Genomic DNA, 115343 nt, shown 5'->3' with positions numbered 1-115343 from the left:
ACGGAATTAAGTATCATAAAGTTGATTGTTTTTTCATTTTCATATAGCTTTAAGGCGATTATTAAAACGATATGTAATTTGAATAACATCGAACAAGGAGTGTAACGATGGGTGCTTTAACAGGCTTTCGTGTACTGGATCTAAGCCGGATTTTGGCTGGTCCTTGGTGTAGCCAGATTCTGGCTGACCTAGGTGCAGAAGTGATTAAAATTGAAAAGCCTGATCATGGAGATGACACACGAATCTGGGGACCACCTTGGCTTAAAAATAATCAGCAGGAAGATACCCATGAATCGGCTTACTATCTTTCAGCCAATCGCGGTAAGCATTCGGTTGCGGTAGATTTATCTACCCCGGAAGGCCAAAGCATTATCAAGAAACTCGCAGAACAAAGCGATGTAGTCATTGAGAACTATAAAGCAGGATCTTTGAAAAGATATGGTCTGGATTATGAAAGTCTGAGCCGACTTAATCCGCGCCTAGTGTACTGTTCCATTACCGGCTTTGGGCAAAATGGCCCGCGTGCTCAAGAGCCTGGCTATGATTTTATTGTTCAGGGTATGGGCGGCATGATGAGTGTTACAGGTGAGCGTGATGACTTACTTGGTGGTGGCCCGCAAAAAGCAGGTTTAGCCTTTGCTGATTTGACTACCGGTTTATATGCTGCAATTGCGATTCAAGCCGCTTTATTGTCCCGTGGAAAAACTGGTGAAGGTCAGCATATTGATATGGCGCTGCTGGATACCCAAGTCGCTTCCCTTTCTGTTCTAGCCATGAATTATCTAACCTCAGGTAAAGTCCCTGGCCGCTTCGGTAATGCCCATGCCAATATTGTGCCTTATCAGGTGTTTAAAGCTCAGGAAGGTGAATTCATTATTGCCTGCGGGAATGACCTGCAATTTCAAGCACTGTGTCAAGCCGTGGGTTTGAGTAAAGTGGCAGAAGATCCGCGTTTCCTGAAAAATTCAGGGCGTGTCACACATCGTGAAGAACTGACCACCCTTCTACAGGCGCATTTCTACTCTCAACCGGCAAAACACTGGGTAGATCTTATTCATGCAGTCAAAGTGCCGGTAGGTATGATTAACAACCTGAAGCAGACCTTGGAAGAAGAACAGGTACTGGCACGTGAAATGGTCATTCAGATGCCACATACCTTACGTGATGATTACACCTCAATTGGTTCGCCGATTAAACTTTCCAAGACCCCGGTAGAATATAAAAAGGCCCCGCCGTGTCTGGGTGAAGATACTGATGCCATTTTGAGTCAGTATTTAAGTCCTGCTGAAATGGAAGAACTGAAAAGCAAAAAAATCATCCAGCAGCGATAAATCTGCAAGCAATAAAAAAGGAATCGAAAGATTCCTTTTTTATTTTGGTTATGTCATTTCTCAGCAGGCTTTGGCATCCGGCTGCACGGTTTTAGGCAATTCACGGCGTAGAATTTTGCCGACTGCTGACTTTGGCAACCCAGACACAAACTCGATATATTTTGGCAGCTTATAACTGGTCAGTTGTAGTCTCAGATAGCTCATGACTTCATTCTCGGTCAGACTGTCATCCTGTTTTACAATAAAGGCTTTTGGGACTTGTCCAGATTTTTCATCATCAATTCCAATAACAGCACATTCCAGAATTTTCGGATGTTTGGATAAAACGCCTTCCAGCTCATTTGGATAGACATTAAAGCCGGAGACCAGAATCATGTCCTTTTTACGGTCCAGAATGGTGATATAACCCTGCTCGTCCATACAACCGATATCACCTGTCAGGAAGAAACCCTCTTTGGTAAATACTTGCGCTGTCGCTTCTGGTTGCTGCCAGTAACCTTTCATCACCTGAGGTCCGCGGATAGCGATTTCACCTGCTTGGTTAAGCCCTACAGGTTTAGCTTCATCGTCCAAAATCTGAATTTCAGTACCTGCCAATGGCAAGCCAATACTACCGCTAAAACGTCGGCTTAACGGTGGGTTAAACGTTGCTGTTGGTGAGGTTTCAGAAAGTCCATAACCTTCATAAATATGGCAGCCTGTGACTTCATACCATAATGCTTCTGTGCTTTTCAGGACAGACGCACCGCCACCTGTCGTAGTTTTTAAACGTGAATGATCCAGCTCGCGGAAACGTGGATGATGTGCCAATGCATTAAACATGGTATTCACGCCCGGAAACACCGTTGGTGGATGTTTATGATATTGATCCACTAAAGCATCCAGATCTCTTGGATTTGGAATCAGGACATTGGCAAAACCTCGACTTAGTCCATAACTGAACAGGCAAATGGTAAAGCCATAAATGTGATACAGCGGCAAGGCACAAAACACATATTCTTCTTCAGTGGCATATCGGTCTCCAAAATGGCTGATAAACACCGTACTGTTTTGAGCAATATTAAATAAGATATTGCGATGACTGAGCTCAGCCCCTTTGGAAACACCTGTAGTCCCACCGGTATATTGCAGGATAACGGTATCTTCCTGCTGCTGTACAGGCGCTACAAAATCAATGACCTGTACCTGATCAATCGCCTGTCTAAAGTCAGAAAACTGTTTTTCTGGATATTGCGCCGTTTGGCTATAAATTGATATCGGCTGATCCTGAATGAAATCGAGCGGATGGGTAGAAATTACATGTTTCAGTGCAGGACATTCATCCAATTGATTCAATTGCTCCAAAGTTGAACCCAGAATAATCAAGGCCTCTGCCCCTGAATCCTGAACTTGATGATACAACTCGCGCTGGGTGTACATCGGATTTACATTGACCAGAATATAACCCGCACGAATAATCGCAAAAGTCGCAATCGGATATTGAATAATATTCGGCAACATCACCGCGATTCGGCTGCCTGCTGCCAGACCCAAATCCTGAAGATAGGTCGCCATTTTCTGGCTATATACATCAATATCCTGATAGCTAAATTGGTGATCCAGGTAGAAAAATGCGGTTTTATCCTTAAATTTAAGCAGGTTCTCAGCAATCGTTGTGCTCAAAGTTTTATTAGGGTCAGGCCGGGTAAACTCCGGATTAACGTTCCATTTTTTATATTCTTCCATCCATGGCTGGCTGTTCATGACAACACTCCTTTCTTTTAATTTGACTCTATTTTGTATGTTGAAACTCTGAAGTTCCGATTATTCCTGATTAATCTTTACACCACTTTCTGCTGCATTGCTTCGATATACTGGTAGTGATAACCGCTACGAATCAAATGCTGGTTTTTATCTCTAAATGAATGTGCATAATCCGGCCAGACTAAAGTCAGCTTGCGACTCACCGGGTCCAGATACCAACTTTTACAGCTTTCTGATAACCAGACACTGCCTTGGGAAAGTTGCTGTAACTCCTGCATATAGCGATTTTCGGCGTTCTGATCGGCTTCAAAAACCTGAATCTGTTCCTGTTCAAAAAACTGCAAGGCATCCAGTACCAGATCAAATTGGGTTTCCAGGAAATAAAGCGCTGAGTTATGTCCACTACCGGTATTTGGACCATTTAAGATAAATAGATTCGGAAAATTATGGACGGTCGTAGATTGATAACCCTGCATACCACTAGACCATTGCTGCTCCAAGCTTAGACCATGCTTACCTATGACCTTTGAAGCATAAGGTGGTCGTGCTGCTTCAAATCCGGTAGCAAAGACGATGATATTTGCAGGAATCTTATTGCCAGACTTGCTGATTACACCGTCTTCCGTAATTTCAGCCAAAGCTGAATCTTCAAGCGTGACATTAGGTTTTAGAAAAGTCGGATAATAATCATTAGACAGCAACAAGCGCTTACAGCCCGGTTCATAATTCGGTGTGAGTTTTCGCTGTAATTCTGGATCTGAAATCTGATGTTCCAAGAATTGCAGGCAATTTTTCTTGACCCGCTCGATCTGGCTTTTCAGATTACGGCGCTGGGCAAAATTGTATTCATTACCCCAGAACAAGGAATGTCTTAACGCTGACATGCTGTCCGGATCTTTGCGGAAGAGCTGTTTTTCTGACTCAGAATAAGGCCGGTCTGGTCGCGGTAAAATATACGGCGCACTGCGTTGCAATACGGTCAGACTTTTTGCTGTTTTGGCAATTTCCGGTACAAGCTGGATAGCTGAAGCCCCTGAACCCACGACAACCACACGCTGATTATCCAGATTCACTTCGTGATTCCATCGTGCGGAATGCATCACCTGACCTTGAAATTCATCCAGTCCCGGAATTTGCGGCAGATGTTCATCTGCCAGATGCCCGGTTGCTGTAATTAAAAATTCTGCCTGATAAACGCCTTTAGAGGTCTGTATTTCCCAAATGCGTTTCTTGGCATTCCAGCTGGAATTTTCAAGTTGAGTCTGAAAATCAATATGTGGCCGGATATTTTCCTGATCACAGCATTGAATCAAATAGCGCTGAATTTCTGCCCCTTGCGGAAAGACACGTGACCAGTTCGGATTTTTAATGAAAGAGAAAGAATATAAATGTGACGGTACATCACAGGCGACGCCGGGATAGGTGTTATCACGCCATGTGCCACCTACTTCTGCTGCACGTTCAATAATTTTAAAATCGTGAATGCCCTGCTGTTTAAGACGGATCGCCATGCCTAGGCCACCAAAACCGCTGCCTACAATTAAAATCTTGCTGTGCTGTCCTTGAGCTTGCATTATTTTTCTCCTTTTTTAAGGCATCATGGGCTGGATTTTTTGATTCGACGGATATTGTTCTGGATGCTGGCTAAACTGGTTGATCAGTTGCACCGCCTCTGCTGGAGCTTCAATATGGATTGCATGTCCTGAAGCAATTTCGATATAACGGCTGTTTTGAATCGAAGCAAACAGTAATTTGGCTTGTGCTAAAGGTACCATGCGGTCTTCACGGCAAGCTACGATCAATGTCTCCGCAGAGATGTCCGGCAAAATGGCGGTGATATCAATGCGATAATTCAGTTCACGCTGTTTGGCTGCATCTTGGGAAGGTTTTACAAAGCGTGCCAGATCGAGCACCTGTTTTTCAGTTCGAGCAGACAGATAATCATCGCTATACAGGCAATAATTCACAAAATGTGGCAAGGCTGCGGATTGGTCGTTAAATAACTGTTGCCAGATCGTGGTCCGTAGTTGTTGCACCGAACTGGTTTTTGCCCAACCGGCCAACAGAATCAAACGTGCCACGCGCTGTTTAAGACTCGCGGCTACTTGTGCAGCAATCACGGCACCAAGTGAATAACCCACCACAGTAATTGCTTCATCTTCTGCCACAGCATGCTTGATCAGCGCTTCAACTTGTTGACTAAAATCAGTCACTGCTAAATCGGATTTATCTGGGGTATGCAAATTAATGGATAAAACCCGCTGATGAATACCGAGCATGGGAAAAATATAACTGAAATGTTTATCGGTATTTCCACCTGTGCCATGAATCAGAATAATGGTGGGATATGAGGATTTCTGTCCGACTTCATGATAAGTCAGTTGTAGATCACCATAAGGACATTGTCGCGTAATCATGTCTAAATCCATATAGACTCCTGATCTTGTTGTTTTATGGCCGATGCAATACTAAAAAGTATCCATCGATATTGAATTTTGTGCAGGATGAAAAAAGTAGTAAGAAAAAAAAGACCCACGATCGAGAGATTGATCGTGGGTAAAAGAATTAATCGAATTTAAACTCTTCAGGAGTCAGCAGGAACAGGCTCTCACCACCGACCTGAATATTGGCAACGTGAGTTGAAGTTCTTGGCAGAATACGTGCAAAGAAGAATTGCGCGGTTTTGATCTTCGCTGCATAGAACGGATCGGTATTGCCCTCTTCAATTTTTTGCTGCGCCGTAATCGCCATTTTCAGCCATAAATACGAAGACACCACATAACCAGAGAAGTATAAGTAATCGACTGATGCCGCACCGATTTCATTTGCAGACTGTTGTGCCTGAGCCTGAATCGTTTTGGTTAATTCTAGCCATTGCTCAGTCAACTGACTCACTTGTGCCACTTGCTGGTTAAACTGGGCATGTTGCTGATGCTCTTTCACAAAACCTTGGATTTCATCAGTTAAGGCAGTCAACAAACCTAGTTTTGAACCTAGTACTTTACGTGCCAGTAAGTCGATTGATTGAATTTCAGTAGTACCTTCATACAGACTGGCAATACGTGCATCACGGGCAATCTGTTCCATGCCATGTTCAGCAATATAACCGTGACCACCAAAGACCTGCATACCATGTTTGGCCGCTTCTACACCTGTTTCGGTCATTAATGCTTTAGCAATTGGGGTTAATAATGCCAGACGGTCTTCTGCGGCTTTCTTCTCTTCAGGATTGTCCGTTGCTTCCGCAATATCAGCATAAGTCGCCAGATAGTAAGCCAAGGCACGTGAACCTTCTGCAAATACTTTTTGAGTCAGTAGCATATTACGCACCGCTGGATGCACGATGATTGGATCCGCAGGTAGGTTTGGCTCTTTCGCACCTTCAAGTGAACGCATGGCCAGACGGTCTTTGGCATAAGCCAATGCGCCTTGATAAGACGATTCAGCTGCAGCAAGACCTTGAATCGCCGTTCCAATACGTGCAGAGTTCATGAAAGTAAACATGCAGTTCAAGCCGCGGTTTTCAGGCCCGATCAGGAAACCTTTGGCATTATCAAAATTCAGTACACAGGTCGCATTGCCATGAATACCCATCTTGTGTTCAATCGCGCTACACACCACGCCATTGCGTGAAGCCACATTTCCAGCGTCATCCAGATTGTATTTAGGTACGATAAACAGCGAAATACCTTTGGTGCCGGCAGGCGCATCCGGTAAACGTGCTAGTACGATATGTACGATATTTTCAGCCAGGTCATGCTCACCTGCAGAAATAAAGATTTTCTCACCACTGATGCTGTAGCTGCCATCTTCATTTGGCACCGCTTTGGTACGGATCAGGCCCAGATCAGAACCGGCATGTGATTCAGTTAAACACATGGTTCCGGTCCAGCGTCCTGCAATTAAAGGCACCAGGAATTTCTGTTTTTGTTCATCACTACCGTGATGTTCTAAAGTACGCATCGCACCATGAGACAGGCCTGGGTACATACCCCAAGACCAGTTGGTCGCCGTAATAATTTCAGAAATGGCAATACGGTATAAGGTCGGGAAGCCTTGGCCACCATATTTTTCATCGCCAGTTAATGAGGTAAAGCCGAGTTCTACATATTTGTCATAAGCCGCTTTAAAACCATCCGGTGTAGTTACGACGCCATCCTGCAAACGGCAGCCTTGCTGGTCGCCTGTTGCATTAATCGGTAGAAGTTCGTTTTGGCAAAAGTCCGCAGCGACTTCCAGATATTGTTCCATAATATCCATAGAAACTTTGTCTGCGAACTTTGCATAGCCTTCATATTTCTGTTCAACATTGAGCAGATCTTTCAGCACAAACTTCATGTCTTTTAATGGCGCAATATAATTTCTCATCGTAATTCCCTTGTATGAGTTCTAATTTGTATATTTATGACAATTAATTTCATAATACGAAATTATGTTTTAGGTCGAATATAATATAAGTGTATGGATAAAATCTAGTCATGACATAAAAAATCACATTTAAAAAATTAAAACTTTGGTATAAAAAAGCCATTCAACAATGAATGGCTTTTGATTAAATGATCAAAATAAAGTGATCTAGCGCGGGAAAAACTGAGCCAAACGTTGCTGAACAATCTGTTCTGCTTCTTGCATGATATTGTCAATCAGCGTTTGACAGGTCGGGATATCATGGATCAATCCCATGACTTGACCTGCTGTCAGTACGCCTGCATCTACATCGCCATTTTCCAAAGCCAGCTTGCCTTTTAAGCCACTGACATAAGGGCGAATCTGTTCAAATTCCAGACCTGGATCTTCACCCATTTTAACGACGAGGTCAGATACCGCATTTTTCGCAACACGCGCAGTATTTCTGAACTGGCGGTAAAGCAGATGCGTTGCCCTTTCATCATTGTCGACATAAAACTGCTTGATGTTGGGATGGATTGGCGCTTCTTGTGTGGCACAGAAACGTGTCCCCATATTGATGCCTTCAGCACCTAAAGCGAGTGCTGCTACCAGACCACGACCATCCGCAAAACCACCACTCGCTACAATCGGTATAGTGAGCTGATCAGCGGCTGCTGGAATCAGGATTAGTCCAGGAATATCATCTTCACCCGGATGGCCGGCACATTCAAAACCGTCAATCGAGATCACATCCGCACCGATTCGTTGTGCTGAAAGTGCATGTCTGACCGAGGTACATTTATGAATCACAATGATGCCGTGCTGTTTAAAGGCCTCAATATGTTCATGTGGCTTGTTACCTGCCGTTTCTACAATCTTGATTCCACTTTCAATAATGGCCTGACGATATTCGGCATACGGCGGTGGGTTTACAGCGGGTAATAAAGTTAAATTGACCGCAAAAGGCTGATCCGTCATTTCACGGCAACGTGCAATTTCCTTGGTCAGCGCTTCAGGTGTGGGTTGTGTCAATGCCGTCAGCGTTCCCAAACCACCCGCATTGGAGACTGCACTGGCCATTTCTGCGGTACCGACCCACATCATGCCGCCCTGAATAATCGGATAGCGAATGCCTAAAAGCTCAGTAATACGTGTTTGAATATTCATGAATGCTCTCCTTAGCGTCCGGTAAATTGTGCAGGACGTTTTTCAACAAAGGCCTGTACACCTTCTTTATAATCCTGACTACTCAGGGCCAGATATTGCAGGTTTTGTTCCAGCTCCAGTTGCTGATCCATGCTATTTTCAGCACTGCGTTGCAGCGCCTGTTTAGTTAAAGCCAGTGCATAGGTCGGCTGTTGTGCCAGTCGCTGTGCAAGTTCTTCGATATAAACATCAAATTCTGCATCAGGGGTCATTTTCCAGATCATGCCCATTTCAGCCGCTTCTTTGGCATGCACAGGCTCACCGAGTAAAGTCAGTGCCATAGCGCGTGCATAACCAATTAAACGCGGCAACATCCAGGTGCCGCCGGCATCAGGAATTAAGCCAATTTTTGAAAAGGCTTGAATAAATTTGGCACTTTCCTTGGCAATAACCAGATCGCAAGCCAGCGCGATATTGGCCCCTGCACCGGCAGCCACACCATTTACTGCCGCAAGCACCGGTTTGGGACTTTTACGAATCAGGTTGATCAAAGGATTATAATATTTGGCTAGAGAGCCTTCGGGAGGCAACGGCACACTACCGAGCTGCCCAGCACGTTCTTTTAAATCCTGTCCCGCTGAAAATGCCCGACCATTACCACGAATCACAATCACCCGAATATCCGAGTCTGTATTCCAGCTTTTCAGCACCTGCTGCACTTCCTCATGCATTTGCCGATTGAAACTGTTCAGTGAATCTGGCCGATTAAAACTTAAAGTCGCGACGCCTTGCTGAACCTGGGTCTGAATCATTTCCCACATCATCAATTTCCTTATTTTTTTGTCTGTATCCCTACAATTAATAGCCTTTATTGACATCCACCTGATGACACAAATCCAGCCCTTGATTTAAACGACGGTCATTTTCCAGTATCTGCTCTACCACCACAGACATCGGCGCATGTGAGGCGACATGTGGCGTTACCACAATTTTTTCGTGCTGCCAGAATGGATGGTCCGCAGGTAACGGCTCCTGCTCAAAGACATCGACAATTGCACCACGCAGATGACCAGAATCCAGCGCATCCAATAAATCCTGCTCGATTAAATGCTGGCCACGCCCGACATGAATCAAAGCTGACTGTTCAGGCAGTTGCTGAAATAATTCAGCAGAAAGAATCCCAGTATTCTCTTCGGTAAGGGGTAGCAGGTTAATCAGAATCTGACTTTGCGCCAGGAACTCGGTAAGCTGTTCTTGACCCACATAACTTTTGACTTGATTAATGTCTTTTGGGGAATTCGACCAACCAGAGACTTGATAGCCCATGTCTGCGAAACGTTCTGCTACGTATCCGCCCATATGCCCCAGTCCCATAATTCCGACCTGGATATGCTGGCTATAACTCTGACGATACTGCTTCCATAGCTGCTGCTTTTGTTGCTGAATCATGCGGTCAAAATAACGCTGAAAATACAGCACGCCCCAAAGCAGATAATCAAACATGCCCTTTTGGTGATGTGGATCCAGTACCCGGCAAACGGCTTGATCTGGGCGTACAGCATTTAAGTTTAAATGTTCTACCCCAGCAGCAATCGAATGAATCAGGCCAAGCTTTGGTAGCTGCTGCACTTTTTCCAGATCTGGAAACCAGGCAGCAACCGTGGTTGCCTGTTCAGCTTCAGGGCTGTCAACTGTACAGAAACTACCAGCTGGCGCATATTTTTGAAAAGACCTGACCAGAATGGCTTCAATATTTGGTACAGAACTGGAAATAACAATCATGATGCATACTCCGTATATTGATGCTCAATCAGGGACAAAGCGGCCTGCCAGGCACGCTGTAAAATCGGTTCAATGAGAGGACTGGCGAACTGTTTGGCTGTTTTAATCCGGACTTCTTCAGCTGGATAATGCAACTCGGCACCGCCGCTTAAGGCCTTCACCTGTGCCTGACAGGCGCGTTCCAGGAAATAGATTTCATGAAAAGCCCGCGCAATGGTTTCCCCAGCTGTTAATAGCCCGTGATTGCGTAAAATCATGGCACGATGGTCGCCCAAGTCCTGAATCAAGCGTTCTTGTTCGTCAGTTGAAAGCGCAACGCCTTCATATTCGTGATAGGCCACATGCTGATAAAATTTCATGGTATGCTGGGAAATTGGGAGAAGGCCGTGTTTCTGCGCAGAAACAGCAATTCCATCCGCGGTATGCGTATGAATGACACAGTTCAGATGAGGATGCGCGTCATGAATTGCAGAATGAATCACAAAGCCTGCCATATTGACTGGCTTGTCTTGTTCATAGCTTTCTACCACCTGCCCTTCATGATTAATCTTCACCAGCGTTGAGGCACGCATTTTTTCAAATGCGACACCATATTGATTAATCAGAAAGCAGTCTGGTTGATCTGGGACTCTTAGGCTGATGTGGGTATCAATCAGGTCAGTCATCCGATAATGCGCAATAATGCGATAAAGCGCAGCCAGTTCACAGCGTGCCTGCCATTCAGCAGCTGTGACGAGATTTTTTATTGTCATCATTCCATCCTGGATAAATATAGCATTTCGATCACTATCTGTTATATCATAATTTTAGAAAAACAGAATATTATTTCATAAGGCGAAATATTTTATTAAAGGGAAGCTATATGACTACAGCTCAAATGAATGGACTTGAATATCTAACTGCAATTAAAAATGGCGAATTACCTGGCTCAGCGATGGGACAACTCATTCCCATGAAACTCAGTGTAGTCCGTGAAAACCATGTGGAATATGAAGTTTATCCAGATGAACGTCATTTCAACCTGCAAGGCGGCATTCATGGTGGATTCTGCGCCACGGTTCTAGACAGCGTAACCGGTGCAGCAGTTCATACTACAGTTGATGCGGGCGTGAGTTTTTCCACTATTGACCTGAATGTCAAAATGCTCAAAGCCATGAAAAATAGCGAAACTTATACTGCGATTGGCGAAGTGATCCGGATTGGACGCAATGTGTTGACTTCAGAAGGCCGAATTGTAGATAAAGACGGTAAACTTTATGCTTTCGGTTCAGCAACTTTATTGGTTACTGGCCGTAAATAATCCTTACGCTGATTTAAACATTCCCTGCATTTGCAGGGATTTGTATTTCTATATAAATAGCCCAATAAAAAATGCCATGCATATCATCTATACATGGCATTAATACGATAACTAAAGCTGTTATGCAGCTTCAGGGTTTTCAATCACCATCGCCAGGCCTTGACCCAGACCGATACACAGGCTGATCACGGCATATTTTTTACCAGTACGCTGTAATTGACGCGCAACAGTTAAAGCCAAACGCGCACCTGAACAGCCTAGTGGATGGCCAATCGCAATGCCACCACCATTTGGGTTGACACGCGGATCATCAAAAGCCACATCCAGACCTTTCAGGCAAGATAACACCTGGCTGGCAAATGCTTCATTGATCTCGATAATGTCCATATCATCTAGCGTCAAACCTGCACGTTTTACAGCTTTTTTGATTGCTTCAATTGGGCCCGCACCCATGATGCGTGGCTCAATGCCAGCGGCTGCAGAAGACAGAATACGAGCTAAAGGTTTTAAGCCATACTGTTCCTGAACTTTTTCACTGCCGATAATCAGTGCTGCAGCGCCGTCATTGATACCTGATGCATTACCTGCAGTCACAACACCACCTTCGAAAAGCGGTTTTAACTTGGATAATGCTTCAAATGTCGAAGATGGACGTGGATGTTCATCTTCAGTCACTAATTTAGGCGGTAATTTACGCCCTTGTGAAACTTCAATCGGGGTAATTTCACCTTCAAAGAAACCTGCTTCTTTTGCAGCTTGATATTTCGCTTGTGATGCAGCAGCAAAAGTATCTGCCTGTTCACGCGTAATGCCAAACTCTTCAGCGACGTTATCACCTGTTTCTGGCATGCTGTGCGCGCCAAACTGATCGGTGAATTTACGGTTCGGGAAACGTGTACCAATAGTGGTGTCATAGATTTTGGCATCACGTGAATACGCGCTTTCAGCTTTACCCATTACAAACGGTGCACGCGTCATGCTTTCTACACCACCTGCAATATACAGTTCGCCTTCACCTGCGGTAATGGCACGTGCTGAATCGATCACAGCACCCAGGCCCGACGCACATAGACGGTTCACTGTTTGACCTGGAACTGTCACTGGCATACCAGCAAGCAATGCTGCAAATCGAGCCACATTACGGCTGTCTTCACCGGCTTGGTTCGTGCTACCAAAGATCACATCTTCTACGTCCGCTGCTGGAATACTGGTTTTTTCTAGCAGATTTTTAATGACTGTTGCTGCCAGATCATCTGGACGTACAGTTGCCAGGCTTCCTGCGTGGCGACCGATTGGTGAACGTAAACCATCATAAATATAGGCATTTAACATGAGTGTTATTCCTTTAACTTTTTAATTAATGTGTAGTATGAACAAGAGGTAAACCGAGCTGAACGCGGCGGCGCAACCAAGGACTTGGGCGGTAACGCTGGTCACGAGTAATCGCAGTCATGCGGTCTAAAATTTTCAGAATTTTTTCAGCACCTAATACATCGCCCCATTCAATTGGGCCGTATGGATAACCAAGGCCTAATTTCACGGCAATATTAATGTCTTCTACAGTGGCAACACCTTGCTGGGCAATATCACAGCCAAGATTCACGATCATGGCCAAAGCACGCTGAGCCACAAAGCCGACGCTTTCCTGAATTGTGCTCGCAGTCACACCATCCAGATTGAAAATCGATTGTGCTGCGGTTACCAGTTCAGCTTTGGTCACAAACGTTGGCATTAAAGTACGGTGTTTATTCAGACCGTAAAGCAGATCAATACAGACTACTTGCTGCGGAGACACCTGATAGCGGACTGCGGCTGAAGTTGCATCTTCACCATAAGTCGCAATCAGAATTAAAACATCTGCTGAAGGTGTTTCAGTCTGCTCGATCTGGATGTTGAACTGCTGCAGATATTGCTCAAGCGCCTGACGGTCTTCGCTATATTCTGTACCTAGCCAAACCAATGGATATTGATCCAGCTTTTCAACCAGTGTTGGAGCCACATCACCTACTTTGCTACCTGAAGTGTAATCATAAAAACCTTTACCAGTTTTACGGCCTAGCTGTTTAGCAATAAAACGCTGGCGGGTAATCACGCTTGGGCGGTAACGCGCTTCTTCATAATATTGGTGATAGATCGATTCGCTCACTGGATGAGATACATCCATCCCGGTCAGATCGCCTAACTCGAATGGCCCCATCTTGAAACCGATCCCGTCACGGTAGATGCGATCAATTTCATAAAATGGAGTGACATTTTCATTCAGAATTGCATAGGCTTCGCTACCAAAGGCACGACCTGCATGGTTAATGATAAATCCTGGAGTGTCTTTAGCTTTTACCGGGCGATGTCCCATCTTGGTCGACAGCTGAGTAAGTGCATCCACAATATCAGCACGGGTATTAAAACCTTCAATGACCTCAACCACTTTCATCAGTGGAACCGGGTTAAAGAAGTGATAACCGGCAACGCGTTCCGGCTGGCTGCAATTGGCAGCAATCGCACTAATGGATAGTGAAGATGTATTGGATGCCAGAATCGCTTCAGGTTTCACAATGCCTTCAAGCTGCTGCATCAGCTTTTGTTTGATTTCCAGATTTTCAATAATCGCTTCAACTATTAAATCGCAATCTTTCAGATCTTCGATCTGATGAGCAATCGATAAATGAGCAAGATCTTCAGCAGCTTTTTCATGGCTGAATTTACCTTTATCAGCCAGGGTATTTAATGTTTTAGCCAGCTTTTCCTGTGCCTGTTCAGCAGCACCTGCTTTGGCATCAAACAGTACGACATCATGGCCAGACTGAATTGCGATCTGGGCAATGCCCGCACCCATCGTACCTACACCAATAATACCGATTTTCTGAATTTGAATGCTCATGCTTATCGTCCCTGATAATTTGGTTTACGTTTTTCAATAAAGGCTTGCATACCTTCTTTTTGATCTTCTGAAGAAAACAGCATCTGGAAGGATTTACGTTCCAGCATTAAGCCGGCATTGAGTGGCACATCTTCAGCCAGTAAAGCCACTTCCTTGATTTGTTCCAGCGCAATTGGCGGCATTTTTGCCAAACCTTCAGCCATTTTGATTGCTGTTGCCAGGGTTTCAGTGTCTTCCGTTACTTGAGACACCAGGCCAATCTGATAAGCTTCCGGCGCTGGTACCAGACAACCCGTCATAATGATGCGCATTGCATGAAATTTACCCACGGCACGGAATAAACGCTGTGTACCACCAGCACCCGGCATTACCCCTACTTTGACTTCAGGCTGACCGAACTGGGCACTTTTTCCAGCAATGATAATGTCCGCATGCATTGCCAGTTCACAACCGCCGCCCAATGCATAACCGTTTACTGCTGCAATCACTGGTTTTGAACATTGTGCAATCGCTTGCCAGTAACGTTCGGTACGACGCTGCATCATCTGGATCGTTTCAGCATTTGCCAGTTCTTTAAGGTCAGCGCCTGCAGCGAAGTCAGTTTCACCGCCAGTGAGAATAATGGCACGGATATTTTCATCGTCATTCAATTGCAGAAAAGCCGCAGCCAGTTTCTGACGCACTTCTGTATTCAGGGCATTTTTAGCTTCTGGACGATGGATCTTGACCATCGCCACATGTGTCGAGATTTGCTCTACTTGAACTACCTGTTCCATCAAAAATCTCCATTTATTTTGTATAGCGAAATTTTATTTTATATAAAACTACGGTTTCTAGACCCATAAATCAAGATTTTTTCTCTCAAAAACTCAAAAAAGTTATTTTTTAATAAAAATTAGAGTAAAAACTCTTGTTCAGTTGGCTATTTTATGGTTAATTGATTTCGCAATACGGAATTAATTATTTAATTCGAATTTTGGTTATTCATTTATGTAAATATTAACCACAATACAAAATAAAAAAATTAATTTCCGTCATAAGGATACTACGTTGTTCAGTGATTTTTCACTCAAGGTGAAACGGAAAAATCAGATCCAGCCTGATCATAACAGGGCGAATGCGCACAGACGCTTAGACCTTAGATGAGGAAAATGCTTTTCCGTGAGGAAGAAAATGAATTTAGCGGTAGCAGAGGAATGCTACTTTAATATATAGAGGATATAAGAATGACAAACGATACCATCGTAGCTGAGGAAACTAAAACGGGGGTCTCCTCCGACGACACCGTTAAGCAGGCACCTAAACGCCTGTGGATGACGGCCTTTGTCTTCGCTTTTTTGATTTTACTATCTGACGGTGCAGACATTGGTATTCTGGCTTTCAGCTTGACCAGTTTGAAAGCAGAATGGGGGCTAACTTCTGTACAGGCCGGTGCCTTGGGAAGTTATTCTCTTTTGGGTATGGGGATCGGTGGCTTTATTGGCGGATGGGCCTGTGACAAATTCGGTCGCGTACGTGTCATCGTATTGGCCACTATTTCCTTCTCAATTTTGTCTGCCTATTCAGGTTTTTCCCAGTCTTATCAAGAGTTTGCGATTTTACGTACCCTTTCGTGCTTAGGTTTAGGCTGTTTATATATTGCCTGTAATACCCTGATGTCAGAATACGTACCGACCAAATACCGTACTACAGTATTGGCAACATTAATGACTGGTTTCACTTTAGGTTCATTGGTGATTACCATGCTTTCTGGCTGGATTATTCCTGAATTCGGCTGGCGTATGCTGTACTGGGTGACAATTGCCCCATTAGCTTTGGGTATTTTGATGCACTTCATGGTACCAGAGCCAGAGTCATGGAAACGTGTCCGTGAAATGAAAAGAACTGGTCAGATCGTGGATAATGATGCCAAAAAAGGCAATCCATATATCACCATTCTTAAAGATAAGACCCATGGCAAGATGTTCATCTTATGGTCTTTCAGCTCTGGTTTCCTGCTATTCGGTTATTTCGGTGTAAGTAACTGGTTACCAAGTTATCTTGAAGCTGAATTGGGCATTAAATTCAAGGAAATGGCGTTATACATGGTAGGTACCTTTATCACCATGATGTTTGCCAAAATCATTGCAGGTTATGTGGCTGATAAAATTGGTCGCCGTATTGTGTTTGCTTTCGGCACCATGGGAACAGCACTGTTTATTCCTGTCGTGGTGTATATGCACAATGCTGATAACATTGGTGTACTGATGCTGATCTTCGGCTTCCTGTACGGTATTCCATATGCGATTAATGCAACCTATCTAACTGAAAGTTTCCCAACTGGAGTTCGTGGTACAGCAGTTGGCGGTGCGTTCAATATTGGTCGTATCGGTGCAATCTTCGCTCCAATTACGATTGGTTATCTTGCGATGAATGGTTCGATCGGTACGGGTCTATTGGTGATGGGTGCAGCTTACTTCCTATGCGGTTTGATTCCTGCCCTGTTTATTAAAGACCGTTTATACGATCCACAAAAAGCAGAATAAGTTTTAACTTAGGAGGGCTATGAATTCATTGCCCTCCTTCATCCATATTTTTATGACTTTAAATATCGAATACATGCCCTTTGACCTGAACAGGATGTTTCTTGGTTGAACGAGAATCGTATTCATCATTCAAAAGTGCATCTCTGCATTTAGCAATGAGAGCAATGACAAGGAAAGATTTTCCTTTTTAGATATCAGAAAATTTCTTTAGGGATTAAGAAATGAAAAAATTAGTTTTAGCGACATTATGTGGTATTGCTTCAGCACAGGCATTTTCAGCAGAAGCGTCTGAAGACCGGATGCAGTTTTTAGAATCACAGTTAAAGCAAATCCAGGCCGAATTGGAACAGCAAAAAGCAGCACAACTTGCGTTAAAGAACCAGCAAGAAGAAGCCAAAGCACAAGACTCTAAAACTTTGAGTTCAATGGTAGACAATGTCGATGTCTATGGATTGATTCGCTTTGATGGCGCAGTCGATTTCAAAAGTACTACTGAAGCCCGTGGCCGTACCATTAACCAGATTAATAAAGTACCTTTTACTGAACCGGATTCTGTACGTTCCGATTTTACTGCGGCTGCCAGCCGGATTGGTTTCCTGGCCAAAGATCTAGGAGGCAATCCGAATGTTTCTGCTCGTTTAGAAGCCGACTTCTGGACCAACAATGGTAAAGGCGATGGTGGATTACGTATCCGTCATGCACACTTAAAATACTATAACTGGACGTTTGGTCAGGCCTGGTCATTGATGTCAACACCAGAGATTAGCACTGAAGCTGTCGACTACAGCTTGTTCCTGGGTGGATCAGTCTTACGTACACCTCAGGTGAGCTATGCTTTCAAACTTGATCCGGAAAATACCTGGAATGTCGGTCTGGAGTACATGGCCGGTGGCGATCGTTCTTCTGCCTTACCTGCCTTAAGCACTAAATATGTTCATCAATCAGGTCCTGTTCATTTATTAGCTCAAGGCTTTGTCAATCAAAAGCAAGCGCAAACAGATACAGGTGATATTGAAAAAGTTGGCTGGGGTGTGGGCGTTGGTGGACGTTACCGTTTAGATGATCAAAACTCAATTCAGGGGAACTATTTCCATATGGTCGGTGATCAGCGTATTGCAGCTTTCTTGACTCAAGGTTCAACAACCGATGGTGCTGCCTGGGGTGGCGATTATTCAGTCGATCCAATCAATAATGAACTTTTATTGAATGAGTTCAATAGTATAAATATTGGCTTCACGCATAAATTTACGCCGAAACTACGTAGTAGTATTAATGCCAGCGTGGTTGATTTTGATGATTCTAGCGATTATGCCAAAGCCAATCCGGAAACCAATAAGCGCTTAACCGACTATGTGGCTAACGTGATCTATTCTCCTGTTCCAAAGATTAATTTGGGTGCAGAATATCATCATGGCAAGCGTGAAACCTTTGACAATAAGGAAGCAGATATTTCGCGTATCAACCTCTCTGCCAACTATAGTTTTTAAAGCCTCAGGAGACAAGGATGTCAGCCCAAGGGCAAATTTCACGCCGTTTCATGTTCATGATGGCAATGACCTGCGCACTCTGCGCAGGTTGTAACTATTTTAACCAGCCCTTGATTTATTCTATTGCAGAGGATCTGCAGATCAGTGTGGCTCAGTCTGGCTGGACTGTAGTACTGACCCAGATTGGCTATGCCACCGGATTATTTTTGTTTGTCCCTTTGGGTGACTTGTTCGAAAAACGGTTGTATATCTGCAGTTTGATGTTCTGTACCGGATTGGCGCTTATTGGGCTTTCAGCCAGTACCAATCTGCATATGTTGTATGGCTTTACCCTGCTCGCCTCTTTTTGTTCGATCACCACCCAGATTCTGATTCCTTTTGCCGCCAGCCTGTCGCAGCGTGATAAAAGTGCCGAAGTCGTTGGCCTACTCATGAGTGGTGTTCTGGTGGGTATTCTGTTTGCCCGTACCGTGGCCGGACTGATTTCTACTTTATGGTCCTGGCATGCGGTATACCTATTTAGTGGTTGTGCAATTCTTCTGCTAAGTCTGGCCATGTGGTTCCAGTTGCCGAGTGCCAAGAGCCAGTTACAGATGAATATATTGCAAATTTATCGCTCACTATTTACCTTTGCCCGAACAGAACCCATGCTGATCAGGCGTAGTATGATCGGCGGCTTGGGCTTTGGCATGCTGAGTATTATCTTTACTACCATGACTTTTATTCTGGCTGAAGCACCGTATCATTTTAATGATTTCCAGATTGGTCTCATGGGTATTGTGGGGGTGGTCGGCATCTGGTCCTCTCAGTGGACCGGTAAAATGATTGGTAGGCATCGGGAAAAATGGATTGCGCACCTAGCCACATGCGGACTGATTCTAGCCTGGATTCCCTTATTCTTTGCCCAGAATTATTTATGGATTTATATCCTGGGCTTAATTCTGGCTTATTTCGGAATTTCCTGTTTGCATGTCTTGAACCAGAATCTGGTCTATCGAATTTCAATGCAGGCTCGCTCGCGGATTAATGCCATCTATATGACCTGTTATTTTTCAGGTGCCGGTCTGGGGGCATTTTTATCGCTGCATTTATGGAAAATGTATGGCTGGTCAGCCTGTGTTGCATTGGGCTTTGTCTTTGCCTTGCTCATCTTTAGTATTAACCGCTATGACCTAAGCCGCGAACGCAATTTAGCCGATAACCCATTACAGTCTTAATATAACCCGAATCGCGGATAAGAAATTGACTTGAAAAACATGAGGACTAGAGCCATCAGTTGAGTTACCACACAAAACTCACAACTCTAGTCCTGATGTTTAATAGTACCGAATTATTTTGCGTAATTGATGATTTCTTTATTAAATTTGAAGCAACTTATTGGACATTTCTCAAACAGAGTTCTCATTCTGTAAGAATTCGAACTGCCCAACTGACTATCTCGGAAATTAGTTTTATCGCCATTTGGTATAAGTGTTCTCACTTCAATAATTTCAAAGCATTTTTTTCATGGCTGAAACAGGATAAAAGTCATTTATTTAAGAGCTTACCCTGTTATCAACGGATGATTCACCTGATTAATATGCATCAATTAGCACTACATGCTTTACATGTAGCTGTAATGAAAGCTCAACGTAGCCAATATTTATGGATTGATTCAACCACTTTACCTGTCTGTAAAAATCAGCGTATTCAACGCCATAAATCATTATCTAAAATTGCATCTCGTGGTAAAAGCTCAATGGGCTGGTTCTATGGCTGTAAATTACATGTTGTGATGAATCAACTTGGAGAAATAGTTTGTTCAGCATTATCCAACGGACATGTGGCTGACATAAGAATGGTTGAGCATTTAGTTGACGGCTTAGAAGCTAAGCTTTACGCGGATCGTGGCTATATCAGCCAAGATTTAAAAAGTAGGTTGAAATCTCAAGATATTGATTTAATTACTTATCATCGAAAAAACATGCAGGCTATACAACTCTCTGAATCAGATGAATATCATTTGAAACAGCGCAATAAAATAGAAACGTTATTCAGCTTATTGAAAGGTCAATACAATTTGGTGACGAGTAAACCCAGAAGTATGGCAGGCTTTTTAAGTGGGATTTACGCATCTTTATGTGCATATCAACTCACCCATCAAAATAAGCCAAAAATTCAAATTATGAAATCATTGGCTTAAACAGGATTCGGGTTAATATAATCCAAATATACGCCAATCTCAACTTTTTAAGTCATTGAAATAAAAAGGACATAACCTCATTTTAAATCCGTCTATGAAAATAAAATTACAGTTATGTCCACTGAAGAATTTATCATCATTGTCTATTTAATCATAGAGGAAATTTACCCAACTATAGTCTCTGAACCATTAAGAAAACGTGGTTTTCCACCTGCTTTAACCGATATTGAAATTATCACAATGCAAATTGTTGGTGAGTGTCTCAAAATGGATACGGATAAAAGCATATGGATGTTTTTTAAAAACAATTACTTAAGTTGGTTCCCTCATTTAGGTTCATATCCTAACTTTTGTAAGCATTGTGCAAACTTATGGCAAGTTCATCAAAAAATCACAGCCCAATTAACTGCACATTATGGTCAGGATCATATTCATTTTATTGATGGATTTCCTATACCTGTTTGTCGTTATAGTCGAGCAAAAAGACACAAGAATTTCAAAGAACATGCAGGTTTTAGTTATTGTGCTGCACAACAAGAGAAATACTATGGTTTTAAAGGGCATCTTGTAATTAATTTGGAGGGTATGATTACTGGCTATACTTTCGCTCCAGCAAATGTAGATGAGCGTGATGTTGCACCAGAAATCACAGAAAATATTCATGGGTTACTAGGTGCAGATAAAGGTTACTTAAGACCCAGCTTGAAAGAATACTATAAATTTCAGTATGTTGATCTACAAACTCCTTTAAGAAAGAATATGCCGGACTCTAGATCTCAAGAATCAATGAGGTTGCTTATGAGAGCACGAAGGAAAATTGAAACGGTCATTGGTCAATTAACTGATCGCTTTAATATTCAAAAAGTAAGGGCAAGAGATTTATGGCACTTATCGCATCGTTTTATCAGAAAGATTTTGTCACATACGGTCTGCGTCGTTATGAATAAAAAATGTGGTTATTCGCCGATTCAATTTGAAAAGCTTATTTAAAGTTGAGATTGGCGTAAATATATAATTTTTCATTAAAAATGCCCCAGCAAGTGGGGCATTAACACGCAGTCTGATAATTTTCAATCAATGTGTTAAGACTAAACGCCCAATAACTTTGCCTTGCTGTAAATCTACAAAGGCTTGGTTGACCTCATTGATTGAGCGTTTTTGTATAGGAATATGTGGCATTCTGGTCTGAGCAATCAACTCTACCAAAGCTCGTAGCTCCTGAACAGTACCCACATAACTACCTTGGATCGTCAATGGACGCATTGGAATCGTTGGGATAGAAAGATTCACCTCCCCACCCATCAATCCACAGACCACAATATGCGCACCACGTGCTGCACTATTTAAAGCAAAATTTAAACTCGATGAATTCCCGACAAGATCCAGAATCAATCGTGCACCGCCTTGGGTAAATTCCTGTATTTGCTGCACTGCATCCGGTGCAGTGCTATTAATACAATGCAGTGCACCTAATTCTGCTGCAGCATCTAGTTTTTGTGCATCAATATCGACCATGATCGGCGCTTTTGCATTTTGAATTTTAAGTAATTCCAATGCCATTAGACCAAGACCACCTGCGCCAATAATGACCACAGATTCTGTGGCAGTATGTTGACCAAATTTTTGTAAGGCACTGAATGTACTTAATCCTGCACAAGCCAGAGGCGCAGCTTCAGCTGGATCAATTCCTTGAATATCGACTAGATAACGAGTGTGAGGAACAATAATATATTCAGCAAAACCTCCCGGCTTTACAATTCCAAGTTGCTGAGGTTTTATACACAGATTTTCTTCGTCTATTTGGCAATATCGGCATTCACCACAGCCAATCCAGGGATGAACAACAGCTTGCATACCTAACTGGATGTCATCAACCTGATCACCGACTGCAACCACTTCCCCTGCAATTTCATGACTTAAAATAATGGGTGGTTTAACCCCACGATCAGCTAAAGCTAAGCGTTTACCACCGCCCAAGTCATAATAACCATCCCATAAATGTAAATCGGTATGACATAAACCCGCAGCTTGGACTTTAATCAGTACTTCAGTACCTTGTGGTTGAGGAATTTCTCTTTCAATTCGCTCTAAAGGCGTACCATGTTCATTGACGCAATAACAATGCATTATTTATTCCCTGTTTCTTATTTCTATTAGATGAGCCACGCACTTCTTGTACAGGCCTATTTCATATTGCTTAACGACGTGAAGCTACTGTCACTAAACGTGTATCCAGATACGATTCAATTGCTTCGCTACCACCTTCGGTTCCATAGCCAGAATCTTTGAGACCGCCAAAAGGTAATTCAGGGAATCCTAGTCCCACATGGTTGATGGTAAGCATGCCACTTGCAATATCACGTGCTAAATTGAGACAGGTGCTGTTACTCTCTGTATATGCATATGCAGCAAGTCCATAGTTCAAGCGATTCGCTTCTGTTACCGCTTCATCATATGATTCAAAAGGAATACATATGGCCAGTGGACCAAATGGCTCTTGATCCATACAAGCTGCTGTCAGCGGTACATCCTTTATAATAGTCGGTTCAATAAAATAGCCTGGGCCTTCAAGTGTTTGACCACCACACACCAATTCCGCACCTTCTTGAAGCGCATTCTGAATCGTTTTCTGGATATTCTGATAAGCCCTTTCATGAATCATCGGACCAACGTCTACATTATCATCTAGACCATGACCGACTTTTAGCTGGCTAACTTCATTTTTCAATTTTTCAACGAAATCTTCATACACCGCTTTCTCAATTAAAAAACGTGTCGGCGCAATACATACTTGACCTGCATTACGAAATTTTGCTGCAGCCATTTCTTTTGCTGCAAGGTCTAGATTGGCATCTTTAAAGATTAATACAGGTGCATGACCACCCAACTCCATGGTCGTTTTTTTCATATGCTTACCCGCAAGGGCAGCCAATTGTTTACCTACGACCGTTGAGCCAGTAAATGATATTTTTTGAATCGCAGGGTGAGGAATCAAATATTCTGAAATTTCTGCAGGTTCACCATAGACTAAATTAATCACACCAGCAGGAATGCCTGCATCATGAAAAGCCTGGACAAGTTGAGCTGGTGAAGCAGGTGTCTCTTCAGGTCCTTTGACAATAATGGCACAGCCGGCTGCTACTGCAGCAGATAATTTACGCACGACCTGGTTAATAGGAAAGTTCCAAGGCGTGAAGGCAGCCACAATACCAACCGGTGTTTTAATCGTATAGCTATGTACATCCCTTTGTCTTGACGGAATAACTTGCCCATAACTACGAATTGCTTCACCTGAAAACCATTCAATGATGTCTGCAGCAGACAAAACTTCCATTTTGGCCTGTTTTAGCGGCTTGCCCTGCTCCAAGCTCATCAATTCTGCAATGTGTGCTGCCCGTTCTCTTAATAAAATAGCAGCCTTTTGCATAATTTTAGCGCGTTGCTGTGCTGGTGTATTTTTCCAGATTTCAAAACCGGATTGAGCAGCCTGAACTGCCTGTTCTACATCGTCAAGGGATGCTTTGGCTACATGGCCAATTTCTTTTTCAGTGGCCGGATTAATCACAGCAAGCGTTTGTTGTTGAATACTGTCACGCCATTGACCAGCAATATACAATTGTGTGTTTTGATACATATTTTTTCCTATAGTTATAGAAGCAACTTCCTGTTGCTTCTTATTTTACTCATGTAATATTTAAATGAAAATTATCTTTTTACTCGCGCATCAATTAAGGTACAACCTGTTTGTTGCTGTAAGTCTTCAAAACTTAAACCTTCAACAATTTCAGTAACAAGCGCCTGCCCATCTTTTAATTCAATCACGCACAAATCGGTATAAATGCGGTCAACGCAGTTTTTACCAGTAATTGGATAAGTCAGCTCTTCAACAATTCGGGGTTCGCCATTTTTAGTGACATGTTCCATGCAAACATAGACACAGCGAGCACCAACCGCGAGGTCCATTGCCCCACCCACCGCTGGAACTGCATCCAGTGCACCAGTATGCCAGTTAGCGAGATCACCATTCACGGCAACCTGAAAGGCGCCCATAATACAGAAATCTAAATGGCCGCCACGCATAATATCGAAGGAATCTGCAGAGTTCATAAAACTGCCGCCATCGAGCATGCTGACCAGTTCTTTACCGGCATTAATTAGATCATCATCAGCAAGTTCGGGATCGGTTAAAGCGGTAAAACCCAGAACGCCATTTTCAGAATGCAGGACAATATCTTGTTCAGGTTTTAAATAACCGGCAACGCGTGTTGGTAAGCCAATACCTAAATTCACATAAGAACTGGTCGGAATATCTTGTGCAACTTTTTCTACAATTTGTTCACGTGTACGTTTTTGAATAGTCATTATTTGATATCTCCTACCTTCACCACATGCTGCACAAAAATACCCGGCGTCACGATAATCTCTGGATCAAGCTCGCCTAGCTCCACAATTTCATGTACCTGAGCAATGGTGGTTTTGGCTGCTTTTGCCATTAATGGGCCAAAATTTCGCGCTGCTTTACGGTAGGTTAAGTTGCCCCATTGATCAGCCTGATTGCCATAAACCAAGGCATAGTCGGCATGAATTGGATATTCCAGCACATAATCCTTACCATTGATATGGCGGGTTTCCTTACCTTCGGCAATTTTGGTTCCAAAACCTGTTGGAGTAAAAATAGCGCCCAGACCTGCACCCGCTGCCTGGATACGGCAAGCCAGATTGCCTTGTGGAACCAATTCTAACTCAACCTTTCCTGCTTTATACAGCTCTTCAAAAACCTTGGAATTATTGGCACGAGGAAATGAACAGATCATTTTCTTCACCAGTCCTGACAATAACAGGTTGGTTAGGCCACGGTCACCAGAAGCAGCATTATTATTGATAATGGTCAGATCTTTAGGACCAATATCAATCAATGCTTCAATCAGTTCGATTGGCTGTCCTGCCAGGCCGAAGCCACTTGTCATAATATGCGCACCGTCTGGAATTTGCTTCAGTACGGTCTCGATATCCTGTGTAATTTTATTCATTCTATTGCTTCCTAGCTTTTAACCTGTCGCTATAAAATATTTGATCTGCAAATTAGTCAGCTTTTTGTGGGTCAAATAAACGGTTTTTAATGAAAATGGCTGGGATCAGGCCACAAACAAAATAAGCCACACTCATAATCAGTAGACCTGTACCAATTGAGCCGCCCTGAGCAAAATAGCCAATCGTTACGGGTGCTAATACTGCGCCTAAACGGCCAATGTTATAAGCTCCACCTGTTGCTGTACCACGGACTTTAGTAGAGAAACTTTCAGTCATATAAGTCGCGTTAATGCCATATGGAATACCGTAAAGGAATCCAAAAAACAGCATCAGCCATAAGATGTTGTCCGGTGTGTTGCCAAAGACAATAATTGGAATAAAGATTGCGGTGCCCATCGTACCGAAAGCAAATACAGCACGACGACCAATTTTATCTGCAATAATACCCGCGATCACTTTGGTACACATCATGATCAGGAAAGTACCAATCATATAGGTGGTCATTTCTTTAAACTTGATGCCAAGATCTGATTCCAAATAAGCCGGTAACCAGTTACTCACACCATAATAACCAAACTGCAAGAATGCAGTACTAAACGACCAGAGAATGAACATGCGACGGCTTAAAGCATCTGCAAAAATCATCTTGAATGTATTCTTTGGTTTTTCCTGCACCACGCCGCTGGCTTTAGCTGCCAAACGTTCTTGACGGGCTTTTAACCAGGCTTGTGGCTCTGGTACCAAGAAGAACATACCAATAGCAAGAACAATCGGGATAATCGCAATATAATAAAGGTAGCGCCAGCCTAGTTCTGGAAGCAACCATCCTGCAAGAACAGTTGCTACTACTGAACCAAGTGTCCAGCCTGTCATCAAAGCTGCGAGTACAGTAGAACGATACTTGGTTGGAACATATTCAGCCATCAGGGTATTACAGGCAATATATAAAGCCCCTAAACCAATAGATGAGAAGAATCTTAACCACTTAAACTCATCATAGCTTTGCGTAAAGCCTAACCAGAAGGTCAATGAAGAGAACAAGACGATTGCAATCACAATCACCCGAACTCGCCCGAAGCGGTCACATGCCCAGCCACCAAAAAAGCCACCAATAGCCATACCAGCGAGCGTCCAACTACCGAGCGCACCGGCCTGAATACTACTGAGTGAAAACTCTTGTTTGAGACTGGTTAAACTGTAGGCGAGTAATGCAAGATCTGCCCCATCCACCAGCAATGCCAGAAATGAGAATATAAAAGCCAGAATCCAGACCTTTTTTTTGGGCATATTTTCTTCTGGTAGATTGTTTGGTTGTGAACTGAGCGTATCCATAATTTCCTTTACACTTTGCTGGCACTCCTGTGCCTTTAAAATTTATATTTCACCTAATTATTTAAATGAAATATTGAATATTTGATCATGATTTAATTTGCTTGTAGCTATGTAGTGTATTCAAATATGTTCTAGAAAGCTGAGTTAAGCCGCGAATTAAATGAAGACTGAAAAACCAAACTAGCCAGCAATGCTGGCTAGAGGTTTATCTCAATTTAATTAGAAAATGCTGCAATTCCAGTTTGTGCCCGGCCAAGAATCAGTGCGTGTACATCATGGGTACCTTCATAAGTGTTGACCACTTCTAAATTCACCAAATGACGCGCAACACCAAATTCATCAGAAATACCGTTACCACCCATCATGTCACGGGCAACACGAGCAATATCCAATGCTTTACCACAGTTGTTACGTTTAATCAGTGAAGTTCCTTCTACTGAAGCAATACCTTCATCTTTCATACGACCGAAACGTAAAGCCACTTGCAGACCTAGCGCAATTTCAGTTTGCATATCCGCTAGTTTTTTCTGAACTAGCTGGTTAGCAGCCAATGGACGGCCAAACTGTTTACGATCCATAGTATATTGATGCGCTGTATGCCAGCAGAATTCAGCTGCGCCCATCGCACCCCAGGCAATGCCATAACGCGCACTGTTTAGACAGGTAAATGGACCACGCAAGCCACGGATTTCCGGAAAAGCGTTTTCTTCTGGTACAAATACATTATCCATGACAATTTCACCGGTAATTGAAGCACGTAAGCCTACCTTACCGTGAATCGCTGGTGCAGATAAACCTTCCCAGCCTTTTTCCAGAATAAAGCCGCGAATATCACCAACATTGCCTTCAGGAGAAACTTCTTTTGCCCATACTACAAATACATCGGCGATCGGACTGTTGGTAATCCACATTTTCGCGCCAGTCAGACGGTAACCACCATCCACTTTCTTAGCACGAGTAATCATACTACCTGGATCAGAACCATGATCCGGTTCAGTCAGACCGAAACAGCCAATGTATTCACCTGTGGCAAGCTTCGGCAGATACTTCTGTTTTTGTTCTTCAGAACCAAATTCATTGATGGGTACCATCACCAGAGAGCTTTGCACGCTGGCCATTGAACGGTAACCAGAATCAACGCGTTCAACTTCACGAGCAATCAGGCCATAGCTAACATAATTTAAACCAGCACCACCGTACTGCTCTGGAATCGTTGGTCCCAGTAAGCCAAGCTCACCCATTTCACGGAATATGGTCGGATCAGTTTTTTCATGACGGAACTGCTCCAAAACACGTGGTTGAAGTTTACCCTGACAGTAAGCTCGCGCAGACTCCATGATCATGCGCTCTTCTTCATTCAGTTGTTGCTCTAACAAAAATGGGTCTTGCCAGTTAAATCTAATTTTTGTACTCATTTTAATATTCCCAATTATTCAAATTTAATCGTTAAGCAGTAGCTTGTTTAATCAGTTCACGCGCAATAATAATTTGCTGGATTTGGGTTGTACCTTCATACAAACGGAATAAACGTACATCACGGTAGAAACGTTCAATTGAGTATTCGCTGATGTAACCAGCACCACCGTGAATTTGTAGACAACGATCCGCTACACGGCCACACATTTCAGTGGCAAACATTTTCGCGCATGAAGATTCAGTCGTCACATTTTTACCTGCATCACGAAGTCGTGCCGCATCTAGGACCATACATTTGGCTGCATAAATCTCAGCTTTAGAGTCTGCCAACATGCCTTGAATTAACTGGAAATTAGCAATCGGTTGACCGAACTGTTTACGCTCAACTGCATAATTCAAAGCATCTTCCAGCATACGCTCTGCCATACCAACGCTATAACCGGCAATGTGCAAACGGCCTTTATCCAGTACGCGCATCGCAGTTTTAAAGCCAATCCCTTCAACACCACCGATCAGCTGATCTTTATGAACCTTGCAGTTGTCAAAAATCACGTCACAGGTATAAGAACCGTGCTGGCCCATTTTCTTATCAATTTTGCCAAGACTTAGTCCTGGTGTACCCGCTTCTACCAAAAATGCAGAAATGCCGCTTGCGCCTTTGATCTCAGGATTAGTACGTGCCATTACTGTGAATGTTGTTGCGCGTGGCGCATTGGTAATAAAGCGCTTGGTACCATTTAAAATGTAGTAATCACCGTCCTTGACTGCGCTGGTTTTTAAAGATGCAGCATCTGAACCTGAATCTGGCTCAGTTAAGCAGAAAGAACCAATGATTTCGCCAGTCGCATAACGCGGTAAATATTTCTGTTTTTGCTCTTCCGTACCGTCAATGACGATCCCGCTTGAACCAATGCCGTTGTTGGTACCAATCAAAGAACGAAACGCAGCAGATGTGCGGCCTAGTTCCATCGCGACAAGAATTTCTTCTTCCATGGTAATGCCTAAACCACCATATTCTTCTGGAATCGTCAGACCAAACAGACCCAATTCTTTCATCTGTTCTACAATACGTTCAGGAATCGCATTTTTTTCTTCAACTTCATGCTCTAAAGGTACTAGCTCATTTTTTACGAAGTCACGAATTGTAGATAGTAGCTGTTCAAGCATTTCCGGGTCACGGATCATATGAATCTCCATTTATTTAATATCGGTAAATTCCTTTACCGTAATTTTTAGTTTCGTATAACGAAATAAATAATCATAAAAATCCGTTTTGAGCAAGGAAAATCGTCAAAAAATTTTGTTTTTTTCAAAAAAATAAAAAAATTCTGGTCATAAGCTAAAAATTTGTTTAGAATTTTATTTCACAATACGAAATTTTTTAATTATTTTTGTAGAAAATAAGAGTAAAAAGTACACTGAGAAATTTTATTCTAATCTTTATAAAGCAGAAAATCACTTTAGAAAATTCTATCCAGTTCATCGAATTTTGATAGATATTTGGCTATTATTTATATTTATTTTGAATAGCTGATGAGTTGTTTTTCCTCTGTAGGAATTTAAATTTTCTTAAGATTCTTAAAAATCTTATTTGCTTATAAGGATGAAAAATGTTGTATTGTTTTTTAGCTGAATAGCACCAATTGAACTAAATACAGATAAAACTGGTAGTTTCTTACTTATTTTTATCGTTAATAACGCCAATCTCAACTTTAAATAAGCTTTTCAAATTGAATCGGCGAATAACCACATTTTTATTCATAACGACGCAGACCGTATGTGACAAAATCTTTCTGATAAAACGATGCGATAAGTGCCATAAATCTCTTGCCCTTACTTTTTGAATATTAAAGCGATCAGTTAATTGACCAATGACCGTTTCAATTTTCCTTCGTGCTCTCATAAGCAACCTCATTGATTCTTGAGATCTAGAGTCCGGCATATTCTTTCTTAAAGGAGTTTGTAGATCAACATACTGAAATTTATAGTATTCTTTCAAGCTGGGTCTTAAGTAACCTTTATCTGCACCTAGTAACCCATGAATATTTTCTGTGATTTCTGGTGCAACATCACGCTCATCTACATTTGCTGGAGCGAAAGTATAGCCAGTAATCATACCCTCCAAATTAATTACAAGATGCCCTTTAAAACCATAGTATTTCTCTTGTTGTGCAGCACAATAACTAAAACCTGCATGTTCTTTGAAATTCTTGTGTCTTTTTGCTCGACTATAACGACAAACAGGTATAGGAAATCCATCAATAAAATGAATATGATCCTGACCATAATGTGCAGTTAATTGGGCTGTGATTTTTTGATGAACTTGCCATAAGTTTGCACAATGCTTACAAAAGTTAGGATATGAACCTAAATGAGGGAACCAACTTAAGTAATTGTTTTTAAAAAACATCCATATGCTTTTATCCGTATCCATTTTGAGACACTCACCAACAATTTGCATTGTGATAATTTCAATATCGGTTAAAGCAGGTGGAAAACCACGTTTTCTTAATGGTTCAGAGACTATAGTTGGGTAAATTTCCTCTATGATTAAATAGACAATGATGATAAATTCTTCAGTGGACATAACTGTAATTTTATTTTCATAGACGGATTTAAAATGAGGTTATGTCCTTTTTATTTCAATGACTTAAAAAGTTGAGATTGGCGTGTTAATAGAAGGGCAGAGTAAAACTTGAAGTGCGACATAAACCACCTAATTAATTTAAAGGGTTTATGGAGTATATAAAATTGTCATACCATCATCTTAACTTTGAAGATCGTACTGCATTAATGCTTGAGTCAAGAAAAGAAGGCTTTTCAGCCAGAAAATTTGCTGAACTCATTAAAAGACATCCTAGTACGATCTATCGTGAGCTTAAAAGAAATAGCATCAATGACGTTTATCAAGCTCAATATGCTTCTGATAACACCTTCGCTAGACGTAGACGTGGTCACAGAAAACTCAAAATCGATTCAATCCTCTGGAAATTTATTGTTGAAGCGATCCGTTGTTTATGGTCTCCTCAGCAAATAGCAAAGCGTTTAAAGACATTTCCTGATTTGGATCAAACAATGAATGTAAGCCATACAACGATTTATTCAACGATACGAGCATTACCAAAGGGTGAGTTGAAAAAAGACTTATTATCCTGTCTGCGTCATGAAAATAAAAAGCGAAAAGCTAACGGTGAACCTAAAAAAGATTCTATATTACAGGATATTAAAACTATTCATGAGCGCCCAGCCGAAGTTCAAGAAAGAAAAATACCGGGTCATTGGGAAGCTGATTTAATTAAAGGTAAAGACAATAAAAGTTCGATAACAACACTTATTGAACGAAATACACGGCTCTGTATCTTGGCAACATTACCTGATGCAAAGGCAGAATCAGTGCGCAAGGCTTTAACTGAAGCTCTGAAATATTTACCTGCAGAACTGCGTAAAACGTTGACCTATGACCGTGGACGCGAGATGGCAGAACATAAAATACTTGAAGAAGATTTAGGCATAGATGTATATTTCTGTGACCCACATTCACCCTGGCAAAAAGGCACATGCGAAAATATGAATGGTTTAATTAGGCAATATTTACCTAAAGGGATTGATTTAAATCAGGCAGATCAGCATTATTTAAATCAAGTTGCCATGTCACTGAATACTCGTCCTAGAAAAGCGTTAGATTGGCTTACACCATTAGAGAAATTTGCTCAGCTTGTTGATTATCATAAGACTTTTCAAACTGTCGCACCTCATGTTTGAATTCGCCAAGTGTTTTATTTTGTATCGTGAAATTTAATTGCTATCATATTTATTAATTTACCTTTAATTACTCTGACCATGACAAAAAATAAAACTGGCGAAATTCCCAATTTTGATGAGATCCGTTTAGATCCGATTTCTCATATTCATAGAGAAAATAATCCTCAATTTATCGCATCTATTGCGCGTGGATTAGAAATTCTGAGATGTTTCTCAGCAACCAATCAATTACTGGGCAACCAGGAAATTGCACAGCTAACCAATTTACCAAAGCCAACCGTAGCGCGGATTACGAGCACATTGGTGTCTTTGGGTTATTTAAAACAGCTTCCGAATACCACGAAATATCTGTTAGATGTTGGTGTTTTAGCCTTGGGTTATGCTGCTTTAAGCAATATTTCTGCACGTACCCAAGCCTATCCATTCATGGAGGAAATGTCACGTTATGCGCAAGCGCCTGTTGCAATGGCAACACGTGACCGCTTAAGTATGATCTATCTAGAAGTAGTACATACAGAGTCAACACTCACTATGCGACGTCCTGTCGGTTCGACCTTGCCACTACATAGCAGTGCCATGGGACGTGCCTGTTTGGCTGCGATGGAAGTCAAAGAGCGTGAATATTTATTTGATGCCATCAAGAAAAGAAATGAAGATCAATGGCCGACGATAAAACGCAATCTGGAACGCGCGATCCGTGATTATCAGGATTATGGTTATTGTCTATCACTAGGTGATTGGGCGAAAGATGTCAATTCTGTGGCGGTCCCAATGATTCATCCAAAGCATGGTCTACTGGTCTTTAACTGTGGTGCACCGACTTACTTGTTAAATCAGGAAAAGTTGGAAAATGAAATTGGTCCCCGCCTGATTCATATGGTCAATAATATTTCTTTAAGCATGAATAATATGTAGCAATATTAGCAATGAAAAGGACGACCTCGGTCGTCCTTTTTTATTTTTCTATAATCAAATAATAATCTGGAATTTCACCCTAACTCATTTCTAATATTGTTCACCATATGCAATAAGCGTGGTGCAATATCATTTTTGATTTTTTCTTCATTCAACAGAAAACTTGGACCACCGCAGTTAAAGACCAGTAGACCATGCTGTTCATGGACAAAAGGAACTGCGACCGAATTCACATCCTTATGCCATTCACCGATTGAAAAGCAGAAACCATATTCCTGATAGTCTTTAAATGACTTCTCCAGATCTTTTTGGATCTGTGGCCATTCTTCAGCATGTTTACGGCGAATCGCATCCAATAAGAAATCACGCTCATCTTCTGGCATTGCAGCCAGACAGGCACGCCCCATTGAGCTTAAATGAATCGGTAAATGCGTCCCCACTTGACGACGCATGGTGACGTTCCCCTTGCCCTGTACCACATCCAGATAAATCATGTTTAGACGGTCGCGGGTTGCCATCGCCACAGCAGCTTCAGCATAGTCCGCCAGATTTTTCATTAATGGATGAGCAACCGATCGCAAGGATAAATTCGACAGCATCGAATAACCAAAAGACAGTACGCCGACTGAGAGCTGAAATTTGCTCGAATTCGGAACCTGCTTTAAATATCCTAAACGGGACAAAGTATGAGTTAAACGGGTAATCGTCGGTTTAGGTAAGCCTGTCATTTGCGACAGTTCCTGATTTCCCAGATGCTGATGTTTTGGACTAAAGCAGCGCAGTAATTCCAGACCACGTGCTAAAGCTGTAATAAATTGACGGTCATTTTCATCCTGCATGTCTTCGATCGGATGCAATAACTCATGACGTAAAGGCGCAATTAATTTTTCTTCCGACTGATCGGTTTCAGGTACATCATCAGACATGTCTTCACCGTCCTTCAATTTCATAATAAGTGTTTCGCATTGCGAAATTATAAATAATTATCTTGTATATAGCAAAGAAGCAACTTTGATTAAGTTGCTTCTTTATTGGACTTATGGGTTTTCTTGTTTATTAACCAACAATACCTTGGGCTTTTAGGGCCTCCAGTTTTTCCTCATCCACGACACGTGAAAGAATCTCATTCGTATGCTCACCCAGCATAGGTGGAGCTTTACGGTATTCAACCGGTGTACGCGATAATTTAATTGGTGAACCAATTACCGTTAATTTTTCTTTTAACGGATGTGGTATGTCAACCAGCATATTACGCGCTTGTACTTGCGGCTCCTGGAAAGCTTGCTCAAGGTTATTAATCAGGCCTACCGGAACTTTCACTGCGTGAATTGCTTGTACCCAATGCTTCGCAGTATTGGTCAAGAAATGTTTCGCTAGTAGCTCTGTGATTTCTGCACGATGCTGAATACGCAGTGCATTGGTCACAAAACGTGGATCTTGCGGTAAATCTGGCAAACCAATAGCAGCACTTAAGGCAACAAATTGTTTGTCATTACCACAGGCAATAATGAAGTCCTGATCGGCCGCACGGAATACCTGATAAGGCACAATATTGGCATGTGCATTACCATAGCGACCCGGAATTTTGCCCGAAGCCAGGTAGTTCATGCCCTGGTTTGCGAGTAATGCAACCTGTACATCCAACAGTGCCATATCAATATGCTGACCTAGGCCAGTCACATGACGATTCAGCAAGGCTGCCTGAATGGCAATGGTCGAGTACAAACCAGTGGTCAAATCAGCAAAAGCCACACCGACTTTTTGTGGTCCGCCGCCCGGCAGGTCATCTTTTTCACCAGTCACGGACATTAAACCGCCCATACCTTGGATGATGAAGTCATAACCTGGTTCAGGTGCACGAGGGCCAGTTTGACCAAAGCCAGTAATTGAGCAATAAACCAGTTTCGGATTAATCGCGCTCAGGCTTTCATAATCCAGACCATATTTTTTCAATGAACCCGCTTTGTAATTTTCGATGACCACATCTGAATCAGCAGCCAGTGCTTTGACCAGTTCCTGACCTTCAGGCGTTGAAATATCAATTGCGACCGACATTTTATTGCGGTTAGCTGACTGGTAATACGCCGCTTCACGCGTATTTTCACCCTGGTCATTCTTCATCCAAGGTGGTCCCCACATACGGGTATCATCACCCGTTTTAGGACGTTCAACTTTAATCACTTCAGCGCCTAAATCCGCGAGGATTTGACCACACCAAGGACCTGCAAGTACGCGACTTAAATCCAGTACGCGAATACCCTCTAATGCACCCATGTGTTTTTCCTTTGTTTATACGCGTTCAATGACCAGTGCCAGACCTTGGCCTACACCAATACACAGACTAATCACAGCATATTTTTTGCCGCTGCGCTGCAATTCACGTGCAGTGCTGAGCACTAAACGAGCACCTGAAGCACCAAGTGGATGACCCACTGCAATTGCACCACCATTTGGATTGACACGCGCATCATCAAATGCGACATCCAGACCTTTCAGGCAGGCCAGCACTTGAGAGGCAAATGCTTCATTGATTTCAATGATATCTATGTCATCTAAAGTCAGGTTGGCACGTTTAAGTGCCAGCTTGATCGCATCAACCGGACCAGCACCCATAATGCGTGGCTCAATCCCCGCAGCAGCAGAAGCAATAATTTTTGCCATTGGCTGGATACCCAGTTTTTCCTGAGCAGCTTCGGAACCAATAATTAAAGCAGCAGCACCGTCATTTACACCTGAAGCATTACCTGCAGTCACTACACCACCTTCAAACAGTGGACGTAATTTCTGTAGCGCTTCCAGGTTAGAAGATGGACGCGGATGTTCGTCTTGATCGACCAGTTTTGGTGGTAATTTACGACCTTGAGGCACTTCAACACCCACGATCTCGCCAGCGAAGAAACCTGCCTGTTTAGCTGCTTCATATTTGGCTTGTGATGCTGCAGCAAACTGGTCTGCATCTTCACGAGATACACCATATTCTACCGCTACATTATCGCCAGTTTGCGGCATGGTGTCATTGCCAAACTGTTTTTCAATGGCAGGGTTCGGAAAACGTGCACCAATAGTTGAATCGAATACTTTAAAATCACGGCTAAATGGAGTTTCTGATTTTGCGAATACGAATGGTGCACGAGACATCGACTCGACACCACCTGCAAGGAAGATATCCCCTTCGTTACAAGTAATCGCACGCGCTGCATCAATGACTGCTGCCAGACCAGAAGCACATAGACGGTTCACGGTTTGTGCTGGTGTTTTTACATCCAGACCTGCCAATAACGTAGCATGACGTGCGATGTTACGGCTGTCTTCACCGGCCTGGTTGGTATTTCCCAGAATCACATCATTAAAAATATCAGCAGGTAAATTATGTTTCTGTACTAGTGCCTTAATCACATGTGCAGCTAGATCATCTGGACGAATCTTTGCCAGGCTACCTGCATGACGGCCAAATGGAGTACGTAATCCATCATAAATATATGCATTTAACATGAGTTTGATTCCTTAAACTGCAGCAGTGTGAAGAAGAGAAAGTTTTAAGCGGGCGCGGCGTTGTAACCATGGGCTTGGACGATAACGCTGATCACCAGTATTCGCCAGAATACGTTCTAGGATTAACAGGATACGTTCTGCACCCAAAACATCACCCCATGAAATTGGACCATGTGGATAACCCAGACCGAGTTTCACTGCCTTATCGATATCGGCTGCGGTTGCGATTTGCTGTTGGGCAATATCGCAGGCCAAGTTTACGACCATTGCCAATACGCGCTGTGCTACAAAACCAATGCTCTCAGCAATCACCGATACGCCATGACCATTTTTAGCGAACAGCGCATGTGCTTGGTCGATATAGGCTTTTTGAGTTGCAATCGATGGCATGAGGGTACGGTGCTTGGCAAAATCAGTCAGCATATCGATGCTGATTGCACGAGTCGCATCAACATCAAAACGTAATGCAGCTGTTGTCGTGTCTTCACCATAAGTGGCCAATAGAATCAGACTGTCAGCTGCGGGAGTTTCAGCACTATCGATAACCAGGCCTTGCTCACGGATATAGTCACGCAAGATGCTGGCATCCTGTTCAAGATCTGCTTTGATCCAGACTGGACTAAATTCAGTCACTTCAGGTGCAATCTGAGCCGGAGCTTCATTGGTCTTTTGACCATCCTGATACTTATAGAAACCCTCACCGACTTTACGACCAACTTTTTTACCTGCCAACATTTGACGGGTTAAAGCACTTGGACGGTAACGATCTTCCTGATAATACTGATTAAAAATCGATTCCATCACCGGATGAGAAACATCCAGTGCAGTCAGGTCAAACAATTCCAGTGGCCCCATACGGAAGCCAGCGCCTTCACGCAGAATCCGGTCGATTTCTGAAACGGAAGTAACACCTTCACCCAGAATTTTCAGGGCTTCTGTACCATAAGCACGGCCGGCATGGTTAACAATAAACCCAGGCGTATCTTTGGTACGAACACCAAAGTGACCCATACGCTGTGCCAGTTCGAGCAGATCTGCAACCACCTGTTCATCTGTTGCCAAGCCTGCAATCACTTCGACAATTTTCATCAGTGGCACTGGATTAAAGAAATGGAATCCAGCCATGCGACCTTGATGCTCAAGATTGGATGCAATCGCAGTCACTGATAATGATGAGGTATTTGTTGCCAGAATGGTTTCTGGAGATACGATACCTTCCAGTTGTTTAAACAGGCTTTGCTTGATGTCCAGATTTTCAATAATGGCTTCAACCACCAGATCAACACCAGCCACTTCTTCAATACTATTCAGGATTTTGAAACGTACCAGAGTTGCATTCAGAACTTCTTCAGTAAATTTACCTTTGGCCTGCAGCTTTTCAAGCGTGCTTCTAAGTTTAGCCAAACCTGCTTCTGCTGCACCTGCTTTGGCATCGAATAAGCGCACTTCCAGACCCGCCTGGGCTGCGATTTGCGCAATGCCCATGCCCATTACACCAGTACCAATGAGCGCCATAGATTGAATGGTCATATCTTATTCTCCAGTGTACTGTGCAGGACGTTTTTCAAAGAACGCATTCACGCCTTCTTTCTGGTCTTTGGTATCAAATAGAATTTGAAAAGCTTTACGTTCCAGTGCCAAAGCACCTTGTAAAGATTGATCCTGTCCAAGATTAGTCACTTCTTTAATTTGCTGAACTGCAATTGGAGAGAAAGACGCAATCGTTTGGGCAATTTCAATGGCATGGGTAATGGTGTTTTCATCTTCCACCACTTCAGAAACCAAGCCCATACGCTCAGCCTCAGCAGCCTTCACCAGTTTACCGGTCAATACCCAGAGCATGGTTTGATATTTACCAATCGCACGCAATAAGCGTTGTGTCCCACCTGCACCTGGCATCAAGCCTAGCTTCACTTCAGGCTGACCAAATTTGGCATTTTCACCGGCAATGATGATGTCGGCATGCATGGCCAGTTCACAGCCACCACCGAGTGCATAGCCATTGACTGCTGCAATAATCGGTTTCGGACAATCAGTAATGCTTTGCCAATATTGTTCAGTATGGCGTAAATACATTTGGGCTGTAGTTGCAGTGGTGAAATCCTTGATATCCGCACCCGCAGCAAATACTTTTTCACCGCCGGTCAAAACAATCGCTTTTACAGCATCTAATTTTGAAAGGTATTGAAATGCTTCAGAGAGTTGCTGACGTAATTCTAGGTTCAAGGCATTACGTGCTTCCGGACGGTGGATTTGAACAATCACGACCCCATCTTCCTGTACGGTCAATTTTAAAATTTCAGTGCTTTCCATAATCTTCTCATTTCGCACAGCGGTATTTAGTTAACAATATACATAATTTTCATTCAAAGTAAACCATTCAAATTTGAATAAAAAATATTTTATAACACCTTTAAAATAGCATTAATCACAGTAAATCAATTATTTAAATCAAATTTTAAATCAAAACATAAATACCGCAGTGCGAAATATACTTTCGTATGTATTGATCCTGGTTTTAAATCCGATTAGTATGCGCAGAAATTAAACTAAGCGGCTTATTTTTATTCACACTGTCCAAGATGTGAACGGAAGTTGATCCCCAAATATGGAGTTAGGACATGATTCGTGATCAGGAAACCCTTGACCAATTGGTAGATATGATTCGCCAGTTTGTAGAAGGCGTTTTAATCCCAAATGAAGAAATCGTTGCTGAAACGGATGAAATTCCTGCAGAAATCGTGCAGCAAATGAAAGAATTGGGCTTATTTGGTTTAACCATTCCTGAAGAATATGAAGGTCTTGGCCTGACCATGGAAGAAGAGGTTTATATCGCTTTTGAATTGGGTCGTACTTCTCCTGCTTTCCGCTCATTGATTGGTACCAATAATGGTATCGGCGCATCTGGCCTGATCATCGATGGTACTGAAGAGCAGAAACAGCACTTCCTGCCAAAACTAGCCAGCGGTGAAATCATTGGCTCGTTCTGTCTGACTGAACCAGATTCTGGTTCTGATGCAGCGTCTCTTAAAACAACGGCTGTTAAAGATGGCGATGAGTACATTCTGAATGGTACCAAGCGCTTTATTACCAATGCGCCACATGCGGGTGTGTTCACGGTAATGGCGCGTACCAATCCAGAATTGAAAGGTGCTGCTGCTATTTCTGCATTTATTGTTGATAGCAAACTCCCAGGTATCTCACTGGGTAAACGTGACAAGAAAATGGGCCAGAAAGGCGCACATACTTGTGATGTGATTTTCGAAGATTGTCGTATCCCTGCCTCTGCCTTGATTGGCGGCGTAGAAGGTGTTGGCTTTAAAACAGCAATGAAAGTTCTAGATAAGGGCCGTATTCACATTGCTGCGCTCAGTGTCGGTGCTGCAACCCGTATGCTGGATGACTCATTACAATATGCTGTGGAACGTAAACAGTTCGGTCAGGCGATTGCCAACTTCCAGTTGATCCAAGGCATGCTGGCGGACTCTAAAGCTGAAATCTATGCAGCGAAATGCATGGTGCTTGATGCAGCGCGTCGTCGTGATGCCGGTCAGAATGTAAGCACCGAAGCATCGTGTGCAAAAATGTTTGCAACAGAAATGTGTGGCCGTGTCGCTGACCGTGGTGTGCAAATCCATGGTGGTGCAGGCTACATCAGTGAATACGCAATTGAGCGCTTCTACCGTGATGTACGTTTATTCCGTCTTTATGAAGGTACGACGCAGATCCAGCAAGTCATTATTGCTCGCAATATGATTCGTGAAGCGACTCAGTAACAAGTTTGGCTTGATCCCATCTCCTTGCGGTCAAGCCTTTTTTTATAGGTAATGGATTATGGCTATAACGAATACAATTTCTAGGATTGGGCCAAATACTTGGAAAATTGCATTTATTTTTGCATTCCTCGCCCTGCTGGTCGATGGTGCAGATTTAATGCTGCTTTCCTACAGCTTAAACAGTATTAAAGCTGAATTTGGTTTAAGTTCTGTCGAAGCTGGGATGCTCGGAAGCTTTACTCTCGCTGGTATGGCAATTGGTGGTATTTTCGGAGGGTGGGCTTGCGATAAATTCGGTCGTGTACGTACCGTTGTTGTCTCAATCCTTTTATTCTCAGCACTGACCTGTGGTCTTGGTTTCACTCGCAGTTTTGCTGAATTTGGTGCATTACGTTTCTTCGCCTCACTGGGCTTGGGTTCTTTATATATTGCTTCAAATACTTTAATGGCAGAGTACGTACCTACTAAATATCGTACTACCGTTTTAGGTACATTACAGGCAGGCTGGACAGTTGGTTATATCGTCGCAACTTTGCTTGCAGGCTGGTTAATTCCAGATCACGGCTGGCGTATGCTGTTCTATGTGGCTGCAATTCCAATTGTGATGGCAATCCTGATGCATATGATGGTTCCAGAACCAGCTGCATGGCAAGAAAACCGCTTTAAGAAAGTTGAAGTGACTGACAAACCTGCTGAATCAACATGGAAGCTTATTTTCCAAGATAAGAAAAACCGTAAGATGTTTATCTTATGGGCATTAACTGCTGGTTTCCTTCAGTTTGGCTACTATGGTGTAAACAACTGGATGCCGACATACCTTGAAAGTGAATTGGGTATGAAGTTCAAGGAAATGACTGCCTACATGGTGGGTACGTATACCGCGATGATTCTAGGTAAAATCCTTGCAGGCTTAATGGCAGATAAATTCGGACGTCGTTTTACTTATGCCTTCGGTGCGATTGGTACTGCGATCTTCTTGCCACTGATTGTATTCTATAATTCACCAGAAAATATCCTGTACTTATTGGTGATCTTCGGTTTCTTATACGGTATTCCATACGGTGTGAATGCAACATATATGACTGAAAGCTTCCCAACCAATGTACGTGGTACAGCGATTGGTGGTGCATATAACGTAGGTCGTCTGGGTGCCGCGATTGCGCCAGCAACCATTGGTTACCTGGCAACAGGTGGTTCAATTGGCTTAGGCTTCCTGGTCATGGGTGCAGCATACTTTATCTGTGGTCTACTCCCTGCGTTATTCATCAAAGAAAAACTCTACGATCCTCAAAAATCTTAATCCGTTTTATAAAAAGCCTCCTAGGAGGCTTTTTCATACTTAATCCCCAACTTTTTATTTAAAAACTTTTTCACTGTGGTAAAATACCGCTAAGCGAAACAGGATTTCTTATTATGGAAGATATTATTAGAGAATCGATGGAGTTTGACGTAGTCATCGTAGGCGCAGGCCCTGCGGGTCTTTCTGCGGCAATCAAAATCCGTCAGCTTGCAATTGAAAACAACCTGAATGATCTGTCCGTTTGTGTCGTGGAAAAAGGCTCCGAAGTCGGTGCTCATATTCTTTCTGGTGCTGTGCTTGAACCTCGTGCCATGAACGAGCTGTTCCCGAACTGGAAAGAAGAAGGCGCGCCTTTAAATGTTCCTGTGACAGAGGATAAAACTTTCTTTCTTCTTTCAGATGAAAAATCACAAGAAGCCCCGCACTGGATGGTGCCGAAAACCATGCACAATGATGGCAACTATGTCATCTCACTGGGCAATGTAGTGCGCTGGTTAGGCCAGAAAGCCGAAGAACTGGAAGTGTCGATTTTCCCAGGCTTTGCTGCTGCTGAAATCCTTTACCATGAAGATGGTTCCGTAAAAGGTATCCAGACCGGTGACATGGGCATTGGTAAAGATGATGAACCGACACATAACTTCACTCCGGGTTATGAACTTCACGCGAAATACACGATTTTTGCTGAAGGCTGCCGTGGTCACTTAGGTAAACGCCTGATCCAGAAATTCAACCTGGATAAAGATGCTGATCCACAGCACTACGGGATCGGCATTAAAGAACTGTGGGAAATCGATCCTGCGAAACACAAACCAGGTCTGGTAATGCACGGTGCAGGCTGGCCTTTATCTGAAACCGGTTCTTCAGGTGGCTGGTGGTTATACCACGCTGAAAACAACCAGGTGACGTTAGGCATGATCGTGGATCTATCTTATGAAAACCCGCACATGTATCCATTTATGGAAATGCAGCGCTGGAAAACGCATCCACTGATCAAACAATATCTGGAAGGCGGTAAACGTATTTCTTATGGTGCGCGTGCCGTAACCAAAGGTGGTTTTAACTCCCTGCCGAAATTCACCTTCCCGGGTGGATCTTTAATTGGTGATGATGCCGGCTTCCTGAACTTTGCCAAGATCAAAGGCTCACACACTGCCATGAAATCCGGCATGCTCTGCGGTGAAGCGGTATTTGAAGCAATTGCTGCCGGTGTAGAAAAAGGCGGTGATCTGGCGATTGCCCGTGTGACCGAAGGCGAAGATTTCTTCGTGAAAGAACTCACATCTTATACAGACAAGTTCAACAACAGCTGGCTGAAAGAAGAGCTATATAGCGCACGTAACTTTGGCCCGGCAATGCATAAATTTGGTCAATGGATGGGCGGTGCATTCAACTTCATCGACCAGAACGTGTTTAAAGTCCCGTTCACCCTACATGACCTGGTGCCAGACTTTAAAACACTGAAGACTGTAGATGCAGTGAACTTTAAGCCAAACTATCCAAAACCGGATGGCAAGCTGACTTTTGACCGTTTATCTTCAGTGTTTGTATCAAATACCGTACATGAAGAAAACCAGCCTGCGCACTTGAAACTGACTGATGCTTCAATTCCAGTGAACGTAAACCTGCCGAAATGGGATGAGCCTGCACAGCGCTACTGCCCTGCAGGCGTGTATGAAGTCATGGAAAATGATGACGGTTCGAAACGCTTCCAGATCAATGCAGCGAACTGTGTGCACTGCAAGACCTGTGATATCAAGGATCCTTCTCAGAATATCACCTGGGTGGTACCGGAAGGTGCTGGTGGTCCGAATTATCCTAACATGTAATGTTAGGATAATTCTTGCGAAGCAGTGCCTCTCATATCCAAATAAGTAATCTGGATAGTTCTTACGAGGCATTGCCTCTCATACCCAAACATGTAGACGTTAGTAATAACTCTTCATTTATTTTTTTAGGTAATCCCAGCTCCCAAGGGAGCTGGGATTAAAAATGCATATTTATGAAAAACTATTATTTTTTAATTAATCATAAGATTTTAAATAAAAAACCGCCCTTATGGACGGTCTTAATCCCCCCTAACCTTGAGCTATATAGCGCAAGAATAAAGAAAGGAAATTCCCCCTTTTTAAAGGTGAGTAGCGTAGCTACGCAAGAGGGAGGATTCTTTAAGCCACCGGCGCCAAAGTAAACAACACCTGTCCTGTTTTCACCGTTTGCCCTTTCTCAATCGTAATCGCATCTACACGCATACGCTCAGGCGCAATAATTGGAATTTCAATCTTCATCGCTTCAATCACGGCAAGCGTTGCACCTTCTTCCACAATGTCACCTGATTGACATTCAATTTTCCAAATTGAACCCGGCATATGCGATTCCACCGCACAGCCACCATCTGGAATTTCAACACCTTCACCATCATCAACAGCATTCAAGCTTTCAGAAACATACTCTGCAAGACCTGCTTCATGCCAACGACGACGTTCTGCATCAAAGTTAGCTTGTTGCACCGACTTAAATGCTGAAATGGATGCTTCGTTTTCAGTTAAGAAGTCGTTGTATTCTTTTAAGTTCAAGACACCTTCTTCGATACGTAGTTTTAAGCGACCGGCTTTAAAGTCTTCACGCATGTGCATGAGTTCAGTTTCAGATACTTCATAGAATTTAATTTGGTCAAAAAAGCGCAGTAACCACGGTTTGCCTTGTTCAAAGTCGGCATTCTTACGGTAGCGTGACCACATTTGCGTAGTACGGCCGACAAATTGATAACCACCAGGGCCTTCCATACCGTAGACGCACATATATGCACCACCAATACCCACGGCATTTTCAGGGGTCCAGGTACGCGCCGGATTATATTTCGTTGTGACTAAACGCTGACGCGGATCAAGTGGTGTTGCCACTGGTGCACCTAAATATACATCGCCTAGGCCCATGACCAGATAGCTGGCGTTATACACCACATCTTTGACTGCATGTTTATCCTTCAAGCCATTAATACGGCGGATAAACTCGATATTGTCTGGACACCACGGTGCATCTGGACGCACAGTTTGCATATAGAGTTCAGTTGCCAGCTGGGTTTGCGAATCTTCCCAAGCCAGTGGCAGATACACAGTACGTGATGGCACTTCCATTTCAGTCACATCAGGTAATTCAGTTTCAGCAACTTGCAGCAGACGCAACAGGTCGAGCTGATCCAGCTTGATTGAATCAAAATGGATTTGCAGCGAACGGATGCCCGGTGTCAGGTCGATAATGCCCGGAATATTCTGTTTTTGAACCCATTGCATCAAGGCATGAATACGGAACCGCAGGTTCAGATCTAGCACCAGCTCACCATATTCCACCAGCATGTAATTGTTACCTGCTGGGCGATACACCACATCTGGCGCACCATTTTCACCTTTTAAGGTATCCAGTACGGCATTTTTCAACGTAGCTAGTTCAGGATAGAAGGATTCATTGAATGAAACTTCTTGGGTATCCAGTGCTTCAAGCTGCGCATGATATTTTTCATTCAGCAATTTGGCTTGATGATAGCTGACTGGAACAAATTTCACTTTATCACCGGCTTTGAGCTGACCGAGTTTCCACAGCTCCGAATTGATTACCACCGCGGGACAGACAAAACCACCCAAACTTGGGCCATCTGGACCGAGGATAATTGGCATATCGCCAGTAAAGTCGATCGCACCAATGGCATAGGCATTGTCATGAATATTCGATGGATGCAGACCGGCTTCACCACCATCTTCACGTGCCCATTCAGGTTTTGGACCAATCAAACGGATACCGGTACGGCTCGAGTTAAAGTGGATTTCAAAGGTATTGGCAAAGAAGGTATCGATGTCATTTTTGGTGAAGAAATCTGGCGCGCCATGTGGACCATACATCACCGCAATTTCCCATTCATGGCTGAATGTTGGCACTTGTTCCGGTGCAAGTGCTTTGACTTCATCGCTTGTGAATGACGTGATTGGCAGCATATCACCGATCAGCAGGTTACGACCGGCATGACCACCAAACTGACCGAGGGTAAAGGTCGCTTGTGAACCTAAATATTCAGGTACATTCAGACCGCCTTTGATGCCAATATAGGTACGGCAACCGGTCGCGATCTTGCCACATTTTAAAATCTGACCTTTACGTACATTCACGGTTTGCCACATCGGTACTGCCACACCATCCAATGTTGATGGCATGTCACCGCCCGCCAGTACGATCTGGCTGTCGCAGTGGAATTTCAGCGTCGGACCTTGCAGGGTACATTCCAGACCGGCGGTATTTGGCACATTACCTAAAAGCTGGTTTGCGACATTTAAAGACAATGGATCAATTGCGCCTGATGGTGGCACCCCCACATCCCAGTAACCGAGACGACCAGTGACATCCTGCACTGCAGTTTGGATGCCCGCTTGCAGCACTTCAATCTTCTGGGTTTTCCACTCAAAGGTATTCAGGAAACGTGTGGTTTGTGTTCCCGCCTTAAACACCTCACAGTCGATAATGTTTTGCAGATATTCCAGGTTGGTTTCGATACCCGCCACTTGAGTTTTTTCCAGTGTATCGGTCATGGCCTGAATGGCTGCGTCACGATCATCTGCTGTGACAATGATTTTGGCAATCATCGGATCATAGAAAGACGACACATTGGAACCAGTTTCGACCCAGGTTTCGTTACGTGCATTATCATCAAACTCGACATAGGTCAGCAGACCGGCACTTGGCTGGAAGTTCTTAATTGGATCTTCGGCATAGAGACGCACCTGAATCGAATGACCTTGGGATTCCAGTTGCTCGGTTGGTGCAGTCCAGTCTCCGCTGGCAAGCGTCACCATCCATTCCACCAGGTCTACACCAAAGACTTGCTCCGTCACGCCATGTTCGACTTGCAGACGGGTATTCACTTCGAGGAAATAGAATTCCTGCGTGTCAGTATCCATCACGAATTCAACCGTACCCGCAGAACGGTAGTTCACTGACTCCATCAGTTGAATCGCCACATTCTGGATATAGGCACGTTGTTCATCTGTAATGTGTGGTGCTGGGGTTTCTTCGATCACTTTCTGATTACGGCGTTGCACCGAACAATCCCGTTCACCGAGAGCAATTACCTTGCCTTTGCCATCACCAAAAATCTGCACTTCGATGTGGCGGGCATTTTGTACAAATTTTTCTAAATAAAGACCTGCATCTTTGAAGTTGGCTTGTGCCAGGTACGATACGGTTGCATAGGCATCTTTCAGCTCTGCTTCGTTCCAGACCAGACGCATGCCGATACCGCCACCACCTGCGGTACTTTTTAGCATGACTGGGTAACCGATACGTGCCGCTTCTGTCAGTGCTTCTGCTTCATCTGCCAGTAACTGGCTGCCTGGAAGCAATGGCACATTTGCCTGAATTGCCAGCTCACGCGCCGTATGCTTTAAACCAAAAGCACGCATTTGTGCCGAGTTTGGGCCAATGAAAGCAATGCCTTGTGCTTCACACAGGTCACAGAATTCAGCATTTTCAGACAGGAAGCCATAACCGGGGTGAATTGCTTGAGCACCGGTCTGTTTCGCGACTTCCAGAATTTTTTCGACATTTAAATAACTTTGGCTGGCAGGTGCTTCACCAATATACACAGCTTCATCCGCAAGAGTGACATGTAGCGAATCACGGTCTGCTTCAGAATGAACCGTACCGGGTTTGTCGGAGACTTTTTTATTTAAGTTAGGCCACCTGACCTAACGGGTTAATCTTATCATAGTACATTGCGGCTTTGTTGCACAAAGCTATTCTTGAAGGCTTCTTCAGTAATATAATTTCCAGATGAAGAAGCCTACACCTAAAATCTATCGTACAACCAATTGGTCCTCGTATAACCAAGCTTTAATCAAGCGAGGAAATATTTCAATCTGGTTTGATCCTAAGACGCAATGGTATGCACAACCACAAGGCAAGCAAGGACGAAATCAAACTTATTCCGATACAGCGATTCAATGCTGTTTAATGATCAAATCTCTATTCCGTCTTTCTTTACGTATGGTTACTGGCTTTGTTCAAAGCCTGATTAAACTCTGTGGCTTGAATTGGACAGCACCAGATTACTCCACCCTTTGTAGACGACAAAAGCATATTGATATTGCGATAAGCTATCAGAAAAGTCATGATGGGTTACACCTACTTGTCGACTCTACGGGTTTAAAGTTTTTAGGTGAAGGCGAATGGAAGCGTAAAAAACATCAGCCTGAATACCGTCGGCAATGGTGTTAGCGGCAGTGTAAAAATGACCCCCTAATGGCATTTAAAAACTGACCCCCTTGGTTAATATAGCGGTCATTTTGGACTGCTCAACATGTTAACTTTGGAGCAAGCAGTGACAATCCAAATACTTCATCAACAAGGTAAATCTATTAAAGCCATTAGTCGTGAACTGGGGGTGTCCAGAAATACCGTACGTAAATATTTACGGCAAAACACCACACTTCAGTATCAGCGTATACAGCCTAGAATAAGTATCCTTGACCCATATAAACCCTATTTACTCCAACGTGTAAACGCAGCTCATCCTGAATGGATTCCTGCTGTTGTGCTCTACCAGGAAATTTTAGGGTTGGGATATCCAGGAAAGATCAGGATCTTGAGGGAATATCTTGCAACATTAAAACCAGTTGCTCAACCGGAACCGATCATTCGTTTTGAAACCCAACCTGGCCAACAAATGCAAGTGGATTTCACCACGATTCGACGTAACAACACGACTTTAAAAGCTTTTGTCGCAACATTAGGGTATTCCAGAGCGACTTTCGTGAAATTTTATGATCATGAACGTACGGATGCATGGATCGATGGTCTAGAAAATGCATTTCAGTTTTTTGCAGGAGTACCTCAAGAAATCCTGTTTGATAACGCTAAAACGATCATGATTGAACGGGATGCCTATCAGGAGGGGCAGCATAAATGGAACCCCAAACTGCTCGACTGCGCCAAGAAATACAGCTTTCGTCCTCGCGTATGTAAGCCCTACCGTGCACAGACCAAAGGCAAAGTTGAACGCTTTAATGGATACCTCAAATCAAGCTTTATTGTGCCATTGAAAGCAAGCCTGAAGACTTCGGGTTTACTGTTAGATGTTGATGTCGCCAATGCCCACATTGGCCGGTGGCTGCATGAAACCGCCAATCAGCGGATTCATGCCACCACGCAAGAAAAACCGGCTGTTCGACTGCAACAGGAGCAGCAAAAATTTACGCCATTACCGCAATCAGATACAGGTTCCAGCACTGTACCTGTTGCAGCAGCACAGCATGTCATGCCCTACGAGAGTTTGCAGCATCCCTTATCTGTATATGACCAGTTGCTGGGAGTTTCCTGATGAATCTGCAATACGACCGTATAGAGCAGCTTTGCCAAAAGCTCAATCTGCCTGCCATCGCATCACAATGGTCACATCATGCACAACAAACATTAGGTCAGGATGGAAGTTATGCCGACTTTGTTGAAGCGATCTTGACGCATGAATATGCTGCCAGGCAACAGCGCAGCCAGCAGGTACTGATGAAACTCTCAGGCCTGCCTCAAGTCAAAACCCTGGAAGACTATGATTTTAATTATGCCCTAGGGGCCCCTAAATCACAGGTGATTGAACTGTTCAATCTGAGCTTTATTGCTAGAGCAGAAAATGTGGTGTTTCTCGGGGCTAGCGGAGTAGGAAAAACGCATTTATCTATGGCATTAGGCTATAAGGCCATCATGAACAATGTCAAAACCAAGTTTATTACCGCAGCGGATTTAATGCTGCAACTGAGTACAGCCTATCAGCAAGGTAAATTGAAAACCTATATGCAGCGTGCGGTACTGGGACCAAAGTTACTGATTATCGATGAAATTGGTTATTTACCGTTTGGACGTGAAGAAGCGAATCTGTTCTTTAATGTGATTGCCAAGCGTTATGAAAAAGGCAGTACGATATTGACGAGTAACTTATCATTTAGCCAGTGGTCCAAATCCTTTGCAGATGATGTCACGTTGACCGCTGCGATGTTAGATCGGTTATTGCATCACTGTCATGTGGTACAAATATCGGGTGAGAGTTATCGTTTGAAGGATAAAAAAAGAATAGGGATTCAGCCGCAGGTTGAAACTTAATACGAGATCAAAGGGGTCAATTTTACTTCGCCATTTTTAAGGTAAAAGGGGTCAATTTTAAAATGCCGTTGACAATGGCGTAAACTGCATATTGGTATAGATGCTGAAACACTGCAAATACGTGCCGTTCAGCTTACTACAAATAATGTCAGTGATTCACAAGTACTAGGTGATTTACTGGATCAAATTCCACTAGATGAGCGAATAGATTCTGTCTATACCGATGGCGCGTACGACACGAAGTGCTGCAGAAAAGTGATTTCAGATCGTCAAGCACATGCAGTAATTCCACCCAGAAAGAATGCCAAGCCCTGGAAAGATTCTAAAATAAGTTCAATAGAACGAAATGAGTTACTTCAAACGGTTAAACATTTAGGCAGAACCCTATGGAAAAAATGGTCGGGTTATCACCGTCGTAGTTTGGTGGAAACCAAGATGCATTGCATCAAATTATTAGGTGATAGGCTGACGGCAAGACATTTTCAAAGTCAGGTCAATGAAATTCATGCGCGTGTGGCAGTTCTGAATAGATTTACGGAATTAGGTAGACCTCGCACCCAAGTTGTGTCTTAAATTTGAATGGATTGGGGAGAACTCAGCTTTTGAATGTTTATGCAACAAAGCCACCCAGTGTATGAAATGGATGACATTAAAGCTTCGGTTCGGCTTTATGTGGCCAGAGCCGTGAAACGAATGCGGGAAGATGGCTCAATCTGCAAGATGATCGGCGTGTATATCCAAACCAGTCGCTTTGATAAGACAGAGCGCTACTCGCCTTACATCGTCGTTCAAATGCATGAGCATACGGATGATCTACTGCTCATCACCAAGGCCGCGATGAAAGGCATCGATCAGATATTTAAGAAAGGCTTTAAGTATAAAAAGGCGGGAATCGTGCTGCTCGAAATTACAGATCAATCCAAGTTTGTGCCCGATCTATTCACGGACTATTCACATAAGCAAGAGCGAGAAAGGCTTTCAGATGCCATCGAAGCCATCAGTGAACGGTTTGGGAAGAATCTCGTCACGCTAGGCATTGCCAACAATAAAGAAGCCACATGGCACATGAATCAAAACCTTAGATCACCTTCGTATTTAACCAAATGGTCTGACTTACCAAGAGTAGGATAAAAACATGCACTTATTTAAATTAACTGACGAACAACTCGCACAAATTCTTATCCCGAAACGATTTGTACCACCTACTCCACCTGAACATGAAGGCAAGAATATGGTCTATGTATTTGATAGTGAGGATAAGTTTGAACTGACTTATGATGAGCTGGTGGAAATCATTAGCAAAGCTAGAATGGCTGGTCCGAAGTTGATACCTGTCTTAGGCACCGTGAATTAAATTGTGCAGTGTTCGCACGCCACTTGAAACATAACTTGATTGGAAATGAATTTGGGCTGAGAAAAATTCAGTTCAAATTTAACCTGACGGGCACACTAAAAAATGGGTAATTGTCAGATCGAGTTTGGACTACAACACTTTAGCTCATCGATTTACCAAAGTGCTAATCTTTACACTATTGTCTAAAATCCAGTGACCAAATTGTGATGCTAAAGCTTTTAAATTCCCTTTATTATGAATCAAAGTTAGTATGATGCTTTTCATAAAGACAGTTTACTTATAACCAGAGAGATTTTTAAACAATTCCCCCTTTTCAGTTTGCTTAGGCTATTTCAACCAGAGTTCATCTTCTAGCATGATTTTTAACATTAAATTAAATCTCTGTACACGACAAATTTCACAGAACCCTTATCCTATCAGGGTTCTGCCTTCTTAAAATTGCCAAAATTTCCTTAAACTCTTCTTTTTTCCCAAAACCAATTAAACGCTGAATCGCCATTTGAACATAGTCTAAACCATAGCGAAATAAACTCATTGAGAGTCGTCCATGCTTCTTTATTTTTATCACTTTTTTTGATCATGTTGCCATTCACCCGTTAAGTAACACCAACAGAAGCTTATAGCTAACACCGCAATCAATTTTTTCACTCGTCTAGGGTCTGTCAAGCGCGTATTTTCAAGATTAAACCCGCGTCCTTTGAGACAACTGAATAAGGTTTCAATTTCCCAGCGTAATGCATAATCCTGAATAGCATTGGCATTAAACTGAGGAGAAACGACGAGTAAAAGCTCTCCATTTTCTAACTGTAGTGCACTTATATATAGTTTCACCCGACCAACCAAAATCCGTCGTTTACGACATTCAATTTGACCAACTTTAAGATGGCGAAATAAATCACTAATTTTATGATTCTTTCCTAAATGATTGGTGACAATGAAGTTTTTTAACACGAATGCAGAAGTTGATGTCTTGTTCAATTAACCATGTAAACCACTGCTCACCGATAAACTCTCTGTCTGCGAACACATTCACAATACGGTCTTTACCAAAAATGGCTATAAAGCGTTGAATCAAAGCAATACGCTCTTTCGTATCTGAATTTCCACGTTTATTAAGCAATGTCAAAGGATAGGTATCGCTATTCCACGATAAACGATTGCGAGCATCAGGATATTAATATTTCGTTTTCCCCATTTCCAATTGGTTCTATCTAAAGTCAGTTGCACTTGGTCGAATGAAAACATATTGAAAATCAACTGAGAAATTTGACGATAATCAAAATACTGACCTGCAAAGAAGCGCTGCATACGTCGATAAAATGATTGTGGTAAGCACTTGATGGGCAAGGCTTTAGATGCAGAAGAAAGATTACATGTTTGCTTTAAAATAATCACAAGCATGATGAGCGCAAAGCACTTTAAATGTGACTTGTTCCATTTTAGATATTTGTTTAAGATAAGATATAACTCATTGAGATGTGTCATAGTATTCGTCGTTAGAAAACAATTATTATGACATTATTTCAATGAGTTATCTATTTTTGTCGTGTACAGAGAAATTAAATATAACCAGCGGAGTAACATTTTTTTTGTTAGAGCCGACAACTCTTTGAAAACTAAATTTAACGGTTCGCTCAGGAGCATCCAAATTAACTGGGTAGTTTTGTTTTTCTAAATACAGATGATCTCCTAACATTGGCTCTATACCAGTAATAAAATTAACAATTTGTTGCTCATCACCTTTCATTCGGCATTGAAAATGTAGAAAATTCTTACGCAGTTTTCCAAATAATAATAATATTTTAAGCGCCTTAACCATGTTCTTTTCTTTCAGTGCATCTTGCTGCCTATCATCTTTATAATGAAAATCAAGGAGAGGAATTATTTCATCTGGACGAGTCAGTTTTTTAGCCTTTTCGTAAAGTTCATCAAACCAACTCTCTTCTAAATTCTTACTATAAACATAATTCGTTTTTAAATTAAATTTTTGGCGATCCATCCATTTAGTGCTCATCCATTGACATCGTTGCATCCATTCTTGAGCTTGGGTATCTTCGCTTAAACGACCTTCTCTAAAACTTATCAAACGTTGAAAAGGTGTCAGAGTACTCTTCTCTATACTAAACTTCTTTTCTTGTCGGCCAGCCATCGTAACTGGCTGTGTTTGCTGATAAGAATTAAACCATTTCTGCTGCTGAGTATAACGATTTAGGTTTATGTAGTCTGTACTTGACTTCACTGGACTAAAACACTGTTCTAATACTTTTTTTGAAATGATACACGGCGAATTATAAATTCGATCGACTGCTAATAAATCCAAAACATGAAGGTAATTTGAAGCCGTTTGCTCAATACTGCTATGCCCCATCCAAGAGGCGAGCACCTGCCATTTATGTTGAATAATCTCTTCTTGAGCACGTGCTTTCATACCAAACAATAAATCCCTCATCTTTTTTGCTTTTACCCAAGGACAATCTGTGTAGGTCTTGATCATTTCTTTTGAACCGAGCAAAGTTATTGCTAGATAGTTAGCAGCACTGTGGCGTAATGTATGAAAACTAAAGCCATGATGCATACCTAATATTTGACTAAACAAATCTACTGTAATTTTGCTGATACATTGATCAGTTAATACACGATGATTCACACTAAAAAGTAGATCATCCTGCTGATTAACCAAATATTGCTCATAACGATGTTGTATGTAACGTTGTACTACTAAAAACTCATGTTCTGACAATGCAATTTTCAATGGTATTTGACGATTCGCACTTCGCGTTTTCAGACGGCGATATGAATTGTCTTGGATATGAAGCGTGATATTATTAAAAACTGTATTTTCTTTTTCTTTATAAAGTAGCTCTGGGCAAATAATATCTTGTATTTTAAGACAACGAACTTCATTTAATCGAAGTCCAGTTCTATAACTTAGTAAATACATCAGCTTTAAACAACTCAGATGATCGACCCACTCTGATGCCGTTGGCTCTTGACTTAAATTTTCTAGTTTTTCCAATAATTTGCCAAATAGCAAAGGACTCACTAGCCGTGCATTGCAAATTTGTAAATGCTTAAAACTTGAATTCTGTAACACCAATACCCCTGGAGCATCATAATTCTCTATACAGAATTGATGAAAATCTTTTAGGCGACCAAAACGGTATTCTGCGCTTTGGTGCATCTTACGAGAGGTTTTTCCTTTCACCGAATCTCGTTGAACTGCTTTTTCATCACGTTCACTGCTGTATTTCAATAGCTGCCGATATAAATCCTCATAGTCATCTATGGATTGTTGCTTTAAATCTAATTTATTGAGCCAAATCTCAAATATAAATTCTTTGCCAAACGATCCTAAGTAGCTTTCAATAGTTGATAATTGAAGCCCTCGTTTTTTTAAATGCATTAACCAGTGAATTAAGCGTAGTTGAGCATCAATTAAAGACTTTTCCTCCGTATTAGCATCAACTATCTTCTCCTCTAACACCCTTCTAGTTTCTTGCCAAAAACGTAGCGTGCGTTCTTCTTTATTCCTCTTTTTATCTAAACGCTCAACTTTTTGACCTTTACGTTTCTTTTGACCAAACAACATCAACTCATACGGAATCGTTTGTAATTTGCTTTGAACAGTCGGAACTTCAGGAAGTAACTGCTCTTGTTCAAAATGAATAGGGCGATTATCTGGTTCTGTGACTTGATTGTAATCATTATTCCACAGCAATCTAAATTCGGATGGCCTTAAAGCAACAGTATTAATCTCTTGCTGAAGCACATTACTCAAAAATATATCTATGCTGAGGTTTGGATTAAATTCGAGTACCATTTGCACATCATTAAATGCACGAAATCCACGGCGTTTAATTTGATATTGCAGATCCCCAAGACTTTTTTTCCTGCCTATCTTACTCAAGCTTTCTAAAATACAATCTTCAACTGAATGTTGCAGACAAAATTCTTTCTGAGCAGCTTTCAACTTTTTTAAATATTGCAAAATGAACTGCGCATATGGGTTAAAAAAAACATGTTTCCATTGGTACAACTTTCCCTGTTCTACATCGTTGCCATATTGAGAGTTTTCAACACGATAATGTAGTAACAATGGATTAGTGATTTTTTTGTAGTCCGAATGGTATAACCGAAAACAATTCAGATCTGTACCAAGCTCAATGGCCTCCTGCAATTGCTTCTGAATAGCAATCAAATGCTGTTCATCTGCACAGCCTGAAATATATATAAAACTTAAGCATAAATTTCCCCATAAGTACTTTGGTTCATTCCAATATTCAAATGAATCTTGCCAATACTGCCTTAATTCCTTAAGTACATGGATATGTAGATGCCCCTGTTCTAACCGTGACTCTGTACTCTCAATTTTTCTAGGCAGTACGATCCGTTTAGTATGTGGATTTAGCTTAATTCTGTATGATTTTTTATCTACATTCTGGTTGAATTGCTTCCTTCTTTTATTAAATTCATCTTCAGTAAATTGCATCAGTTTTGATTGTTCGTCTCGGCTCAACTTTTGACTCAAACAATCAACACTATCTTTAATGTCATGCCATTTTTCAGCGATCTGCTGATCAAGTTTTTGCTGCATTTCTTTCGTCAATACTTCAGGTGGAGAAGGCTGTCTATCTAGCGACTTTTTCACCATTTTATGAATATCAACAAATAGATCATCTAGTTGTGGTTTTATTAGTTCTTTGATTTTTTGCATACAACTATTTTCGCTCTAAGTGTTTAATCGATAAAGATTTGACATTATCTTGCAATTGCTGGCGGGCTTGCTGTACATAGACATTCGGGATAAGTGAAGAATGCGGATGAAAAGCCTCTCGGTCACGTTGGTCATGACCATACAGGGCCTGAATTAAGTGAAAAGCTAATGCTGGTTTACCCTCTTGCTGCTCATGCATCAAAAAGTTCATGTCAAAATGACGTAACCAATTCGAATACATATTCTTTGGAAAGACTCCTTGCATATATGAATTCACCCATTTTCTCGATAAAGGGATTAACTTAATTTTCCTGCTCTGCCATTCTTTGACAGTTATCGGCAAGATATCTTTACTAAAAATGACCTTACCAAAAAGATCATTTACAGTTATCTTCTTCTTTGCAAAGACTTGTCTAAAAAATGAACCGTACGCTTCAATAATTTGTTCTAAAAAGGCAGTGTAATTTTGCAGTGTTTTTATGAAAAAATCAGATAAAGGGATAAAACGACCATCTTTTCTTGCTTTACTATTTTTTTTATCATTCACATATAAAAGCTTGAGCTCAACACAATAATCATCCAAATTCCCCAACAGGTTTTTTTTAGGCCGACTTGCCAAACTCAACAAACTGATATGCCACATCCAACACGCATATGCATTAAGTTGATTAATAATGTGCTTATCTTCTTGGATGTTTTCGTGACAATGTCTATGTAAAATATGGAATTGCTCTTTCACAAAATTGGGTTCAAGTGCCAGTTGGCTCCCTATCCTTCCTATAGATAATGCAGATTGCACTTTGAATTGTTGTTGCAATATTTTTAGTTCAGCCGTGTCTTCAGTAAAATGTGTGGAATGTGGTGTAAGTGCTTTTTCTAAAAAGGCTAGATATGTGCTACTGAGTTGAGTTTTCGGTAGCCCGCCATAATAGATACCAGGCATGTGATGCTGACTATCCCGCCCAGCAATTACATGAGCAAGATATTCATTATATGTTTCATAATATATATGAAAATATAATTGAGCCTGCAGTTTTTCTACAGTGATCGAACCTACAAACCGATTATCAAGCCAATTCTTAAGTTTCGTATTAATGTGTGTTGATGAAATTAGTGGATTCGATGCTTGTTCTATATAGTCAAACCAAGCAGAAGGTAAATGTAGTTGATGTGTCATCACTTCATTCCACCGCACATGATTTAAGCTCTTAATCTTCTGCTCTGTAATTTTAAGATTTAATTTGAGTAAATATTCGCGACGTCTACTTGAACCATTCTGGATCAAAATTCCATCTTGAATAAGCTCGTTAAAATCCATCAGTGCGACGGGTGATAATCCCGTCAAAAGTGACAATAAACATGCTGCAGCGATTGCAGCATCCCTCCAGTGCCCGGATAACTCGGTTCTCAACACATAAACAATTTGCTTCAGTATATCTGGCGCCAAATAATGTGGATTTGTAACAAAAGGAGCATGACGGCGCTGGCGATGCCGCATTAGATGCGTCGCATTATCGCTGAGTATATAATTTAAATTTTTAGACTTTTCATCTTCTGAATAAAACTCCATTTCAGGATCTAATAGATCAACTTCACCCTCTTCATCTTTGTGAAGAGCGGCATCATAAATACTAATCTTTGCGTTATGTCCAATATCTACTTGCTTACCCGTTTTAATTTCACGAAATTTTTTGAGTTCATTTTTCGTCGGCCATTGCAAAACTTTGCTTTTTTTTGACTTACGCTGACGATGAACTACACGACGATCATCTAGTCTTTTAAAAATTATTAATAGAGCCGATAAATACTCTATGACTTGTACTTGTTCGAAATCTTTAATATTAAAAAGTTGATTACGATCCTCTTTTTTCAAATTACGTTCGTACGTGACATAACAATTTAGCAGCTTACTACATTCATGAAATAATTCAGCATGATTAGAATCCAGCACATATCGTGAGACATAGCGTAATAGGTCACAAACATGTTTTTGCTTATTCTCAGCTTTATCAATTTTTGCAAATTCTTGATACTGCCGATATGTTAAAAAACTCGCTTGTAGAATCAAATAACGTTGCGATGACAGCTCTTGTGTATTACTAGAATCTGGACATGCAAAAAAACTCACAGCAGCTAAAAAAGAATACTTACCGATCTGTCTGGAGCCTGATATATAGCTATAAATTTGTTGTGCTAATTTGTATAGAGCGTAGACATCTTTATACAAATCATCTGATAGATCGACAAATTGTGTATTTACAATATCATCACGTAATAGACAATAATCTTGTTGATATTTTTCTGCTAAATCTAAGAATTGCTCTTGTGTTTCAATGTTTGGCATATTCATTTTCGCTTAATATTTTTATCACGTTGCATTGTTTAAATTCATTGTGATCAGAACGATTTGGTAAAAGTTGATCCTTTATTGAATTCTTTGTTAGCTTAAAAAATCTTGCAAAAAATTTAGCATCCAGTTCTTTCTGAGCTTTTCTTTCAAAGCACAAGTGTTGTTGTGATTTTTCGATAAAATCATCAAGATTATGTATCAACTGTAAGATTGCAACATAATTAGAATGCACACGTAAGCCTGGCTCCGTTTGCATCAATAGCAAGATTTTTTGCCAAATTTTCACATAGATTATTTTGAACTTTGCTTGTACTACTACTTTCTGACTCTGTTTAATCTTTTTGATTTTCAGTAGTTCTGAGTTAATTTTTACTATCTCAAGTTGAACATTTTTTCGGTCAAAGCAAAAGGGCATGATAAATTGCCCCATAAAAATTTCTATATTTTTTACCAAATAGTCAAATCTTAACATTTTTATCGATTTAAAAAATGAGCATATCTTTGTATATGAAACTTCATTTAATTTATCAACTAAATTTTCTCAAAATTACAATTCTCAACAAATACATACGGTTTGCTTATCTATGACGGTCTAAATTTTAAGAATTCTTCCACTTTTTTTTAGTTTTCTGTTATTACATGAAACAATACCGTTGTATTACATTTTAGAAATGCTGTGTATGCAGCATTGATCAAAAAGATTCTCTGCTATACTTACTTCACATGTAGCATCAATGGAGTTTCGAAATGCTCAGAACCACTGAACAGAAAAGAAAATATATTCAAGCGACACGTTCGCAAAACTATCAAGCCAGCCTAAAGCTTGAAGGCATTACAACGACAGCTCAAACAACTCAACAAAGTAAAGCTGAAATCTTGCAAAAATATAAGAAGTATTCGCAACCCGAATCTTAGTCAGGTGCATGTATGGATAAATATGGGGAAATGGGTGACAGCCTGTATTGTTACCCTGGCACAAATATCCTAAAGAACAAACTCAATATTCGTGATGAACAAATTTTAGAACAAGCTGAACTGGAACTGTCTGGATTAGCAAGTAGTCTCATTGAATATGCTGAACCACCCTACGACTTAAAATACTTAAAATCAATTCATGTACAGCTTTTTGGCGACTTATACGACTGGGCAGGAAAATTAAGACAAATCGATATTTCCAAAGGTGATACCCGTTTTTGTAATTTTTCCCGTATTGAAATTGAAACCAATAAATTACTTAGGCCACTTCAAGAAAAAAAATACTTTCAAGGCTTAGCACCACAAAAACTAATCCCTCAACTTGCCGACTTGTATTGTGAGCTTAATGTCATACACCCATTCCGTGAAGGTAATGGACGTACACAACGGATTTTCTTTGAGCATCTGATTGCTCATTGTGGTTATGGTATTGATTGGTCTCGCATTGACTCTCAACAACAATGGATTCAAGCAAATATTGAAGGTTTTTATGGTAATTTAAATCCATTAATTCAGATTTTTGAAATATGCTTTATTCAAAATACCTAAAATTTAAGTAGTCGAAGCCCACAATCCTTAATGAGCCATCATCTTTGCTTCAATCCACTGATTAATTTCCCAAATAAACCAACAATCACGATTCTTAGAAATCTTAATACTCTTCGGGTAATTTAGGATCGTAATATTCAGATTACTTATCCAGAATTGAATAGATCGTTAACTTAGATAGACTTTTAAGCAATGTAACTTGCCGCATGTTTATCAACATATGTCTCAAAAAAGTCTGCCCATACATAGATTTATGGTGTTTAGTGCTTAAATTTCAGATTAATCTTCGTCTGATGACCTGAATGGATGTTACAGATTACATGCAGGTGAATTACTCTGTGGCTGTATCATGGCTTTTGTGCAATCCAATCCATTTGATCCGAATGTTCTCTTTTGCAATAAAGCAGCCTCTTCTGCTTTTCCTGAACCAACGAACTATGTCATTGATTTGATTCAACCGACAACAGTGATGCTGAATCAAATCTCCAAAGAAGGGATTAAATGCAAGAAATGTGGTAAGAAAAAGATAGGGGATGGAAGTTATTATCCGTCTAATTGGAACCAGCCCATGAGTCGAGATCAGTTGAGTAAGAATCATTTTAAATGAATAAGAGAAGGATGGCTTACCTCACTTCTCCGAATAACAATGCTATGCTTTTCAACCAAGGTTATAAATTGGCAACTACATTTCATTCTTCTTCATGCTGGTCCTATAGCCTGTAGACAATTACTACATCATTTGCATTCAATGCTCAATACAGCCTGTCAGCAGAACCGCAGCGATACTTTTTTTCGTGCATACATGTAGTGTTTAAATCCATTCATTTTTCAATGATCCTCTGCCGTTTATCACATTTATGGTCGATCTTTAACCTTGTGAAAAATGCACATACCGATCCCTTCAAACTGTCAAATTTATGTATGCATGACATTTAAAGAAAATTATCTGATCAATTTTTTTAGGTAAAATTCATCAAGAAAAAAGTTATTATTATTCATAACATCACCAATAACCACATAAAAACAATAATTTAATAAATTATTCTTCCAATTTTTTTATATTTAGTGTTATTACCTCTAAATCCATGTTTACCACCTTCTATTACATAAGTAATTTAGAAGTATCCACGATATAAATTGCTTGCCCTCACACCTCTCCCCTCTCACGCCCAAAAAATTTATACTGAAAGGCAGATTAAGCCCGTTCGAGTTACATATAGCCGCATGCTATATTGAAAGCATTAAGAAAATATCCTCAATATTTATAGGATTTTTAAAGTATGAACTAATTTTCGAAGAACCCTTTCTAAGTAATGTGACCTATTAGGAAAAATGAAAATACTGAAATCTCCGTATCAACAATCAGTCAAAGTACATCCTGATGATTTTCTGTAACCGATACCCAAGGACTATACCTACCCTTCTGATGTGCTGTGCAACAAAGCCCTCCTTAGCCACACTATAGCTATAGATTAATTCCATTATTTTGTGATTTAATTAAATTATTCATTCTTAAGACCCAATTTAATGGATTTATATTTCACTAAACCAGAAGAAGTTGTGACTCTTTTAGGTGAGCGTTTACGTAAGCAACGACTCTTTCTGGAGATGTCTCAAGCTGAGGTAGCAGCACGCGCTGGTGTCGGCGTGAATACAGTTTCGAATCTTGAAGCGGGACGAAATGTATCTGTTGAAAATTTAGTCCGTATTGCAATGGTCTTGGGTCGATTAAACGAACTTCAGGAACTATTTAAACCTCAGCTTAACAGTGTGAATGACATTCTTCGCTATGAGAGTCAAAGTAAGCGCCACCGTATTAAGAGGAAGGGATAATGCTCAATAGACTTAATGTTTATTACAACGGTTGGGGCGAATCATGGTTATGGGGAACGCTGATTAGTTCAACAGCCACGACAGGTAGACCCACCATTGCTTTTGAATATAGTCCAGAAGCAATACAGCAAGGTGTTGAGCTCTCTTCTTACTTGCTGCCTTTAAAAGGTCTACCATTCAGACAAGGTTTTCCTACTCATCAAATGGGACTCCCAGGTCCAGTCTATGACGCTTTACCAGATGGTTGGGGCATGATGTTGATGGATCGATATTTCAAAAAAATTGGCTTAAATTCAGCACGAATTGGACCTTTGGAGCGTCTGACCTATATTAGTAGTCACGCAATGGGTGCCCTCTCCTTTGAACCTTGTGTTGCTGACATGCAAACCTCAGAAAATATCCCTTTACAACAACTGGCCCAGGAAGTTCAAGAAGTACTCAAAGGTGAAGGTGGTGAATTTCTACAGCATTTATTGGTCATGGGTGGCTCCCCTCAAGGTGCCAGACCAAAAGCGTTGGTTTACCGAGATCCTGTCAATTTAGAGTTTTCGACTCAAGATTCTGATCAACATGAAGCCTGGCTGATTAAGTTTCCTGCTCAGCAAGAGCATCCTGAAGTCTGCGCCATTGAAGCCGTCTATGCAGAATGTTTGCGACTTTGTGCAATTGAGACTCCAGATACCCATTTCTTTAATTTGCCCAATGGTTTAACGGCTTTTGCTTCTAAACGATTCGATCGTCAAAATGGTATGCGGATTCCAATGCAGAGTTTGGCTGCATATACAGGAGCAGACTATAAAGTTCCAGGTAGCCTAGACTATCGCAATTTTCTCCGGGCAACCTTGATGTGTACGCAAGATGTACGAGAAAGATTGCATGCTTTTAAACGTGCTGTGTTTAATGTGCTTTTCAATAATCGGGATGACCATACTAAGAACTTTTCATTTCTCATGGAGAAAAATGGTCAATGGAAATTGGCTCCAGCCTATGATGTGACCTTCTGCGAGGGTCCAGGTGGTTATCATCAAATGGACATTATGGGAGAAGCGCTCAATATTTCCCGAAATGACATACATAAACTCGGTACTTCAGAAGCTAATCTGACTACTCTAGAAGTCGATGAGATCATCTTGACCATGCGTGAAATTGCACTTCAATTTAGTCAAATTGCGCAGCGCCTGTATCCCCATCAAATTCGAGAATCTACCCTACAGATGATTCAATCACGGATTCAACAGAATATTGATTTTTTAACTGAAACCTAAGCGTAAATATAAACTAAGCGCCAACCATCAACTGCAAATAGACTTTGATATAGTTAGTCGCTACATAATCTGTAGAACCTGTGAATTAGCTCTCTTTATAATCACGAATATTAGATGGATCACCGCCAAGATATATTCTGCAAACGTGAAATCACTACATCCAGATCGAAAATCACTAAGAAAAAACTGTCACCAAAAAAAGGTCTGCACTATGGATAGATGCAGACCAAACTCTGGATAACTACCAGCACGAGAAATATGTCGCAATTTTGCATAGACATGAATTTGATAAAATCAGCCCAGAAAGCCAGAAATTCATAAAAACTATTTCATCAATCCCCTATAACTTAATCACGTTCATGGTCGATCTTAAATCTTGTGAAAAGTACTCATGCTGACCTAGCCAAACTGTAAAACTCATGTATTCATAGCCTTTAAATGAATCTTTCAATCGGTATATTTAAGGTAAAAACTAGTAATCAGAAGTTATTATCACCCCCATATAAAACAAGGATCAACTTAAAAACAATAACTTAGTAAATTATTCTTCCATTTTTTTTATATTTAGTGTTATTACTGTAGTCATTAGAACACTCTTCTTTGGAATACTCTGAAGAAAACTGTAAGGTTGTAAACAGACCAAGTTACAGCGAGTAACTGATTCAGAAAAAGGCTGGTTGTATGGTGAAAGTTTAGAGTTACTGTTCTAATGTTTTAAACAAATGTTTTGTTAAAAAGGAGCAACATATGAAATTTCACATCGCTAATATGACTTGTGGTGGTTGTGCACGCGGCATTACTACCGCAATTAAAGAGCTCGACTCGAATGCCTCACTCGATATTGATTTACAAAACCGTATTATTGAAATCAACACAACGGTGAGTCAGGATCAAGTCATTGCCACTCTCAGTGAGCGTGGATTTACAGCTGATCCTGCTTAATCTCTGTTAGAGTAACAGTGGGAATTCCTTACCACTTTTACTCTCTTATTTTCCTCATCGTACAGATAAAACCTGTACTTGCTTGAAATAAAAGTAATCCCTGAATTCCACCTAATCTTGGTTCGAGCTGATCTTCGCATATAGAACTCAGCATATCTAAATGATAGAGATCGTATATGAGTACCGAAATGACTGATACGCCACACTACAGTGAAACATTAGAGATTGAGGGGATGACATGTGCTTCTTGTGTAGGCCGTGTGGAAAAAGCTTTAAAATCTGTTGAGGGTGTTGAATCGGCTCATGTAAATCTGGCTACCGAAAAAGCAGTCATTTATGCGCATCAACCACTTGATCGCGCTACTTTAATTAAAGCCGTAGAAAAAGCAGGCTACGAAGGGCTTTGTTGCATAAATATGTAAGCATCTGATTTAAATAAATTTAATTTTGGATCAAAAAACAATCAAAACTTTTAAAATCATATAGTTATGAAATCTTTGTGCAACAAAGCCCTGAATCCATAAGAGTTCCGATCAGCAGTGGTCTCCGCGATGGGTTCCAAAGCCAGCAGATGGAGCGCCTGCATGGCCCGGCATTTCATCGTGGGTATCCCGAGAGGTCTCATCTTGCCATTTTTCTTCGGAATAAGGACTCTCCGAAGCGGAAGGGGCGTGTAACCTCGCCTCTTCAACGACATCATCGCACCGGTCTTGGCCTTGGGTGTATTCCAAGTCACCTTGTCGACCCCAGCCGTGTTTTTGCCTTTGTTTTCAGACACTCGTTTTACGGCCAATGCTTTGCCACTAAACGAGTGAGTCAGCAGCCATTGCAAAGCTTTCGCCTTGTTATACCTGCCGTCTTGTACCGCCTTCACAATACGCGCTTGCAGCCCTCTGACATGACGCTGTACAGCAATCCAATCGATGCTGTCCCACGATGTGCTGGAAGGCGCACACGCTGATACTGCTGCGTTCATTTGCTCTCCCTCCATTAAAAGGGTTCTACACACTCTCTTGTGATGAGAGACCATAAGGACGTCAGCCCGCTTTCGCGTGAGGTAATGTTTCAACCTCTATCCAACCCATTACAGACTGGCATTCGCTTTTTCCTCGTTCCTTCGCCCGCATCACCATGGGCAGTTTTTGCAAACTGCTTTCCCAATGGGGGTAATACGGGATTTCCACGTTCCGCTTACTGAAGTACATCGGCTTAGGTGCCTGCTATCGACCGGGAGGCGTATGGGTCACGAATGCGTAGTAGAAAGACGCGATTCCCACCTCCATTACCGTTTTGGTTCGAGCGTATTAGCCATTTCCGCTCGTTCAATTTAACGATCGTTGCGCAGATTCACATGTGTTCACCATACCGATTATCTAGCCCTTGTCCGGCTATGGCTGCCAGAAGAGTACGCCTCTCACGATTGATACCCCGCACCTTGCGGTGCCTCGTTACATTGTCGAAGGCGCTCTTTATTCAGCCTTCTAGATTCACCCGGTGACACGGGTGGTTCCCGCAGGGGGAACAACTTCATTAAGCGACTTCGTGTCGCACCTCTACCCAATTATTGCAAATCGGTAGATTGCCATCATCCAAATAGCGGCTTAAAGCTGGCCAACGCTTCAGAGTGTAATTGATGGCCTTGGCGGTGGGAGAACTCGATGGCACCGTCAGATGATGTTGGTTGAGCCATTCATATAGTTGTTGCATCACTGGTTGACTATGCTGTTGTCGGTATTCGCGGCGGTCTTCCGCTGTACCATCGGTCTTTTTCCTGAGCTCTGCTTCTATCGCATACAGTTTCTGAATCAGCACTAATGCCTGTTCAGCGACCTGACTTTTCCCAGTTACATGCAGTTCATGGAATTTACGACGTGCATGCGCCATGCAGCCCACCTCAATGACATCGCCTGATTTAAAGCGTGCTTTATAACCACTGTAATCATCACAGACTAGATAGCCCTGCCAGCCTTTCAAGAACTCTTCAGCATGCTGGCCTGAACGACTATCCTGAAAGTCATAGATCACCGCCTGAACTGGATTGTACTGTGTAGTGGCATAGGCCCAGACATAACCTTTCTTCGGTTTTTTATTATTCTCACCCATCCGCATGATGGTGACCGGTGTTTCATCTGCATGCAGCACCTGCTGTTGTAGTACCACCTCTTTTAAGGCATTGGCCAGAGGTTCCAGTTCTACACCGCAGCGACCTATCTGAGAAGCACTGCTTCGCAAGAGATAAAGTTGATCTAGAAAGTTCGATTCCCGCCCGCTGATAGATCAGACGTTGACGGTACAGCGGCAAATGATCGGCATACTTCGATACCAGCACATGGCTGAGCAATTCAGGTGAAGCAATGCCTTTATCAATCACATAGGCGGGCATCGCTTGCTGAGTCAGAGTGTCACACTGATCACAGACCCATTTACCACGCACATGCTGTTCCTTATAGAACTGTGCCGGTCTGAAATGCAGTTTTTCACTGACATCTTCGCCGATACGCCGGAGTTGGCATCCACAAGCACATTGGGTTGATGCAGGTTCATGCTCAATACGGATGGTGTGTAGATGATCTGGCAGTGGTCGACGTTTAGGTTTATTGGTTTTGGCTTTGTGTGTCGCTGCATTGGTTTTATCTGCATTTAGCCGTTCCAGTTCTAGATCAACCGCGGCAATATCTTCTTCAACCGCTTCATCCCACAGATGGATTTGTTTTGCCGTTAAGTGTTCATTCTTTTGGGCGAATTTGTGCTTTTTAAACAGCGCCAGTTCATGCTCGTATTTTTGATTGAGAATAGAAAGATGTTGAACTTTAGAATCTAATTGCTGATTGGTGACTTCAAGATGTTGAACTCTGGCATCTAATTGCTGGTTTGATTGTGCTAGAGACTGATGCTGCATCGCCAACTGCCGGGTAAATTCCAGCAGTTGTTCATGGGTCAGTTGGCTTAAGTCAGGCAGCGTATTCATGACCGCAGTATGCCTGAGGTCATGAAGAGAATGAAATAGAACGTTTGGAGAATAGCAGAATAGCCGAGCTTGGTTTAGAGCATTGTTACCACTTGCTGTCGTCCAATGCGCTGCCAGGGCAAACCCTGGATTAATGCCTGTAACTGTTCCGGGTTGAGGACCACGGTTTCACCTTGGTGAACTTGAGCCCAGTGGAATTTTCCCTGTTCCAGCCGCCTGGCACACAGCCAGATGCCCAGTCCATCATGTACCAGCACTTTCATACGATGTGCACGTTTATTACAGAACAGGTAGGCGCAATGCGGTTTGATGTAGCCAAAGGCTCTCACCACCTGAGCCATGGTCGTATCCATACCTGCACGCATGTCCATGGGCTGAGTAGACAACCAGATTTCATCAATGCGGATCATGTTGCAAGTGCCTTGAGTAATTCTGCCAAGACAGGTATTTCTGATGTCTGCCATTTTAGCTGAATATCATTATTCGTATGAGGCACGGTGATACACAACGTGATCCTCTCATCAATAGGTTGGCTGATTGCAGCAGTGTAAGGCAAAGCAATAAATGCTGGATTCACATGAGTAGGATCCTGCACGGCACCCTCATGATGCCTGAAGATCCTGATCCAACGACTGACAAGGTTGGCATTAATACTATGTTGCAGTGCGACCGAAGCGATCGAGGTATTAGGATTTTTACAGGCATTGACAATACTGAATTTGAATTCTTTGCTGTATGTTCTGCGTTTTTTAGCAACAGGAGGTGTTGCTGAATATATATCCATGTTCATAGATTAAGTCCCCACTTGTTTTTAGGTGGGAACTAAATTAAGGCTTATAGGATCGCTTGGTAAGGCTGTGTTAGCTGGATGCTTACTTTCTTTTACCTTAATAACGTATTTTTTTAACGGCAGCATACCTTTTGAAACACCACCAAATTATTTATGTTCCACCAGCATATATACTTCCCTATCGAAAAATCTGATAAGAATTGATTATTTTGATACAAAACCTGAAAACTGGGAGTGCTTATATGGACATATATAATATTTCCGGATAAATATAAAACTACTCCACAAGAAGAAAGGCAGAATTTAATCTCAGTCCGAAGTAACAGTACTCTCAAAGACCAAATGTAAAGAAGCATACTTAAGAAAATAAATTTCAATAATGCATGAGGATGTAATTAGTTTCAGGGTGCTAAGAAAGTGTAGCAACTTGCTACACTTTTTCGCTTTTTTGAATCAGCTGTTTTAAGAAATCTTCTAATTGTAAGAGACTGGCTTCGTCAATTTCCGAGATATTCAGAGAAACCTTAAGCTGTTTTTGATTCAGTTTGATATTCCCCGCAATCTTACCGGCATATTCAATTTTTCTGACCACGGATGTTGTGGTCAGTTTTTCTGGATTCTGACTCAATAGTTTTTCAGCATAAGTAGTAACTTTGCTTTGCTCGAGTTTTTTGTCTTTTAATTTTTCCCAAGCTCCGAGTAAGGCCACTTCGGCTTCAGAGAGTTGTTCAAGATGATCCGATAGAAATTTTTTGAATGCAGTTGCAGCAGTACGGCCTAGCAAGCCTGGTTCCACATCAAGGTCATTTAAAATTGCTTGCGGCAGTTTTTCGTATGCTAAATACTTGTACATATCTTCGCGATTTAAACCCAGTGAATTGGCTAAACGTTGCTTGTTTTTCTTTAATTTCTCATCAAGTGAGTTCAGGCCAATAAAAATCTCATAATCTGTCAGATCCTGACGCTTTAAATTCTCTGCCAGGGTTAACAAAGATGCTTCTACATTATTTGCATCAATTATAATGGCTTCAATCACAGACTTTCCGAGTAATTGATGTGCCCGTAAGCGTCGCTCGCCTGCAATCAGTTCATATTTCAGATTATCCAGTTTACGCACTGTAATGGGCTGCAAAAGGCCGATTTCATTAATAGAATCCGCCAGTTCTTTTAACTGTGACTCTTCAAATATTTTACGCGGCTGGTTTGGACTTCGGCTGATATCCTCAATAGGGACATTACGTCTAAACTCTTTCGGCTCTTTAATATTGTCTTTCTGTGCTTGCTGATGTTTTTCTGTATTCTGTTTCAGTTTCTGAGCTAAAAGCTCTTTGGTGCTTGCCATAATGCTCTCAGGTTTTAATTTTCACTACAATTTCATTGGCAAGGCTTTCAAAAGCCTTACGTACTTTTGAATTTTTTTCTACTTTCAAAAGTGGTTGTTGCAGAATCGCTGCTTGATTGACTTTAGTACTTTGAGGAATTGTGGTTTCTAAAATTTTACCTACCTGTTTCAAGGCTTCATCCCGAATCAGCTTACAGACATTCTGACGTTCATCATGCTTAATTAGTAAAGCGCCTAAAAGCTCTAAATCTGGATTAATACGTTTGATTTTTTCAAGATGATTTAAAAGATCTGTTACCCCATACAATCCATATTGTGATCCTGATTCGATAGGGATAATGACATGTGTTGAAGATGCCAAGGCATTGCTTGTTAATAATTTAAGGCTAGGTGGACAGTCGATCAATATAAAATCATAAAGATCTTTTAATAGTTTTAACTTGATATTTAACTCTTCAGAAGGACGGGGAGCTTCTTCTTTTAGTTGATCTTCAGTTTTTCCTAAATTTAAGGAACCATAAATTAATGATACTTTTTCAAAGTTCGTTTCTTCTTGTAATGCATCTGCCAACAACGAAATATCGCCCACTAGTAATTCTGCTGTAGTGACAGCAATTTCGCTTGGATGTTGGATCCCAATGTGTAAACTTGCGTTTGCTTGAGGATCTAAATCAATGACTAAAACTTTGTAGCCCAGATTGGCAAGTTCTGAGGCTAGGTGTACAACAGTCGTTGTTTTGCCACATCCGCCTTTATGGTTAGCAACAGTAATAATTTTTGCAGACATGCGTGTCAGATGCTTCCTTATTTCAATGTTTAGTAATATAAATAACTTTCATTCATCTTACTATAGTTTTTAAATTTATAAATCCTATTTATTCAGCTGTAAAACAACTTAAAAAATAAATTTTTAACTAAGCTAGCTTAATTAAAAATTAGAATAATTAGTTATTTAGCTAATTAATAATTAGGATCATATTTTTATTATATAAAACAAGTGCTTGTAACTTTAAAAGTGGAAGGTTTGTCACTATAAAGTGGAAGGTTTGTCACTATAAAGTGGAAGGTCTGTCACCGTAAAGTGGAAGGTCTGTCACTATAAAGTGGAAGGTTTGTCACTATAAAGTGGAAGGTCTGTCACTAGGGTGGAAGGTTTGTCACTACTATTTTTATAACTGCTATTTTTATTTAAAAATAATTTAAAAAACAAATATTTAAGCTGTTAATAAAGTCTCATAACTAAGCTTTAAAGGTGGAAAGATTGTCACTGTATCTTCTTAACCTGTGGATAATCTGTTTTTATTGGATATTTCCTGATGATTATATGTGCAGTTATACCTTTTAAATCTAACAAAAAGGTGGAAGCCTTGTCACATCAGGGTTTTTATCTGACTTAACCTAACTAGACCTGAATGAAAAAAGTAAAAATAGACCTTCTGAACTGTAATTTCGAGACTAAAGGTGGAAGGTCTGTCATCATGGGGTGGAAAGATTATAATTAATTCCACTTTAAGTGCAGGAAATCGGCTAAAATGCTTCTTTTTGATGACAAACTTTCCACTTTTAGAATATTGTGGTGAAAGTCTTGAAAGTTTTTCCACTTTTGTATATAAAAACTAAGTTAAATTATAAATATCACGGTTATGACAGAATCTGAACCATTGCAAGAAGAATCGAATTATATTCCTTACTGTATAGGCAACATTCGCCATAATGGCGTTGTCAGTACCAGTAACCGTTTAATTCGCCCAATCGAATTATCAGCCAATGAATATAAGGCACTTTTATATGCAATGGCGGTTGCGAATTATAGTGAGAAAAATAGGGTAGATGGTGAAATTACCGAACAAACTTATATTTATTTGTATAAGGATGATTTGGCAGATTTACTAGGATTAAATAAACGTAATTCAATTAATGTTGCAATAGATCGGATTTATAAAGAGCTTTCATCCCGGGTAGCTCATTTTATTATTGAGGAGCCAGCTGATAATGGTAAGAGAAAGACTAAAAAAGTACATTCTGTCGTTCCCATTATCCGTGAGTTAAGATGGGAAGATGATTCTAAAAATGCGATTCAGATTCGTTTTACCAGTGAGGTGTTGCCGTATTTCACTCAACTGGCTGGGGGTAATTTTACTACCTATCAGCTAAAACATCTTTTTGCCCTAGATTCTGTTGCCAGTATGAGTCTTTATACTTATTTCATTAAAAACGAATTTAAGTACGCCAATCAAAAGAGTTATGAAGTGCCATTACTTTTAGAAAACTTGAAAGCACTGATTGATATTAATGAAACCAAATATGATCGCTGGGTAGATTTTAGACGCTATGTATTAGACAAAATAGTGGCAGAAATTAACGAAAATACAGATCTACAGTTAGAGTATGAAACCGTTAAGAAAGGCCGTCCAATTGTAGGTGTGAATTTTAAACTGCATCATCGGATTGCTGATAAGGCACTGGATGAATTTGCAGTGATTGAAAAAATCTATCTTGATGTTCCATTTGAAGACAATGCATCCGTAAAAGAATTAGGGGCTAAATTCGATATGAATGTACGTTCTTGGTATATTTTTAATAATGATGAAAATTATCAGCAGTTCAAGAAGTGGTTTAAAAAAGTAGGATGCCTCACTGACTCTCAAGCAAATATTGTCATTAATGACACTTTATTCCAAATGGATTTTGCTGAAATTGGTATGGGGTTGAATGACTTTAAACGAAATATGAAGCATAAACTTAAAAGTAATCCGGAATTCGTCCATAGTATTCGTGAAAGACTGAATGATATTTTTGGTAAAGAGTTGATCTAGCGAAAAGTGTAGCAACTTGCTACACTTTTTAGATATATGTTCGTAAAGAATACAAGTGGTAAGGACCTTAGGATAAAAACGACTCTGTTGCATAAAGTGTGAAAATTGAGACTGAACCGTACCGGGTTTGTCGGAGACCAACTTTCTTGAGAGAATGTTCCAATGACAAAACCAAAATATACCCCTGAAATCAGAGAAAGAGCGGTTCAATTATTGATTGAATCTGAAAAAGATTATCCTTCTACTTGGGCTGCAATCACAGCTATTGCACCTAAGATTGGTTGTACTCCTGAAACATTGCGTGTTTGGTATTTAAAGCATATGGATCAACTAAATCCTGCCAAAGTACAACAGATATCTGACCAAGAAAAAATGAAGCAAATGGAACGTGAAATTAAAGAATTAAAACGTGCCAATGAAATTCTACGTAAAGCAGCCGCTTTTTTCGCCCAGGCGGAGCTCGACCGCCCACACAAATAATGGTGGATTTTATCCAGAACAATAAAGATCGATATGGTGTTGAAGCGATTTGTAGAATTTTACCGATTGCAGCTTCGACCTATTATCGGGCTTTAGATCTCGTTGATAACCCAGAACATCGAGCGAAACGTGCTCTGCATGATTTACATCATGCAGAGCAAATCAAACGTATTTGGAAAGAAAGTTTAGGTCGATATGGTGTGCGTAAGGTCTGGCAACAATTGAAACGTGAAGGTTATGTTATCGCACGTTGTACAGTTGCTCGATTGATGCAGAAGCTAGGTATACAAGGTGTTTGGCGTGGTAAGAATAAACAAACCACCCGTAGCCGAGATGATCAAAAACGAGCAGATGACTTAGTAAAACGCAATTTTAATGCAGATCATCCTGACCCTTGCGAAGCAATGCTTCTCAGGTCGCTGACTTCACGTATATTCAAACTCATTCAGGCTGGGTCTATACCGCCTTTATTATTGATGTGTTCTCGCGAGCAATTGTTGGATGGAAAGTATCAACACGTATGAATACAGATATGGTGCTCGATGCACTGGAGCAAGCATTGCATGATCGAGGCATGCCAAAGAACGTGATTCATCATAGTGACAGAGGCGTGCAATATCTTTCCATTCGTTATACCAATCGTTTAGAAGCAGCAAATTTACGAGCATCAGTCGGTACGACCGGTGATTCATACGATAATGCTTTGGCTGAAACGGTGAATGGCTTATACAAAACAGAGGTGATTGAATATTTAAAAGCGGATTGGCAAGGTTTAGCAGATGTACAACTTGCGACACTAAACTGGGTAGATTGGTTCAATAAAGAGCGTGTACACAGTGCACTGGGTTATGTATCACCTTTTGAGTTTGAAGCAATGTACTATGATAAGATTAACCCGTTAGGTCAGGTGGCCTAACTTAAATAAAAGGTGGTGTTTCAAAAAGTATGCTGAAAAAAACAATATGGCTTTTGATAAAATAGAGTTATGAAAATAACGCTACAAATCAAATGTCCTACCTGTCTAAGTAACAATATAAAGAGAAATGGCATCAAAGTAGATGGAAAACAAAACCATCAGTGCAAAGATTGCAAACGTCAATTTATTGGTGATCATGCATTAAGCTATCAAGGGTGTAACTCAGGTATTACCGGCAAGATACTACATTTAATGGTCAGAGGAAGCGGTGTAAGAGATATTGCTGAAGTCGAGCGTATCAGCATTGGCAAGGTATTACGAACCTTAAGTGAATCGATCTATCAGATTCAGCCTAAACAAAGCCACTACGAATGTCTTGAAGTCGATGAACTTTGGACTTTTGTAGGGAATAAGCAAAATAAACAATGGCTTATTTATGCCTACCATCGAGAATCTGGAGAAATTGTTGCTTATGTTTGGGGTAAGCGGGATTTAGCAACGGTTCAACGTCTTAAAGCTAGACTTAAAAAGCTTGGGGTTCAATATGCTCGAATTGCGAGTGATCATTGGGATAGTTTTATCACAGCATTTCAATGTTGCAAGCAAGTGATCGGTAAGTTTTTTACCGTCGGTATTGAAGGTAACAATTGTAGAATTCGTCATCGAATCAGGCGTGGATTTAGGAGAAGTTGCAACTTTTCTAAAAAGCTCGAAAATCATTTTAAAGCCTTTGATTTGACTTTCTTTTACCTTAATAACGGATTTGTTTAACGCCAGCATACTTTTTGAAACACCACCAAATAAAAAAGTCTCCGACAAACCCGGTACGGTTCAGTTCACAAACTACATTACAGGTCAGTCTATTTTGACAGATGGTGGAATGGTTTACCGTTAACATCAATATAAGGAATACAAAATGAAAGCAGCTCGTTTTTATGACCGAGGGGATATTCGAATTGAAGATATCCCTGAACCGAAAGTACTTCCAGGCACAGTTGGAATTCAAGTTGCGTGGTGTGGTATTTGCGGTACGGATTTACATGAATTCATGGAAGGTCCTATTTTTATTCCACCTTGTGGTCACCCACACCCAATTTCGGGAGAATCTGCACCTGTAACAATGGGACATGAATTTTCAGGCGTGGTTTATGCAGTTGGAGAGGGTGTAGATGATATCCAAATTGGGCAACATGTCGTAGTTGAACCCTACATTATTGCTGACGATGTGCCGACTGGCCCCAATGATAAGTATCATTTATCAAAAAATATGAACTTTATTGGTTTAGGCGGACGCGGTGGTGGTCTTTCTGAAAAAATTGCAGTTCAGCGGCGTTGGGTACATCCTATTTCAAATGATATTCCTTTAGACCAAGCAGCATTGATAGAACCTTTATCTGTCGGTCATCATGCCTATGTCAGAAGTGGCGCAAAAGCTGGCGATATCGCACTGGTTGGTGGAGCAGGCCCAATAGGCTTACTTTTATCTGCTATTTTAAAGGCTAAAGGTCTCACGGTTATCATTACTGAACTGAGTGCAAAACGTAAAGAAAAAGCGATAGAAGCGGGTGTTGCCGATTATGTACTAGACCCATCTAAGGTTGATGTAGTTGCTGAGGTAATGAAAATTACAGAAGACCGCGGTGTAGATGTCGCTTTTGAATGTAGTAGTGTCAATAAAGTCATGGATACACTCGTTGCAGCAATGAAACCAACTGGTGTAGTCGTTATCGTTTCTATTTGGAGCCATCCTGCCACAATTAATGTGCATAGTGTGGTCATGAAAGAGCTCGATATTCGTGGAACGATTGCTTATGTCAATGACCATCAGGAAACCATCCGTTTAGTCGAGCAAGGTAAGATTAATCTAGAACCTTTTATTACCCAACGTATTGCATTAGATGATCTTGTTTCTAAAGGCTTTGAAACGCTGATTCATAATAATGAGTCTGCTGTAAAAATTATTGTTCATCCATAGTAAAGCCTAATTTGAATAAGCTAGAAATAAACTCTATGTAGCTATTTCTAATATCTTTATCGATAGAGAATGAGTCTGTACGTACAGATTCATTCTCAAATTTACAGTGTTGAGTGCCAGTATGATTTTGATCATAGAGCCTAGTAAAGATATAAGGCTTTGTTGCATAAATATGTAAGCATCTGATTTAAATAGATTTAATTTTAGATCAAAAAATAATCAAAACTTTTAAAATCATATAGTTATGAAATCTTTGTGCAACAAAGCCGTTGCAGGTGGAAAACAACACAGCGCTGGTGAGTTATTTTACGAACCGACCATTATTGCCGATGTAACTGCAGAGATGGATGTTGCAACTCAAGAAACTTTTGGACCATTAGCTGCAATTTTTAAGTTCGAAACTGAGCAACAAGCAATTGAGATGGCCAATGCCACAGAATTTGGTTTAGCTGCTTACTGCTACACACAAGATTTAGGTCGTGCGTGGCGCATGAGTGAACAACTCGAGTACGGTATGGTTGGAATTAATAAAGGCTTGATTTCAAATGAGGTTGCACCGTTTGGTGGAATTAAACAGTCAGGTTTAGGGCGCGAAGGCTCAAAATATGGCATTGAAGATTATCTCGAAATCAAATACACCTTATTTGGAGGATTAGGCTAATGAGTAATGAAAAATTTGAAAAAGGTTTAGCGATTCGTAAACAGGTGCTTGGCGAAGCTTATGTCAATAATTCGATCAACAATGCTGATGATTTTAACTTACCTTTACAGGAACTGGTCACGGAGTATTGTTGGGGGGCGGTCTGGGGACGTGAAGAACTGAGCAAACCTGAACGTAGTCTAATTAATCTGGCTATGATATCAGCCTTAAACCGTCCGCATGAATTGAAGCTACATGTTAAAGGAGCTTTACGTAATGGCGTGCCAGCTGCTGTAGATAGTTTCCGTATTGCAAAAGAAGCAATTTTAGAATATGAACAGGAAAATATTTAAAAATTTTACCAATCAAAGGTTAAAATTATAACCGCATTATTAAATGCGGTGGTGGTGTTTCAAAAAGTATGCTGAAAAAAACAATATGGCTTTTGATAAAATAGAGTTATGAAAATAACGCTACAAATCAAATGTCCTACCTGTCTAAGTAACAATATAAAGAGAAATGGCATCAAAGTAGATGGAAAACAAAACCATCAGTGCAAAGATTGCAAACGTCAATTTATTGGTGATCATGCATTAAGCTATCAAGGGTGTAACTCAGGTATTACCGGCAAGATACTACATTTAATGGTCAGAGGAAGCGGTGTAAGAGATATTGCTGAAGTCGAGCGTATCAGCATTGGCAAGGTATTACGAACCTTAAGTGAATCGATCTATCAGATTCAGCCTAAACAAAGCCACTACGAATGTCTTGAAGTCGATGAACTTTGGACTTTTGTAGGGAATAAGCAAAATAAACAATGGCTTATTTATGCCTACCATCGAGAATCTGGAGAAATTGTTGCTTATGTTTGGGGTAAGCGGGATTTAGCAACGGTTCAACGTCTTAAAGCTAGACTTAAAAGCTTGGGGTTCAATATGCTCGAATTGCGAGTGATCATTGGGATAGTTTTATCACAGCATTTCAATGTTGCAAGCAAGTGATCGGTAAGTTTTTTACCGTCGGTATTGAAGGTAACAATTGTAGAATTCGTCATCGAATCAGGCGTGGATTTAGGAGAAGTTGCAACTTTTCTAAAAAGCTCGAAAATCATTTTAAAGCCTTTGATTTGACTTTCTTTTACCTTAATAACGGATTTGTTTAACGCCAGCATACTTTTTGAAACACCACCAATGCGGTTATTCTATTTGCGATTGAAACCTATGAATACTTTCAGCATAAGAAATATTGACAATTAAAGTGAGTAAATCATTACCATATATCAAAATTAATGAAAATTTTGCCACTTGATATCAATTTAACATAATCTCTATTATACGAAATAAAATTGTAAGCCCCAAGTAGAAATGTCCGGTTTCTCCAAAGTAAAAATGTCCGCTTTTAGAATATGCACTTTTGCAATTTTCTTAGCGGACGGTTTGATATGTTGGTGTCTATGTCGGATAAAGAACTTAAACGATTGTCGGTCTTGCAAGAAATCTGTGATCAACGCATAACCCAGTCCCAAGCTGCTCAGCTACTTCATATTTCAGAACGTCAGATCAGACGTTTATTGCAAAAATACAAAGCTCAAAGCCGCCAGCTGCATTAGCACATGCTGCACGTGGTAAAATCAGCAATTCCAGGCTTCCTGAAGAGCTCAGACTCAAGTGCCTCAATATTGTTTCGGATCAACTGCATGGTTTCGGACCCACTTTAGCGCATGAAAAGCTCACCACTGTTCATGGATTCGATATTTCAGTGGAAACACTGCGTTCCTGGATGATTGCAGCCGATCTGTGGATTCCTCGCGCCAAGCGCCTGAAACGCCCGTATCAGCCTCGTTATAACCGAGATTGTTATGGTGAACTGATTCAAATCGATGGCTCACACCATGACTGGTTTGAAGGACGCGCTGCTAAGTGCTGTCTGCTGGTATTTATCGATGATGCCACAGGAAAATTACAGCATTTACGTTTCTGTGAGTCGGAATCAGCATTTGACTATATGATTTCAACACGTTTGTATGTTGAGCAGCATGGTAAGCCGTTGGCGTTTTACAGTGATAAACATTCAGTCTTCAGGGTGAATCAAAGCAGCAAGAAAGACACCAAGATTACCCAGTTTGGACGCGTACTCAGTACCCTCAATATCGATATCATCTTCGCCAATTCACCACAAGCCAAAGTAGTGTAGAACGGGCGAATAGAACGCTTCAGGACCGTCTGATTAAAGAAATGCGCCTGGAAGGCATCTATTCGATTGAGCAAGCGAATGCCTGGCTGCCCTGCTTTATCGAGCAATTTAATCGTAAATTTGCCAATATGGTACTTTAATCCCAAGGATCTACACCGGACTGTCACTGAAACAGCCGAAGAATTAGATGATGTTTTTACCTGGCGTGAACCCCGCAGAGTCACGAACAGCCTGACGATTACTTATGATAAATGCGTATATTTACTGGAAAATACCGAAGAAAATAAAAGGTTGATCGGCAAGTATCTTGAGTTTCTGGAATACCCGGATGGCACGGTAGCCATTGAACATCAAGGAAGAAAAATTAATTACAGCATCTTCGATAAATTAAGTCAGCTCAACCAGCGAGAGGTTGTTGAGAATAAACGTTTAGGTGCTGTTCTCAATCATATTCAACAACAGCACGAAGAATTAGAACAGCAAAACAAACGCAATCGTTCTCAAAAGATGCCGAGCAGACGTGCACAGAAAACAGTAATCAAAGAACGAAATCTGAATCCTGTGCTTGACTTGGAAGTGTCTGTATAGGACATTTCTACTTAGGAATAACAAAAATTGTTAGAAACCATTTAAAGGGCACTGTTGCAAATAACCACGAATGGTAAGCTGAAGACTGTTTTAGCTAAAGGTGCAGCATATGAATCCTTTCCATGGTCGGCATTTTCAGGGCGAAATCATTCTTTGGGCTGTGCGCTGGTATTGTAAATATGGCATTAGCTATCGTGAACTGCAGGAAATGCTGGCCGAACGGGGTGTGAATGTTGATCACACGACTATTTACCGTTGGGTTCAACGTTATGCTCCTGAAATAGAAAAACGTTTACGCTGGTATTGGCGTAATCCTACAGATCTGAGCTCGTGGCATATTGATGAAACCTATGTAAAAGTGAATGGACGATGGTCTTATCTGTATCGTGCAGTCGATCAACGTGGCGATACCATTGATTTTTATCTTTCTTCTAGACGTAATACCAAATCAGCATATTGTTTTCTTGGAAAAATTTTAAATAATGTGAAGAAGTGGCAAATTCCACAAGTGATCAACACGGATAAAGCACCCACATATGGACGTGCTTTATCACGGTTAAAACGGGAATGTAAATGTCCACCAGACCTTGAGCACAGGCAGATTAAGTATAAAAATAACGTGATTGAATGTGATCATGGCAAGCTAAAGCGGATCATCAGGATCATCACATTAGGATTCAAATCTATGAAGACGGCTTATGCCACAATTAAAGGTATTGAAGTCATGCGTGCACTACGTAAAGGACAAGCATCGTCATTTTATTATGGTCAGCCTCAGGGTGAAGTGTGTCTAATCAACAGGGTTTTCGGTCTCTAAGTACTTTTTAAAGGGAACATCATCGACTCAAATCTCTATTTGCAACAGTGCCCGTTATCCTCAATGTAATTTCAGAAGAAAAATAAAAGAAAAAATATAATTTATAGACTGGTTTAAATAAATTTAAACCAGTCTAATTTATTAAAGAAAGAAACTAGAAATATTTTCGACATTATCATTATTTTGGCTTTCTGGAATTATTTTTTCAATATTACAAACCCCATCATAACTATTTTTTAGAAAACTTATAATTCTTTCTACCTTTTCAGGATGACGTGTCAAATACCCTACTTTAATAGGCAATCCTCCATTAATTTTTTCATCATAATAATTATATTGCACCATAGCAAATTTACTATCACCATCAAATACTAAAATATCTAAATCTGTAAGTTCTTTATTATTTTTATTCTTAAAATCAAATAAATACACTAAGCTTAAAAAATTTTTAAATCTATTCTTATATTCTTTTTTATCGTTTCTTTCAATATTTGGCAAACATACAGACAGTTCAAAATTATCTTGCTCACTCAGTTTTCCAACAAAATCATCAAAAGATTTTAAATCTTTACTTGCACCCCAAAAATCTTCATTACTTGGCTTCCAGATAATAGGTTTATTATTACCTTTTTCTTCAAAATCTATATCAGAAATAAATTCATGAAATAAATTCCGATTATTTTCTAAATATATAGGTCCTATTATGGATACTTCATCTAAATTAGATTTAATATTATTATTAAGCTTATCACTAGCATAATTTTCAAAATTAAATCCGTCTTTATACATATATTCTTTTAAGAAATCATCCTTAAAATAATTAATAAAAGATTCAATACTCATACTAGAGCTAGGTGCTTGTCTATCATTAAGATAATCAATAACTTTAAGCATTAAACCACTAGTTTTAACTAATCTATTGGCATAAGAATTTGAATCTGTAAGATCACAATCAACTTTAACTTTTGACCCATCCATATCATGCTTTAGAGAAAAACTTATTGATACTGGAAGGTATTCAATTCTATCGTACTCACATCTATTAATTTTATAAATTCTTGCTGCCCCACTTTGTAATACAGATCGATTGACAGAATCTTTATAACGTTGAAACTGTTCAACAAATATATCCTGCGGTACAACATCCTTGAGTTCAACATCAAGTACTTTAAGTCCTCTGGTTATAAAAGTGTTATCTTTTTCAATCGCGTGAATAGAATAAGTAACACAATCTATGAATAAATTACCAAAGTGATTTTCGAATTCGTCCAATAAGATTCTATTATGAACATTTTTTTTAGATTCATGATACTTACTGTTAACAGATAACCCTCCCTCATTATTGAGTGATACATATCCAGTTTTTATAGCATCATTGATCAGAACATCACACTCTCGATCATTTAAACCGAAATAAGCTATTATTTCTTCCCTATTAATATCCCCTAATATACCTGCCAAATTAATTGTTGTTTCAATTATTGCAGGAACCGTAGTTTTAGTAGTGAACTCAAAATCAATTTTAAACTTTCTTACTGGCACCAAAATAGTAATAACATCAAATAAAATAGATGCATTTACATCATTAATTATTGAACTCATAACATACACCTATTTTAAATATCCTTACTTTTTAAAATTTGATAGCCATTAGACTCCTTAACATCTTTTTTTGATTGGTCACTTATCATCTGATAAATTTCTGCTAATGGTTCCTTACTATTTATAGTTTCCCACATTTTGGCAGCCCCAATAAATACTAATCGTTCCTTTGCTCTTGATATTGCTACATTAATACGAGAGACATCATTCATAAAACCTGTTTTTAACTCTGTATTATGTCTAACTAAGCTTAGAATAATAATTCTATTTTCAGAACCTTGATAAGCATCAATAGTATCAACTCTTACATATTTTTTTAGCTTAGCCATTTCTTTATTGGTATCAAATTTCATATTAATTGCTGAAACTTGACCTGCATAGCCTGTGATTATTCCTATAGGAGGGTTCCCTTTATCTTCCAATAACCAACCATCCATTAACTCATAGATATCTTTATTATTTTTAAATAAATTTACTAATAATTTACAAATAAGATCTACCTCAAATTTATTAGAAATCTTCTTATTCTCATTATTTTCAACTAAATTCTTATCACTTGTATCGATCCAACTTACTACTTTATTCCAAGGCTTTCCGTAATTAAATAAAATCTCATCAGCATTTCCTCTAGCTGTTTTTAATTTTTTACCAAGAAGTCCTTCATAAAATACTTTTGAAACGATTTTCCCGATTTCAGGTGCCATCCTAAACTGATCCTCAAGCATAATCCCATCGGTAGCAATTAATGCTCTTTCAAAATCGGTCTTTTTCACTTCTTTAATTGGTAACTCAAGATTCCTTGCAACCTTACTTAGCATTTTCTTATCATATAATGGTGGTAATTGAAGATGATCACCCACTAGTACAACTTTCTTAGCAGATTGCATAGCCATTGCCAATTCACTTGCAGATGCCCTACCAGCTTCATCTATAATTACTAAATCATATTGTTTATCTACTATTTGGTAGGAAGGCTTACCAATACCTACCAGTGTTCCTACTATCCAATTCCTACTGTTCGCCATAAAAGAAGCGAAACCACCTGAATCACTAGATAAACGATTAAGCCAATCATGGGTTAATTCTAAAATATCTATAAATTTCGAAATTAACATTGGATCATTGATTCGATATGTAAAAGCTAGCTCTTCATATAATTTTTGGATAGGTTTCATATGGGTAAGTAAAGCTTCAGGATCATCATCATAAGCAGTTAACTTATTTAACAATATAGCTTTAACACGTTCTTGTTGCTTAGTAACTAATTTATGTTTTTCAATAATTTGTTTACTTGCATTACTGTTACTATCAATTATATTTTGAAGCTCAGTACTAATTTTTTTACATTCGTTGTATTCAAAAATCTCTCTTCCAACTTTGTAATAAATATCTAGTGCTTCTAACACAAATTCTTGTGAAAGATATAAGCGTTTAGAAAACGCTAATAAACGTCTATCAAATTCTCTATGAAATTTTGTACGATATTGGCTTTGTAAAGAATCTACATGAATATCCAAAAGCTCTTCAGATACCTTATCTTTCTGACCTAACCGTACAATGGTCGGATTTTTAATATGATTATCTTCACCTAATAACGCAGTGATTTCACTTATTACTTTTCTCGCTTTGACAGCTAATTCATCTACAGCCACATTAGATTGACTAACAATTAGAATTCTTGAAACACCTTCGATTCTGTTCAAGTAATCCAACAAATGACCTAAAAGAGTAGTTTTCCCTGTTCCTGGAGGTCCCATAATTACACTAAATTTATTATTCAAAATAAAGTTCAATGCTTCAAGTTGTTTAGGTCTTAATCTTTTTTCATATAAAGATAAAATATCACCACTTGGCAATGGAATAGAGTTATCGTTATTCAAATTTTCATTTGGATCAATTTGACTGAAAAAATCCAATAAATTTGGTATTACAGCTTCATTTTTTAGAACTCTATCTAATGCTTTCTTTCTTCTGAATTGGCTTGAACTCTCCTGTCTTGAAGTAAAACGTAAGAATCTTGGAATATTTTTATCAAGCAATCTTTTGTGTAACTTTGAATCAATAAGCAATATACCTTTTGATAGGTCCGAATCATTTATATTTAATTGGCCATAATTAAAGTTATTTTCAGCATTTACTACTTCAATTACATCATCTTCATAATCAGAAATATCTATACTATTAGCTACGACTTCAAATAATAAAACTCTTTTATATTCATCATATTCTGTATTAATCACTTCAATTGACGGCTTAATTTCAGATTCTGAATCTAGTAATTTCTTCCACAGAGTTTTAAGAGAACTTGCATCTAAATTAGCAGTATTGATTTCTAAATCTTCTTCCGAATCAGTTACATCTTTATCAATTTCCTCAAATTTTTCAGAAATAAATGTACTATAACTAGGTTGGTTCTGAATAAATTCTAATAAATTTTCTTCCCCTGACTTATCAATCAGTATTTCTGCATTTATTTCTTGTGCTGTTAATTCCCTATTATTAGTTGCCCTATAAGCCTTAAATACAACCTCATCAACTTTCAATTTTTTTAATTCACAATTAATTAACTTACTCACTCCTGAAGAATATTTAAATCTTATAATCAATTCCGCATCTTTACCTGTAATCGTAACAGAGTATCCATTAATTTTATTTTTTGAATTAGCATCTTTAAAAAAACAAAGATAATACTTACCTTGATCTGATAAAAATTGTTGTTTTTGCTCTAGATTAAAATGCCAAAAATTTAAAGTTGTTTTATTACTTTCTATGCTCTCTGCTTCAATAAAGAATTCTTTTAATTTTAGTAAAGATAAAGGCAAATTATCTTCATCATTAAAAATAGAGCTTTCAATCCTATCTTTAACATATGAATAAATTGCATCATCTTTAATTAATTCATGAGAAATCTTGTAACAAGCATATATATCTCTTTCTACGGCTGTACTATTTATATCTTTTGAATATTCATTATTATAGTTTTCTCCATCACCCAGATTAAAGTCAAAAATATCTATTAATACTATAGAGTAAACACCTTCATCATTCTTAATCAAAATATTATCTGGCTTTAAATCACCGTGATAATAATTTAACTCCTGTATTTTAATAATGTTATTAATTAGAGATATAATAATCTGATGTTTTTTATCTGAAGACAATAAACTTAAATCAAATTCACTTAATCTTTTCAAATCCACATATTCAGTAACTATATAAGCACCAAAATTTGGTCCCCAACCATAACTTTTTATTTTAGGTATAGCTAAATCACTATTTGAAAGATCTCTACATTTCCGCATTAATGATAATAGTCTCAGAGATATAGATTTTTCTTTTATAGAATTCAAACTTGGATATGTGTTTACAAAGTGAATTTGTTCATTAATTAAACTTTGATATTCCATCAATCCATTTTTATTTTTAAGTGTTTCTGGTAGTGCTTGCCATTCTATTAAAGGCACTAATGTTTCATTTTTAAATATATCTAATTGTCCTGCAACACCCTCTACTTCATCTGTTTTTGTATTGCTATTTAATATTTCATTAAATATAAGAAGCATCTCACTGACACTCTTATATCTATCCTCTGGCACAAGCTCGATTGATTTCTTCAACCAATTATTTATTTTTTCATCACTTTCTTTATTTTCAGGCTCTACCCATTCTATATAATCATCATCCTTATTGCTAATATATATTTTTTCACCAAATAATACCTCATAACATATTACACCCAATTGAAAAACATCTATTCTATATGGATCTATATTGTCTTTTAAATTATCTATTACTTCAAATGGCAATATCGATGTCGAAAGAAAATCCTTATAAACATCCGATACACTTTTATTACCTTCAACTTCAGCAAACTTCGATGTTATAAATCCAGACACTAAAACACATTGCGAAATCTTATCATACCAAAGTCTCTCCAAGGAAATATCACGGTGTGCAACTTGTATAGTATGTAAACTTGAAAATGGTGTTAATATCTTTTGTATTAATTCTAATCTTTCCTTTAAATTAAAATTATTTTTTAATAAATATTTATCTAGCCTTTCATAATTTGGCGTTAATTTATAAACCTCAATCAAATCTTCTGTACAGAGATCAGGATCAAAAGAATGTATTGGATTCAATAAATAATTTTGTTTTACAAAATTATATTGATCTTCAATATATGCCTGTGTTCTGTATTCTCTTAAAGCTAAATTAGCTCTATTTTCAGTAATTAACGCATATTCGGATTCGTTATTTCTAAAATCCCATATTCGCAATAGTGCATTATGACTTGGATGTTCTTTATTCTCCCCCATAAATTCTGAATAAATCGGATTTTTAAATCTTTGTTTAAAAATTGGTTCAAATTCTTTTAAGCGAAAATTATATGCAGAAATAATTTTTTTGGAAATTTTTGTATTTGTTCCTGTGAACCATCTATCTAATGCTCGTATGCTATTTGCACTATTAGGCCTATTATATTTAGAATAAAAATCTTTTCCTAATTTTAAGTCAGGTAATTTTTCTTCATAAACTTTTGGTAGTTTAACTATTTTAATAAAATCTTCTAACGTTACAACAGAATATTTCTCACTTGACTTAAGTTCAAAATTTGCACTTCCTGTCATTATTACCATACAGTTAATGTTGTACCAACACCCCCACTCTCTTTGTAATTCTTTAGTTAGGAGTTGCTGTAATCTTTCTGCATGTGTTCGTTTTGTTCCTACTGGAGATGGATGTTGATTAATGACCCTTCCATTTATAATCTGATTCCACACTTTTCCGTCTGATTCAATATTCCCAGCCCAGTTTTTTAATTCACATAAGATAAGTCTATCTGCAGTAACTAAGAGTAAATCTATTTCCATTCCTCGCTTTTTACCATCATTTACGAAAAAAGATGCATATCCTCTCCATGTATCAGGCATTGCATTCTCTATTTCGTTAATTGCTACTGCTTCTGTCGGCAATAAACCAGATGGTGACAATATAGTAATTTTTCGCATTCTATTACTCTTAGAGGACTTTTATCATAAATCATTAAATACTATACAATTTCTTTGATTCTTATTATTACTTATATTTTTCAAACTTATTCATTTTATTTATCATTCGACTAAATTTTCTATAAATTTTACCAATAGATGGCTTTGTTGCACAAAGCTGTTCTTAGGACTTCTTCGGCAATATAATTTCCAAATGAATAAGCCTACACACAAAATCTACCGCACAACCAATTGGCCCGCATATAACCGAGCTCTCATTAATCGTGGGAATATTGCCATTTGGTTCGATCCAAAAACACAATGGTATGCAGAACCTCAAGGCAAACAAGGGGCTTTGTTGCACAAAGATTTCATAACTATATGATTTTAAAAGTTTTGATTATTTTTTGATCCAAAATTAAATTTATTTAAATCAGATGCTTACATATTTATGCAACAAAGCCGCTCAGAGTAATACTGATAACCTTTGCCTTGAGCTTTAAACCATGCAAGTACATCAGCATCTAAATGAATGGAAGTCTGTTGCTTTACTGGGCGATAGAATTGATTATGGCGTACAGCATTGCTCCAGTCTGGAGCACCGTTTTGAATACCTCTGGTTTGATGGCTTCTTTTTGACACAGCTCATTCAGCGCCTTTTCTTTCTCCACATCCCAAAACTGAGCAAAAGCTTGTTCAACGCTTTGACCATTGACTGCTGCGATGTTAGATCGGTTATTGCATCACTCTCATGTGGTAAAAATATCGGGTGAGAGTTATCGTTTGAAGGATAAAAAAGAATAGGAAATCAGCCACAGGTTGAAACTTAATACGAGGTCAAAGGGGTCAATTTTAGAATGCCGTTGACAACAACATGCTTGTATTCGGCTGCATCAATATTCTTGCGCAGCTTGTCTGCTGTTTCCACAATACGACTTCTAATGGTTCTTGTTTGGTTTGCTTTGGAGCACGAGCCATAAAGTCAACCTGCAATGAATAGCTTATCTAATATTTGTTAATTGAATAGTAACCAATTATCTATGCATGCGTAAGCATGCAAATGACATTACTTGTCGTACACCTCCAGTGAGGTGGCGATAATGCGGGAAAGTTTGCAGTAGCCTTTATGGGAACCATAAGGTTTATTCACCATTCATCGAAATAGTCTTGAATCTGTAACACATCCAGTCATATATTTGATTTTGTAACTTAATCAAATAATGGGGGGCATCAGATGAAAAGTAATCATGGCGGATCTCGGGAAGGTGCTGGTCGTAAGGCAAATTATGATGAACCTACAAAGGTAATTCGTGTGCCGCAATCTCGTGTCATCGAGATCAAGAATTACCTGGTTAAATCCAAGGAAGCCAGGTTCAATGATATAGCCTCAATTACACTTGTAGATCCGTCTATCTCGATGCACATTCCCTTGGCTTCAGAAAAGGTTGCTGCTGGCTTCCCTTCTCCTGCCCAAGACTATGTCGACAAAACTTTGGACATGAATGAGCACCTCATCAAAAATGAAGCTGCAACTTTCGTTGTGAAAGTAGCTTCACTTTCCATGAGAGATGCAGGTATTGAGATTGACGATGAACTGATTGTAGACCGGAGCATTGAAGCCAAGCATGAAGACATCGTGATTGCACTGATCGACGATGAGTTCACCGTGAAACGTCTCATGATTGAAGGTGATCATAACCATTGGCTTAAAGCAGAGAACCCTGAGTATTCTGACATTCATCTAAAGGATGGGCAGGAAATGGTGATTTGGGGTGTAGTGACTTTTGTCATCAAGCCATTCAGAAAGCGTTAATACTTTATTGGTTTCATGCTCATGCAAGCATCTCATCAGAAGATCTACGCTTTAGTAGACATCAACAACTGCTATGTCAGTTGTGAACGCATCTTTAACCCAAGTTTGAACAATAAGCCTGTCATTGTGCTATCCAACAATGATGGCTGTGCTGTAGCTCGATCTCAGGAAGCCAAGGACTTGGGCATTAAGATGGGTGTTCCTCTCTTTCAGATCAAGGACATCGTAGAGCAGCATCAGGTGCAGGTGCTATCGAGCAACTATGCACTGTATGCAGAGATGTCTCGCAGATTCATGAAAATACTGTCCGATTTCGTATCTCACAAAGAGCAGGAGATTTACTCAATTGATGAGTGCTTTCTGGATCTGACAGCTCATTCAGGGAATTACGACTTGACTGAATATGCCCATCAGATTCGTCAGCGTGTGTTTTCTTGGCTTGGTTTACCTGTATGTATTGGCATTGGACGCTCAAAGACTGAAGCGAAACTAGCGAACCATATTGCCAAGAAGAACGCTTACTTCAATGGTGTTTGCAACTTGGTTTCAATGGATCCATGCTCTGCTGAAACTCTGCATCAAGCCATAGATGTTGGTGAAATCTGGGGCGTAGGCCGAAAGCATTCCAAGAAGCTCAACAGCTTGGGGATTCATTCAGTTATGGATTTTGTCTTGGCTTCCCCTCTGATGATCAGGGACCAATTTTCTGTAGTGATGCACAGAACCTTATTGGAACTTCATGGAATTGCTTGCATTGAACTGGAACATACGCCACCTGCAAAGAAGCAAATCATTGCTAGTCGTTCTTTTGGTCAACGCATCTACCACATTGATGATCTTAAAGAAGCCATGTCATTGTATGTCATGGATGCGATTAGCAGACTGAGAGATGATAATCTGTTGTGTGGTTGTTTGATTGGTTTCGTACAATCAAACCCATTTGATAGCTCAAAGCCCTTCTACAACAAGTCTTTATCCTTGGCTTTACCAGAACCTACCGACAACCTGTTGGTGCTCTCTAAACTCGCTACAGCGATGATTGATGGCCTGTATGCAAAGGATATAGCATTCAAGAAATGTGGCGTGATTCTGACGTGTCTCGAACCAAAGGCAAGCCATGTGTATGACATGTTTACCGACATGAAGCATATCGAGATCAGTGATGCTTTGATGGATTCCCTTGAAGCGATTCATCTTAAGTATGGCAAAACCAAGATTGCCTTGGGCGCGAGTTTAATGCCGAACAGAACATGGAATATGTCACGAAATCGGCTAACACAGAACTACTTTAAGTGGGATCAACTGCTTTGTGTGAAGTAAATGTCTTACCTATAAATTGATTTCGTTTTGGTTTCACAATAGTTGTTTATTGATTTCACAATAGTTGTAATTTACTACTATCTAATCAAAGATTATCTACATCAAAAATGCCCATAAACATGAGTGTTTTCATAGACACTATCTGCTTATAGGCATTACATCATTTATGAATGACGAGAGTTGGCATCATCATAGACGGCATTGTTTTCACGTCTGCCTACAGCAATCACGATGACAACTACCTCATCATCAACGACTTCATAAACCAGACGATAACCAATACTACGAAGTTTGATCTTGTAGCGGTTAGGATGTCCTGACAACTTGTTTTTGGGAATGCGAGGATTCTCCAAAACCTTGATCAACTTCTTCTTCAATGGCTGCTTAATACTTGGATTAAGCTTATTCCATTCTGCTAATGCTTCTTCTAAAAAGTCTAACTTATAGGTCATCAATATTTACTCGAATGCGTTTCTGATTCGCACGAGCATCTGCAATCTTATTCAGTTCCAAGTCTTCTAGTTGCTCCATCATCGTTTCATATAGATCAGCAGGAACACAGTAAAACGCTGGTGTATTACGATTGAGGATTGCTACAGGTTCACCTTTTCCTGCGAGCACTGTATCCATCGGACTCTTTTTGAGTTCAGTAATACTTGCAGTCATTCGTGCATGGATTAATTGAGTCATAGTTAAGCCTCTATAGAATTTAGTGTTTGGAGTTTGGGTTGAATCATTACGAGTAGATTCGGGTAGCTAATTTCAGCATACCGGTCCAATGTGGATCTCATTCTGATAAGTAAGGAGGCATCAGTAACTAGCAGCATCTTCGCAAGGTAAGACATCGCTGAACGAAATGCCTTTAACCATTTACGATGTTGCTCAATACGGTCTATAGATTGTGATCGCATTTCCCGTCTTTGGGGAACTATACAATCTAGGCAACTTTCTAATGCACGTACTACATCAACCCAAGAAAGAACATTAAGAGCTTCTTCTAACTCTTTGGCTTGAATTTGTTGGTGCTCTCTTTCATCCATTAAATCAAATAGACGTCTGAGTTCCTGCATACGAACTTCATCCTCTCGTTTTAAACGAGATTCTTCAGTTTCAGTCCAGATAGCATCAGAATTCATAGGTACTCCTATTCAACAATAGGAGTATAGCACAGATAAAAGCACATTTAAAAGTGCTTTTAAAAAACTCTAATTAACCCTCTTTGCTACACGATGGCTTTGTTACACAAAGATTTTATAACTATATGATTTTAAAAGTTTTGATTATTTTTTGATCTAAAATTAAATCTATTTAAATCAGATGTCTACATATTTATGCAACAAAGCCCTTTTAAACTCAGTTAATTTTAGGGAGCATTACCCTCTATCATTCCAATTTCTAGTCAATGTACAAAACAACTTAGAAAACCAATGGTCAGCATTTCTCATGGACTTGCTACTTCAAGGCTATGGGCGAAAAGGGCTTTTAAATCAGCTGGGTTTTTCAATTAATGCAGAAGAACAAGCTGATTGGCCCCTACTGAAATCTGGGGCAGGTAATCCTATTGGTAATCTACTAATTAAAGAAGCTTATGACTGGATTCAAGATCATTTTCCAACTGTGAAACCTCGTGGATTTAGCCTAAGCGAAATTATTGAGAGGAAAGAAGATTTCATTGAGTCACTTGCATCATATGGTTTATTTGTTGCTGGTTCATCAGGTGTTCAAGGTGAATGGCCTAAATTATTACTAACACAAGGATATGATGGTTTCTTTTATTTAGATCACAGTCTTCCAGATCAACTCGCGGCAAAGCATTGGCTAGTTAAATTTAGTCGTGGAAATGATCAAAAACTTGAAAAAATACTGTTACATGAAGCAATCGACATGAAAATAGCTCGGTACTTAGGTCTAAGAGTATTAAAGGATTTGGAACTTCACCAGAGAACGCTATTTAATCCACGTTTTGATCGCCAAATTATCAAAGCAATGCGGCAGACTATTCGGAGATGGCATCTACATCTGATGTGTAATCGCGAATTAAGTGATTTATCTGCAATATTTAATCGGCTTTGTTGCATAAATATGTAAGCATCAGATTTAAATAAATTTAATTTTGGATTAAAAAATAATCAAAACTTTTAAAATCATATAGTTATGAAATCTTTGTGCAACAAAGCCTATTTAATCCAATTCTTCAAGGTTGGCAGCAGTACTATGGTCGTTTCTATGGTTCAGGGCTGTCAGCGCTCTGGCAGCATATGAATGCTTATCTTATACGCTGGATGAGGCGTAAGTATAAAAACTTGGCCCGTCACAAAAGACGGGCTAGATATGCCTTAGGGCGACTTGCGCGTTATTTTCCAAATGCCTTTGTGCACTGGAAAATGGGAGCCGGATGAGCTGAGAGGTTCACGTCCGGTTCTGCGAGGGGCTAAGGGTGAGATTCCTTTGGTCTACTCACCCGTATATTCAAACTCATTCAGGCTGGGTCTATACCGCCTTTATTATTGATGTGCTCTCACGAGCAATTGTTGGATGGAAAGTATCAACACGTATGAATACAGACATGGTGCTCGATGCATTGGAGCAAGCATTGCATGATCGAGGCATGCCAAAGAACGTGATTCACCATTCCGACAGAGGTGTGCAATATCTTTCCATTCGTTATACCAATCGTTTAGAAGCAGCAAATTTACGAGCTTCAGTCGGTATGTTAGCGGCAGTGTAAAAATGACCCCCTAATGGCATTTAAAAACTGACCCCCTTGGTTAATATAGCGGTCATTTTGGACTGCTCAACATGTTAACTTTGGAGCAAGCAGTGACAATCCAAATACTTCATCAACAAGGTAAATCTATTAAAGCCATTAGTCGTCAACTGGGGGTGTCCAGAAATACCGTACGTAAATATTTACGGCAAAACACCACACCTCAGTATCAGCGTATACAGCCTAGAATAAGTATCCTTGACCCATATAAACCCTATTTACTCCAACGTGTAAATGCAGCTCATCCTGAATGGATTCCTGCTGTTGTGCTCTACCAGGAAATTTTAAGGTTGGGATATCCAGGAAAGATCAGGATATTGAGGGAATATCTTGCAACATTAAAACCAGTTGCCAAACCGGAACCGATCATTCGTTTTGAAACCCAACCTGGCCAACAAATGCAGGTGGATTTCACCACGATTCGACGCAACAACACGACTTTAAAAGCCTTTGTCGCAACATTAGGGTATTCCAGAGCGACTTTCGTGAAATTTTATGATCATGAACGTACCGATGCATGGATCGATGGTCTAGAAAATGCATTTCAGTTCTTTGCAGGAGTACCTCAAGAAATCCTGTTTGATAACGCTAAAACGATCATGATTGAACGGGATGCCTATCAGGAGGGGCAGCATAAATGGAATCCCAAACTGCTCGACTGCGCCAAGAAATACAGCTTTCGTCCTCGCGTATGTAAGCCCTACCGTGCACAGACCAAAGGCAAAGTTGAACGCTTTAATGGATACCTCAAATCAAGCTTTATTGTGCCATTGAAAGCAAGCCTGAAGACTTCGGGTTTACTGTTAGATGTTGATGTCGCCAATGCCCACATTGGCCGGTGGCTGCATGAAACCGCCAATCAGCGGATTCATGCCACCACGCAAGAAAAACCGGCTGTTCGACTGCAACAGGAGCAGCAAAAATTTACGCCATTACCGCAATCAGATACAGGTTCCAGCACTGTACCTGTTGCAGCAGCACAGCATGTCATGCCCTACGAGAGTTTGCAGCATCCCTTATCTGTATATGACCAGTTGCTGGGAGTTTCCTGATGAATCTGCAATACGACCGCATAGAGCAGCTTTGCCAAAAGCTCAATCTGCCTGCCATCGCATCACAATGGTCACATCATGCACAACAAACATTAGGTCAGGATGGAAGTTATGCCGACTTTGTTGAAGCGATCTTGACGCATGAATATGCTGCCAGGCAACAGCGCAGTCAGCAGGTACTGATGAAACTCTCAGGCCTGCCTCAAGTCAAAACCCTGGAAGACTATGATTTTAATTATGCCCTAGGGGCCCCTAAATCACAGGTGATTGAACTGTTCAATCTGAGCTTTATTACTAGAGCAGAAAATGTGGTGTTTCTCGGGGCTAGCGGAGTAGGAAAAACGCACTTATCTATGGCATTAGGCTATAAGGCCATCATGAACAACATTAAGATCAAGTTCATTACCGCCGCCGATCTCATGCTGCAACTAAGTACAGCCTACCAGCAAGGTAAACTGAAAACCTATATGCAACGTGCGGTACTGGGACCAAAGTTACTGATTATCGATGAAATTGGTTATTTACCGTTTGGACGTGAAGAAGCGAATCTGTTCTTTAACGTGATTGCCAAGCGTTATGAAAAAGGCAGTACGATATTGACGAGTAACTTACCCTTTAGCCAATGGTCTAAGTCATTTGCGGATGATGTTACGTTGACCGCTGCGATGTTAGATCGGCTATTACATCACTGTCATGTGGTACAGATATCGGGTGAGAGTTATCGTTTGAAGGATAAAAAAAGAATTGGGATTCAGCCGCAGGTTGAAACTTAATACGAGATCAAAGGGGTCAATTTTACTTCGCCATTTTTAAGGTAAAAGGGGTCAATTTTAAAATGCCGTTGACAGGTACAACCGGTAATTCATATGATAATGCTTTGGCTGAAACGGTGAATGGCTTATACAAAACAGAGGTGATTGAATATTTAAAAGCAGATTGGCAAGGTTTAGCGGATGTACAACTTGCGACACTAAACTGGGTAGATTGGTTCAATAAAAAGTGTGTACACAGTGCACTGGGTTATGTATCGCCTTTTGAGTTTGAAGCAATGTACTATGATAAGATTAACCCGTTAGGTCAGGTGGCCTAACTTAAATAAAAAAGTCTCCGACAAACCCGGTACGGTTCAGTACGATTTTCACTTACTAGTACTTAAATAATCACCCCACCACTGCATCATTTCAGTCCGTTGAGCTAAATAGTCAGCGTGATTATAGCTGGCACGGGTACGGTTTTTATCAATATGTGAAAGTTGTGCCTCAATCCAATTATCTTGGAACAAACCTGAGTCATTCAAAATGGTACTAAAAGTAGAACGTAGTCCATGAGAAGATAGTTGATGTTTGCCATACCCCATCTTACGTATGGCCATATTTAGAGTATTAAAATGAATCGGTTGATTGTGTTTGCGAGGGCTAGCAAAAAGGTATTTTTCACCGTATGACCACTGCATGACGTCTTTCAAAATCTCTAAAGCCTGATTTGAAAGTGGAACTACAAAATCTGGAATCTCATGGCCTAATATGACTTTTCGTCGAAACTGTTTAATATGCAAGGCAGGTATTTTCCATATTTTTTCATTTAAATCAAAATGATGAGGCTCAGACAATAACAATTCAGCCCCTCGCACTCCAGTATATAATTTAAACATCAGTGCTTTTTTAATAATCGGATGGGCATCCAATTTTTGTAATTTATACTTAAAATCAGATATATCCTCCGCTTTCAAATACGGATAATTTTTCTTGATTTTACTGTTAATGGCGATTTTATTTAAACCATGCGCGATGTTGAATTCACAATAACCCATCGCTACAGCGTAGTCATAAATTTGGTTCAAATAACTACAAGCTTTCTTGACAGGTTCTTTTACTTGGCGTCCCTCTATTTTTTTGATTACTGAAACCAGGTCATAACGCTTGATGTTTTGAAAAGGTAGATCCTGAAGGTCTGGATAAATATCTTGCTGTAAGCATCTTTCTGCTAACTGTAGTACACCACAGCGGGGTAGATCGTTGAAGGCATTTTTCAGTTTGAACTGTAACCACTCCTCCCCGACCTTACCAAAGGTGATGACATTAGAGGCAGTATCTTGTTCAAAACAGAAATCATTGTCTTTAAAGTCATCTCTGACTTGTCGTGCCTTTTTCAGCGATAAATCAGGATAAAGACCTAACTGAATGCGTCGACGTTTTTTAGTTTGTGGATCTGTATAGCGATAGCACCAAGATTTTCTTCCACTCGGCTCAATCTTCAGGCTAAGCCCATCTTCATCGGATAAAAAACTGGTTTTTTCCTTACAATGAGCTTGGCGAACTTTAATTTCAGTAAGACTCATGGAATTTAAATGAAACCTAACAATGGGTTGATTGGATCAATTATATCAAAATAGAACGCTTTATGTATGATGCGTATATTACGCATCATATAAATATTTATATATATGTTTTTTATATATATTATTTTGATATTCCACATTGTAGTAACCAAAAAAGTAACCACTGTTAAAATCTGTATTAAGTAACAAAAATCAGTGATAGTTAAATACTCTTCTGCAATGGGTTTGTTTTACAGACCTAGTAACCGAACCTTAATTATTTGAGGCAATATTTCGGTTTTGTCGCATGAAGTCGATCTTCAGCTACTATTGAATTTTGTAGGAGCTGAATATGTCACCAAGGGAGGTCATTTTTACACTGCCGCTAACAGAACTCCGCCTGAGCAAAAAAAACGGCTGCTTTACGTAGAATTTCATTCGGCACTGTTGCAAATAGAGATTTGAGTCGATGATGTTCCCTTTAAAAAGTGCTTAGAAACCGAAAACCCTGTTGATTAGACACACTTCACCCTGAGGCTGACCATAATAAAATGACGATGCTTGTCCTTTACGTAGTGCACGCATGACTTCAATACCTTTAATTGTGGCATAAGCCGTCTTCATAGATTTGAATCCTAATGTGGCCCTGATGATTCGCTTTAACTTACCATGATCACATTCAATGACATTATTTTTATACTTAATCTGCCTGTGCTCAATATCTACTGGACATTTTCCTTCTCGCTTTAACCGTGATAAAGCATGGCCATAGGTCGCTGCTTTATCTGTATTGATGACCCGTGGAATTTGCCATTTTTTCACCGTATTGAAGATCTTTCCTAAAAAACAATAGGCTGATTTACTGTTCCGTCTAGCGGAAAGGTAAAAGTCAATCGTATGACCACGTTGATCAACTGCACGATACAGGTAAGTCCATCGCCCCTTCACTTTGATATAAGTCTCATCCATATGCCATGAATGTAAATCTGTAGGGTTACGCCAATACCAGCGTAACCGTTTTTCCATTTCTGGAGCATAACGCTGAACCCAACGATAAATTGTACTGTGATCCACATTTATGCCTCGTTCAGCGAGCATTTCTTTAAGTTCACGATAGCTGATGCCATATTTACAATACCAACGAACAGCCCAAAGAATGATTTCACCTTGAAAGTGCCGACCGTGGAAGGGATTCATCTGCTGTATCTCGAAATAAATAAGATATTTAGCTTATCATGTCAGCCTATTTGCAACAGTGCCTTAAAAAGTGGGAGCTTAAGGGGTGCAGTTCGAAGGCTCCCATTTTTATGAGGCTATAAAAAGGGAGCTTTAGAGACTGTAAATAAAACTGTATTTACACAGAATTATTTACACCCTCGTGTGACAGTGCCGCCCTAAATTAAATAACAAATTTTTTCTATCTTTACTCTTGAATTGTCATTTAGATCAGGATAACTACAATAATTCTCTGATCCCCCAAATCTCTCAAGTTTTTCTAATATTTTCCTGTACATACCTCCCTTTTAAGCGTATCTAGATTTGTATTTGGAATTATATATTCTTCTTTTGTAGGTTCCATAGCTATTGGATCACCTGTTACTTCTTTGTACATAACTCCTCCTAGTCTTCGGAATTTTTCTTGTTCGCAATCTATCTCATATAGAACTGTTGACCTATTCTTCTCCTCTTTAAACTCGGTTTCTACCCAAGCTCTTGTTATTTTGGGATTCTTTGTACTATTTAATTTTATAATTTTAGATTGATAATTTGCATTATCTATAATTATTTTTGCAAATATATTTTGAGCATTAAGAACCATTACGCTGATTAATGTAATTTTTAATAGTCTTTTCACCTACTTAGTCTCTTTAAAGCTAATTTCCAGAAATATACTTATATTATTTCTGTTGTTCAATTTATTTTTTAATTTAATAATTTTAAATGGGTTAAATGGGTAAGGACACACAAATGGGAAAAACTCCCTGTTGCTATACGAGATCAATTTAAGAAGTAACTAGCCAAAGTCATAGAGCAGCCACATATTCCAAAGAATATGCTGAGAGGCAATCTTGCAGGTTGCTATAAAATTAAATTATTAAAAGCTGGTGTCAGATTTGTCTATCAATTTAAAGATGATCAGGTAGTTATCTTGCTCATCACAGTCGGGAAACGAGCTGATAGCATAGTTTATGACGAAGCTAAAAAGCGTATTAAAGACTAAAAATGGGAGCTTATAGCTCCCATTTTGAATGGGTTCTAACATTTTGACTTTGCATAGCACCTATTATATTAATTTTAGGAATACTTAAGTTTAGTTAAGAACAATAGTCTTGTTTAAATCTTGAATAAGGAACATTTCTACGTTGTGTTAGATCTTTCCCTTTTAAATCATTGGCTAATTTATCTGATAATTCTTCACTAGATTTTATTTTGTTTGGAACCCATGAATAAGCATGTCTAGGTAAAATTTCAAAAAGATTAGTCATACCAGGTACATAAGAATACTTAAATTGAGTATAAACTTGATCATAGAATCCCTTACAGATTCTATCATTTTCTTTTGAAACTAAATTTCTATTCATAGATGTTGAGAAGTCATATAAGCTCCCATTTTTGTATTCATAATCATATTTTTTCCCAGTTTTAGGACTTTGGCTTGATGTTATTTTTATACCTGAATTAAGCTCTGAAATAGTAATATCTAATGACTCTTTGAATTCAATAGTTTCAGATTTAATTAATTTTGCTAGATCGTTAAACTCATATATAAAATAATGGCTTTCTGGGCTACTCATACCAAACCATGCGCCACATGTACTTGTTACAACATAAGTATTCTGCTGTTGCTTATATATCTTTTCTAAGATTTCACATTGTGGGTCGATCTCACTAATAAAACCAGCATTTCTATTATTGTTCTCAATAGAAAATGGATACTGTTTTACATATAACTCACTGTATTTATTTGTTATTTTATATAAACCAATATTTTCTGGATAACCTTCATTATTTTTTATAAATTTGAATGGCTTAACTTCAATGGCATACGCAACACTACCAGCCATTATGAGAATATTTAGTAGAAATATTTTAGAAAGAGGACTTTTCACTTTAAATACCTTATAAGTTTAAATTATAAAGTAATTTTAGCTACTAATTAAAAAAAAAGGTGAAATATTCAATTATTAATTGTCCATTTAACATAATGGCGATTATATGCAATACACTTGTATATTAATGTAAATATCAAAGATTTAAAAATTTAGCTCTAGCCAAAAAATGCCCAAAAAGCCGATTTTGAAACAAGTCGGCTTTTTTATGTTCGATTCTGTAAGATTTTGCCAATAGAAAATGGAACAACTTTGCAAAATTTACAATTTTGTATTAACATTTTTATATTAACAAAAAGCGATGCAACTATGGAAATTGAGTTTTCATGGGATGAGCATAAAGCAGATACAAACCTCAAAAAACATGGTGTAGCTTTTGAAGATGCAACATTGGTTTTTTATGATGCTCATGCCGTCTTCAAACAGGATCGCTTTGAGAATGGTGAATATCGTTGGCAAGCGATAGGTCTCGTACACGGGAAGACAGTTTTATTAGTAGCCCATACTGTGCAAGATCATAATGGGATTGATCATATCCGTATTATTTCAGCACGACAGGCAGAGAAAAAAGAGAGGAAACAGTATGAACAAAACCGTTACTTACAAAGTGGATTTGAATAACCCTCCTGTTTTATCTGAAGAACAAAAGACAAGACTTGAGGCTTTAGCTAAACGCCCAGACAGTGAAATAGACTTTTCGGATATTCCTGAACTTGATAAAAGCTTTTGGAAAAATGCAGTTCAAAATCCGTTTTATAAGCCAACTAAACAAGTGACAACTGTTCGCATTGATGCCGATGTTATGCAGTGGTTAAAGGCTCAAGGTAAAGGCTATCAGACACGAATGAACAAAATTCTGCGTGAGGCTATGTTGAATGATTTGAAAAATCATCCATAAAGAACGAGGACTAAGCCTCGTTCTTTATGAAGTAATATTTAGCCTGTAGAATTAAAATGACGGATAAGTTATTTTTTAAATTTTTCAATGCTCCCAGGTAAAGCGAGTCTTGGTGCACAGTAATCAGGTAGCTTTTCACCTAACTTCATTTTTTCATCATAAAAAGCTATTCCTGAAAATTGTAAAGACTCACCTAATCTATAAAGCTCTTTTGATTTAATATTTTTTAGACCTATCACCTTATTCTGATTATCGAAAAAGACCTCATATTGTTTAGGTATGACTAGAGTATGCATAGTTTCTCTATCACCTCTTACTATGATGGATAAACAATTATTATGAAGAGTTAAATTTCCTTGAAAGATTGCTTCTAGTTGAGCTAAATTTGGATCAAACCTTACATTTTTAGCTAAAATAAAAAATTGCTTATAGTCACTTTTTAGAGGTTTGATATTAGTATTTTCAGTGGATACTGACGGATCGATATTGCTGTTATTAATTTCATTAGTATCGAAAAAACAGCCATTTAGAAAAAACAAACTGAATACTAAAATATAAGACTGAATTTTCATGCTCACGTTTTCCTTCTATCTATTTTTATAAAATTCATGACCAAATTATTCTGGTATGTTTTGCTTTAATTATCCTAGCATTAACTACTCATATATAAAAAACCCCGGCAGGATACCGGGGTTTTTTATTGCCTATCCTTTCTCATTTGCAAAACAAACATAATGCCCCTAAAATATAGACTATAATCTATATTTTGATTGTGGTATGTGGACAGTCATTACGACAGATCTATTTAATGAATGGCTTGAACAGCAAGATGAATCAACACAAGAGAAGGTTTTAGCTGCTTTGGTTGTTCTGCAACAACAGGGACCGAGCTTAGGCCGCCCTTTAGTAGATACCGTGTATGACTCTAAATTTACCAATATGAAAGAGCTTCGTGTTCAACATCGTGGTAAACCACTCCGAGCTTTTTTTGCATTTGATCCATTACGATAGGCCATTGTGCTGTGTATTGGTGATAAAGGTGGTAAAAAGCGATTCTATACAGAGATGCTAGCGATTGCAGATCAACAATATGAACTTCATCTCTCAACATTAGGAGATAAATCTAATGGCTAAGACTCTGCAAGAATTGTTAGCTAGCCGCTCTCCAGAGAGCCAAGCCCGTATTCAAAAAATGGCTGATGAATTACTGCTAGAAAATCAGCTTCATCTTATTCGTGAAGAACTCGAAATTTCTCAAAAAGAGCTTGCTGAAACTTTGGGAATAAAACAGCCATCGCTTTCAGCAATAGAAAATCGTGGCAATGATCTTAAGATTTCAACCATGAAAAAGTATGTTGAGGCAATGGGTGGGAAGCTCCGTATTGATGTAGAGCTTCCAACAGGAAAACATATAGGATTCAACGTTTAACAATAAAAATGGGAGCTATAGGCTCCCATTTTTAGATTCGTATAACGTTGAACCCAACGGTAAATAGTCGTGTGATCAACATTCACCCCCCGTTCGGCCAGCATTTCCTGCAGTTCACGATAGCTAATGCCATATTTACAATACCAGCGCACAGCCCAAAGAATGATTTCGCCCTGAAAATGCCGACCATGGAAAGGATTCATATGCTGCACCTTTAGCTAAAACAGTCTTCAGCTTACCATTCGTGGTTATTTGCAACAGTGCCATTATTAGTAACTTGCTACAGACTGACCGTCTGAATTAACCAGACAGTATAGCCGACGAAAAATAGTACTAAAGTAGTGCCAGAAGTACGACCGAATACACGCTTGGTTTTAAATGCAAATAGACACATCACAAACAGTAGTAAGGTTAAGAGACTCATCGCTAATATATCACGCGACAGAATAATGCTACTCGGAGTAATAGGCGCAATGAGTGCTGCTATACCTACGACTCCTAAAGTATTAAAAACGTTAGAGCCTATAATATTACCCAAAGCCATATCATGCTCACCTTTACGTGCGGCCGACAAGCTCGAAACTAATTCAGGCAGTGACGTACCGATAGCGACGATAGTGAGACCAATGATAAGCTCACTCAAGCCCCATAAAGTAGCAAGTTCAGTAGCGCCCCAAACGATAGCGCGCGAGCTTAGTATTAATACGAACAAACCAAGAAATAACCTACCTAAACCTTGTGCCATACTGTGTTCAGCCTTTGCAGTTTCTTCTACAGTATCGTCTTCATGTTCGTGGTTGCCTTCACGCATGCTCAAGATGATTTGTATGCCTAAGACAACGACTAGAAGCACTATCAATACTATACCGTCGGTATTACCTAAGACACCATCGCTTAATTGCCAAGCAGCTACTGCCGTCACCAACAGTAGTAAAGGCATATCACGATTGATAATACTTTTTCGGATAATAATTGGACTTATTAATACCGTTGCGCCTAATACTAAGGCGATATTAACAATGTTAGAACCATAAGCATTACCCAATGCCAGCCCAGGGCTACCTTCTAAAGCAGCTAACATGGACACTATCATCTCTGGTGCTGAAGTGCCTACACCTAGAATGATGACACCAATCAAAAAGCTGGGTACATTCAGCTTATTAGCTAAAGCGACGGCACCATCAATAAAAACATCAGCACTCCAAACCAAGATTGCTAGACCTACTACTACTACTGCTAGCATTGCTAACCACATCAGTGCGTTTCCTTATAAAAATTAGAGTAATCGTTAAGAAAAATGGGCATAAAAAATTGAGCAATAGAAGGCTCAGTTTTATAGTAGCATAAGCAACCAGCGCAATTATGAGGAAAGGTATTATTGTTTTTTATACTTTGAAGTCCTTAATGTCTCATTCAGTCTGGCACTGTTGCAATTAACCACGAATGGTAAGCTGAAGACTGTTTTAGCTAAAGGTGCAGCATATGAATCCTTTCCATGGTCGGCATTTTCAGGGCGAAATCATTCTTTGGGCTGTGCGCTGGTATTGTAAATATGGCATTAGCTATCGTGAACTGCAGGAAATGCTGGCCGAACGGGGTGTGAATGTTGATCACACGACTATTTACCGTTGGGTTCAACGTTATGCTCCTGAAATAGAAAAACGTTTACGCTGGTATTGGCGTAATCCTACAGATCTGAGCTCGTGGCATATTGATGAAACCTATGTAAAAGTGAATGGACGATGGTCTTATCTGTATCGTGCAGTCGATCAACGTGGCGATACCATTGATTTTTATCTTTCTTCTAGACGTAATACCAAATCAGCATATTGTTTTCTTGGAAAAATTTTAAATAATGTGAAGAAGTGGCAAATTCCACAAGTGATCAACACGGATAAAGCACCCACATATGGACGTGCTTTATCACGGTTAAAACGGGAAGGTAAATGTCCACCAGACCTTGAGCACAGGCAGATTAAGTATAAAAATAACGTGATTGAATGTGATCATGGCAAGCTAAAGCGGATCATCAGGGCCACATTAGGATTCAAATCTATGAAGACGGCTTATGCCACAATTAAAGGTATTGAAGTCATGCGTGCACTACGTAAAGGACAAGCATCGTCATTTTATTATGGTCAGCCTCAGGGTGAAGTGTGTCTAATCAACAGGGTTTTCGGTCTCTAAGTACTTTTTAAAGGAAACATCATCGACTCAAATCTCTATTTGCAACAGTGCCCAATATCATCAGAGCTACAATACTCTTACAATATCAATCATTAAAGTCTGCATCACACCAAACATGATCCGCAGACTGAATATTTTAGGTCTTAAAAAGATAATCTTTAAAATAAAAAATAACGCTGAGCCATTGGTAATACCTCTGCTGGCTCACAAGTTAAATGCACGCCATCTGCCCGTACTTCGTAAATTTCTGGATCAACTTCCATCACTGGTGTATAGGTGTTGTGCTTCATGTCAGCTTTGGAAATATTACGCGTGTTTTTACATGCAGAAATGATTTTCTTCAGACCTAATTTTTCCGCTACGCCATTGTTAATTCCTGCCTGAGACAAGAAGGTAATACAGGTGTTATGTGCACCGCGCGCATTTGCGCCAAACATGGGACGGTAATGCACAGGCTGTGGTGTTGGAATGGACGCATTGATGTCACCCATTGGCGCTGCTGCAATCATACCGCCTTTAATAATCATGGCAGGTTTAACACCAAAAAATGCAGGTTTCCACAGCACCAAGTCTGCCAGCTTGCCTTCTTCGACCGAGCCGACTTCATGACTTAAACCGTGGGTAATGGCAGGGTTAATTGTATATTTCGCAATATAACGTTTAACCCGCTGATTATCGGTATGTGGCGTATCACCTTCCAGCGGTCCACGCTGTACTTTCATTTTATGTGCCGTTTGCCATGTACGTATAATCACTTCACCCACACGCCCCATTGCCTGTGAATCGGACGACATCATGGAAATTGCACCCAAATCCTGCAAAATATCTTCGGCGGCAATGGTTTCACGACGAATTCGACTTTCGGCAAATGCAACATCTTCTGAAATTGCAGGATCTAAATGATGACAAACCATCAGCATGTCCAAATGCTCATCAATGGTATTAACGGTATAAGGACGGGTGGGATTGGTCGAAGATGGCAACACATTGGCTTGACCAATGGCTTTTAAAATGTCGGGGGCATGTCCACCACCCGCACCTTCGGTATGATAGGTGTGAATGGTGCGTTGCTTAAATGCCGCCAGCGTTTCTTCCAAGAATCCGCTTTCATTTAAAGTATCGGTATGAATGGCAACCTGAACATCGTATTCATCGGCAACCGTTAAACAGTTATCGATGGCAGCAGGGGTTGAACCCCAGTCTTCATGCAGCTTTAAACCCACGACGCCTGCTTCAATCTGTTCGCAGATAGGATCGGGCAAACTCAAATTTCCTTTGCCCAATAGCCCAATATTCATGGGTAAATCATCGATGGCTTGCAACATGGTCGCAATATGCCATGGTCCCGGTGTAACCGTGGTTGCAGATGTCCCTGCTGCTGGACCTGTTCCGCCACCAATCATGGTGGTTGTACCAGACATGAGTGCAGTTTCTACCTGTTGCGGGCAAATCCAGTGAATATGTGTGTCAATGCCACCTGCGGTGAGAATTTGACCTTCCCCCGCAATCACTTCCGTGGCAGCTCCCAACGGAATGGTAATATTGGGTTGTATATCTGGATTTCCTGCTTTACCAATTTTCCAGATACGACCATTCTTTAAACCGACATCGGCTTTCACAATGCCCCACCAATCGACAATGAGCGCATTGGTAATGACGGTATCTGCAACATCATCTGCCAATAATTGGGATTGCCCCATGCCATCTCGGATGACTTTACCGCCACCGAATTTAACTTCTTCACCATAAGTGGTCAGGTCTTGTTCGACTTCAATAAAAAGTTCCGTATCCGCCAAGCGAACACGATCCCCTACGGTTGGTCCGAACATTTCCGCATATGCACGACGTGACATTTTCATCATAGATTACTCTAAATTCTTAAAAAAGATTTTGATAGCCTAAATTAGTCAAGTTTCCCCATCACTCGACCCGCAAAGCCATACACTTCACGCTTTCCAGCTAGTGCCACCAATTCGACATCTCGGCTCTGACCCGGCTCAAAACGTACTGCGGTGCCCGCTGCAATATTCAAACGGTAGCCTTTGGCACGCTCGCGCTCAAATTGCAAAGCATCATTGGCTTCATAAAAGTGAAAATGCGAACCAATTTGAATCGGTCGATCCCCTGCGTTCGCAACCGTTATTTTTAGGGTTTCACGTCCAACATTTAACTCAATATCGCGATCTGGCGTAATTACTTCACCTGGAATCATCTTTATTCCTTATAGTTCTTTACATAATCGGTTGATGTACAGTCACCAGTTTTGAGCCATCTGGAAAGGTTGCTTCAACTTGGACTTCAACAATCATTTCTGCAATGCCATCCATCACATCATTGCGGCTGAGTAAAGTCGTGCCGTAGTGCATCAACTCGCTTACGCTCATGCCATCGCGTGCACCTTCAAGCAAGGCAGCAGAAATATACGCAATCGCTTCAGGATAATTCAGCTTTAAACCACGTGCTTTACGGCGCTCTGCAACCAAGCCCGCGGTAAAAATTAAAAGTTTGTCTTTTTCTGTTGGATTTAATTCCATATCTTTTACCTATTTAAACGTGGAGATGCTTCGCTCATGAGCCGTGCATGACCAAAAATCGTTGTGTCATTTGGTCTTGAAATTACAGGCTAAAATCACTTTATGTTCTCCAAATACGAGGAAATTCTTCATCCAGATCGTACCAATAGCGTCTTAATCTAGCTCTGATAGCAGCAAAAGCATCATGACATTGCCGAACATCATTCCCCAAATAGCGCGCACAAACTACATCATCCAAAACCGTTAAGGTGACGGGTACATCCATACGCATCATCAGTTCACGGATTAAATCCAGATGCTCTTCTAAATCTAGACTGGCACGATATTGCACGGGAGGCACGGCCCAGAAACTTCCCATCACAGATTGACCATGCATGCCTAGGCATGAACTTAACCAACGGTCATTTCCCTTAAAACTTAAGGTATCGGCAACCAACAAAGTCTGATTACGAAACAGTTTGAACATGTTGATATAGGCACCATCACTAAATTGCTCTTCACGTGCTTGGCGACCAATCACCAACATGTCCCAACCAATAAAACTGGCTGCCTGATCCAAATGGATGATGGTTTCTGAATGCGCATTCGCACCATTAAACAGCATGGTTTCTTGCGGCAACCATTCAAAAATAGCATTAGCATTTAAACTTATATTGATATGCTGATAGGCCTTTTTACCATTGGTTTTGTACCATTTACCTGCGCCAGGGGTGGTCACTAAGGCATGTGCCTGCGGGCCGACAGACATATCAAAAGTCAGGTGATCCCCACCCGCAATGCCCGCAGGGGGATGCACAATAATGGCATGGCAAACCCCTGTTTTTTCAGGCCAAAGCATTTTTTGTACCCGCACTGGACCATAATGTTTGCGGTGATGTAACACTGTGCATTCAGGCTCTTTTTGAGCCTGAAAGCCGAGTTCCAACTTGGCAAACCATAATTGGGCATCATGCGTTCGACTGACGGTTAAATCCTGCATGCTTCCTCTGCGTGATGAATACCAATAATCTGGTGTGCTGAAACTTGTTCATCAAAATGACCTGAATATCATTAAGCCAAACCAATCAATGCAACAACTGCAGCAATTCCACCGACAATTTTCTTACCATGTGGCACATATTTTTGTACCAAAGCGCCTAAACCCAATCCACCTGCGTAGATGCAAGACATTGCAACAACCATGCCGAAGACTAAACCGATCACATGACCTGAATGATTCAATTCGGCACCATGCGCCATGCCATGAAAACTTGCTAAAACCATGGTCGCAACTGCAAATAGTTGATTGGCTTTGGTCCATAGGGCAATGGCAAGAACAGATAAGGAGAAAACAATGCCGTATTCAGCAATATTCGCAGACACCACATGCAATTGCCCAAGGCTAAAACCTGCAATCATGGCAATAACTAAACCCAACAATCCGCCTACTTTCCATCGATTAGCCGCTGACCACAGCAGCACACCAAAAGCGATCGCCATCGTGAGGTGATCAATTCCAGTAAAGGGATGAATAAAGCCCGTTAAAAAACTATTCTGTTGTTCATGACCAGGATGTGCCATTGCCCACATTGGAAAAGCTGCGGCGAAAGTGGCTAAAGTTCTTTTTAAATAAGTCATTGTGTTTCCCCGAATTACGCTTTGAATAGACCTTGTTTTTCAATGAACGAAATAATAATTTCCAGACCTTCTTTGGTTTTCATATTGCTAAACAAGAACGGCTTATCACCACGCATACGTTTAGCATCTTGATCCATCACACTTAAATTTGCACCGACCATTGGTGCCAAGTCTGTTTTATTGATAATCAACAAATCAGATTTGGTAATGCCCGGACCACCTTTACGTGGAATCTTTTCTCCCCCTGCCACATCAATCACATACAGGGTTAAATCTGAAAGTTCTGGACTAAACGTAGCCGCTAAATTATCCCCACCACTTTCAATAATAATCAGCTCAAGCCCATCGAACTTTTCGCACAAGTCATCAATTGCCGCGAGGTTAATAGACGCATCTTCACGGATGGCGGTATGCGGGCAACCGCCAGTTTCTACCCCAACAATACGCTCTGGAGACATGGCTTCATTACGGGTTAAAAAGTTTGAATCTTCTTTGGTATAAATGTCATTGGTGACGACTGCCATATTATATTTTTCACGCAAGGCCTGACATAAATTCAAAGTTAGCGCTGTTTTACCTGACCCGACTGGTCCACCAATTCCTACACGTAATGGGCTACGTTGTGACATGTTTTTTCCTCTTAAAATTATGATCTGAATAGTCTTGAATACTGGGTCTCATGGTGCATACTCAGCATGGCATATTGCGGTAAGGCACTACTGATTTCAGTGTCTTGCAGCTCCAGTGCACGCGCAATTGCTGCAGGAATAAGCGCATGTAAATGCCACAAAATACGCTGACCACTCATCTGCCCAAGCGGTACGGTTTTGACTGCCGCCAAGACCTGATTTTCTAAAACGGTAAAGGTATACGCTGTAAGTACTTCGGATTGATTTAGCCCCAAGGTGCCACACAGGCTTCCATACACTGGAACAAAGCCCAGCTGTTTTTTGACTTTAACGGGTTGCTTTAATACGTCTCTAATCCATGCATTTAAAGAAAATGCCAACTGTTTCGATTCCGCCAGTAACTCTTTACTCTCACGACTGGCGCGATAAAAATTTGCCCAGTAAGTAAAATTTTCTTCGTCATCACTGTATTGCATTAAACGTTTCAGCACAGGTAACTCAAAACGAACCAAGAGCATTTCCAGCACTTCTTCAAAATAAGCCATGCTGGAGGCTTCATCATGAATCAGCCCTTGATCAATGGCACTTTCCACGCCTTGCGAATAACAATATGCCCCAATCGGTAACGCAGTTGATGACAAGGTCAACAGGCTGAGTAGTTGCGATGGATTAGTGATGGACATGATGTAAAGTCTTGATTGGGCTTAAGCGATGATCATGTTGATGTTGTGCATAGGCACCGCTTTCAGGTTCAAAAGGATGATCTACCTCTGCAACGTTTAATCCCAAACCCACTACCATTTCAGCCAGTACATGATCTGGTTCGAAATATAATGCTGTTGGCGTCAACATTAAGGGAACATGACGATTGCCGAGATGATATGCAGCTTTTAATAAATCAAATTCTTGCTGAGCCGAAACTTTCATCAGTTTTTCTGGTTTCGCTTCAACTTTAAGAATATTTCCGCTCTCCGTCGAAATATATGACCCACTGCGTAAAATGCCTGTACGCGGCAAATCTGCACCAATATCCACCCCATTTTTTAAAGTTGCACGAAAACGGCTCTTTTGGCGCGTATCGAAAGTCAGCTCAATGACATCAAAGTCACAATTTTCTGTAACTACTTCTAATCGTTGAGTATAAATTTCCATTTTTTCTCCATGCTTGACTTTGTTTTAGGACTGCTTTTGATCCAAATTGATTCAAAATATAAATCGCTTTCACAAAATGCACCACCCCAACGTTCAAAGCAATTATTGCACCAATTTTTCTACATACACCACATTTAAGCGTATATATTGCTCAGAAACTCCAAATGAAAACTTCAAGAAAATATGATTTCTCATTTAAATGATGTCAGGACATTTAAGACAAAAATAGCAGCTGTCGGGTTATTCGAGATGGATGTTGTATCCACTCTTTGGATTAGAATAGATTTTCCCGCACTTTTTATAGAGTTTTCCCCAATCAATATTAAAAAACCCTGATGCAAAATCATCAGGGTTATTGATTTGATCGAAATTCAGCTTATTAAAAAGCAGATATCTGAAAAATCATTTATTTTTCCAAAGTCTTACATAGAGAACAAATAACACCTTTGTGCTTATGTGAATACATAATATCAGGTCTTTCATAATCTTCATCACATGACACACAATGATAAACTGTTGCTATAGGTAGCCCAGTAGCATCATAACGTGGTTCTTTTACCCCATCATCTGTAGCTTTAATATAATATTTTCCTTTCGTAATTAAACCCATGATTGGAGTCAAAACAAAGCCCAAAATCAGAGCAATTAAAGGTGAATATGGCATTAGAAATTCACCCAACATGCCAAAAAAGGTTGCAATGGAGACTCCTGCAGCGACAAGAAATGACACCATACCTACTGGGTTTATATTATAAAGCATATCACGGCGATACTCTGGTTCTTTTGGAGAGAGTTTCAATAAGTATTTATTCACTGTGATATCAGTCGCTACAACCACAACCCATGCAATGGCAAAATTAGAATAAAAACCTAAAATCTTACCAAGCACTGCGAACATATTACCTTCCATCAACGCAAGAGCAATTGCAAGGTTAACCAATACAAATACAATACGACCTGGATAATGCTTGCTGATACGTGTATAAGCACTGGTCCATGCCAATGAACCCGAATATGCATTCGTTACATTAATCTTGATTTGTGAAATAACAACCAAAATTACCGCTAAAGTAAGTGCAAACCAACCTGGAAGCATATCATGGAAAGCTGCGTTAAACTGTTGTACAGGTTCCGTGCTATCAACCCCAGGAATTTTAGTCAGCAAATAAAAACCAAGGAAAGCACCAATAATTTGTTTGATTGCGCCTAGAATTACCCAACCTGGACCCGCTGAAATAACAGCTATCCACCACGCTTTGCTATTTTCTTTAGTTTTTGCAGGCATAAAACGTAGGTAATCAATTTGTTCACCAATTTGCATAATTAAAGATAGACAAATTCCAGCACCCAACATAATTGCAGCCACATCTATTGCTGCAAAACCACCATTTCCAGCATAAGCAGCGAATTGACTTACAAGCTCAGGTTCTTGATAAATCAAATAAGCAACAGGGCCAATCATTAAGATCAACCAGATAGGTGTGGTCCAAACTTGTAAAGTACTTAAGGCTTTCATCCCATAAATGACCAATGGAATAACCATAATAGTAGAAATGAGATAGCCCATCCATAAAGGAATTCCGAGCCCAAGCAATAAGCCTTGAGCCATGATAGAACCTTCGAGAGCGAAGAAAATAAAAGTAAAACTTGCAAAAATAATACTCGTCAGTACCGATCCAAAATATCCAAAACCAGCACCACGCGTAATCAGATCTAAATCGATATTATAGCGAGCTGCATAATAAGCTAATGGAAGACCTGTTAAAAAGATAATAAGTGCAGCAAATAAAATAGAAAAAATGGCATTCGTTGTCCCATATGTCATACCAATGCTAGCACCAATCGAAAAGTCTGCCAGATATGCAATACCTCCTAATGCCGTAATTGCGACGACTTTAGGACTCCAACGACGGAAACTATATGGAGCATAACGTAAAGTATAGTCTTCAAGTGTTTCGTTTGCAGCAGAAGATGGCTTTTCAATAAAAGTATCTTGCATATGTTGATTTTGCATACCAAAAAATATCTCTGAGTTTCATACTTCTCACCAAAATGCAAAATTAATGCCAACATTTAATTTTTCTATCAAATTTTTAGGATTTAGCCCAACAGTGCCAGATAGATTACGTTTGTATTTTGACGATTTTAAAGTTATTAGAATTAATGCCCCATCAAAAGAAGAACAAACCAAAATCGCCTCTTTTCTTTCAGCAGTGGATGAAAAGATTAGTCAGCTTTCGCAAAAACTCCACCTTCTGAGCCAATATAAACAAGGCATGATGCAAAAGCTGTTTAGTCAGCAGATTCGTTTCAAAGCGGATGATGGTAGTGAGTTTGGGGAATGGGAGGAAAAGGAACTTAAAGATGTAGTAGAAATTAATCCTAAAGCTAAAAAATTACCTGAAAATTTTATTTATATTGATTTGGAAAGCGTTGAAAAAGGGCGACTGTTACTTCAAAAACATATTGAGCTACAGGATGCACCAAGTCGAGCACAAAGATTATTAGCTAAAGGCGATGTACTGTTTCAAATGGTTCGTCCTTATCAGCAGAATAATTATTACTTCAACTTAAGTGGTGAGTATGTTGCCTCAACAGGCTATGCTCAAATTCGTACAAAATTGGATTCTAAATTTATCTACTATGCTTTACATGAAAAGACGTTCTTAGATGAAGTTATGAATCGTTGTACAGGTACAAGTTACCCTGCGATTAATAGTTCGGATTTATCTTCAATAGAAATACTTATTCCTTGCCTCGAAGAACAAACCAAAATTGCTGACTTCTTATCAAGCATCGACCAAAAAATTGATGTTGTTTCAGAGCAGCTAGAACAAGCCAAGCTTTGGAAAAAAGGGCTGTTACAGCAAATGTTTGTTTGAATATCTAGAAAGCCAATCAAACCATCTGATTGAAAGACGTTGAGGGTAAAACATCACCGTATGTTTCGGGCACTGTTGCAAATAGAGATTTGAGTCGATGAAGTTCCTTTTTAAAAGTGCTTAGAGACCGAAAACCCTGTTGATTAGACACACATCACCTTGAGGCTGACCATAATAAAATGACGATGCTTGTCCTTTACGTAGTGCACGCATGACTTCAATACCTTTAATTGTGGCATAAGCCGTCTTCATAGATTTGAATCCTAATGTGGCCCTGATGATCCGCTTTAACTTACCATGATCACATTCAATGACATTATTTTTATACTTAATCTGCCTGTGCTCAATATCTACTGGACATTTTCCTTCTCGCTTTAACCGTGATAAAGCATGGCCATAGGTCGCTGCTTTATCTGTATTGATGACCCGTGGAATTTGCCATTTTTTCACCGTATTGAAGATCTTTCCTAAAAAACAATAGGCTGATTTACTGTTCCGTCTAGCGGAAAGGTAAAAGTCAATCGTATGACCACGTTGATCAACTGCACGATACAGGTAAGTCCATCGCCCCTTCACTTTGATATAAGTCTCATCCATATGCCATGAATGTAAATCTGTAGGATTACGCCAATACCAGCGTAAGCGTTTTTCCATTTCTGGAGCAGAACGCTGAACCCAACGATAAATTGTGGTGTGGTCAACATTCACACCTCGTTCAGCGAGCATTTCTTGAAGTTCACGATAGCTGATGCCATATTTACAATACCAACGAACAGCCCAAAGAATGATTTCACCTTGAAAGTGCCGACCATGGAAGGGATTCATCTGCTGTATCTCGAAATAAATAAGATATTTAGCTTATCATGTCAGCCTATTTGCAACAGTGCCCATTGAAGTCATGTTGGGTTAGTCGTGATAGCCGATCCACACTTTCAACAAGTAATGCATCTCCTTGGTTTGCTTCCTGCAGCAACTTATTCAGCTCTGGCCGTTCTAGCTTTGTTCCACTGTAATGCTCAACATAGATGATTGGCTTCCCCAATTCCAACGAGTTGTTGAGAGCATTCAGTTCAGCCAATGCCCTTTCTGCATCCTGATCTTTGGTAGAGGCGCGAAGATAGATTCGTGTATTCATGTTTTATCATTTGTACTTAAATTATAAAGTCCTATGATAACACTGTCATTTGATTATGGTTTCAAGTCTAATGATAGTAGCTATTTACCGTTTCGCTGTTTCTCATTCGGGTATACTCTTTTGATAAAAAAAGCATAACTAAAAGCCATGCCTTGGGAATTCGTATAACGTGTATTATGTTAATTTTAGAGAAATTAAAAATACAGGTTGATAATGAACATAGGGATTTTTTGGTATTGGAATAATAAAGTCATAGGTATAGCTCATGTGTTTAATTTAGGTGATGCTGATTCAATTGGCTTAATTGATAGTCCTTACACGCATATCGAGTATTGGAAAAATGTACAAAGTGAATATCCAGAGCTTAGAGCTTATGAATATGAGCAGATTCCACGAGGTCGGGTAATTTACGATATGAACAAAGATAAAGTAATTGTCTATATGGATAAGACATTATTTACTTCCCGAACCGCATCTAAGATTTATGATTTCTTTGATATAGACTCTGAGTCAGCTATTCCTAGAAAAGATCCTCACTATCGCACCTAATTGTAAAATTTGAGCTAAAATAAACATCTCTATTAATGGAGCTATGAATATGAGAAAACGCTTAAAAGACTATAGCCTTGATCAAGTTTCAAATCGCCAAAAAGTTTCAGGTCAAGTATTACCAATTCAATTTAGCAATGATGAAGCAACAAAACGTGTTGTGATGCATAGTGCTAAACGAGTTATTAATCAGCATAAAGCGGAACTTCAAGAGCTCGCTTATAAATGAGTTTAATCAGCTCTACGTTTGTTATAGCAGTACATGACGAAATACTAGTACAAACTGGTGTAGGACGGGCAGGCTGCCATATTGAAAAACTAGAAAGTGTTTTAAGTCGTATAGATCAACAGATGTATTACAGCGATGTAAGCGATATATTTGAGATCGCTGCCTGGTTTGGTATAGCAATTTCAAAAGGGCATGCTTTTGTTGATGGTAACAAACGAACTGGCTTAGCTGTGATGCTGACTTATCTTGAAATCCAAGGAGTCACTATTCAAGAGCAAACAGGTTTAGATGATCTAATGGTTGATATTGTTGAGTCACAAGAAGAACATGAATTATTAGCTAAAATTGTAGCTGAATTCTTATATGAACTCTCAATTATTTAATCTAAGAAATTAGGATTTGAATATTCGGATCCTCAATTTTTGACAGAATATTTTTATAAATTATAAAGTTTTCTTCTTCACGACAAATAAAGAATACCTCTTCAACATGCTCGTATTGAGGTAATAAAGATAGAATTGTTCCAATGGCAATCTCAGAAGCTAATTGTCGAGGAAAACCATACACGCCTGTACTAATATTAGGAAAAGAAACAGTAGATGCATGAAATTCATTTGCCTTGAAAAGCGCATTACTATAAGCATCACAAAGTAACTGTGGCTCATTACGCTCACCATCAAACCATCTTGGTCCAACTGCATGTATTATATATTTTGCAGGTAAATTACCTGCGGTAGTTACCTCTGCCTGACCTGTTGGACAACCGCCTTTTTCTTTATTTAAGCGAACACATTCGGCTTTCATTAATGGTCCTGCTTTTTTATGAATAACATAATCAAGCCCACTACCACCAAGTAAAGATTTATTTGCTGAATTAACGATAGCTTGTACTGGAAATCTTGTAATATCCGCATGAATTAACGTAATTTTATGCATATACTATAAATTCCAATAATTAAGCCTTTTAACGTAAATATTTTAATAATAAGGAGAAATTATGCAACCAAAAGGTTTACTTAATTTCTTAGATGAGGTTGTTCGAGAAAAAAAAGTACATTCGTTATTTTTAAATCGATATCAAAGTATTCTAGCACCAAATTTTTCTATTTTTAGCTACTTTCGTACAGATGAATTAACACTTAGTAATATCCTAGGCGATCTACTAAACCCTTACGGGAGTCATGGACAAGATTATCTTTTTATTAAAAAATGGATTGAAATTAGAAAAAATGAATTAGATGAATGTTGGCAAAAAATTAACTTAGATAAATCTAAAATTACAGTGAAATTAGAAGAAACGAATTGGCGCTTAGATACTTTAAGAAGGATGGATATCCTAGTTGAGATTTACTTTAATGGTGAAAATTACGCATTGTGTATTGAAAATAAACCTTTTGCTGTCGATCAAAAGAATCAACTCAAAGATTATGCTGATGAATTAGAACAACGATATTCCAACCGATGGCAACTTATATATTTGTCCGGTGATGGGAAAGAACCTAGCAAATACAGCATCTCCGAAGAAGAATCTAAATTGCTACAATCTCAACGTAAACTCTTGATCTTAGGTTATGCAGATTTAATTGAATGGTTAACTGAGGGTATTCTTTATACGAAAAATGACCGTGTTAAAGTCTTTCTAGAAGAGTTGAAGCTATATATTTCGCAAGTTTTTATTACCTTACTTAGTAGAGAAGAACAAA

Annotated in this window: 94 protein-coding genes, 22 pseudogenes and 1 other annotated feature; of the genes and pseudogenes, 54 read left to right on the top strand and 62 right to left on the bottom strand. The window is 40.0% G+C overall.

Features of this window, described 5'->3' with window-relative positions:
• The first annotated feature begins 107 nt into the window (after nt 1–107).
• Nucleotides 108–1331 (top strand): CaiB/BaiF CoA transferase family protein, encoded by a 1224-nt coding sequence (locus K1T76_RS13965; RefSeq protein WP_078390244.1) that lies wholly within the window; start codon nt 108–110, stop codon nt 1329–1331.
• Between the two features lie 60 nt (nt 1332–1391).
• Here K1T76_RS13965 and K1T76_RS13960 read toward each other — a convergent pair whose 3' ends face one another.
• The 8 genes from K1T76_RS13960 to K1T76_RS13925 all read right to left on the bottom strand — a co-directional run bounded on the left by K1T76_RS13960 (nt 1392) and on the right by K1T76_RS13925 (nt 11143).
• Nucleotides 1392–3074, bottom strand: coding sequence for an AMP-binding protein (locus K1T76_RS13960; RefSeq protein WP_078390245.1), 1683 nt, complete (start codon nt 3072–3074; stop codon nt 1392–1394).
• Between the two features lie 77 nt (nt 3075–3151).
• Nucleotides 3152–4648 carry a flavin-containing monooxygenase gene (locus tag K1T76_RS13955; RefSeq protein WP_078390246.1) on the bottom strand — a complete coding sequence of 499 codons (1497 nt, stop codon included), beginning with the start codon at nt 4646–4648 and terminating at the stop codon, nt 3152–3154.
• Nucleotides 4649–4663: 15 nt separating this feature from the next.
• Nucleotides 4664–5503 (bottom strand): alpha/beta fold hydrolase, encoded by an 840-nt coding sequence (locus K1T76_RS13950; RefSeq protein WP_230245695.1) that lies wholly within the window; start codon nt 5501–5503, stop codon nt 4664–4666.
• Nucleotides 5504–5639: 136 nt separating this feature from the next.
• On the bottom strand, nt 5640–7442 hold the full coding sequence (locus tag K1T76_RS13945; RefSeq protein ID WP_230245694.1) for an acyl-CoA dehydrogenase C-terminal domain-containing protein: 1803 nt from the start codon (nt 7440–7442) through the stop codon (nt 5640–5642).
• Nucleotides 7443–7649: 207 nt separating this feature from the next.
• The gene (locus K1T76_RS13940) at nt 7650–8630 is read right to left on the bottom strand and encodes an NAD(P)H-dependent flavin oxidoreductase (RefSeq protein WP_230245693.1); all 981 of its coding nucleotides are present in this window, start codon (nt 8628–8630) and stop codon (nt 7650–7652) included.
• Between the two features lie 11 nt (nt 8631–8641).
• Nucleotides 8642–9430 carry an enoyl-CoA hydratase-related protein gene (locus K1T76_RS13935; protein ID WP_230245704.1) on the bottom strand — a complete coding sequence of 263 codons (789 nt, stop codon included), beginning with the start codon at nt 9428–9430 and terminating at the stop codon, nt 8642–8644.
• 37 nt (nt 9431–9467) lie between these two features.
• The gene (locus K1T76_RS13930; protein WP_230245692.1) at nt 9468–10391 is read right to left on the bottom strand and encodes a 2-hydroxyacid dehydrogenase; all 924 of its coding nucleotides are present in this window, start codon (nt 10389–10391) and stop codon (nt 9468–9470) included.
• Complete coding sequence (locus tag K1T76_RS13925) at nt 10388–11143, bottom strand: class II aldolase/adducin family protein (protein WP_230245691.1); 756 nt, start codon at nt 11141–11143, stop codon at nt 10388–10390. The genes K1T76_RS13930 and K1T76_RS13925 overlap by 4 nt, the downstream gene beginning before the upstream one ends.
• Nucleotides 11144–11253: 110 nt before the next feature.
• On the opposite strand from K1T76_RS13925, the gene K1T76_RS13920 reads away from it, so the two are divergent.
• Nucleotides 11254–11691, top strand: a complete 438-nt coding sequence (locus K1T76_RS13920; RefSeq protein ID WP_230245690.1) for a PaaI family thioesterase — start codon at nt 11254–11256, stop codon at nt 11689–11691.
• Between the two features lie 120 nt (nt 11692–11811).
• Here K1T76_RS13920 and K1T76_RS13915 read toward each other — a convergent pair whose 3' ends face one another.
• The 3 genes from K1T76_RS13915 to K1T76_RS13905 are packed head-to-tail and all read right to left on the bottom strand — an operon-like array spanning nt 11812 to nt 15345.
• Complete coding sequence (locus K1T76_RS13915) at nt 11812–13023, bottom strand: 3-oxoadipyl-CoA thiolase (RefSeq protein ID WP_180179486.1); 1212 nt, start codon at nt 13021–13023, stop codon at nt 11812–11814.
• 25 nt (nt 13024–13048) lie between these two features.
• Entirely contained in the window at nt 13049–14569 is a 1521-nt protein-coding gene (locus K1T76_RS13910) for a 3-hydroxyacyl-CoA dehydrogenase (RefSeq protein ID WP_230245689.1), read from the bottom strand.
• A 2-nt stretch (nt 14570–14571) separates the two neighbouring features.
• Nucleotides 14572–15345, bottom strand: coding sequence for an enoyl-CoA hydratase (locus K1T76_RS13905; protein WP_230245688.1), 774 nt, complete (start codon nt 15343–15345; stop codon nt 14572–14574).
• A 450-nt stretch (nt 15346–15795) separates the two neighbouring features.
• Between K1T76_RS13905 and K1T76_RS13900 the strand changes: the two genes are divergently transcribed.
• The 5 genes from K1T76_RS13900 to K1T76_RS13880 all read left to right on the top strand — a co-directional run bounded on the left by K1T76_RS13900 (nt 15796) and on the right by K1T76_RS13880 (nt 21753).
• Nucleotides 15796–17094 (top strand): MFS transporter, encoded by a 1299-nt coding sequence (locus K1T76_RS13900; RefSeq protein WP_230245687.1) that lies wholly within the window; start codon nt 15796–15798, stop codon nt 17092–17094.
• Nucleotides 17095–17315: 221 nt separating this feature from the next.
• Entirely contained in the window at nt 17316–18581 is a 1266-nt protein-coding gene (locus K1T76_RS13895) for a DcaP family trimeric outer membrane transporter (protein ID WP_230245686.1), read from the top strand.
• Between the two features lie 17 nt (nt 18582–18598).
• Nucleotides 18599–19798 (top strand): MFS transporter, encoded by a 1200-nt coding sequence (locus tag K1T76_RS13890; RefSeq protein ID WP_230245685.1) that lies wholly within the window; start codon nt 18599–18601, stop codon nt 19796–19798.
• Between the two features lie 95 nt (nt 19799–19893).
• Complete coding sequence (locus K1T76_RS13885) at nt 19894–20763, top strand: IS982 family transposase (RefSeq protein ID WP_078390458.1); 870 nt, start codon at nt 19894–19896, stop codon at nt 20761–20763.
• A 114-nt stretch (nt 20764–20877) separates the two neighbouring features.
• Complete coding sequence (locus K1T76_RS13880) at nt 20878–21753, top strand: IS982-like element ISAba825 family transposase (protein WP_000102417.1); 876 nt, start codon at nt 20878–20880, stop codon at nt 21751–21753.
• Nucleotides 21754–21837: 84 nt separating this feature from the next.
• Here K1T76_RS13880 and K1T76_RS13875 read toward each other — a convergent pair whose 3' ends face one another.
• From K1T76_RS13875 to K1T76_RS13840, 8 genes and pseudogenes are all read right to left on the bottom strand, one after another.
• Nucleotides 21838–22890, bottom strand: a complete 1053-nt coding sequence (locus K1T76_RS13875) for an alcohol dehydrogenase (RefSeq protein WP_078390404.1) — start codon at nt 22888–22890, stop codon at nt 21838–21840.
• Between the two features lie 70 nt (nt 22891–22960).
• Nucleotides 22961–24397: an NAD-dependent succinate-semialdehyde dehydrogenase gene (locus K1T76_RS13870; protein WP_078390403.1), complete on the bottom strand. Its 1437-nt coding sequence runs from the start codon at nt 24395–24397 to the stop codon at nt 22961–22963.
• A 71-nt stretch (nt 24398–24468) separates the two neighbouring features.
• Entirely contained in the window at nt 24469–25125 is a 657-nt protein-coding gene (locus K1T76_RS13865; RefSeq protein ID WP_078390402.1) for a 3-oxoacid CoA-transferase subunit B, read from the bottom strand.
• Nucleotides 25125–25793 (bottom strand): 3-oxoacid CoA-transferase subunit A, encoded by a 669-nt coding sequence (locus K1T76_RS13860; RefSeq protein ID WP_078390401.1) that lies wholly within the window; start codon nt 25791–25793, stop codon nt 25125–25127. The genes K1T76_RS13865 and K1T76_RS13860 overlap by 1 nt, the downstream gene beginning before the upstream one ends.
• A gap of 52 nt (nt 25794–25845) precedes the next feature.
• The gene (locus K1T76_RS13855) at nt 25846–27126 is read right to left on the bottom strand and encodes an MFS transporter (protein WP_078390400.1); all 1281 of its coding nucleotides are present in this window, start codon (nt 27124–27126) and stop codon (nt 25846–25848) included.
• A 215-nt stretch (nt 27127–27341) separates the two neighbouring features.
• The gene (locus K1T76_RS13850) at nt 27342–28541 is read right to left on the bottom strand and encodes an acyl-CoA dehydrogenase (RefSeq protein ID WP_078390399.1); all 1200 of its coding nucleotides are present in this window, start codon (nt 28539–28541) and stop codon (nt 27342–27344) included.
• A 31-nt stretch (nt 28542–28572) separates the two neighbouring features.
• Nucleotides 28573–29727, bottom strand: coding sequence for an acyl-CoA dehydrogenase family protein (locus K1T76_RS13845; protein WP_078390405.1), 1155 nt, complete (start codon nt 29725–29727; stop codon nt 28573–28575).
• 527 nt (nt 29728–30254) lie between these two features.
• Nucleotides 30255–31129: pseudogene (locus K1T76_RS13840) on the bottom strand (IS982-like element ISAba825 family transposase).
• A 149-nt stretch (nt 31130–31278) separates the two neighbouring features.
• Here K1T76_RS13840 and K1T76_RS13835 point away from each other — a divergent pair.
• Nucleotides 31279–32304 carry an IS30-like element ISAba125 family transposase gene (locus K1T76_RS13835; protein ID WP_200223545.1) on the top strand — a complete coding sequence of 342 codons (1026 nt, stop codon included), beginning with the start codon at nt 31279–31281 and terminating at the stop codon, nt 32302–32304.
• Between the two features lie 78 nt (nt 32305–32382).
• A complete protein-coding gene (locus tag K1T76_RS13830) occupies nt 32383–33219 on the top strand; it encodes an IclR family transcriptional regulator (protein WP_078389770.1) in 837 nt (278 codons plus the stop codon).
• Between the two features lie 74 nt (nt 33220–33293).
• On the opposite strand, the gene K1T76_RS13825 is transcribed toward K1T76_RS13830, so the two are convergent.
• The 5 genes from K1T76_RS13825 to K1T76_RS13805 form a co-directional block, all read right to left on the bottom strand.
• Nucleotides 33294–34145: an IclR family transcriptional regulator gene (locus tag K1T76_RS13825; RefSeq protein WP_078389771.1), complete on the bottom strand. Its 852-nt coding sequence runs from the start codon at nt 34143–34145 to the stop codon at nt 33294–33296.
• Nucleotides 34146–34275: 130 nt separating this feature from the next.
• A complete protein-coding gene (locus K1T76_RS13820; protein ID WP_078389769.1) occupies nt 34276–35493 on the bottom strand; it encodes a CaiB/BaiF CoA transferase family protein in 1218 nt (405 codons plus the stop codon).
• A 15-nt stretch (nt 35494–35508) separates the two neighbouring features.
• Nucleotides 35509–36711 (bottom strand): 3-oxoadipyl-CoA thiolase, encoded by a 1203-nt coding sequence (locus K1T76_RS13815; RefSeq protein ID WP_078389768.1) that lies wholly within the window; start codon nt 36709–36711, stop codon nt 35509–35511.
• 12 nt (nt 36712–36723) lie between these two features.
• The gene (locus tag K1T76_RS13810; protein WP_078389767.1) at nt 36724–38241 is read right to left on the bottom strand and encodes a 3-hydroxyacyl-CoA dehydrogenase; all 1518 of its coding nucleotides are present in this window, start codon (nt 38239–38241) and stop codon (nt 36724–36726) included.
• Nucleotides 38242–38244: 3 nt separating this feature from the next.
• On the bottom strand, nt 38245–39024 hold the full coding sequence (locus K1T76_RS13805; RefSeq protein ID WP_230245684.1) for an enoyl-CoA hydratase: 780 nt from the start codon (nt 39022–39024) through the stop codon (nt 38245–38247).
• Nucleotides 39025–39332: 308 nt separating this feature from the next.
• Here K1T76_RS13805 and K1T76_RS13800 point away from each other — a divergent pair, with 308 nt between their 5' ends.
• The 3 genes from K1T76_RS13800 (at nt 39333) to K1T76_RS13790 (ending at nt 43613) form a co-directional block, all read left to right on the top strand.
• Nucleotides 39333–40487, top strand: coding sequence for an acyl-CoA dehydrogenase family protein (locus tag K1T76_RS13800; RefSeq protein ID WP_144723697.1), 1155 nt, complete (start codon nt 39333–39335; stop codon nt 40485–40487).
• A gap of 58 nt (nt 40488–40545) precedes the next feature.
• The gene (locus K1T76_RS13795; protein WP_144723696.1) at nt 40546–41787 is read left to right on the top strand and encodes an MFS transporter; all 1242 of its coding nucleotides are present in this window, start codon (nt 40546–40548) and stop codon (nt 41785–41787) included.
• A gap of 113 nt (nt 41788–41900) precedes the next feature.
• Nucleotides 41901–43613, top strand: a complete 1713-nt coding sequence (locus K1T76_RS13790; protein WP_230245683.1) for an electron transfer flavoprotein-ubiquinone oxidoreductase — start codon at nt 41901–41903, stop codon at nt 43611–43613.
• Nucleotides 43614–43952: 339 nt separating this feature from the next.
• Here K1T76_RS13790 and uca read toward each other — a convergent pair.
• Nucleotides 43953–47468 (bottom strand): annotated as a pseudogene (uca, locus tag K1T76_RS13785) (urea carboxylase); the annotation flags it as partial.
• 133 nt (nt 47469–47601) lie between these two features.
• Between uca and K1T76_RS13780 the strand changes: the two are divergent.
• From K1T76_RS13780 to K1T76_RS13755, 6 genes and pseudogenes are all read left to right on the top strand, one after another.
• Nucleotides 47602–48039, top strand: a pseudogene (locus K1T76_RS13780) (IS5-like element ISAha3 family transposase); the annotation flags it as partial.
• Nucleotides 48040–48127: 88 nt separating this feature from the next.
• A complete protein-coding gene (gene istA / locus K1T76_RS13775; protein ID WP_230245682.1) occupies nt 48128–49147 on the top strand; it encodes an IS21-like element ISAba8 family transposase in 1020 nt (339 codons plus the stop codon).
• Nucleotides 49147–49920 carry an IS21-like element ISAba8 family helper ATPase IstB gene (gene istB / locus K1T76_RS13770; RefSeq protein ID WP_230245681.1) on the top strand — a complete coding sequence of 258 codons (774 nt, stop codon included), beginning with the start codon at nt 49147–49149 and terminating at the stop codon, nt 49918–49920. The genes istA (K1T76_RS13775) and istB (K1T76_RS13770) overlap by 1 nt, the downstream gene beginning before the upstream one ends.
• Before the next feature lie 72 nt (nt 49921–49992).
• Nucleotides 49993–50493: pseudogene (locus K1T76_RS13765) on the top strand (IS5-like element ISAha3 family transposase); the annotation flags it as partial.
• A gap of 54 nt (nt 50494–50547) precedes the next feature.
• A pseudogene (locus K1T76_RS13760) lies at nt 50548–51051 on the top strand (DUF4113 domain-containing protein); the annotation flags it as partial.
• 4 nt (nt 51052–51055) lie between these two features.
• Nucleotides 51056–51274 (top strand): hypothetical protein, encoded by a 219-nt coding sequence (locus tag K1T76_RS13755; RefSeq protein ID WP_000550047.1) that lies wholly within the window; start codon nt 51056–51058, stop codon nt 51272–51274.
• A gap of 397 nt (nt 51275–51671) precedes the next feature.
• On the opposite strand, the pseudogene K1T76_RS13750 reads toward K1T76_RS13755, so the two are convergent.
• The 4 genes and pseudogenes from K1T76_RS13750 to K1T76_RS13735 form a co-directional block, all read right to left on the bottom strand.
• A pseudogene (locus K1T76_RS13750) lies at nt 51672–52759 on the bottom strand (IS4-like element ISAba1 family transposase).
• A 46-nt stretch (nt 52760–52805) separates the two neighbouring features.
• Nucleotides 52806–55988, bottom strand: coding sequence for a site-specific integrase (locus tag K1T76_RS13745; RefSeq protein ID WP_230245680.1), 3183 nt, complete (start codon nt 55986–55988; stop codon nt 52806–52808).
• Nucleotides 55989–55992: 4 nt separating this feature from the next.
• Nucleotides 55993–58332, bottom strand: a complete 2340-nt coding sequence (locus K1T76_RS13740) for a hypothetical protein (RefSeq protein WP_127800787.1) — start codon at nt 58330–58332, stop codon at nt 55993–55995.
• On the bottom strand, nt 58319–58768 hold the full coding sequence (locus K1T76_RS13735) for a hypothetical protein (protein ID WP_002046161.1): 450 nt from the start codon (nt 58766–58768) through the stop codon (nt 58319–58321). Before K1T76_RS13735 ends, K1T76_RS13740 begins: the two co-directional genes overlap by 14 nt.
• A 317-nt stretch (nt 58769–59085) precedes the next feature.
• Here K1T76_RS13735 and K1T76_RS13730 point away from each other — a divergent pair, with 317 nt between their 5' ends.
• The 7 genes and pseudogenes from K1T76_RS13730 to K1T76_RS13700 form a co-directional block, all read left to right on the top strand.
• On the top strand, nt 59086–59253 hold the full coding sequence (locus K1T76_RS13730) for a YhfG family protein (RefSeq protein ID WP_000946583.1): 168 nt from the start codon (nt 59086–59088) through the stop codon (nt 59251–59253).
• Between the two features lie 12 nt (nt 59254–59265).
• Nucleotides 59266–59862 (top strand): putative adenosine monophosphate-protein transferase Fic, encoded by a 597-nt coding sequence (locus K1T76_RS13725; RefSeq protein ID WP_000362164.1) that lies wholly within the window; start codon nt 59266–59268, stop codon nt 59860–59862.
• A 349-nt stretch (nt 59863–60211) separates the two neighbouring features.
• Nucleotides 60212–60469, top strand: coding sequence for a hypothetical protein (locus K1T76_RS13720; protein WP_004726728.1), 258 nt, complete (start codon nt 60212–60214; stop codon nt 60467–60469).
• 920 nt (nt 60470–61389) lie between these two features.
• A complete protein-coding gene (locus K1T76_RS13715; protein WP_000366814.1) occupies nt 61390–61695 on the top strand; it encodes a helix-turn-helix domain-containing protein in 306 nt (101 codons plus the stop codon).
• Nucleotides 61695–62960, top strand: coding sequence for a type II toxin-antitoxin system HipA family toxin (locus K1T76_RS13710; RefSeq protein WP_000934717.1), 1266 nt, complete (start codon nt 61695–61697; stop codon nt 62958–62960). Before K1T76_RS13715 ends, K1T76_RS13710 begins: the two co-directional genes overlap by 1 nt.
• A gap of 747 nt (nt 62961–63707) precedes the next feature.
• The gene (locus tag K1T76_RS13705) at nt 63708–63902 is read left to right on the top strand and encodes a heavy-metal-associated domain-containing protein (RefSeq protein WP_179990953.1); all 195 of its coding nucleotides are present in this window, start codon (nt 63708–63710) and stop codon (nt 63900–63902) included.
• A 176-nt stretch (nt 63903–64078) separates the two neighbouring features.
• Nucleotides 64079–64300: pseudogene (locus K1T76_RS13700) on the top strand (cation transporter); the annotation flags it as partial.
• A gap of 80 nt (nt 64301–64380) precedes the next feature.
• On the opposite strand, the gene K1T76_RS13695 reads toward K1T76_RS13700, so the two are convergent.
• The 6 genes and pseudogenes from K1T76_RS13695 to K1T76_RS13670 all read right to left on the bottom strand — a co-directional run bounded on the left by K1T76_RS13695 (nt 64381) and on the right by K1T76_RS13670 (nt 69789).
• Entirely contained in the window at nt 64381–64878 is a 498-nt protein-coding gene (locus tag K1T76_RS13695; RefSeq protein WP_286436333.1) for a reverse transcriptase N-terminal domain-containing protein, read from the bottom strand.
• Nucleotides 64879–65453: 575 nt separating this feature from the next.
• Nucleotides 65454–66870 (bottom strand): annotated as a pseudogene (tnpC, locus tag K1T76_RS13690) (IS66 family transposase); the annotation flags it as partial.
• 74 nt (nt 66871–66944) lie between these two features.
• Nucleotides 66945–67280 (bottom strand): IS66 family insertion sequence element accessory protein TnpB, encoded by a 336-nt coding sequence (gene tnpB, locus K1T76_RS13685; protein WP_230245679.1) that lies wholly within the window; start codon nt 67278–67280, stop codon nt 66945–66947.
• Complete coding sequence (locus K1T76_RS13680; RefSeq protein WP_163143549.1) at nt 67277–67660, bottom strand: transposase; 384 nt, start codon at nt 67658–67660, stop codon at nt 67277–67279. The genes tnpB and K1T76_RS13680 overlap by 4 nt, the downstream gene beginning before the upstream one ends.
• Before the next feature lie 430 nt (nt 67661–68090).
• Nucleotides 68091–69002 (bottom strand): ParB/RepB/Spo0J family partition protein, encoded by a 912-nt coding sequence (locus K1T76_RS13675; protein WP_119879449.1) that lies wholly within the window; start codon nt 69000–69002, stop codon nt 68091–68093.
• Nucleotides 69003–69009: 7 nt separating this feature from the next.
• The gene (locus K1T76_RS13670; protein ID WP_179990956.1) at nt 69010–69789 is read right to left on the bottom strand and encodes a ParA family protein; all 780 of its coding nucleotides are present in this window, start codon (nt 69787–69789) and stop codon (nt 69010–69012) included.
• Nucleotides 69790–70645: 856 nt separating this feature from the next.
• On the opposite strand from K1T76_RS13670, the gene K1T76_RS13665 reads away from it, so the two are divergent.
• The 9 genes and pseudogenes from K1T76_RS13665 (at nt 70646) to K1T76_RS13625 (ending at nt 79427) form a co-directional block, all read left to right on the top strand.
• On the top strand, nt 70646–71818 hold the full coding sequence (locus K1T76_RS13665; protein WP_127800989.1) for a replication initiation protein: 1173 nt from the start codon (nt 70646–70648) through the stop codon (nt 71816–71818).
• Between the two features lie 162 nt (nt 71819–71980).
• Nucleotides 71981–73214 (top strand): annotated as a pseudogene (locus K1T76_RS13660) (IS3 family transposase).
• Nucleotides 72256–72372 (top strand) — a sequence feature (AL1L pseudoknot). Its footprint overlaps the pseudogene before it by 117 nt.
• 69 nt (nt 73215–73283) lie before the next feature.
• On the top strand, nt 73284–73985 hold the full coding sequence (locus K1T76_RS13655; protein WP_004730370.1) for an IS1 family transposase: 702 nt from the start codon (nt 73284–73286) through the stop codon (nt 73983–73985).
• 145 nt (nt 73986–74130) lie between these two features.
• On the top strand, nt 74131–75189 hold the full coding sequence (locus K1T76_RS13650; protein ID WP_004281883.1) for a 2,3-butanediol dehydrogenase: 1059 nt from the start codon (nt 74131–74133) through the stop codon (nt 75187–75189).
• Nucleotides 75190–75451: 262 nt separating this feature from the next.
• Nucleotides 75452–75850: pseudogene (locus K1T76_RS13645) on the top strand (aldehyde dehydrogenase family protein); the annotation flags it as partial.
• Nucleotides 75850–76182 carry a carboxymuconolactone decarboxylase family protein gene (locus tag K1T76_RS13640; protein WP_230245678.1) on the top strand — a complete coding sequence of 111 codons (333 nt, stop codon included), beginning with the start codon at nt 75850–75852 and terminating at the stop codon, nt 76180–76182. The pseudogene K1T76_RS13645 and the gene K1T76_RS13640, both read left to right, overlap by 1 nt.
• A gap of 108 nt (nt 76183–76290) precedes the next feature.
• A protein-coding gene (locus tag K1T76_RS13635; protein WP_004730370.1) for an IS1 family transposase occupies nt 76291–76991 on the top strand; the annotation gives its coding sequence in 2 pieces (ribosomal slippage) (nt 76291–76750 and nt 76750–76991; 702 coding nt in all).
• A gap of 291 nt (nt 76992–77282) precedes the next feature.
• Nucleotides 77283–78610, top strand: a pseudogene (locus tag K1T76_RS13630) (ISNCY family transposase).
• 109 nt (nt 78611–78719) lie between these two features.
• Nucleotides 78720–79427, top strand: a complete 708-nt coding sequence (locus tag K1T76_RS13625) for an IS6-like element IS1006 family transposase (RefSeq protein ID WP_230245677.1) — start codon at nt 78720–78722, stop codon at nt 79425–79427.
• 141 nt (nt 79428–79568) lie between these two features.
• Here the strand turns inward: K1T76_RS13625 and K1T76_RS13620 are convergent, their stop codons facing one another.
• Together K1T76_RS13620 and K1T76_RS13615 are read right to left on the bottom strand one after the other, a co-directional pair.
• Nucleotides 79569–81029: a hypothetical protein gene (locus K1T76_RS13620; protein WP_151421624.1), complete on the bottom strand. Its 1461-nt coding sequence runs from the start codon at nt 81027–81029 to the stop codon at nt 79569–79571.
• A gap of 14 nt (nt 81030–81043) precedes the next feature.
• Nucleotides 81044–86041, bottom strand: coding sequence for an AAA domain-containing protein (locus K1T76_RS13615; RefSeq protein WP_230245676.1), 4998 nt, complete (start codon nt 86039–86041; stop codon nt 81044–81046).
• A gap of 193 nt (nt 86042–86234) precedes the next feature.
• On the opposite strand from K1T76_RS13615, the pseudogene K1T76_RS13610 reads away from it, so the two are divergent.
• Nucleotides 86235–86372, top strand: a pseudogene (locus tag K1T76_RS13610) (IS5/IS1182 family transposase); the annotation flags it as partial.
• Between the two features lie 89 nt (nt 86373–86461).
• Here K1T76_RS13610 and K1T76_RS13605 read toward each other — a convergent pair.
• Both K1T76_RS13605 and K1T76_RS15160 read right to left on the bottom strand, forming a co-directional pair.
• Nucleotides 86462–86614, bottom strand: a pseudogene (locus K1T76_RS13605) (BrnA antitoxin family protein); the annotation flags it as partial.
• A gap of 2 nt (nt 86615–86616) precedes the next feature.
• Nucleotides 86617–86736 (bottom strand): annotated as a pseudogene (locus K1T76_RS15160) (hypothetical protein); the annotation flags it as partial.
• On the opposite strand from K1T76_RS15160, the pseudogene K1T76_RS13600 reads away from it, so the two are divergent.
• A pseudogene (locus tag K1T76_RS13600) lies at nt 86732–86824 on the top strand (ATP-binding protein); the annotation flags it as partial. The pseudogenes K1T76_RS15160 and K1T76_RS13600 sit on opposite strands and share 5 nt — an antisense overlap.
• Nucleotides 86825–86872: 48 nt before the next feature.
• Here the strand turns inward: K1T76_RS13600 and K1T76_RS14990 are convergent.
• Complete coding sequence (locus K1T76_RS14990; RefSeq protein ID WP_268259951.1) at nt 86873–86998, bottom strand: hypothetical protein; 126 nt, start codon at nt 86996–86998, stop codon at nt 86873–86875.
• A 256-nt stretch (nt 86999–87254) separates the two neighbouring features.
• Here K1T76_RS14990 and K1T76_RS13595 point away from each other — a divergent pair, with 256 nt between their 5' ends.
• Together K1T76_RS13595 and K1T76_RS13590 are read left to right on the top strand one after the other, a co-directional pair.
• Complete coding sequence (locus K1T76_RS13595) at nt 87255–87833, top strand: LexA family protein (protein ID WP_151421622.1); 579 nt, start codon at nt 87255–87257, stop codon at nt 87831–87833.
• Nucleotides 87834–87848: 15 nt separating this feature from the next.
• Entirely contained in the window at nt 87849–89153 is a 1305-nt protein-coding gene (locus K1T76_RS13590; RefSeq protein ID WP_151421621.1) for a Y-family DNA polymerase, read from the top strand.
• A gap of 164 nt (nt 89154–89317) precedes the next feature.
• Here the strand turns inward: K1T76_RS13590 and K1T76_RS13585 are convergent, their stop codons facing one another.
• From K1T76_RS13585 to K1T76_RS13575, 3 genes are read right to left on the bottom strand one after another with little or no spacing between them, the layout of a single operon-like run.
• Nucleotides 89318–89605 carry a type II toxin-antitoxin system RelE family toxin gene (locus K1T76_RS13585; protein WP_152342627.1) on the bottom strand — a complete coding sequence of 96 codons (288 nt, stop codon included), beginning with the start codon at nt 89603–89605 and terminating at the stop codon, nt 89318–89320.
• The gene (locus K1T76_RS13580) at nt 89595–89843 is read right to left on the bottom strand and encodes a type II toxin-antitoxin system Phd/YefM family antitoxin (RefSeq protein WP_000192612.1); all 249 of its coding nucleotides are present in this window, start codon (nt 89841–89843) and stop codon (nt 89595–89597) included. Before K1T76_RS13580 ends, K1T76_RS13585 begins: the two co-directional genes overlap by 11 nt.
• A 2-nt stretch (nt 89844–89845) precedes the next feature.
• On the bottom strand, nt 89846–90289 hold the full coding sequence (locus K1T76_RS13575; RefSeq protein WP_089606604.1) for a hypothetical protein: 444 nt from the start codon (nt 90287–90289) through the stop codon (nt 89846–89848).
• Between the two features lie 814 nt (nt 90290–91103).
• Here K1T76_RS13575 and K1T76_RS15155 point away from each other — a divergent pair.
• The 5 genes and pseudogenes from K1T76_RS15155 to K1T76_RS13545 form a co-directional block, all read left to right on the top strand.
• A pseudogene (locus K1T76_RS15155) lies at nt 91104–91552 on the top strand (group II intron maturase-specific domain-containing protein); the annotation flags it as partial.
• Nucleotides 91553–91614: 62 nt separating this feature from the next.
• Nucleotides 91615–91863 (top strand): annotated as a pseudogene (locus K1T76_RS13560) (DDE-type integrase/transposase/recombinase); the annotation flags it as partial.
• Between the two features lie 89 nt (nt 91864–91952).
• The gene (gene istA / locus K1T76_RS13555) at nt 91953–92972 is read left to right on the top strand and encodes an IS21-like element ISAba8 family transposase (protein ID WP_230245675.1); all 1020 of its coding nucleotides are present in this window, start codon (nt 91953–91955) and stop codon (nt 92970–92972) included.
• The gene (gene istB, locus K1T76_RS13550; protein WP_075315049.1) at nt 92972–93745 is read left to right on the top strand and encodes an IS21-like element ISAba8 family helper ATPase IstB; all 774 of its coding nucleotides are present in this window, start codon (nt 92972–92974) and stop codon (nt 93743–93745) included. The genes istA (K1T76_RS13555) and istB (K1T76_RS13550) overlap by 1 nt, the downstream gene beginning before the upstream one ends.
• 74 nt (nt 93746–93819) lie before the next feature.
• Nucleotides 93820–94062 (top strand): annotated as a pseudogene (locus K1T76_RS13545) (integrase core domain-containing protein); the annotation flags it as partial.
• Nucleotides 94063–94110: 48 nt separating this feature from the next.
• On the opposite strand, the gene K1T76_RS13540 reads toward K1T76_RS13545, so the two are convergent.
• The 3 genes from K1T76_RS13540 to K1T76_RS13530 all read right to left on the bottom strand — a co-directional run bounded on the left by K1T76_RS13540 (nt 94111) and on the right by K1T76_RS13530 (nt 97144).
• Nucleotides 94111–95310, bottom strand: a complete 1200-nt coding sequence (locus K1T76_RS13540; RefSeq protein ID WP_152342630.1) for a tyrosine-type recombinase/integrase — start codon at nt 95308–95310, stop codon at nt 94111–94113.
• Nucleotides 95311–95781: 471 nt separating this feature from the next.
• Nucleotides 95782–96486: an IS6-like element IS1008 family transposase gene (locus tag K1T76_RS13535; protein ID WP_230245674.1), complete on the bottom strand. Its 705-nt coding sequence runs from the start codon at nt 96484–96486 to the stop codon at nt 95782–95784.
• A gap of 298 nt (nt 96487–96784) precedes the next feature.
• Nucleotides 96785–97144 (bottom strand): surface-adhesin E family protein, encoded by a 360-nt coding sequence (locus tag K1T76_RS13530; protein WP_179989163.1) that lies wholly within the window; start codon nt 97142–97144, stop codon nt 96785–96787.
• A 171-nt stretch (nt 97145–97315) separates the two neighbouring features.
• Between K1T76_RS13530 and K1T76_RS13525 the strand changes: the two genes are divergently transcribed.
• Nucleotides 97316–97510, top strand: coding sequence for a type II toxin-antitoxin system RelE family toxin (locus tag K1T76_RS13525; protein ID WP_230245702.1), 195 nt, complete (start codon nt 97316–97318; stop codon nt 97508–97510).
• 94 nt (nt 97511–97604) lie between these two features.
• Here K1T76_RS13525 and K1T76_RS13520 read toward each other — a convergent pair whose 3' ends face one another.
• Nucleotides 97605–98399 carry a hypothetical protein gene (locus K1T76_RS13520; protein WP_031946098.1) on the bottom strand — a complete coding sequence of 265 codons (795 nt, stop codon included), beginning with the start codon at nt 98397–98399 and terminating at the stop codon, nt 97605–97607.
• A gap of 309 nt (nt 98400–98708) precedes the next feature.
• Here K1T76_RS13520 and K1T76_RS13515 point away from each other — a divergent pair, with 309 nt between their 5' ends.
• Nucleotides 98709–99020: a BrnT family toxin gene (locus K1T76_RS13515; protein ID WP_019838466.1), complete on the top strand. Its 312-nt coding sequence runs from the start codon at nt 98709–98711 to the stop codon at nt 99018–99020.
• Nucleotides 98983–99297 carry a BrnA antitoxin family protein gene (locus K1T76_RS13510; RefSeq protein WP_019838467.1) on the top strand — a complete coding sequence of 105 codons (315 nt, stop codon included), beginning with the start codon at nt 98983–98985 and terminating at the stop codon, nt 99295–99297. The genes K1T76_RS13515 and K1T76_RS13510 overlap by 38 nt, the downstream gene beginning before the upstream one ends.
• A gap of 68 nt (nt 99298–99365) precedes the next feature.
• On the opposite strand, the gene K1T76_RS13505 is transcribed toward K1T76_RS13510, so the two are convergent.
• Nucleotides 99366–99869 carry a hypothetical protein gene (locus K1T76_RS13505; protein WP_104915066.1) on the bottom strand — a complete coding sequence of 168 codons (504 nt, stop codon included), beginning with the start codon at nt 99867–99869 and terminating at the stop codon, nt 99366–99368.
• A gap of 205 nt (nt 99870–100074) precedes the next feature.
• Here K1T76_RS13505 and K1T76_RS13500 point away from each other — a divergent pair.
• Both K1T76_RS13500 and K1T76_RS13495 read left to right on the top strand, forming a co-directional pair.
• Nucleotides 100075–100431, top strand: a pseudogene (locus K1T76_RS13500) (type II toxin-antitoxin system RelE/ParE family toxin).
• Nucleotides 100424–100726: a helix-turn-helix domain-containing protein gene (locus K1T76_RS13495; protein ID WP_001140620.1), complete on the top strand. Its 303-nt coding sequence runs from the start codon at nt 100424–100426 to the stop codon at nt 100724–100726. The pseudogene K1T76_RS13500 and the gene K1T76_RS13495 overlap by 8 nt, the downstream one beginning before the upstream one ends.
• 41 nt (nt 100727–100767) lie before the next feature.
• Here K1T76_RS13495 and K1T76_RS13490 read toward each other — a convergent pair.
• Both K1T76_RS13490 and K1T76_RS13485 read right to left on the bottom strand, forming a co-directional pair.
• Nucleotides 100768–100929: pseudogene (locus K1T76_RS13490) on the bottom strand (IS6 family transposase); the annotation flags it as partial.
• A 77-nt stretch (nt 100930–101006) separates the two neighbouring features.
• Nucleotides 101007–101981 (bottom strand): calcium/sodium antiporter, encoded by a 975-nt coding sequence (locus K1T76_RS13485; protein ID WP_104915062.1) that lies wholly within the window; start codon nt 101979–101981, stop codon nt 101007–101009.
• Between the two features lie 227 nt (nt 101982–102208).
• Between K1T76_RS13485 and K1T76_RS13480 the strand changes: the two genes are divergently transcribed.
• On the top strand, nt 102209–102913 hold the full coding sequence (locus K1T76_RS13480; protein WP_001067784.1) for an IS6-like element IS1006 family transposase: 705 nt from the start codon (nt 102209–102211) through the stop codon (nt 102911–102913).
• 158 nt (nt 102914–103071) lie between these two features.
• On the opposite strand, the gene ureC is transcribed toward K1T76_RS13480, so the two are convergent.
• From ureC to K1T76_RS13435, 9 genes are all read right to left on the bottom strand, one after another.
• On the bottom strand, nt 103072–104772 hold the full coding sequence (gene ureC, locus K1T76_RS13475; RefSeq protein ID WP_043974056.1) for an urease subunit alpha: 1701 nt from the start codon (nt 104770–104772) through the stop codon (nt 103072–103074).
• A gap of 44 nt (nt 104773–104816) precedes the next feature.
• The gene (locus K1T76_RS13470) at nt 104817–105125 is read right to left on the bottom strand and encodes an urease subunit beta (protein ID WP_005244909.1); all 309 of its coding nucleotides are present in this window, start codon (nt 105123–105125) and stop codon (nt 104817–104819) included.
• Between the two features lie 19 nt (nt 105126–105144).
• Nucleotides 105145–105447: an urease subunit gamma gene (ureA, locus tag K1T76_RS13465; RefSeq protein WP_000422459.1), complete on the bottom strand. Its 303-nt coding sequence runs from the start codon at nt 105445–105447 to the stop codon at nt 105145–105147.
• Between the two features lie 100 nt (nt 105448–105547).
• On the bottom strand, nt 105548–106426 hold the full coding sequence (locus K1T76_RS13460) for an urease accessory protein UreD (protein ID WP_005244908.1): 879 nt from the start codon (nt 106424–106426) through the stop codon (nt 105548–105550).
• Between the two features lie 71 nt (nt 106427–106497).
• Nucleotides 106498–107064, bottom strand: a complete 567-nt coding sequence (locus K1T76_RS13455; RefSeq protein WP_005244906.1) for a HupE/UreJ family protein — start codon at nt 107062–107064, stop codon at nt 106498–106500.
• Between the two features lie 14 nt (nt 107065–107078).
• A complete protein-coding gene (gene ureG / locus K1T76_RS13450) occupies nt 107079–107693 on the bottom strand; it encodes an urease accessory protein UreG (RefSeq protein ID WP_005100598.1) in 615 nt (204 codons plus the stop codon).
• 17 nt (nt 107694–107710) lie between these two features.
• Nucleotides 107711–108376 carry an urease accessory protein UreF gene (locus K1T76_RS13445; protein WP_043974037.1) on the bottom strand — a complete coding sequence of 222 codons (666 nt, stop codon included), beginning with the start codon at nt 108374–108376 and terminating at the stop codon, nt 107711–107713.
• A complete protein-coding gene (gene ureE / locus K1T76_RS13440; RefSeq protein WP_004637160.1) occupies nt 108363–108845 on the bottom strand; it encodes an urease accessory protein UreE in 483 nt (160 codons plus the stop codon). Before ureE ends, K1T76_RS13445 begins: the two co-directional genes overlap by 14 nt.
• Nucleotides 108846–109251: 406 nt before the next feature.
• Complete coding sequence (locus K1T76_RS13435) at nt 109252–110859, bottom strand: purine-cytosine permease family protein (protein WP_230245673.1); 1608 nt, start codon at nt 110857–110859, stop codon at nt 109252–109254.
• Nucleotides 110860–111010: 151 nt separating this feature from the next.
• On the opposite strand from K1T76_RS13435, the pseudogene K1T76_RS13430 reads away from it, so the two are divergent.
• Nucleotides 111011–111727 (top strand): annotated as a pseudogene (locus K1T76_RS13430) (restriction endonuclease subunit S); the annotation flags it as partial.
• Between the two features lie 120 nt (nt 111728–111847).
• On the opposite strand, the gene K1T76_RS13425 reads toward K1T76_RS13430, so the two are convergent.
• Nucleotides 111848–112552 carry an IS6-like element IS1008 family transposase gene (locus K1T76_RS13425; RefSeq protein ID WP_230245671.1) on the bottom strand — a complete coding sequence of 235 codons (705 nt, stop codon included), beginning with the start codon at nt 112550–112552 and terminating at the stop codon, nt 111848–111850.
• Between the two features lie 67 nt (nt 112553–112619).
• Nucleotides 112620–112862, bottom strand: a pseudogene (locus K1T76_RS13420) (recombinase family protein); the annotation flags it as partial.
• Nucleotides 112863–113075: 213 nt separating this feature from the next.
• Here K1T76_RS13420 and K1T76_RS13415 point away from each other — a divergent pair.
• Genes K1T76_RS13415 through K1T76_RS13405 form a run of 3 tightly spaced genes read left to right on the top strand, consistent with a single transcriptional unit; the run spans nt 113076 to nt 114023 of the window.
• Nucleotides 113076–113411 (top strand): hypothetical protein, encoded by a 336-nt coding sequence (locus K1T76_RS13415; RefSeq protein WP_161412403.1) that lies wholly within the window; start codon nt 113076–113078, stop codon nt 113409–113411.
• Between the two features lie 49 nt (nt 113412–113460).
• A complete protein-coding gene (locus tag K1T76_RS13410; protein WP_004679044.1) occupies nt 113461–113640 on the top strand; it encodes a hypothetical protein in 180 nt (59 codons plus the stop codon).
• The gene (locus K1T76_RS13405; protein ID WP_161412404.1) at nt 113637–114023 is read left to right on the top strand and encodes a type II toxin-antitoxin system death-on-curing family toxin; all 387 of its coding nucleotides are present in this window, start codon (nt 113637–113639) and stop codon (nt 114021–114023) included. The genes K1T76_RS13410 and K1T76_RS13405 overlap by 4 nt, the downstream gene beginning before the upstream one ends.
• 1 nt (nt 114024) lies before the next feature.
• Here K1T76_RS13405 and K1T76_RS13400 read toward each other — a convergent pair whose 3' ends face one another.
• On the bottom strand, nt 114025–114576 hold the full coding sequence (locus K1T76_RS13400) for a macro domain-containing protein (protein WP_178319656.1): 552 nt from the start codon (nt 114574–114576) through the stop codon (nt 114025–114027).
• Between the two features lie 61 nt (nt 114577–114637).
• Between K1T76_RS13400 and K1T76_RS13395 the strand changes: the two genes are divergently transcribed.
• Nucleotides 114638–115343, top strand: a 706-nt coding sequence (locus K1T76_RS13395; RefSeq protein WP_230245670.1) for a PDDEXK-like family protein, incomplete at its 3' end; no start/stop codon positions are given.

It is taken from the genome of Acinetobacter sp. PW68, assembly GCF_020982655.1.
GTDB lineage: Bacteria > Pseudomonadota > Gammaproteobacteria > Pseudomonadales > Moraxellaceae > Acinetobacter > Acinetobacter towneri_A.
This window is presented reverse-complemented; position numbering and strand designations above follow the sequence as displayed.

What these genes read in the sequence shown, in the direction of transcription:
- K1T76_RS13965 (WP_078390244.1), top strand. Translation starts at nt 108, where the DNA reads ATGGGTGCTTTAACAGGCTTTCGTGTACTGGATCTAAGCCGGATTTTG.
- K1T76_RS13960 (WP_078390245.1), bottom strand. Translation starts at nt 3,074, where the DNA reads ATGAACAGCCAGCCATGGATGGAAGAATATAAAAAATGGAACGTTAAT.
- K1T76_RS13955 (WP_078390246.1), bottom strand. Translation starts at nt 4,648, where the DNA reads ATGCAAGCTCAAGGACAGCACAGCAAGATTTTAATTGTAGGCAGCGGT.
- K1T76_RS13950 (WP_230245695.1), bottom strand. Translation starts at nt 5,503, where the DNA reads ATGGATTTAGACATGATTACGCGACAATGTCCTTATGGTGATCTACAA.
- K1T76_RS13945 (WP_230245694.1), bottom strand. Translation starts at nt 7,442, where the DNA reads ATGAGAAATTATATTGCGCCATTAAAAGACATGAAGTTTGTGCTGAAA.
- K1T76_RS13940 (WP_230245693.1), bottom strand. Translation starts at nt 8,630, where the DNA reads ATGAATATTCAAACACGTATTACTGAGCTTTTAGGCATTCGCTATCCG.
- K1T76_RS13935 (WP_230245704.1), bottom strand. Translation starts at nt 9,430, where the DNA reads ATGTGGGAAATGATTCAGACCCAGGTTCAGCAAGGCGTCGCGACTTTA.
- K1T76_RS13930 (WP_230245692.1), bottom strand. Translation starts at nt 10,391, where the DNA reads ATGATTGTTATTTCCAGTTCTGTACCAAATATTGAAGCCATTCTGGTC.
- K1T76_RS13925 (WP_230245691.1), bottom strand. Translation starts at nt 11,143, where the DNA reads ATGACAATAAAAAATCTCGTCACAGCTGCTGAATGGCAGGCACGCTGT.
- K1T76_RS13920 (WP_230245690.1), top strand. Translation starts at nt 11,254, where the DNA reads ATGACTACAGCTCAAATGAATGGACTTGAATATCTAACTGCAATTAAA.
- K1T76_RS13915 (WP_180179486.1), bottom strand. Translation starts at nt 13,023, where the DNA reads ATGTTAAATGCCTATATTTATGATGGTTTACGTTCACCAATCGGTCGC.
- K1T76_RS13910 (WP_230245689.1), bottom strand. Translation starts at nt 14,569, where the DNA reads ATGAGCATTCAAATTCAGAAAATCGGTATTATTGGTGTAGGTACGATG.
- K1T76_RS13905 (WP_230245688.1), bottom strand. Translation starts at nt 15,345, where the DNA reads ATGGAACAGGTAGTTCAAGTAGAGCAAATCTCGACACATGTGGCGATG.
- K1T76_RS13900 (WP_230245687.1), top strand. Translation starts at nt 15,796, where the DNA reads ATGACAAACGATACCATCGTAGCTGAGGAAACTAAAACGGGGGTCTCC.
- K1T76_RS13895 (WP_230245686.1), top strand. Translation starts at nt 17,316, where the DNA reads ATGAAAAAATTAGTTTTAGCGACATTATGTGGTATTGCTTCAGCACAG.
- K1T76_RS13890 (WP_230245685.1), top strand. Translation starts at nt 18,599, where the DNA reads ATGTCAGCCCAAGGGCAAATTTCACGCCGTTTCATGTTCATGATGGCA.
- K1T76_RS13885 (WP_078390458.1), top strand. Translation starts at nt 19,894, where the DNA reads ATGTTTAATAGTACCGAATTATTTTGCGTAATTGATGATTTCTTTATT.
- K1T76_RS13880 (WP_000102417.1), top strand. Translation starts at nt 20,878, where the DNA reads ATGTCCACTGAAGAATTTATCATCATTGTCTATTTAATCATAGAGGAA.
- K1T76_RS13875 (WP_078390404.1), bottom strand. Translation starts at nt 22,890, where the DNA reads ATGCATTGTTATTGCGTCAATGAACATGGTACGCCTTTAGAGCGAATT.
- K1T76_RS13870 (WP_078390403.1), bottom strand. Translation starts at nt 24,397, where the DNA reads ATGTATCAAAACACACAATTGTATATTGCTGGTCAATGGCGTGACAGT.
- K1T76_RS13865 (WP_078390402.1), bottom strand. Translation starts at nt 25,125, where the DNA reads ATGACTATTCAAAAACGTACACGTGAACAAATTGTAGAAAAAGTTGCA.
- K1T76_RS13860 (WP_078390401.1), bottom strand. Translation starts at nt 25,793, where the DNA reads ATGAATAAAATTACACAGGATATCGAGACCGTACTGAAGCAAATTCCA.
- K1T76_RS13855 (WP_078390400.1), bottom strand. Translation starts at nt 27,126, where the DNA reads ATGGATACGCTCAGTTCACAACCAAACAATCTACCAGAAGAAAATATG.
- K1T76_RS13850 (WP_078390399.1), bottom strand. Translation starts at nt 28,541, where the DNA reads ATGAGTACAAAAATTAGATTTAACTGGCAAGACCCATTTTTGTTAGAG.
- K1T76_RS13845 (WP_078390405.1), bottom strand. Translation starts at nt 29,727, where the DNA reads ATGATCCGTGACCCGGAAATGCTTGAACAGCTACTATCTACAATTCGT.
- K1T76_RS13835 (WP_200223545.1), top strand. Translation starts at nt 31,279, where the DNA reads ATGGAGTATATAAAATTGTCATACCATCATCTTAACTTTGAAGATCGT.
- K1T76_RS13830 (WP_078389770.1), top strand. Translation starts at nt 32,383, where the DNA reads ATGACAAAAAATAAAACTGGCGAAATTCCCAATTTTGATGAGATCCGT.
- K1T76_RS13825 (WP_078389771.1), bottom strand. Translation starts at nt 34,145, where the DNA reads ATGTCTGATGATGTACCTGAAACCGATCAGTCGGAAGAAAAATTAATT.
- K1T76_RS13820 (WP_078389769.1), bottom strand. Translation starts at nt 35,493, where the DNA reads ATGGGTGCATTAGAGGGTATTCGCGTACTGGATTTAAGTCGCGTACTT.
- K1T76_RS13815 (WP_078389768.1), bottom strand. Translation starts at nt 36,711, where the DNA reads ATGTTAAATGCATATATTTATGATGGATTACGTACTCCATTTGGCCGT.
- K1T76_RS13810 (WP_078389767.1), bottom strand. Translation starts at nt 38,241, where the DNA reads ATGACCATTCAATCTATGGCGCTCATTGGTACTGGTGTAATGGGCATG.
- K1T76_RS13805 (WP_230245684.1), bottom strand. Translation starts at nt 39,024, where the DNA reads ATGGAAAGCACTGAAATTTTAAAATTGACCGTACAGGAAGATGGGGTC.
- K1T76_RS13800 (WP_144723697.1), top strand. Translation starts at nt 39,333, where the DNA reads ATGATTCGTGATCAGGAAACCCTTGACCAATTGGTAGATATGATTCGC.
- K1T76_RS13795 (WP_144723696.1), top strand. Translation starts at nt 40,546, where the DNA reads ATGGCTATAACGAATACAATTTCTAGGATTGGGCCAAATACTTGGAAA.
- K1T76_RS13790 (WP_230245683.1), top strand. Translation starts at nt 41,901, where the DNA reads ATGGAAGATATTATTAGAGAATCGATGGAGTTTGACGTAGTCATCGTA.
- istA (WP_230245682.1), top strand. Translation starts at nt 48,128, where the DNA reads ATGTTAACTTTGGAGCAAGCAGTGACAATCCAAATACTTCATCAACAA.
- istB (WP_230245681.1), top strand. Translation starts at nt 49,147, where the DNA reads ATGAATCTGCAATACGACCGTATAGAGCAGCTTTGCCAAAAGCTCAAT.
- K1T76_RS13755 (WP_000550047.1), top strand. Translation starts at nt 51,056, where the DNA reads ATGCACTTATTTAAATTAACTGACGAACAACTCGCACAAATTCTTATC.
- K1T76_RS13745 (WP_230245680.1), bottom strand. Translation starts at nt 55,988, where the DNA reads ATGCAAAAAATCAAAGAACTAATAAAACCACAACTAGATGATCTATTT.
- K1T76_RS13740 (WP_127800787.1), bottom strand. Translation starts at nt 58,332, where the DNA reads ATGCCAAACATTGAAACACAAGAGCAATTCTTAGATTTAGCAGAAAAA.
- K1T76_RS13735 (WP_002046161.1), bottom strand. Translation starts at nt 58,768, where the DNA reads ATGGGGCAATTTATCATGCCCTTTTGCTTTGACCGAAAAAATGTTCAA.
- K1T76_RS13730 (WP_000946583.1), top strand. Translation starts at nt 59,086, where the DNA reads ATGCTCAGAACCACTGAACAGAAAAGAAAATATATTCAAGCGACACGT.
- K1T76_RS13725 (WP_000362164.1), top strand. Translation starts at nt 59,266, where the DNA reads ATGGATAAATATGGGGAAATGGGTGACAGCCTGTATTGTTACCCTGGC.
- K1T76_RS13720 (WP_004726728.1), top strand. Translation starts at nt 60,212, where the DNA reads ATGGCTTTTGTGCAATCCAATCCATTTGATCCGAATGTTCTCTTTTGC.
- K1T76_RS13715 (WP_000366814.1), top strand. Translation starts at nt 61,390, where the DNA reads ATGGATTTATATTTCACTAAACCAGAAGAAGTTGTGACTCTTTTAGGT.
- K1T76_RS13710 (WP_000934717.1), top strand. Translation starts at nt 61,695, where the DNA reads ATGCTCAATAGACTTAATGTTTATTACAACGGTTGGGGCGAATCATGG.
- K1T76_RS13705 (WP_179990953.1), top strand. Translation starts at nt 63,708, where the DNA reads ATGAAATTTCACATCGCTAATATGACTTGTGGTGGTTGTGCACGCGGC.
- K1T76_RS13695 (WP_286436333.1), bottom strand. Translation starts at nt 64,878, where the DNA reads ATGAACGCAGCAGTATCAGCGTGTGCGCCTTCCAGCACATCGTGGGAC.
- tnpB (WP_230245679.1), bottom strand. Translation starts at nt 67,280, where the DNA reads ATGATCCGCATTGATGAAATCTGGTTGTCTACTCAGCCCATGGACATG.
- K1T76_RS13680 (WP_163143549.1), bottom strand. Translation starts at nt 67,660, where the DNA reads ATGAACATGGATATATATTCAGCAACACCTCCTGTTGCTAAAAAACGC.
- K1T76_RS13675 (WP_119879449.1), bottom strand. Translation starts at nt 69,002, where the DNA reads ATGGCAAGCACCAAAGAGCTTTTAGCTCAGAAACTGAAACAGAATACA.
- K1T76_RS13670 (WP_179990956.1), bottom strand. Translation starts at nt 69,789, where the DNA reads ATGTCTGCAAAAATTATTACTGTTGCTAACCATAAAGGCGGATGTGGC.
- K1T76_RS13665 (WP_127800989.1), top strand. Translation starts at nt 70,646, where the DNA reads ATGACAGAATCTGAACCATTGCAAGAAGAATCGAATTATATTCCTTAC.
- K1T76_RS13655 (WP_004730370.1), top strand. Translation starts at nt 73,284, where the DNA reads ATGAAAATAACGCTACAAATCAAATGTCCTACCTGTCTAAGTAACAAT.
- K1T76_RS13650 (WP_004281883.1), top strand. Translation starts at nt 74,131, where the DNA reads ATGAAAGCAGCTCGTTTTTATGACCGAGGGGATATTCGAATTGAAGAT.
- K1T76_RS13640 (WP_230245678.1), top strand. Translation starts at nt 75,850, where the DNA reads ATGAGTAATGAAAAATTTGAAAAAGGTTTAGCGATTCGTAAACAGGTG.
- K1T76_RS13625 (WP_230245677.1), top strand. Translation starts at nt 78,720, where the DNA reads ATGAATCCTTTCCATGGTCGGCATTTTCAGGGCGAAATCATTCTTTGG.
- K1T76_RS13620 (WP_151421624.1), bottom strand. Translation starts at nt 81,029, where the DNA reads ATGAGTTCAATAATTAATGATGTAAATGCATCTATTTTATTTGATGTT.
- K1T76_RS13615 (WP_230245676.1), bottom strand. Translation starts at nt 86,041, where the DNA reads ATGCGAAAAATTACTATATTGTCACCATCTGGTTTATTGCCGACAGAA.
- K1T76_RS14990 (WP_268259951.1), bottom strand. Translation starts at nt 86,998, where the DNA reads ATGGCTCGTGCTCCAAAGCAAACCAAACAAGAACCATTAGAAGTCGTA.
- K1T76_RS13595 (WP_151421622.1), top strand. Translation starts at nt 87,255, where the DNA reads ATGAAAAGTAATCATGGCGGATCTCGGGAAGGTGCTGGTCGTAAGGCA.
- K1T76_RS13590 (WP_151421621.1), top strand. Translation starts at nt 87,849, where the DNA reads ATGCTCATGCAAGCATCTCATCAGAAGATCTACGCTTTAGTAGACATC.
- K1T76_RS13585 (WP_152342627.1), bottom strand. Translation starts at nt 89,605, where the DNA reads ATGACCTATAAGTTAGACTTTTTAGAAGAAGCATTAGCAGAATGGAAT.
- K1T76_RS13580 (WP_000192612.1), bottom strand. Translation starts at nt 89,843, where the DNA reads ATGACTCAATTAATCCATGCACGAATGACTGCAAGTATTACTGAACTC.
- K1T76_RS13575 (WP_089606604.1), bottom strand. Translation starts at nt 90,289, where the DNA reads ATGAATTCTGATGCTATCTGGACTGAAACTGAAGAATCTCGTTTAAAA.
- istA (WP_230245675.1), top strand. Translation starts at nt 91,953, where the DNA reads ATGTTAACTTTGGAGCAAGCAGTGACAATCCAAATACTTCATCAACAA.
- istB (WP_075315049.1), top strand. Translation starts at nt 92,972, where the DNA reads ATGAATCTGCAATACGACCGCATAGAGCAGCTTTGCCAAAAGCTCAAT.
- K1T76_RS13540 (WP_152342630.1), bottom strand. Translation starts at nt 95,310, where the DNA reads ATGAGTCTTACTGAAATTAAAGTTCGCCAAGCTCATTGTAAGGAAAAA.
- K1T76_RS13535 (WP_230245674.1), bottom strand. Translation starts at nt 96,486, where the DNA reads ATGAATCCCTTCCACGGTCGGCACTTTCAAGGTGAAATCATTCTTTGG.
- K1T76_RS13515 (WP_019838466.1), top strand. Translation starts at nt 98,709, where the DNA reads ATGGAAATTGAGTTTTCATGGGATGAGCATAAAGCAGATACAAACCTC.
- K1T76_RS13510 (WP_019838467.1), top strand. Translation starts at nt 98,983, where the DNA reads ATGAACAAAACCGTTACTTACAAAGTGGATTTGAATAACCCTCCTGTT.
- K1T76_RS13505 (WP_104915066.1), bottom strand. Translation starts at nt 99,869, where the DNA reads ATGAAAATTCAGTCTTATATTTTAGTATTCAGTTTGTTTTTTCTAAAT.
- K1T76_RS13495 (WP_001140620.1), top strand. Translation starts at nt 100,424, where the DNA reads ATGGCTAAGACTCTGCAAGAATTGTTAGCTAGCCGCTCTCCAGAGAGC.
- K1T76_RS13485 (WP_104915062.1), bottom strand. Translation starts at nt 101,981, where the DNA reads ATGTGGTTAGCAATGCTAGCAGTAGTAGTAGTAGGTCTAGCAATCTTG.
- K1T76_RS13480 (WP_001067784.1), top strand. Translation starts at nt 102,209, where the DNA reads ATGAATCCTTTCCATGGTCGGCATTTTCAGGGCGAAATCATTCTTTGG.
- ureC (WP_043974056.1), bottom strand. Translation starts at nt 104,772, where the DNA reads ATGAAAATGTCACGTCGTGCATATGCGGAAATGTTCGGACCAACCGTA.
- K1T76_RS13470 (WP_005244909.1), bottom strand. Translation starts at nt 105,125, where the DNA reads ATGATTCCAGGTGAAGTAATTACGCCAGATCGCGATATTGAGTTAAAT.
- ureA (WP_000422459.1), bottom strand. Translation starts at nt 105,447, where the DNA reads ATGGAATTAAATCCAACAGAAAAAGACAAACTTTTAATTTTTACCGCG.
- K1T76_RS13460 (WP_005244908.1), bottom strand. Translation starts at nt 106,426, where the DNA reads ATGCAGGATTTAACCGTCAGTCGAACGCATGATGCCCAATTATGGTTT.
- K1T76_RS13455 (WP_005244906.1), bottom strand. Translation starts at nt 107,064, where the DNA reads ATGACTTATTTAAAAAGAACTTTAGCCACTTTCGCCGCAGCTTTTCCA.
- ureG (WP_005100598.1), bottom strand. Translation starts at nt 107,693, where the DNA reads ATGTCACAACGTAGCCCATTACGTGTAGGAATTGGTGGACCAGTCGGG.
- K1T76_RS13445 (WP_043974037.1), bottom strand. Translation starts at nt 108,376, where the DNA reads ATGTCCATCACTAATCCATCGCAACTACTCAGCCTGTTGACCTTGTCA.
- ureE (WP_004637160.1), bottom strand. Translation starts at nt 108,845, where the DNA reads ATGGAAATTTATACTCAACGATTAGAAGTAGTTACAGAAAATTGTGAC.
- K1T76_RS13435 (WP_230245673.1), bottom strand. Translation starts at nt 110,859, where the DNA reads ATGCAAAATCAACATATGCAAGATACTTTTATTGAAAAGCCATCTTCT.
- K1T76_RS13425 (WP_230245671.1), bottom strand. Translation starts at nt 112,552, where the DNA reads ATGAATCCCTTCCATGGTCGGCACTTTCAAGGTGAAATCATTCTTTGG.
- K1T76_RS13415 (WP_161412403.1), top strand. Translation starts at nt 113,076, where the DNA reads ATGAACATAGGGATTTTTTGGTATTGGAATAATAAAGTCATAGGTATA.
- K1T76_RS13410 (WP_004679044.1), top strand. Translation starts at nt 113,461, where the DNA reads ATGAGAAAACGCTTAAAAGACTATAGCCTTGATCAAGTTTCAAATCGC.
- K1T76_RS13405 (WP_161412404.1), top strand. Translation starts at nt 113,637, where the DNA reads ATGAGTTTAATCAGCTCTACGTTTGTTATAGCAGTACATGACGAAATA.
- K1T76_RS13400 (WP_178319656.1), bottom strand. Translation starts at nt 114,576, where the DNA reads ATGCATAAAATTACGTTAATTCATGCGGATATTACAAGATTTCCAGTA.